Annotated in this window: 77 protein-coding genes and 3 pseudogenes; 45 read left to right on the forward strand and 35 right to left on the reverse strand. The window is 70.7% G+C overall.

The genetic code is table 11. The features are described 5' to 3' along the window. Positions 1–169 precede the first annotated feature (169 nt). Positions 170–1495, reverse strand: a complete 1326-nt coding sequence (locus tag AB0I10_RS20355) for an aromatic acid/H+ symport family MFS transporter (RefSeq protein WP_363153917.1) — start codon at positions 1493–1495, stop codon at positions 170–172. 215 nt (positions 1496–1710) lie between these two features. Between AB0I10_RS20355 and AB0I10_RS20360 the strand changes: the two genes are divergently transcribed. After that, entirely contained in the window at positions 1711–3354 is a 1644-nt protein-coding gene (locus AB0I10_RS20360; RefSeq protein ID WP_363153918.1) for an acyl-CoA dehydrogenase family protein, read from the forward strand. A 155-nt stretch (positions 3355–3509) separates the two neighbouring features. Here the strand turns inward: AB0I10_RS20360 and AB0I10_RS20365 are convergent, their stop codons facing one another. Beyond that, positions 3510–3926 carry a hypothetical protein gene (locus tag AB0I10_RS20365; protein ID WP_363153919.1) on the reverse strand — a complete coding sequence of 139 codons (417 nt, stop codon included), beginning with the start codon at positions 3924–3926 and terminating at the stop codon, positions 3510–3512. A gap of 273 nt (positions 3927–4199) precedes the next feature. On the opposite strand from AB0I10_RS20365, the gene AB0I10_RS20370 reads away from it, so the two are divergent. The 15 genes from AB0I10_RS20370 (at position 4200) to AB0I10_RS20440 (ending at position 17981) form a co-directional block, all read left to right on the forward strand. Continuing rightward, a complete protein-coding gene (locus AB0I10_RS20370; RefSeq protein WP_363153920.1) occupies positions 4200–5489 on the forward strand; it encodes a GAF domain-containing protein in 1290 nt (429 codons plus the stop codon). Positions 5490–5709: 220 nt separating this feature from the next. Continuing rightward, the gene (locus AB0I10_RS20375; RefSeq protein ID WP_363153921.1) at positions 5710–6594 is read left to right on the forward strand and encodes an LLM class flavin-dependent oxidoreductase; all 885 of its coding nucleotides are present in this window, start codon (positions 5710–5712) and stop codon (positions 6592–6594) included. A 219-nt stretch (positions 6595–6813) separates the two neighbouring features. Further along, complete coding sequence (locus tag AB0I10_RS20380; protein ID WP_363153922.1) at positions 6814–7485, forward strand: class F sortase; 672 nt, start codon at positions 6814–6816, stop codon at positions 7483–7485. A gap of 195 nt (positions 7486–7680) precedes the next feature. Continuing rightward, positions 7681–8271 (forward strand): GNAT family N-acetyltransferase, encoded by a 591-nt coding sequence (locus AB0I10_RS20385; RefSeq protein ID WP_363153923.1) that lies wholly within the window; start codon positions 7681–7683, stop codon positions 8269–8271. Between the two features lie 92 nt (positions 8272–8363). Continuing rightward, a complete protein-coding gene (locus AB0I10_RS20390; RefSeq protein ID WP_312024626.1) occupies positions 8364–8447 on the forward strand; it encodes a putative leader peptide in 84 nt (27 codons plus the stop codon). A 200-nt stretch (positions 8448–8647) separates the two neighbouring features. Continuing rightward, positions 8648–10345 carry a nitrite/sulfite reductase gene (locus AB0I10_RS20395; RefSeq protein ID WP_363153924.1) on the forward strand — a complete coding sequence of 566 codons (1698 nt, stop codon included), beginning with the start codon at positions 8648–8650 and terminating at the stop codon, positions 10343–10345. Next, on the forward strand, positions 10342–10542 hold the full coding sequence (locus AB0I10_RS20400; protein ID WP_363153925.1) for a hypothetical protein: 201 nt from the start codon (positions 10342–10344) through the stop codon (positions 10540–10542). The genes AB0I10_RS20395 and AB0I10_RS20400 overlap by 4 nt, the downstream gene beginning before the upstream one ends. Further along, complete coding sequence (locus AB0I10_RS20405) at positions 10539–11228, forward strand: phosphoadenylyl-sulfate reductase (RefSeq protein WP_363153926.1); 690 nt, start codon at positions 10539–10541, stop codon at positions 11226–11228. Before AB0I10_RS20400 ends, AB0I10_RS20405 begins: the two co-directional genes overlap by 4 nt. A 62-nt stretch (positions 11229–11290) precedes the next feature. Then, complete coding sequence (cysC, locus tag AB0I10_RS20410; protein WP_363153927.1) at positions 11291–11824, forward strand: adenylyl-sulfate kinase; 534 nt, start codon at positions 11291–11293, stop codon at positions 11822–11824. Continuing rightward, complete coding sequence (gene cysD, locus AB0I10_RS20415) at positions 11821–12756, forward strand: sulfate adenylyltransferase subunit CysD (RefSeq protein ID WP_363153928.1); 936 nt, start codon at positions 11821–11823, stop codon at positions 12754–12756. The genes cysC and cysD overlap by 4 nt, the downstream gene beginning before the upstream one ends. Positions 12757–12758: 2 nt before the next feature. Beyond that, positions 12759–14114, forward strand: a complete 1356-nt coding sequence (locus AB0I10_RS20420) for a GTP-binding protein (RefSeq protein ID WP_363153929.1) — start codon at positions 12759–12761, stop codon at positions 14112–14114. Positions 14115–14328: 214 nt separating this feature from the next. Next, a complete protein-coding gene (locus AB0I10_RS20425; protein ID WP_363153930.1) occupies positions 14329–15438 on the forward strand; it encodes an aliphatic sulfonate ABC transporter substrate-binding protein in 1110 nt (369 codons plus the stop codon). A 37-nt stretch (positions 15439–15475) separates the two neighbouring features. Next, complete coding sequence (locus AB0I10_RS20430; protein ID WP_363153931.1) at positions 15476–16279, forward strand: ABC transporter ATP-binding protein; 804 nt, start codon at positions 15476–15478, stop codon at positions 16277–16279. Beyond that, positions 16266–17213 carry an ABC transporter permease gene (locus AB0I10_RS20435; RefSeq protein WP_363153932.1) on the forward strand — a complete coding sequence of 316 codons (948 nt, stop codon included), beginning with the start codon at positions 16266–16268 and terminating at the stop codon, positions 17211–17213. The genes AB0I10_RS20430 and AB0I10_RS20435 overlap by 14 nt, the downstream gene beginning before the upstream one ends. 3 nt (positions 17214–17216) lie before the next feature. Next, the gene (locus tag AB0I10_RS20440; RefSeq protein ID WP_363153933.1) at positions 17217–17981 is read left to right on the forward strand and encodes a sirohydrochlorin chelatase; all 765 of its coding nucleotides are present in this window, start codon (positions 17217–17219) and stop codon (positions 17979–17981) included. A 111-nt stretch (positions 17982–18092) separates the two neighbouring features. Here the strand turns inward: AB0I10_RS20440 and AB0I10_RS20445 are convergent, their stop codons facing one another. The 10 genes from AB0I10_RS20445 to AB0I10_RS20490 form a co-directional block, all read right to left on the reverse strand. After that, the gene (locus AB0I10_RS20445; RefSeq protein ID WP_363153934.1) at positions 18093–19181 is read right to left on the reverse strand and encodes a glycosyltransferase family 2 protein; all 1089 of its coding nucleotides are present in this window, start codon (positions 19179–19181) and stop codon (positions 18093–18095) included. A gap of 227 nt (positions 19182–19408) precedes the next feature. Continuing rightward, a complete protein-coding gene (locus tag AB0I10_RS20450) occupies positions 19409–21415 on the reverse strand; it encodes a TniQ family protein (protein ID WP_363153935.1) in 2007 nt (668 codons plus the stop codon). Further along, positions 21348–22670, reverse strand: coding sequence for a TniB family NTP-binding protein (locus tag AB0I10_RS20455; RefSeq protein ID WP_363153936.1), 1323 nt, complete (start codon positions 22668–22670; stop codon positions 21348–21350). The genes AB0I10_RS20450 and AB0I10_RS20455 overlap by 68 nt, the downstream gene beginning before the upstream one ends. Next, on the reverse strand, positions 22667–24949 hold the full coding sequence (locus AB0I10_RS20460; RefSeq protein WP_363153937.1) for a transposase: 2283 nt from the start codon (positions 24947–24949) through the stop codon (positions 22667–22669). Before AB0I10_RS20460 ends, AB0I10_RS20455 begins: the two co-directional genes overlap by 4 nt. Then, the gene (locus AB0I10_RS20465; protein WP_363153938.1) at positions 24949–25782 is read right to left on the reverse strand and encodes a TnsA-like heteromeric transposase endonuclease subunit; all 834 of its coding nucleotides are present in this window, start codon (positions 25780–25782) and stop codon (positions 24949–24951) included. Before AB0I10_RS20465 ends, AB0I10_RS20460 begins: the two co-directional genes overlap by 1 nt. A 354-nt stretch (positions 25783–26136) precedes the next feature. Continuing rightward, on the reverse strand, positions 26137–27342 hold the full coding sequence (locus tag AB0I10_RS20470) for a S8 family peptidase (protein ID WP_363153939.1): 1206 nt from the start codon (positions 27340–27342) through the stop codon (positions 26137–26139). A gap of 384 nt (positions 27343–27726) precedes the next feature. Next, positions 27727–28938: a macrolide family glycosyltransferase gene (locus tag AB0I10_RS20475; protein ID WP_363153940.1), complete on the reverse strand. Its 1212-nt coding sequence runs from the start codon at positions 28936–28938 to the stop codon at positions 27727–27729. Between the two features lie 104 nt (positions 28939–29042). After that, entirely contained in the window at positions 29043–30371 is a 1329-nt protein-coding gene (locus AB0I10_RS20480) for an extracellular solute-binding protein (protein WP_363153942.1), read from the reverse strand. After that, positions 30371–31219 carry a carbohydrate ABC transporter permease gene (locus AB0I10_RS20485; protein ID WP_363153943.1) on the reverse strand — a complete coding sequence of 283 codons (849 nt, stop codon included), beginning with the start codon at positions 31217–31219 and terminating at the stop codon, positions 30371–30373. Before AB0I10_RS20485 ends, AB0I10_RS20480 begins: the two co-directional genes overlap by 1 nt. A gap of 5 nt (positions 31220–31224) precedes the next feature. After that, positions 31225–32166 carry a sugar ABC transporter permease gene (locus AB0I10_RS20490; RefSeq protein WP_363153944.1) on the reverse strand — a complete coding sequence of 314 codons (942 nt, stop codon included), beginning with the start codon at positions 32164–32166 and terminating at the stop codon, positions 31225–31227. 396 nt (positions 32167–32562) lie between these two features. Between AB0I10_RS20490 and AB0I10_RS20495 the strand changes: the two genes are divergently transcribed. Further along, complete coding sequence (locus tag AB0I10_RS20495) at positions 32563–33453, forward strand: aminoglycoside phosphotransferase family protein (protein WP_363153945.1); 891 nt, start codon at positions 32563–32565, stop codon at positions 33451–33453. A gap of 101 nt (positions 33454–33554) precedes the next feature. Here the strand turns inward: AB0I10_RS20495 and AB0I10_RS20500 are convergent, their stop codons facing one another. Then, a complete protein-coding gene (locus AB0I10_RS20500; protein WP_363153946.1) occupies positions 33555–34268 on the reverse strand; it encodes an exonuclease domain-containing protein in 714 nt (237 codons plus the stop codon). Positions 34269–34475: 207 nt separating this feature from the next. Here AB0I10_RS20500 and AB0I10_RS20505 point away from each other — a divergent pair, with 207 nt between their 5' ends. After that, on the forward strand, positions 34476–35282 hold the full coding sequence (locus AB0I10_RS20505; RefSeq protein ID WP_363153947.1) for an SDR family NAD(P)-dependent oxidoreductase: 807 nt from the start codon (positions 34476–34478) through the stop codon (positions 35280–35282). Here the strand turns inward: AB0I10_RS20505 and AB0I10_RS20510 are convergent. Beyond that, positions 35228–38575, reverse strand: coding sequence for a BTAD domain-containing putative transcriptional regulator (locus AB0I10_RS20510; RefSeq protein WP_363153948.1), 3348 nt, complete (start codon positions 38573–38575; stop codon positions 35228–35230). The genes AB0I10_RS20505 and AB0I10_RS20510 overlap by 55 nt on opposite strands. Positions 38576–38674: 99 nt before the next feature. Continuing rightward, positions 38675–39922, reverse strand: coding sequence for an SAV2148 family HEPN domain-containing protein (locus AB0I10_RS20515; RefSeq protein ID WP_363153949.1), 1248 nt, complete (start codon positions 39920–39922; stop codon positions 38675–38677). A gap of 749 nt (positions 39923–40671) precedes the next feature. Here AB0I10_RS20515 and glgX point away from each other — a divergent pair. Then, positions 40672–42876 (forward strand): glycogen debranching protein GlgX, encoded by a 2205-nt coding sequence (gene glgX, locus AB0I10_RS20520; protein ID WP_363153950.1) that lies wholly within the window; start codon positions 40672–40674, stop codon positions 42874–42876. On the opposite strand, the gene AB0I10_RS20525 is transcribed toward glgX, so the two are convergent. Continuing rightward, positions 42812–44125 (reverse strand): MFS transporter, encoded by a 1314-nt coding sequence (locus AB0I10_RS20525; protein WP_363153951.1) that lies wholly within the window; start codon positions 44123–44125, stop codon positions 42812–42814. The genes glgX and AB0I10_RS20525 overlap by 65 nt on opposite strands. A gap of 260 nt (positions 44126–44385) precedes the next feature. Between AB0I10_RS20525 and treY the strand changes: the two genes are divergently transcribed. After that, positions 44386–46935 (forward strand): malto-oligosyltrehalose synthase, encoded by a 2550-nt coding sequence (gene treY / locus AB0I10_RS20530; protein ID WP_363153952.1) that lies wholly within the window; start codon positions 44386–44388, stop codon positions 46933–46935. A 56-nt stretch (positions 46936–46991) separates the two neighbouring features. Here treY and AB0I10_RS20535 read toward each other — a convergent pair whose 3' ends face one another. Next, a complete protein-coding gene (locus AB0I10_RS20535; protein WP_363153953.1) occupies positions 46992–47864 on the reverse strand; it encodes a LysR family transcriptional regulator in 873 nt (290 codons plus the stop codon). A gap of 102 nt (positions 47865–47966) precedes the next feature. Here AB0I10_RS20535 and lpdA point away from each other — a divergent pair, with 102 nt between their 5' ends. Then, positions 47967–49439 carry a dihydrolipoyl dehydrogenase gene (lpdA, locus tag AB0I10_RS20540; RefSeq protein WP_363153954.1) on the forward strand — a complete coding sequence of 491 codons (1473 nt, stop codon included), beginning with the start codon at positions 47967–47969 and terminating at the stop codon, positions 49437–49439. A 180-nt stretch (positions 49440–49619) separates the two neighbouring features. Further along, positions 49620–51569, forward strand: a complete 1950-nt coding sequence (gene otr(A), locus AB0I10_RS20545; protein WP_363153955.1) for a tetracycline resistance ribosomal protection protein Otr(A) — start codon at positions 49620–49622, stop codon at positions 51567–51569. A gap of 43 nt (positions 51570–51612) precedes the next feature. On the opposite strand, the gene AB0I10_RS20550 is transcribed toward otr(A), so the two are convergent. Then, positions 51613–52158: a DUF1707 and FHA domain-containing protein gene (locus AB0I10_RS20550; protein WP_363153956.1), complete on the reverse strand. Its 546-nt coding sequence runs from the start codon at positions 52156–52158 to the stop codon at positions 51613–51615. 385 nt (positions 52159–52543) lie between these two features. On the opposite strand from AB0I10_RS20550, the gene treZ reads away from it, so the two are divergent. Beyond that, entirely contained in the window at positions 52544–54334 is a 1791-nt protein-coding gene (gene treZ / locus AB0I10_RS20555) for a malto-oligosyltrehalose trehalohydrolase (RefSeq protein WP_363153957.1), read from the forward strand. Between the two features lie 344 nt (positions 54335–54678). Here the strand turns inward: treZ and AB0I10_RS20560 are convergent, their stop codons facing one another. Beyond that, positions 54679–55212 carry a type 1 glutamine amidotransferase domain-containing protein gene (locus AB0I10_RS20560; RefSeq protein ID WP_363153958.1) on the reverse strand — a complete coding sequence of 178 codons (534 nt, stop codon included), beginning with the start codon at positions 55210–55212 and terminating at the stop codon, positions 54679–54681. A 175-nt stretch (positions 55213–55387) separates the two neighbouring features. On the opposite strand from AB0I10_RS20560, the gene AB0I10_RS20565 reads away from it, so the two are divergent. From AB0I10_RS20565 to AB0I10_RS20575, 3 genes are all read left to right on the forward strand, one after another. After that, the gene (locus tag AB0I10_RS20565; RefSeq protein WP_363153959.1) at positions 55388–57055 is read left to right on the forward strand and encodes a PucR family transcriptional regulator; all 1668 of its coding nucleotides are present in this window, start codon (positions 55388–55390) and stop codon (positions 57053–57055) included. Between the two features lie 62 nt (positions 57056–57117). Further along, positions 57118–58074 (forward strand): metallophosphoesterase, encoded by a 957-nt coding sequence (locus AB0I10_RS20570; protein WP_363153960.1) that lies wholly within the window; start codon positions 57118–57120, stop codon positions 58072–58074. Continuing rightward, complete coding sequence (locus AB0I10_RS20575; RefSeq protein ID WP_363153961.1) at positions 58071–58733, forward strand: 4'-phosphopantetheinyl transferase superfamily protein; 663 nt, start codon at positions 58071–58073, stop codon at positions 58731–58733. The genes AB0I10_RS20570 and AB0I10_RS20575 overlap by 4 nt, the downstream gene beginning before the upstream one ends. A gap of 124 nt (positions 58734–58857) precedes the next feature. On the opposite strand, the gene msrB is transcribed toward AB0I10_RS20575, so the two are convergent. From msrB to AB0I10_RS20595, 4 genes are all read right to left on the reverse strand, one after another. Beyond that, positions 58858–59262, reverse strand: a complete 405-nt coding sequence (gene msrB, locus AB0I10_RS20580) for a peptide-methionine (R)-S-oxide reductase MsrB (RefSeq protein WP_363153962.1) — start codon at positions 59260–59262, stop codon at positions 58858–58860. Positions 59263–59279: 17 nt separating this feature from the next. Continuing rightward, positions 59280–60683 carry a UDP-N-acetylmuramate--L-alanine ligase gene (gene murC / locus AB0I10_RS20585; protein ID WP_363153963.1) on the reverse strand — a complete coding sequence of 468 codons (1404 nt, stop codon included), beginning with the start codon at positions 60681–60683 and terminating at the stop codon, positions 59280–59282. A gap of 85 nt (positions 60684–60768) precedes the next feature. After that, complete coding sequence (locus tag AB0I10_RS20590) at positions 60769–61410, reverse strand: response regulator transcription factor (RefSeq protein ID WP_363153964.1); 642 nt, start codon at positions 61408–61410, stop codon at positions 60769–60771. Continuing rightward, positions 61407–62564 (reverse strand): sensor histidine kinase, encoded by a 1158-nt coding sequence (locus AB0I10_RS20595; protein WP_363153991.1) that lies wholly within the window; start codon positions 62562–62564, stop codon positions 61407–61409. Before AB0I10_RS20595 ends, AB0I10_RS20590 begins: the two co-directional genes overlap by 4 nt. A 329-nt stretch (positions 62565–62893) precedes the next feature. On the opposite strand from AB0I10_RS20595, the gene AB0I10_RS20600 reads away from it, so the two are divergent. After that, positions 62894–63973, forward strand: coding sequence for an FtsX-like permease family protein (locus tag AB0I10_RS20600; RefSeq protein ID WP_363153992.1), 1080 nt, complete (start codon positions 62894–62896; stop codon positions 63971–63973). Next, complete coding sequence (locus AB0I10_RS20605; protein WP_363153965.1) at positions 63970–64656, forward strand: ABC transporter ATP-binding protein; 687 nt, start codon at positions 63970–63972, stop codon at positions 64654–64656. The genes AB0I10_RS20600 and AB0I10_RS20605 overlap by 4 nt, the downstream gene beginning before the upstream one ends. Positions 64657–64719: 63 nt before the next feature. Here the strand turns inward: AB0I10_RS20605 and AB0I10_RS20610 are convergent, their stop codons facing one another. Together AB0I10_RS20610 and AB0I10_RS20615 are read right to left on the reverse strand one after the other, a co-directional pair. Continuing rightward, positions 64720–65199: an indole-3-glycerol phosphate synthase gene (locus tag AB0I10_RS20610; RefSeq protein ID WP_363153966.1), complete on the reverse strand. Its 480-nt coding sequence runs from the start codon at positions 65197–65199 to the stop codon at positions 64720–64722. Positions 65200–65354: 155 nt separating this feature from the next. Continuing rightward, positions 65355–66185 carry a pyrimidine reductase family protein gene (locus AB0I10_RS20615; protein ID WP_363153967.1) on the reverse strand — a complete coding sequence of 277 codons (831 nt, stop codon included), beginning with the start codon at positions 66183–66185 and terminating at the stop codon, positions 65355–65357. A gap of 67 nt (positions 66186–66252) precedes the next feature. Here AB0I10_RS20615 and zapE point away from each other — a divergent pair, with 67 nt between their 5' ends. Together zapE and AB0I10_RS20625 are read left to right on the forward strand one after the other, a co-directional pair. Beyond that, positions 66253–67371, forward strand: coding sequence for a cell division protein ZapE (gene zapE, locus AB0I10_RS20620; protein ID WP_363153968.1), 1119 nt, complete (start codon positions 66253–66255; stop codon positions 67369–67371). 127 nt (positions 67372–67498) lie between these two features. Then, complete coding sequence (locus tag AB0I10_RS20625; protein ID WP_363153969.1) at positions 67499–68866, forward strand: alkaline phosphatase PhoX; 1368 nt, start codon at positions 67499–67501, stop codon at positions 68864–68866. Between the two features lie 340 nt (positions 68867–69206). On the opposite strand, the gene AB0I10_RS20630 is transcribed toward AB0I10_RS20625, so the two are convergent. The 3 genes from AB0I10_RS20630 to AB0I10_RS20640 form a co-directional block, all read right to left on the reverse strand. Beyond that, the gene (locus AB0I10_RS20630) at positions 69207–69875 is read right to left on the reverse strand and encodes an ABC transporter (RefSeq protein ID WP_363153970.1); all 669 of its coding nucleotides are present in this window, start codon (positions 69873–69875) and stop codon (positions 69207–69209) included. Next, positions 69872–70840, reverse strand: a complete 969-nt coding sequence (locus AB0I10_RS20635; RefSeq protein WP_363153971.1) for an ABC transporter ATP-binding protein — start codon at positions 70838–70840, stop codon at positions 69872–69874. Before AB0I10_RS20635 ends, AB0I10_RS20630 begins: the two co-directional genes overlap by 4 nt. 72 nt (positions 70841–70912) lie before the next feature. After that, positions 70913–71590: an AIM24 family protein gene (locus AB0I10_RS20640; RefSeq protein WP_363153972.1), complete on the reverse strand. Its 678-nt coding sequence runs from the start codon at positions 71588–71590 to the stop codon at positions 70913–70915. 155 nt (positions 71591–71745) lie between these two features. Between AB0I10_RS20640 and AB0I10_RS20645 the strand changes: the two are divergent. Beyond that, a pseudogene (locus AB0I10_RS20645) lies at positions 71746–72057 on the forward strand (transposase); the annotation flags it as partial. Between the two features lie 656 nt (positions 72058–72713). Here the strand turns inward: AB0I10_RS20645 and AB0I10_RS20650 are convergent. The 3 genes from AB0I10_RS20650 to AB0I10_RS20660 all read right to left on the reverse strand — a co-directional run bounded on the left by AB0I10_RS20650 (position 72714) and on the right by AB0I10_RS20660 (position 75966). After that, positions 72714–73352 carry an ABC transporter ATP-binding protein gene (locus tag AB0I10_RS20650; RefSeq protein ID WP_363153973.1) on the reverse strand — a complete coding sequence of 213 codons (639 nt, stop codon included), beginning with the start codon at positions 73350–73352 and terminating at the stop codon, positions 72714–72716. 49 nt (positions 73353–73401) lie between these two features. Further along, positions 73402–75465 (reverse strand): hypothetical protein, encoded by a 2064-nt coding sequence (locus AB0I10_RS20655; RefSeq protein ID WP_363153974.1) that lies wholly within the window; start codon positions 75463–75465, stop codon positions 73402–73404. A 207-nt stretch (positions 75466–75672) separates the two neighbouring features. Next, positions 75673–75966, reverse strand: a complete 294-nt coding sequence (locus AB0I10_RS20660) for a lactococcin 972 family bacteriocin (RefSeq protein ID WP_363153975.1) — start codon at positions 75964–75966, stop codon at positions 75673–75675. A gap of 403 nt (positions 75967–76369) precedes the next feature. On the opposite strand from AB0I10_RS20660, the gene AB0I10_RS20665 reads away from it, so the two are divergent. Beyond that, positions 76370–77770: a glycosyltransferase family 39 protein gene (locus tag AB0I10_RS20665; RefSeq protein WP_363153976.1), complete on the forward strand. Its 1401-nt coding sequence runs from the start codon at positions 76370–76372 to the stop codon at positions 77768–77770. Between the two features lie 49 nt (positions 77771–77819). After that, positions 77820–77984: a hypothetical protein gene (locus tag AB0I10_RS20670; RefSeq protein ID WP_363153977.1), complete on the forward strand. Its 165-nt coding sequence runs from the start codon at positions 77820–77822 to the stop codon at positions 77982–77984. A 215-nt stretch (positions 77985–78199) separates the two neighbouring features. Here AB0I10_RS20670 and AB0I10_RS20675 read toward each other — a convergent pair. Further along, positions 78200–78343, reverse strand: a pseudogene (locus tag AB0I10_RS20675) (transposase); the annotation flags it as partial. A gap of 274 nt (positions 78344–78617) precedes the next feature. Between AB0I10_RS20675 and AB0I10_RS20680 the strand changes: the two are divergent. From AB0I10_RS20680 to AB0I10_RS20700, 5 genes and pseudogenes are all read left to right on the forward strand, one after another. After that, positions 78618–79388: a peptidyl-tRNA hydrolase gene (locus AB0I10_RS20680; protein WP_363153978.1), complete on the forward strand. Its 771-nt coding sequence runs from the start codon at positions 78618–78620 to the stop codon at positions 79386–79388. Positions 79389–79550: 162 nt separating this feature from the next. Next, positions 79551–80862 (forward strand): annotated as a pseudogene (locus tag AB0I10_RS20685) (DUF692 domain-containing protein). Positions 80863–80867: 5 nt separating this feature from the next. Further along, the gene (locus AB0I10_RS20690; protein WP_363153980.1) at positions 80868–81869 is read left to right on the forward strand and encodes a TIGR04222 domain-containing membrane protein; all 1002 of its coding nucleotides are present in this window, start codon (positions 80868–80870) and stop codon (positions 81867–81869) included. A gap of 190 nt (positions 81870–82059) precedes the next feature. After that, positions 82060–82194: a hypothetical protein gene (locus AB0I10_RS20695; protein WP_363153981.1), complete on the forward strand. Its 135-nt coding sequence runs from the start codon at positions 82060–82062 to the stop codon at positions 82192–82194. A gap of 491 nt (positions 82195–82685) precedes the next feature. Beyond that, positions 82686–84383: an alpha/beta hydrolase gene (locus AB0I10_RS20700; protein WP_363153982.1), complete on the forward strand. Its 1698-nt coding sequence runs from the start codon at positions 82686–82688 to the stop codon at positions 84381–84383. 67 nt (positions 84384–84450) lie between these two features. Here AB0I10_RS20700 and hemQ read toward each other — a convergent pair whose 3' ends face one another. Both hemQ and hemG read right to left on the reverse strand, forming a co-directional pair. Next, entirely contained in the window at positions 84451–85188 is a 738-nt protein-coding gene (gene hemQ / locus AB0I10_RS20705) for a hydrogen peroxide-dependent heme synthase (protein ID WP_363153983.1), read from the reverse strand. Positions 85189–85190: 2 nt separating this feature from the next. Next, on the reverse strand, positions 85191–86681 hold the full coding sequence (gene hemG / locus AB0I10_RS20710; RefSeq protein WP_363153984.1) for a protoporphyrinogen oxidase: 1491 nt from the start codon (positions 86679–86681) through the stop codon (positions 85191–85193). 199 nt (positions 86682–86880) lie between these two features. Here hemG and AB0I10_RS20715 point away from each other — a divergent pair, with 199 nt between their 5' ends. From AB0I10_RS20715 to AB0I10_RS20730, 4 genes are all read left to right on the forward strand, one after another. Beyond that, on the forward strand, positions 86881–88005 hold the full coding sequence (locus tag AB0I10_RS20715; RefSeq protein ID WP_363153985.1) for a DUF4349 domain-containing protein: 1125 nt from the start codon (positions 86881–86883) through the stop codon (positions 88003–88005). A 106-nt stretch (positions 88006–88111) separates the two neighbouring features. Beyond that, positions 88112–89308 carry a thiolase family protein gene (locus AB0I10_RS20720; protein ID WP_363153986.1) on the forward strand — a complete coding sequence of 399 codons (1197 nt, stop codon included), beginning with the start codon at positions 88112–88114 and terminating at the stop codon, positions 89306–89308. A 329-nt stretch (positions 89309–89637) separates the two neighbouring features. Further along, positions 89638–91098, forward strand: coding sequence for a benzaldehyde dehydrogenase (locus tag AB0I10_RS20725; protein WP_363153987.1), 1461 nt, complete (start codon positions 89638–89640; stop codon positions 91096–91098). Between the two features lie 230 nt (positions 91099–91328). Next, positions 91329–92711, forward strand: a complete 1383-nt coding sequence (locus tag AB0I10_RS20730) for an FAD-dependent oxidoreductase (protein WP_363153988.1) — start codon at positions 91329–91331, stop codon at positions 92709–92711. A 67-nt stretch (positions 92712–92778) separates the two neighbouring features. Here AB0I10_RS20730 and hemE read toward each other — a convergent pair whose 3' ends face one another. Beyond that, positions 92779–93825, reverse strand: a complete 1047-nt coding sequence (gene hemE, locus AB0I10_RS20735; protein WP_363153993.1) for a uroporphyrinogen decarboxylase — start codon at positions 93823–93825, stop codon at positions 92779–92781. Between the two features lie 262 nt (positions 93826–94087). On the opposite strand from hemE, the gene AB0I10_RS20740 reads away from it, so the two are divergent. From AB0I10_RS20740 to AB0I10_RS20750, 3 genes are all read left to right on the forward strand, one after another. Beyond that, on the forward strand, positions 94088–94747 hold the full coding sequence (locus AB0I10_RS20740; RefSeq protein ID WP_363153989.1) for a DUF3000 domain-containing protein: 660 nt from the start codon (positions 94088–94090) through the stop codon (positions 94745–94747). A gap of 401 nt (positions 94748–95148) precedes the next feature. Continuing rightward, positions 95149–95811, forward strand: a complete 663-nt coding sequence (locus AB0I10_RS20745) for a response regulator transcription factor (protein WP_016573641.1) — start codon at positions 95149–95151, stop codon at positions 95809–95811. 90 nt (positions 95812–95901) lie between these two features. Next, positions 95902–97176: a ribonuclease D gene (locus AB0I10_RS20750; protein ID WP_363153990.1), complete on the forward strand. Its 1275-nt coding sequence runs from the start codon at positions 95902–95904 to the stop codon at positions 97174–97176. Positions 97177–97548: the final 372 nt, after the last annotated feature.

Genomic DNA, 97548 nt, shown 5'->3' on the forward strand with positions numbered 1-97548 from the left:
ACGGGAGGGGCCGGACCGCAGGACGGAGTCCGGAGGTCCGGAACCGCACCCGACAGCCCCGCGCAGCGGCAACAGCCCCGCCGCAAGCACAGCGGCGAGCAACCCCAACGGCGGGACAGCCCAAAACGGCGAACAACCAAAACGGCCCAGGCAAAGCGCAGCGAACCCGCTAAGCGCAGCGAACCGGTAGCAGCCCGACCGCGACCGCCCCCATCACCCCCGCCAACGCGAACACCGTGAAGCCGAGTTGGCCGTTTCCGCTTGCGGCCAGCGTGCCGCCCAGCCACGGGCCGACCACCGCTCCCGTGCGGCCGATGCCGGTGACCCAGCCGATGCCGGTGGCCCGTTCGGGCGCCGGGTAGACGCGGTTGGCCGCCGCGTACACCATCACCTGGGCGCTGAAGAGCACGACACCGGTGGCGGCGACGACCACGTAGGTGAGGGCGAGCGGCAGGTGCGTGCCCAGGAGCAGCGCGCCGGCGGCCGTGAGCAGGAACCAGACGACGGCGATCTTGATGGGGCCGTAGCGGTCGGCGATGGGGCCGGCGATGAACATGCCGGCGATTGCCCCCGCGTTGATGACGAGCAGGAAGCTGACGGAGGACGTGAGGCCATAGCCGGAGGCCCGCATCATCTGGGGCAGCCAGGTGTTGACCCCGTAGATCAGCAGCAGACCGCAGAACGAGGCGAGCCAGAGAAGCGGGGTCGCCCAGCGTGCACCGGGGTGGAAGAGCGCGCGGATCACGTCAAGACGGCCTTTGGCTCCTTGGGCCGGCGCGTCGGCGGGGACGGGGCGGGCGATTCCGTAACGGTCGGCGATGGCATCTGCCTCTGCGGTACGGCCCTTGGCCAGCAGCACGCCCGGCGATTCGGGCAGCAGCCGCAGCAGCAAGGGGGCGGCGACGAACGCGGGCAGCACACCGGCCCAGAAGACCCAGCGCCAGCCGAAGGCGGGGGCGAGGGTCAGGCCCAGCCCCGTCGCGAGCATGCCGCCCACGTGATACGAGGTCATCAGCAGGCCGGTGGCGAGTGCGATCCGGCGCGGCGGCGCGAACTCCATCACCAGGGCGAGGCAGATGGGCATCAGGCCGCCCAGTCCGAGGCCGGCGAGGAAGCGTCCGGCGCCGAACGGTCCGGGTGAGCCCGCCAGTGCGCAGACCGCCGACCCCGCAGAGAACAGCAGCACACTGGCGACCAGGACCGGGCGGCGGCCGAGCCAGTCGGTGCAGGTGCCGGTGGCGAGGGAGCCGATCAGCATGCCGAAGGTGGTCCAGCTGCCGATCGTGCCGGCCGCGCCGGGCGTGAGCCCGAAGCCGGGGTCGTCGAGCATATGCGGCATGACGGCGCCGTAGACGCTGACGTCCATCCCGTCGAAGAACACGGCGAGCCAGCACAGCGCCAGGACGGGCGCGACGGAGCGCAGGGTGTGGCGGCGACTGGAGGGCGCGACAGTGCCGGAGGTGTCGGCGGACGGAGGGTTACCGGTTGGGGGCATGAGGACCTGACCTCGGATTCGCAGGAGATTCGAGATGCGCGGTGTTCGCGTAGTGAACTTTAGTTCGCTCGTTGATGGCAAGGATCATCTGCCCGAGCCCAGGGGCTGTCAATGGCTCGCGCAGGCCATGATGCAGCGGCCGGGGCGCCGGTCATACGACCCACGCCCCGCCCGGTTCATACGCTTCCCGACCGCTCCTCCGTACCGTGTGCGCCATGGCAGCCACCACCCACAAGGTCACGAACCAGCCCCCGCCACTGGTCGGATACGACGTCTTCACCGCCGACCCGGTCCTCACCGAGGGCATCACTCGCTATGCAGCGGACGCCCATATCGCCGAGGTACGGGAGGAATTGAGCCTGCTCGGGCAGGCGGCGGGTTCGGCGCACGCCCAGCGCTGGGGCGAGCAGGCCAACACACATCCGCCGGTCCTCCGGACGCATGACCGTTACGGCCACCGCATCGACGAGGTGGAGTTCCACCCGGCCTGGCACCGGCTGCTCGGCCACGCCGTCACGGCCGGTCTCACCGACGCCTGGTCACGCCCGGACGGACACCTCCGCCGCACCGCCGGGTTCCTCGTCTGGACCCAGGCCGAGGCAGGGCACGGCTGTCCGCTGTCGATGACCCATGCGGCGGTGCCCGCGCTGCGGGCCGAACCGGAGCTCGCGGCCGAGTGGGAGCCGAAGCTGACCTCCCGGGTGTACGACCAGGGGCTGCGGCCGGTCGCCGAGAAGCCCGGTGCGCTGGCCGGGATGGCCATGACGGAGAAGCAGGGCGGCAGCGACGTACGCGCCAATACGACGCGCGCGGAGCCGCTGGCCGCGCCCGGCGAGTACGTACTGACCGGGCACAAGTGGTTCTGTTCCGCGCCGATGTCGGATGTCTTCCTGGTGCTGGCGCAGGCACCGGGCGGGCTGACGTGCTTTCTGCTACCGCGGGTGCTGCCGGACGGCAGCCGCAACGCCTTCCGCATCCAGCGGCTCAAGGACAAGCTCGGCAACCGGTCGAACGCCTCGGCGGAGGTCGAGTTCGACGGGCAGAGCTGGGCGCGCCGGGTGGGCGAGGAGGGGCGCGGTGTGGCGACGATCATCGAGATGGTCGCGGCGACCCGGCTGGACTGTGTCAGCGCCTCGGCGGCGGTGATGCGGCAGGCGGTGGCACAGGCCGTGCACCACACCGCGTACCGGGAGGCGTTCGGCGGACCGCTGATCGACAAGCCGCTGATGCGCAATGTGCTGGCCGATCTGGCGCTGGAGTCGGAGGCGGCGACGACGCTCGCGCTGCGGCTGGCGGCCGCGTACGACGGCGGCACCGAGCGGGACCGGAACTTTCTGCGGCTGGCGGTACCGGCCGCCAAGTACTGGGTGACCAAACGGTGTACGCCGGTGGCGGCGGAGGCGCTGGAGTGCCTGGGCGGCAACGGTTATGTCGAGGAATCGGGGATGCCGCGGCTGCTGCGCGAGGCGCCTCTGAACTCGATCTGGGAGGGCTCGGGCAACGTCCAGGCGCTGGACGTCCTGCGCGCGCTGCAACGCGAACCCGCCGCGCTGAACGCCTTCTTGACCGAGATCGGTACCGCCCGCGGCGCGGACCACCGCCTGGACAGGGCGATCAAGGGGCTGCTCACCGAACTCGCCGACCTGGAGGGGATCGAGGCGCGGGCCCGGCGCCTGGTGGAGCGGATGGCGCTGGTGCTGCAGGGTTCGCTGCTGGTGCGGTACGCGCCGCCCGAGGTCGCGGACGCGTTCTGCGCGTCCCGGCTGGGCGGCGACGCGGGCGCGGCGTTCGGGACGCTGCCGCACACGCTGGACCTGGCGGCGATCGTGGAGCGGGCGCGGCCGGTGACGGACGCTTAGGGTCTGTCCGGTGGATCACGGCCGGGCCCGGTGTCCTCCGGGACTCCAGCGCGACGGCGGCTCCCCGTCACCCCTCAAGGGGACGGGGACAGGGGGTTACCGCCGCCGCGCCGGGGAGGGAGCGGTGCCGCGCCGACTCGGCGCCGCTCCCGGTCTCAGGGCCATCGCGGCGGGTCCGTCGTGGTGCGCCCGCGCAGCGCCGCGTCGATGGCCACGATGATGTCGCCGTCGGGCACGTCCGGCCGGAAGCCGACCAGCACACCCCGCGCCTCGTAGTAGCGGATGACACGGCAGGCCTCGTCCGTCTGCGTCCGGGCGGCGCCCCGCAGATGCACAACGAGGTCCGCGAAGGCCAGCGCGGGCAACAGACCGCCGACGCCGGCCACCCGGTCGAGCAGTTGCGGCGACCCGTCGATGACATAGCCGTCGTCAGGCGGCGGCTGACGGTTGACCAGGACGTCGACGGCGGGAATCCGGGGAATCCCGTAATGGCCGGCCAGCCGGGCGGCGCGCGCGATCCGCGATCCCTCGCACGCGCCGATCACCACGATCCGCGGAGCGACGGCCACCATGGTGAGCCCCCTCCCACACGGTGCTGACTGGGTGCGCGGCCGAGAGCGTCCTTGGTGGACAACCGACAGGTCCCCCGACGGGTGACCGGGCGACCTCGGCGAGGGGACGCCACCGGCCGCGCTCCCCCAGATTCCCCGCACGCGTCATAGGCCACAACGGTTGCAATCCGTTGCAGTGGATCTGCGGAATGGCCCCTCCGGAACGGCTGGGTGACGGCACGATAGGCACCGTCCGAACCGCCCAGGCGATCAGTGCCTGCCAACGGGAGCAGTGTGAGCGAGACACCGATCAACCAGGCCGTCTGGTCGTCCCAGGACATCCGCGAAACGGCGCGCCGGCTCGCTTCGGCCCGTGAGGCCGCGCTCTCCGGCGAACCGCCCCCGGACGGGCCGTTCGACGCGCCCCGCCAGGTGATCGGCGAGTCCTGGCTCCGGGCACTGGGCTCCGGCGTCGACCCGGACCGGGACAGCCGGCAACGCCTGCTGTCCGTCGCGGAGTTGGAACATCGTCGGCAGAACTCCCAGCTGACGACGGTGCTGCCGGTCCTCAACGACGGTCTGCTGGCGACCTCCGACGCGGCGCAGCAGATCATGGTCGTCACCGACGCGGAGGGCCGGTTGCTGTGGCGGGAGGGCTGCGCGCCGGTCCGGCGGATGGCCGACCGGCTCGGCTTCGACAAGGGAGCCGACTGGACGGAAGGTGTCGTCGGCACCAACGCCATCGGCACCGCGCTGGTCGCCAGGCGCCCGGTGCTGGTGCATTCCGCCGAGCATTTCGTCCGCACCCACCATCAGTGGACGTGTGCCGCGGCGCCGCTTCACGACCCGCGCGACGGACGCCTGTTGGGCACCGTGGACATCAGCGGCCCGGCGCACACGTTCCATCCCACGACGCTCTCCCTGGTGTCCGCGGTCGCCCGGCTCGCGGAGGGCGAGCTGCGCACCCGTCACCATCTGTCCCTGGAGCGGCTCCGGTCGAGCGCGGCGCCGATCCTGGCGCGGATCGGCGGGCGGGCGCTGGCCGCCGACGCGAACGGCTGGATCGCGGGGGTCACCGGTATGACCCCGCCGGACCGGGTGGCGCTGCCCAAGGCGCCCGAGGCGGGTCCGCTGTGGCTGCCGCGGTACGGCATGTGCACGCTGGAGCCACTGCCCGGCGGCTGGCTGATCCGCGTCGGGCGGCAGGATCCGGCCCCCGGGCCGAGCCGGGTGCTGCTGGACGTCAGCGGCCGGGACGGCGCGAGCATCACCGTCACCGGGCCGGTCGGGGACTGGTCGCACGAGCTGACCCCGCGCCATGCCGAGCTGCTGTTCGTCCTCGCCGTGCATCCGGAGGGACGCAGCGCCGCCGAGCTCGCCCGGGACCTGTTCGGTGACGGCGGCCGTACGGTCACGGTGCGCGCCGAGCTGTCGCGGCTGCGGCAGAATCTCGCGGGGGTGCTGGCCCACCGGCCGTATCGCTTCGCGGACGGGGTGCAGGTCGAGCTGCGCCTGCCGGACCGGCCGATGCAACTGCTGCCGCAGTCGTCGGCGCCGGCGGTGGCGGCGGCCCGGCGGGGGTGAGGGGCGGGGCCGGTCGCGGGGCGCGCCCGCTCGCGGAAAACCCGATGCGTACGCGCGTTCCCCTCTTATAAGGTGGATCCGCTCTGCAAACAAGCTCTCCAGAAGGCCGTCGCAGAACGGGAGCAGCCCGCGCGAAGCGAACACAGCGATCGCGCGTGGCCAAACGAGTGGGCGACACGACAATCCGTGATCACCCATGCCCTTCTGGAGGACCCCTCCCATGTGTGTAGGCCTTGGCCTTCCCATTGGCGACCCCGCACAGCTGCTGACCTGGGCCCGGCGCGCCGACGCCACCCCGTTCACCGCCGTCGCCCTGCTCGACCGGCTGGTGTTCGGCAACCCCGAGCCGCTGATCACCCTGGCCACGCTGGCCGGTGCCACCTCCCGGATCCGGCTCCAGACCGAGGTGCTGCTCGCCCCGCTGCACCGTACGGCGCTGCTCGCCAAGCAGGCCGCCACTCTCGACCTGCTGTCCGGCGGGCGCTTCACGCTCGGCATCGGGACCGGCGGGCGCCCCGACGACTACCTGGCCGCCGGTGTCGATGTACGCACCCGCGGCCGCCGGCTCGACGAGCAGATGGCGACGCTGCGGCGCATCTGGGCGGGAGGGCCGCTCTCCGAGGAGGTCGGCCCGATCGGCCCGGCCCCCGCGCGGCCCGGTGGGCCCGAGGTACTCTTCGGCGGCTTTGTGCCCGCCGTGGTGGAGCGGGTGGCCCGCTGGGGTGACGGCTTTCTCGGCGCCGCTCTCCCGTCCCACCAGATGGACCTGCTGTTCCGTGATGTGGAGACGGCCTGGTCCCGGGCCGGGCGCACCGGCCACCCGCGGCTGCTGGCCCAGGTCAATGTGGCCCTCGGGCCGCAGCCGGTCATCGACCGCGCCCGCCAGGAACTGCGCGCCTACTACCAGCCGCTCGGCTACACCGACCACATCGTGAACGGGCTGCTCACCACCCGGGAAGAGATCCGTGACGCGGTGGCCGCGTACACGGCGATCGGCGCGGACGAAGTGATGCTCTACTGCTGGTCGCCCGACCCCGGCCAGGTCGACCGGCTCGCCGACGCGGTGTTCCTGCCGGAGGGCGATTGGCCGGGAGTGAGCGAGTAGGCCGGCATTCCGGCCGTGCGGTCGTGATCCATGGCGGGGCGGGCGGCCCGGCGTGGGCGTCGCGCGCCCCACCCGTTCAGCCGCCTGATGTCGCCGCCGTCCCGGCGCGCCCCTAGGGTCTGTCCGGTGGATCATGGCCGGGCCCTGATCCACCGGACAGGCCCTGGCGTGCCGACAGCGGACCATGCACGCAGGGAACCCGACCGCGGGAGGAGCGCGATGAGCCCGATAGGCGAACCGGAAGAGCGGCACCCGGAGACGCCCGGCTCGCACCGCCCCAAATGGGGCGTGATCGCCCTGGTCGGCCTCACCGGCTTCGCCCTGGTGCGCAACGGGCTGTCGGACGAGGCCGACGGGCCGCCGCAGCCGGGCGGCGCCGTCAGGCCGGTCTCGCCCGCCGGCAGCCGCCCCGACGCGCCCGCGCCGGCGCCGCTGCCCCGTTCCGCCGCCGTCCGGGTGGCCATTCCCTCGATCAAGGTGTCCGCCCCGGTCGTCCCCCTGGGCTTGGACAAGGACGGCTGGATCGCCGCCCCGCCGCCCGAGAACCCCCATCTCGCGGGCTGGTACGAGGACGCGCCGTCCCCGGGCGAGAACGGCACCGCCGTCGTCGTCGGGCATGTCGACAATTTCAGCGGCCCGGCGGTCTTCTACGGGCTGGGCGCCCTGAAAAAGGGGAGCACGGTCCGGGTGACCCGCAAGGACGGCAGGACCGCGGTCTTCGAGGTCTACGGCATCCAGGTCTTCGCCAAGAAGGACTTCCCGTCCGAGCAGGTCTACGGCGCTACCGGCCGCCCCGAGCTACGCGTCCTGACCTGCGGCGGCGGCTACTCCGCGAGTGCCGGATACGCGGCCAACGTGGTGGTCTTCGCCCGGATGACAGGGGTTGACTAGAGGAGTTCCACGACACCCCTTGGGCGGCTCTCGCCGATCACGTTTGCGCACCCGCGCCACCGGAATACCGCCCGCTCCCCCTACGTTGTGGCCCCGCAGGGGGCTCTTGCACCCCCTACGGGATCTGTTCGCCCCCACCCTAGGAGCGCGGGGCCCAGCCCCGTGCCCCGGACTTCCGTGTGATGTGCTGACCGCATGAGCCACTCGGTCACCACCTACTACCTCCAACAGACCTCGCCGGCCGATCTGGCCCCCGCCGAGGGACCGCCGGCCGAGCAGGGCGTCCGTATCGTCCGCTCCGAGGTTCCGTCGCCCGAATTCAGCCGCTTCCTCTATACGGCGGTGGGCGGGGACGTCCTGTGGACCGAACGGCTGTCGTGGTCGTACGCACAGTGGTCGGAGTACCTCGGGCGCCCGGGGGTGGAGACCTGGGTGGCGTACGAGCGCGGCACTCCGGCCGGGTTCATCGAGCTCGACGCCCAGCCGGAGGGAGTCGTGCAGGTCGCCTACTTCGGACTGCTCCCGGCGTTCCGAGGGCGCCGGATCGGCGGGCAGCTGCTCGCGCACGGGACCGCGCGGGCCTGGGATCTGGCCGAGCGGTGGCCGGAGCGGCCGAAGACCCAACGTGTGTGGGTGCACACCTGCAGTGATGACGGGCCGTACGCGATGGCCAATTACGAGCGGCGCGGCTTCCGGCTGTACGACACCACGGTGACCGAAGAGCCCGAGGTGCCGGCTCCGGGCCCCTGGTCCGGTGCGGGGCCCGTCGCCCTCGCCGAAAAGTGATCGACGACACATCGTCTCACAGTACGGGACAGCTTTGTCCAAATAATGGATAACGGTGGACTGGCCGGAGAGCGACGTGCCACGCTTCCGTCATGTCTACAGCTGGAATTGCCTTGGTGAGTCGGCGGCACGTCGACCTCGGCCGCATGTCCAGCGCCATTTGTCCGGCGGGCTGACGCTGCACCATCAGGGGCTCCAGCCCCGGCAGCACCAGCGCACCTCACCGTCCCCACCGTCGCGGACGCACTGACACCCCGACCTGTACGACACCCACGACGCGTCGCCACGCGTCGCCTTCAGGTGTGTCCGTACAGGTCACAGCGGGTGTGACCCCGCCCAGCCCGCCCCCTTGAGCCGCCCAGAAGGACGTACACCCATGGCCGCCACCCCAGATCAGCCCGCAGCTGCCAAGAGCCGCCGCAAGGCCGGACGCCACCGCGGCGAGGGCCAGTGGGCCGTAGGTCACTTCACGCCACTGAACGGCAATGAGCAGTTCAAGAAGGACGATGACGGTCTCAATGTGCGGACACGCATTGAGACGATCTACTCCAAGGCCGGTTTCGACTCGATCGACCCCAACGACCTGCGCGGGCGGATGCGTTGGTGGGGCCTCTACACCCAGCGCAGGCCCGGGATCGACGGCGGCAAGACCGCGATCCTGGAGCCGGAGGAGCTGGACGACGAGTACTTCATGCTGCGGGTCCGTATCGACGGCGGCCGGCTGACGACCGACCAGCTGCGCGTCATCGGCGAGATCTCGCAGGAGTTCGCGCGCGGCACCGCGGACATCACCGACCGGCAGAACGTCCAGTACCACTGGATCCGGATCGAGGACGTGCCGGAGATCTGGCAGCGGCTGGAGGCCGTCGGCCTGTCCACCACCGAGGCGTGCGGTGACACCCCCCGCGTCATCCTCGGCTCGCCGGTCGCCGGTATCGCCGAGAACGAGATCATCGACGGCACCCCGGTCATCGACGAGATCCACCGCCGGATCGTCGGCAATCCGGCGTTCTCCAACCTGCCGCGCAAGTTCAAGTCGGCGGTCTCCGGCTCGCCGCTGCTGGACGTCGCGCACGAGATCAACGACATCTCGTTCGTCGGCGTCGAGCACCCCGAGCACGGTCCCGGCTTCGACGTGTGGGTCGGCGGCGGCCTGTCCACCAACCCCAAGCTCGGTGTGCGGCTGGGCACCTGGGTCTCCCGCGACGACGCCGCCGATGTCTACGAAGGCGTCATCTCGATCTTCCGTGACTACGGGTACCGCCGGCTGCGCACCCGCGCCCGCCTGAAGTTCCTGGTCGCCGACTGGGGCCCGGAGAAGTTCCGCCAGGTGCTGGAGGACGAGTACCTCAAGCGCAAGCTGATCGACGGACCCGCCCCGGCGCAGCCCAGCCAGCAGTGGCGCGACCACGTCGGTGTGCACAAGCAGAATGACGGCCGCTTCTACGTGGGCTTCGCGCCGCGCGTCGGCCGGGTGGACGGTGCCACCCTCACCAAGATCGCCGAGCTCGCCGCGGCACACGGCTCGGGCCGGCTGCGGACCACCGCCGAGCAGAAGATGATCGTGCTGGACGTCGACGAGGCGCAGGTCGAATCGCTGGTCGCCGGTCTGGAGTCGCTGGACCTGCGGGTCACCCCGTCCCCGTTCCGGCGCGGCACGATGGCCTGCACCGGCATCGAGTTCTGCAAGCTGGCGATCGTCGAGACCAAGGGCCGCGGCGCTTCGCTGATCGACGAGCTGGAGCGCCGCCTCCCCGGGTTCGAGGAGCCGGTCACCATCAACCTCAACGGCTGCCCGAACGCCTGCGCCCGTATCCAGGTGGCGGACATCGGTCTCAAGGGGCAGTTGGTGCTGGACGCCGACGGCAACCAGGTCGAGGGCTACCAGGTGCACCTGGGCGGCGCGCTGGGCCTGGAGGCCGGCTTCGGCCGCAAGGTCCGCGGCCTGAAGGTCACCGCCGATGAACTCCCCGACTACGTCGAGCGGGTGCTGCGCAACTTCCAGGAGCAGCGCACCGACGGCGAGCGGTTCGCCCAGTGGGCGGCCCGCGCGGAAGAGGGTGCGCTGAAGTGAGCGAGCGAGCGGCGCCCTTCTACTGCCCGTACTGCGGTGACGAGGACCTGCGGCCCTCCGAGGAGGGCTCGGTCCGCGGTGAGGGCGCGGCCTGGGAATGCCGGTCGTGCAGCCGGGCGTTCCGGCTGAAGTTCCTCGGCCTGCTCTCCCAGGGCCTGTCCACTGCCGCCTCACCATCAGCTGGAGACGCGTCGTGACCACTGCCACCGATCTGCCGCAACTCGCCGAGCGGGCCGGCCGCGACCTGGAGGACGCGGCCCCGCTCGACATCCTCAAGTGGGCCGCCGAGACCTTCGGCCCCCGCTTCTGCGTGACCTCCTCCATGGAGGACGCGGTCGTCGCCCACCTCGCGTCGCGCGCCGTCCCGGGCGTGGACGTGGTGTTCCTCGACACCGGCTACCACTTCCCGGAGACCATCGGGACGCGGGACGCGGTGGCCGAGGTGATGGACGTCAACGTCATCACCCTGACGCCCCGTCAGACGGTGGCGGAGCAGGACGCCGAGTACGGCCCCGCGCTGCATGACCGCGACCCGGACCTGTGCTGCGCGCTGCGCAAGGTCAAGCCCCTCGAAGAGGGTCTGTCCGGCTACGACGCCTGGGCGACCGGGCTGCGCAGGGACGAGTCCCCGACCCGCGCGAACACCCCGGTCGTCGGCTGGGACGCCAAGCGCCAGAAGGTCAAGATCTCGCCGATCGCCCGCTGGACGCAGGCCGACGTGGATGCGTACGTCGCCGAACACGGCGTGCTCACCAACCCGCTGCTGATGGACGGCTACGCCTCCGTCGGCTGCGCGCCCTGCACCCGCCGGGTGCTGGCGGGCGAGGACGCGCGGGCCGGCCGCTGGGCCGGCAGCAACAAGACCGAGTGCGGACTGCACTGATGGCAAAGGGTTCGGGAGTGTCTCCCGAGAAGACACGGCTGATACAGCGTCAGGAGATACCGATGACGGGCGCCACGATCTGGCTGACCGGTCTGCCGAGCGCGGGCAAGACCACCATCGCGCGCGAGCTGGCCGGCAAGCTGCGCGGCGAGGGCCACCGGGTCGAGGTGCTCGACGGCGACGAGATCCGCGAGTTCCTCTCCGCGGGCCTCGGCTTCACCCGCGAGGACCGGCACACCAACGTCCAGCGCATCGGCTTCGTCGCCGAGCTGCTGGCGAGCAACGGCGTCAAGGCGCTGGTGCCGGTGATCGCGCCGTACGCGGACAGCCGGGAGGCGGTGCGCAAGCGCCACCAGACCGAGGGCACCGCGTATCTGGAGGTGCATGTGGCCACTCCGGTCGAGGTGTGCTCCGAACGCGATGTGAAGGGCCTGTACGCGAAGCAGGCGGCGGGCCAGATCTCCGGGCTCACCGGTGTGGACGACCCGTACGAGGCTCCCGAGTCGCCCGATCTGCGCATCGAGTCGCACACCCAGACCGTGCAGGAATCCGCGGCGGCGCTGCACACGCTGCTCACCGAGAGGGGACTGGCATGACCACCGTCGCCACTGTGACCGGGGATATAGACAACCCGTACGCCCTGTCGCACCTGGACGCCCTGGAGTCCGAGGCGGTGCACATCTTCCGCGAGGTGGCGGGCGAGTTCGAGCGGCCGGTGATCCTCTTCTCCGGCGGCAAGGACTCCATCGTCATGCTGCACCTGGCGCTGAAGGCGTTCGCACCCGCGGCCGTTCCCTTCTCACTGCTGCATGTCGACACCGGGCACAACTTCCCCGAGGTCCTCGACTACCGCGACCGCGCCGTCGAGCGGCACGGCCTGCGGCTGCATGTCGCCTCCGTGCAGGAGTTCATCGACCGCGGTGAGCTTCGCGAACGCCCCGACGGCACGCGCAACCCGCTGCAGACCGTCCCGCTGCTGGACGCCATCGAGAAGAACCGCTTCGACGCGGTCTTCGGCGGCGGCCGCCGGGACGAGGAGAAGGCGCGCGCCAAGGAGCGGGTCTTCTCACTGCGTGACGAGTTCGGCGGCTGGGACCCGCGCCGGCAGCGCCCCGAGCTGTGGCAGCTCTACAACGGCAAGCACTCCCCCGGCGAGCATGTCCGGGTCTTCCCACTGTCCAACTGGACCGAGCTGGACGTGTGGCAGTACATCGCCCGCGAGAAGATCGAACTGCCCGCCATCTACTACGCGCACGAGCGCGAGGTCTTCGCGCGCAGCGGCATGTGGCTCGCGCCCGGTGAGTGGGGCGGCCCCAAGGACGGCGAGAGCCTGGAGACCCGGCAGGTGCGCTACCGCACCGTCGGCGATATGTCCTGCACCGGGGCCGTCGACTCCGACGCCGACACCATCGAGGCCGTCATCGCGGAGATCGCCGCGTCCCGGCTCACCGAACGGGGCGCGACCCGGGCCGACGACAAGATGTCGGAAGCCGCCATGGAGGACCGCAAGCGCGAGGGGTACTTCTAACCATGAGCACGACCAATGCTGTTGAGAGCGTTGTTGACGCGGGTGCCACCTCGCTGCTGCGTTTCGCCACCGCCGGCTCCGTCGACGACGGCAAGTCGACCCTCGTCGGCCGGCTGCTGCACGACTCCAAGTCGGTGCTCGCCGACCAGCTGGAGGCCGTCGAGCACGCCTCCCGCAACCGCGGGCAGGAGGCGCCCGACCTGGCGCTGCTGACCGACGGGCTGCGTGCCGAGCGCGAGCAGGGCATCACCATCGACGTCGCCTACCGCTACTTCGCCACGCCGCGGCGCCGTTTCATCCTCGCCGACACCCCCGGGCATGTGCAGTACACCCGCAACATGGTCACCGGCGCCTCCACCGCCGAACTGGCCGTGGTGCTGGTGGACGCCCGTAACGGCGTGGTCGAGCAGACCCGCCGGCACGCCGCCGTCGCCGCTCTCCTCCGCGTCCCCCACGTCGTCCTCGCCGTCAACAAGATGGACCTCGTCGACTACGCGGAGCCCGTCTTCGCCGCCATCGCCGAGGAGTTCACGACCTACGCGGCCTCGCTGGGCGTCCCCGAGATCACCGCGATCCCGATCTCGGCGCTGGCCGGTGACAACGTCGTGACGCCGTCCGCCAATATGGACTGGTACGGCGGCCCGACCGTGCTGGAGCACCTGGAGACCGTGCCCGTCGTCGCCGATCCGTCGGACGACCCCGGTCGTTTCCCGGTCCAGTACGTCATCCGCCCGCAGACCGCGGAGCGCCCCGACTACCGCGGCTACGCGGGCCAGATCGCCTCCGGCGTGCTGCGCGTCGGCGACGCCGTCACCGTGCTGCCCTCGGGCCGTACCAGCACCATCGAGGCGATCGACGCGCTCGGCCAGGCCGTGGACGTCGCCTGGGCACCGCAGTCGGTGACCGTCCGGCTCACCGACGACGTCGACATCTCCCGCGGTGATCTGATCACCCCGACCGGCTCGGTGCCGGCCACCTCGCAGGACATCGAGGCGACCATCTGCCATGTGGCGGACCGTCCGCTGACCGTCGGCCAGCGGGTGCTGCTCAAGCACACCACCCGCACGGTCAAGGCGATCGTCAAGGAGATCCCGTCCCGGCTGACGCTGGACGATCTCTCCCAGCACCCGGCGCCCGGCGAGCTGGTCGCCAACGACATCGGACGGATCAAGGTCCGCACGGCCGAACCGCTGGCCCTGGACGCCTACGCGGACTCCCGCCGCACCGGCTCCTTCCTGCTGATCGACCCGGCGGACGGTACGACGCTGACCGCGGGCATGGCGGGCACCGCCTTCGCGGAGGCGGCCGCGGACGCCGCACCGGCCGCCGAAGCGGACGACGAGGGATGGGACTTCTGATAATGCTCAAGGACTTCTTCTCGACCTTCGCGAAGGAGGGCGGCCGTGTAGGCAGCGGCGCCCTCGGGAGCGGCCAGGGCGGAGTCGGCCGATGTGTGTGCTGACGATGCTCGACTCCGTGCCCCCCACACCCCACTTCCGAAGATCGAATGAACTGCCGGGTGCGCCCTAGAGAGGCGCGCGACGACCCGGCCCTCCGAGAGGAACGCCTCCCGTGTCTGCCGTTCGCTTCCGCCTTTTGGCGGCCGCCGCCACCGTCCCCGTCCTCGTAGCCGCGTTGGGTGCCTGCGGCTATGGCTCCGAAGCCAAGAAGAACACCGCGGCCACTGTCGCCCCCAAGGGCGCGAAGATCGACGGGCTCGACCAGGTCAGGATCGGGCTCTTCGGCAACACCACGCACGCCACCCCGCTGATCGGCCTCCAGAAGGGCCTGTTCCAGAAGGAACTGGGCGGCACGGAGGTGAAGTCCTCCATCTTCAACGCGGGCCCCGCCGAGATCGAGGCCCTCAACTCGGGTGCCATCGACATCGGTTGGATCGGCCCCTCCCCCTCGATCAACGGCTACGCCAAGTCGCACGGCACAAGCCTGAAGATCATCTCGGGTTCGGCCTCCGGCGGTGTCTCGCTCGTGGTCAACCCCAAGAAGATCAAGAGCCTGGACGATCTCAAGGGCAAGACGATCGCCACCCCGCAGCTCGGCAACACCCAGGACGTGGCGCTGCTGCACTACCTGGCCGAGAAGGGCTACAAGGTCGACGCGACCACCGGCAAGGGCGATGTCACCGTCCAGCGCACCGACAACAAGGTGACGCCGACCGCCTTCAAGCAAGGCAGCATCGACGCCGCCTGGGTCCCCGAGCCCACCGCGTCCAAGCTCGTCGCCGAGGGCGGCAAGGCGCTCCTGGACGAGAAGAAGCTGTGGAAGGACGGGAAGTTCGTCATCACGAACGTGATCGTCTCGCAGAAGTTCCTGAAGGAGCACCCCAAGGTCGTCGAGGCGGTGCTGCGCGGTTCGGTGAAGACCAACGCATGGATCCGGTCCAACCCGGTCGAGGCGCGGGACACGCTCAACGACAAGCTCGCCGACCCGGAGATCGCGGGCAAGCCGCTGCCGGCCGGCGTCATCGACCCGGCGTTCAAGAACGTCGACATCACCGATGACCCGCTGGCCGCGACCCTGCAGCAGGAGGCGGACCACGCCGTCAAGGCCGGTCTGCTGACGAAGCCCGACCTCAAGGGCATCTACGACCTCACGCTGCTGAACAAGGTGCTCAAGGCCGAGGGCAAGCCGCAGATCGACGACGCCGGCCTCGGCAGCAAGTAGCCCCACCAGCACCGCAGTCCCCCAGGAGGTGACACCGATGACGACCACCACGCTCACCAAGCAGCCCGCCACGGCGGACCCGGGCACGACCCGTCCGTACGCCGCTCGCATCGACCATGTCTCGAAGTCGTTCGGCCGTCCCGGCGCGCAGCAGCACGTGCTGGACGACATCAGCATCGATGTCGCGCCCGGCGAGTTCGTCTGCCTCCTGGGGGCCTCGGGCTGCGGCAAGTCCACCCTTCTCAATCTCGTGGCCGGACTCGACGCGCCGTCCGCCGGCAGCATCGAGACGCCCGGCGGCCGGCCGGCCCTGATGTTCCAGGAGCACGCGCTGTTCCCCTGGCTGACCGCGGGCCGCAACATCGAACTGGCGCTGCGGCTGCGCGGGGTGCCGCGCGCGGAGCGCCGCGACGAGGCCGAGCGGCTGCTCGAACTCGTACGGCTCAAGGGCGCGTACGGCAAGCGGGTGCACGAGCTGTCGGGCGGTATGCGCCAGCGCGTCGCGATGGCCCGCGCACTCGCCCAGGACAGCCAACTGCTGCTGATGGACGAGCCGTTCGCCGCGCTCGACGCCATCACCCGGGACGTCCTGCACGACGAACTGACCCGCATCTGGCGGGAGACGGACCTCTCGGTCCTCTTCGTCACCCACAACGTCCGCGAGGCCGTACGGCTCGCCCAGCGGGTGGTGCTGCTCTCCTCCCGCCCCGGCCGGATCGCCCGTGAGTGGCAGGTGGACATTCCGCAGCCGCGCCGTATCGAGGATGCCGCGGTCGCCGACCTTTCCGTCGAGATCACCGAACAGCTCCGTGGGGAGATCCGCCGCCATGGCCAGCACTGAGACCAAGGCCCAGTCCGCCGCCGGCAAGGCCGACAACACAGCAGGTGCCGCCGGCGGCACCACCGCTGATGACGCTGCCGGTGATCTCGCCGGCCTGGAGGCCGGGCTCGACGCCCTGGAATCCACCGTCGTCGCGCGTCAGCCGTGGCTGCGTACCGTCGCCTCAAAGTCGTTCCCTCCCCTCATCGCCATCGCGATCGTTCTCGCGCTGTGGCAGCTCGCCTACCACTTCGAACTCAAGCCGCACTACCTGCTGCCGAGCCCGGTCGACGTGGGCCGGTCACTGCAGGAGAAGTGGCTCGAAGGCACCCTGCTGAGCTACGTGTGGACCAGCATCTCCCGAGGCGCCCTCGGCTTCCTGGCCTCGGTCGCCATCGGTACAGTGCTCGGGCTGATCGTCGCCCAGGTCAAGGTCGTACGGGCCGCGGTCGGACCGATCCTGAGCGGCCTGCAGTCCCTGCCCTCGGTGGCCTGGGTCCCGGCAGCGATCATCTGGTTCGGCCTGAGCGACGCCACCATCTACGCGGTGGTGCTGCTCGGCGCCGTCCCGTCCATCGCCAACGGGCTGGTGGCTGGCGTCGACCAGATCTCTCCTCTCTACTTGCGGGCGGGTCGCACCATCGGCGCGAGCGGTCTCGCCGGCGTCCGGCACGTACTGCTGCCGGCCGCGCTGCCCGGCTACATCGCCGGACTCAAGCAGGGCTGGGCATTCTCCTGGCGATCCCTGATGGCCGCCGAACTCATCGTCAACGCGGCCGACCTGGGCACCGGTCTGGGCCAGCTCCTGGAACAGGGCCGCGAGCTCCAGGACATGTCCTGGGTGCTGTCCGCGATCCTGCTGATCCTGATCGTCGGTATCGGTATCGAGTTGCTGATCTTCGCCCCGATCGAGCGGCGGGTGCTACGCAGCCGCGGCCTCCTCGTCAAGAGCTGAACCATGGACGCACGCCCCACTCTTCTCGTCGTCGCCCACGGCAGCCGCGACCCGCGGCACGCGGCGACCGTCTCCGCGCTCTGCGCGCGGGTACGGGCGCTGCGGCCGGGCCTGCGCGTCGAGGTCGGCTATCTCGACTTCAACGCGCCCAGCGTGCCCCGTGTGCTGGAGCGTCTGTCGGCCGAGGGAGTGCGGGATGTGGTCGCCCTTCCACTCCTCCTCACTCGTGCCTTCCACGCGAAGGCCGATATTCCATCGGTACTGCGGGAGGCCTCGCTGCGGCTGCCCCTGCTAACCGTCCAACAGGCCGAGGTGCTCGGCCCTTCCTCCCTCCTGACCGCCGCGCTGGAGCGCCGGCTGGAGGAAGCCGGGCTGCGGCCCGGCGACCGCCGCTCGACCGGGGTTGTACTGGCCTCGGCGGGCTCCAGTGACCCGGAGGCGATCGCAGTGATCGCTGAAATCGCGCGGGAGTGGCGGCGCACCGCTGGTTGGTGTGCCGTGCGACCTGCGTTCGCCTCCGCATCTCTGCCCCGCACGGCGGATGCCGTGCGGGCCCTGCGGGCCGATGGCGTCGACCGGGTGGCCGTCGCCCCGTACGTCATCGCGCCAGGTTTCCTCCCGGACCGCATCGCCGCCGGCGCCCGGGAAGCCGGCGCCGACATCCTCGCCCCAGTGCTCGGCCCCGCTCCGGAACTGGCCCGCCTCCTGCTCCGCCGCTACGACGAGTCGGCAGAGGCCCGCCTGAATGTGTCTGCGATGGCGGCCTGACGGACTGACGGGCATTGCATCGCGGGATACGGGCTGGGGCTGGCGACGCGTGTGGGCAGACCCGGCTCGGCGTCGTCTTTCAGCAGTCTCCAGCCAACGCCGCCCGTCGCCTCATGCGGCAGCCGCGACGGTCGTCCCCGGCGGGAAATCGGCGCGGCCTTTTTCGTAGACCGTCAGGCCCCGCGCCAGGTGGAGGGGCACCAGCACGAGCTCCACGAGGAGCGCCTTCCAGGCGTAGACGAGATTGACGACCTTGGTGGCGTAGACGCAGGGGATGTTCAACAGGACGCCCACAAGCGGGAGTTTGCGGCGACGGGCTGCGTAGATCAGCGGTGGTGCCGTCAGTAGCAGCTCGGCTCCGGCCCACCAGGTGAAGGCCAGGGGCAGTGGTTGGTCGGTCGTTGCGGCGGCGATGAACGGGGTTGCCCACCAGAGCGGTGCGGTGAGGATCTCGAAGAGGGCGAGGAGCACCCAGACCGCCAGAAGCGGTTTGTGGAGGATCAGGCGGCCCAGGTGCAGGCGGACGTTCTGGCAGAAGCCGGCCATCCAGCGCCAGACCTGTTTGCGGAGATAGATGAGGTCTTCGGGGTCGGCGGCCAGGGCGACCGCGTCGGAGACATAGACCGCGCGTCTGCCCTCGATCTGCTGCGACCAGGTGTAGTCCATGTCCTCGACGATGGTCCGCTCGGGGAATCCGCCGAAGGCCACCAGATCGTCGCGCCGGAAGGCGGAGCAGCAACCCGAGCACACCATGGGGCTGTTGGCGCGGGCCTGGATGGGACGGTGCCAGTGGAAGCCGAAGAGATACTCGGTGGACCGGCCGCGCTCCCAGACCGTGCGGGTATGGCGGGTGCGGACCGCGCCCGCCGCGACCGAGACGCTGGGGTCGTCGAAGGCCGGGAGGATGGTCTCGATGTAGTCCGGCGCGAGGACGGTGTCCGCGTCGACGGCGAGGACGAGGTCGGTGGTGCATTGCGGAAGGGCGTAGTTCTGCGCCTTGGCCTTGCTGCCGAGGTTGCGCGGCGGGCGGAGAACCGTCACGCCGTGTGACGCCGCTACCTCGCCCGTACGGTCGGTGGAAGCGTCGTCCACGACCAGGATGCGGTCAGCCGGGACCGTTTGACGCGCAAGGGATTCCAGTGTGGCCGGCAGCCCCTCCTCCTCGTTGTGAGCTGGCACGATGACGGTGATGGTGTGCATGCTGAGCTCCCCCTGTCCTGCGGATCTTGCGTGCTACGACGGCGATCAGGCCGATCCAGCCGTAGACGATGGTGCTGATGCCGATGAATGGCAGGCCTCCGTGCATGTGTGACTGCCCAAGTTAGTTGGCGGAAGAGCTGTGGCATCAACGCTGGTCACGGGGGTTTCTGCTCACCGTAGTTGGCGAGTTCCGCTCACGATAGTTGGCGGGTTGGGAGCCTGGATCATCACAGTCGGTAGCCGTGTTCGGAACTCTTGCAGAGGATCCCGTCGGCGTATAGCTCCAGATGCTCGGCAAGGATCTTGTATGAGGGAAGGTACTTCTTCCCCTCGTGCCATGAGCGAAGCTTGCGCATGGTCCGGATTTCATAGCTGTCCCCGTCAATTGACCTGTCTGCGCCTGATGGTGTGCGTAGGAACCCTGGTGCGAGGTTCCATTCGCTGCCGGTGAGCTTTGACCAGATGTATGCCGAGGCGCAACCGCGAAGTGGCTCCAGAATTGGGTATCGGTGTGCGGTCTTCCGAAACTCGGGGACTTGGTCGAGGATTCCGTCCCATGCCTGGACGGGCAAGTGCCAGAGCTCGAACTCGTCTCGCCGTTCGCGGTAGTCGACCTTGTCCTGGGAGTTCGCGACGTGCTTCGCGAGTCGCTCAAGAGCTGCGGGAATTGCGTGTCTCGAACTTTGGCAGCGTTTAGGGAACGCCTTCAGCCGTGGAATATAGCCACCCATCCAGCTTGTAGGGATTCCCAAGTAGCGTGCGGCTTCGCTCATGGGCATGCCGGTAGCGGCTTGGACGAGTTGGACAGCGGCTGCTCGTCGACACCAGCGGGCTCGCGGCAGTGGTGTCGGAGCCGATGCCTCGACGAACAGATCGAACCATGTGTCGGGAAGTTCTTGAGGGATGTTCGCCGCTCTGTAGCCGCGGTCGAGAACGGGAATGAGGCAGGCGGTTGGGTCGGGGCGTTTGGTCCAGCCTGGAGCCGGCTGTGCGGGGAAGCGGCGGCGGAAGGCATCCTCGAATTCGTGGCGGAACAGCGGGGAGGTGTCGCGCTGGAAGGTTCGCCAGATGGTTCCCCATCGGGTCGCTGATGGGTGCGGGGCGGATTCCAGCAAGATTCTGGCGGTCTGCCGCAGTTCAGGAACGGGCTGTTCGACGATGTGATTGGCGATGCTCAGCAGCGCGGCCATGGCTGGTGCAGAGCGTGGAGCCGTGCTCCAGAGACTGGGATGCCGGCTGCCGCGTCTGGGGGTCGTGTCGGTGGCCTGCGCTGCCTGGTCCTGCAGTTCCCGGTGCTGGTCGAAGGCGAGCTTCAGTTCTGACGGTAGGTCGATGAGGTTCGCACTTTTCGGCCAGGTCGCACTGATGATGGCGGCCATGACTCGGATGTTCGAGAATGCCAGGAAAGACGCAGCCGGGTCTTCGGTCTCGTGCAGCCGGTGTATCAACGTTTGCTGCAGAGTGGCTAGTTCGGGCGTGAGCGTTATCTCGCTCAGGCTGCGGTCATCCAGCCGATGCCCGCAGAGCCTCCTGCCGGATGCGCTGTTCTGAATATTGCGGCACTGAAGTGGGTGTAGTCCTGGTCTGGTGGGGTTGGGGAGAAGGACTCGGGTAGAGGCCGAGTGAGTGTCTTGGGCGGGAAGTTGGCAGGCCGGGCAGAGATCCTGAAGCATGACCTGGTGCTCAATGCATGCAAAGGTGATGGGCAGATGCCAGAGCAGTTTCCAGGGGCCTCCGTAGAGATCCTGAATAGGAGATCCGTCGCCTGCGAGGCAGGACGGACAATAGCGGGTGGAGTTCGCCAGGAGCCAGGCGGGCAACGCACCTCGGGGCCGGGGAGCTTGGCCTTCTCGGCTCATAAGGGTTTCGGAGATGGGCGGGTAGGTCTCGGCGTAGGGGCGGAATGTAAGGCGATCGGCGTCGTCAAAGCTCATCCGGGTCGCATAGGAGAACGTCTGGAGTTGATCAGGTGCCAGCATGATCAGATGGCGGGTCGGGGCGACTGAGATGCTGTTGTTGTTCCGGTTCAGACCCGTGCGCCAGCACAGATAGGCGGGTGATTCGCGCAGGCGGAAGGACAACCGCAGGAGGAAGCCCGTGATGCTCTCGCCCGCTATTGGAGCCAGACTTCGCGGGAGGGCGGTGGACGGCCGTTGTCGCATGCGGTCAGCCCGTCTCTTCCAGCGATTCTGGCCTTTCTCCCGCGGCCTTCCCGCTGTGCGGGCCCTTGTCATCGAAGACCGTGTTGCGTGGTTTGCGGGATTTCCGCTTCGGCTTTTCAGTCGCTCTGCCCGTGTTCGTCCGAGGTGGTTTGAGGCCCGGGCCGGCTTCATCTGCGGGGGTGTCCCGGCCGATGACGATGCCGTCAAGAAGGGCCTCGTCGATCATTTCCTTTCCGGTGATCATGGCTTCCTGGGCGCCTTCTTCGAGGAGACGGCCAAGGAGGCCGATGACGCCGTCGGTGCGACGCATGAGGTACTCGGGCATGGAACCCGTCGTGAGCATGCCTTCTTTGGCTTTGAGGAGCCGCAGATGGGCTTCAACCCCGTGCAGGTGGTCGGTGAACGCCTTCATCTCCGTCGGAGTGGTGTTGTGGAAGGAGTCGAGTTCCACCAACTCGAAGCGGCGCTCGATCTGGGTGACCTCCAGGCCGTGGACACGGGCGGACTCCAGCGGCGGCAGCATCCACTGGCGGCTCTTGCGGTTGAAGGTGGCTTCCCGCAGCAGGCCGGTTCCGGGGATGTTGACGCCGGTCAGGACCAGGGTGACGTTGAAGCTCATCAGGGCCCGGATGAGGTCCAGGACGTCCTGGTCGTCGGCGCGGTGCATCCGCAGCCGGTTGATGTCGTCGATGATCAGGGCTTTGACTCCGTGGTCCCGGAGCGAGTCGGCGACCTGCCGGATCAGCTGCGGCAGCGTCATCTTCCATCGCTCGGGCCCGAAGAAGTTCAGGATCGACTCGCACAGACTCTTTGGTGTCGCGGTGACTGGAGTCTGGACATAGACGACGGGCGTGTGTAGGTCGACGGTGCCCTCGATGGCGGTGGGGTTGAGGTGGTGGTGCAAGTCAAGCCACATGTCTTCGAACGCGGCAGCGACCGAGCAGACGGTGGCGGTCTTGCCGTAGTTGCCCCAGCCACTGACCATCACGCCGGGCATGGTCGGGCTATCTCGTCTCAGTGCGTTGCCTTGCAGGCGCCGGTTGAGAAGCCGGGTGATCTTCTCCAGCATCGGTGTTTCCTGGACGGGCAGGTTCACGTTGGTCAGCTGCCGGTAGAGGTCGTAGTCCATCTGACGATCTTCTGGAAGCATGCGCCACTGTCTGACGGTGAGCCGGGGCGGCGGGAGGAGCAGGCCACGGTTGTTGCGGTAGTGCTGCCAGCCGTCGTAGCTGTCCCGGTGTTGGCTCGCGGTCAGGACGAGGGCGGCGATCCGGGCCCGGGACGGCAGGCCCTCCGGCCTGCCTGCGGCACCTTCATCAGGGATCACGCGTCCTCCTCGGCGAGTTCGTCGTCCTCGTCGTCCTCCAGGACGGACGGCGTCAGGAACAGATGGCGGCGCTTGAGCGATGCGTCCAGCGTCCGCGGGATGGCCGGGCCGCTTTCGGATGCTGTCTCCCGGCGGCGCCGTCGGTCGGCGTCCACCGCCTCCTGGACGGAGGCGGCATGCTCCTCCCAGGACTCATCAACCGCGTCAGGCTCAGCCGATCGCGCGGCCGAGCCTCGGTCGGTCGCGGCGGTGGCGGCATTCGACCGCTCCCGCGAGCGGGCGGCCCGTTCCCGTTTGGTTGCCTTCTTCGGCTTCGGCTCCTGCTGGGTCGGCCACTGTTCAACCGGTGTGACCGAGCCGAGGATCTCCAGCAGCAGGGGCAGGAGGTCGGCATCCGTGCGGGGTGCGAGCTTGCGCTGGCGCACTGTGCCCAGCAGTTCGGCGGCGCTCTTGTCAGAGAAAGCCGGGATCTCCCCCTCGGGCGGCAGTCCGGTCCAGCGCAGAACATGCCAGGCGTCGTCGACGTCAGGGTCCTGGAAGAAGACCTGGCGCCGGTCGCGGCGGTCGCTGTTCACGACCCACTTGTCGGTGTGCTTGCCGCCCCGGCCCGAGGGCGTCAGGAACCGGTCCTCGTCGAGGACGTCACCGTGATACCAAAGCCCGAGGATCTTCACCCCGCGGCGCGGATGGATCTTCACGTGGTGCTTTCGCAGAACCTTGTAGTAGAGCTCAGGCTCCGGGATCTGCATGGACCAGCCGCCCTGTCCCATGGCCGCCGCGAACAGTGAGTTGGGGCTGTGGTCCTCCTCTGGTCCCCAACTAGGTGCGTATTCACCGAGCTTGTGGTTCTGCCAGATGTTCACGATCCAGGTCGCGATTACGTGCTCCATCTGCGTGCGCGTCAGGACCGCGTCAGCCTCGGGGTCGGCTCCGCGGTCGGCGACGTCGGTGCCGGTGAACCCGAGCAGGTGCTCGAACAGCATGGTCTTGGCTGCTGAGAAGGCTCGTTCGACGGCGAACTTGTCGGTGGCCCGATATGCGCGGGCCGGAAGGACGTTGCAGCCCAGGACACGTTCGGCCTCGATGACGTCGTGGTTCTTGTAGACGCCGCCGTGATCGGTGGTCACCGTCTCCGGAGCGAAGAACGGCAAGGCCGCGACCTTGTGCCCAGCGAACTCAGTGAGGATCTCCGCCGGGACTCCCGGATAAGGCCATTCCATGTCCTCGCCCCAGCCCTCGCGCATCGGCAAGGGCAGCATCACGTCCCTGAGCAACATCGCGACGTCAACCGACGTGTCCGACTCCAGCGTGAGGCGAAACGCCGGAAGCGAGTGCGTATAAAGATCAAGAGCCAGGGTGAGGGTCGAGGAGACCGCCTCTCCGAATACCGACTCCCGCAGTTTGACCGGCATCGGAGTCGAGTCGAGTGCCAGCACCTGGCCGGGCCGGTGCACCACCAGCCGCCGGCCGACGCCTGCCTCCTCGGCCTCTGCCGCTGAGCGCGCGTAACGCGCCCGGGAGCCACCGGAACCGAACCACTCCTGCCAGACCCGGGTCAGCGTCATCCTCGACGGGACGTTCTTCGCCGGGAACTTGGGAAACTTCTCGGCGATGTACTGGTGCATCAGGCGGTGTCTGGCCATCATGCTGATGCGCGACCGGTTCCGGCATTCCTTCTTGACTGCGAAGATCGCTTCCCGGACCTCTTCGGTGATGCTCCACCGCTCTTGCTTTCGGCGGGTCCACCGCCCATCCGCGCAGGCCAGCAGGAGTGAGCTCTCGCTCGCCGATGCCAATCGCTCCAACGTGCGCGTACTCATGTAGCGCAGGCCAAGAGCCTCCGCTTCGAGGTCCGGCAAGGCCGCCATCTCCGCGGCCTTCGCCTCAAGTCGCTCCTTCAGCGTTGTGCGCTCAGGGTCGTAGGCCGGCCGCGGCTCACCGGGCCGAGCCCGCTCCGGCCCGCCATCGCGAAACCCAGTCACCGTCTCAAGCAGATGCTCGGCCCTGATCCGTGCTCGTGTGACCTGGTCTTCCTTCAGGTCCTCCAGTGAACGCGGCTGGCCAAGACGGGCGGAACGGCCCGACGGGGTCACCCGAACGGCGCGTGCATCGGGATGGTGCATCAACCAGCGGATCGACCGCGTCTCGGCCCGGCCGTTGTCATCGACGAGCCTGAGCTGGCCGCGCTGCGGCTCCACCGACTCGACCGTCCACTCGATCCCGTTGAGCATCAGCTGACCGCCCGGCGCCAAAGCCAGCAGCCCTCGCTCGGCCGCCATCACGACGCCCGATGCGGTGCCGACCGCCAGATCAACGAGCCGTCACCGAAAGGGACGGCAAGGTCCACCACGAGCCGGCGATGCCAGAGCAGATGGGTCGTGTGGGCCCGGGCCACCGCCGGAAGCCTGGTCGCCTCCACCAGATCGCCAAAGCACAGCGGACCGTCACTCAGAGCCTCCCAGAGCTGCGGCTGAAGCCCGAGCTGATCCTTGAGCGGCCGCCGCTGGGAGGACAAGTGATCTAAAACGCTTCGGACATGTGACTCCCATCCGGTGACCACGGAGTACCGCCATCCGCAGGCCGCAGCTGCCTCTCTGGCGGCAGCGAACTTGAGCCTGTCGTCGTCCTTGATGAGGTTGCCCGGCCGGACATCGAACAGCCACAGACCCCCGTCACGCATCACTGCGAGAAAGTCCGGGATATGCCGCCCCCGGCCCTGAACATGCTCGAAGTCCAGCTGGAACGGCTGCGACAACACCTCCCTCACCCGCAGGAAGTCCAGTGCCAGCAGCAGGTCTTGCTCCTCCAGCGACTCGAACCCATGCTCCCGTCCGGTCGACACCATGAACTCAAGCCCCGGCCGGTGCCTCTGGCGAGCCCTCCACGTAAACGGCCGCACCTGGCGCGAGGAAAGCACCGGAACCGACCTCATGTCCCGCAGCGGATACGCAACTTCCCCCTCGCCGAGCTTCCACGTACCGATCCACCGGCGCGGCCACCCTTCCCCCAGCACCAGATGGCGCCGGGCCACACGATCGCCGTCGTACGGAGAAACCAGCGCACTCAAATCGCATGCATCAGACCGGATTCTGACTGCCGCGGAAATAGCCATCGCCCCACGACAGCACACCAAGAAGCGTGAGTGCTGTGGGTCGTCACAGATGTACGTAACGCAGCGTTACTTGATCACTTCTGCCGATCCATCCGCCAACTAACTTGGGCAACCGCCAACAAACTTGAGCAGTCACAGCATGTCACCGACGGTAGCGAGATTCCGCGCGGAACGGTTCCGGAGGCGCCCTCCTGTGGATAACTCCGCGTTGGTGGTTGCGCGTTGAGGTTGCGCGTTGAGGTTGCGAGTTGCGGTCTTCTGCGGCGGCACGCACGCAGGCACACAAAGGCGCCGGCCGCCGCGCCCCGTGGGGGCGAGCGCGACGGCCGGCTCAGTGCTGAGGGGTTGAGCTGATTACTCGATGACCTTCAGCAGCTTGTTGGGCGTACCCTCGCTCGGGTTCGTGATCTTGTCGGGGGTGGCGCCGTCCGTCAGGGCCTTGGCGACGTCTTCGGGCTTGGCGTCCTGGTGACCGGCCAGGTAGACCGCGGCGGCACCCACGACGTGCGGGGTCGCCATGGACGTACCGGAGATGGTCTTGGTGCCCTCGTCGCTGTCGTTCCAGGACGAGGTGATGTCGGAGCCGGGAGCGTAGAGGTCCACGACGCTGCCGAAGTTGGAGAAGTCGGACTGCTCGTCAGCGTCGGTGCTGGAGGCGACGGTGATGGCCTCCTTCACCCGGGCCGGGGAGCCCTGGCCGGCGTCGGTGGACTCGTTGCCCGCCGCGACACCGAAGGTGACGCCGGAGGCGATGGCCTTCTGGACAGCCGCGTCGAGTGCCTCGTCCGCGCCGCCGCCGAGCGACATGTTGGCGACCGACGGGCCCTGGTGGTTCTTGGTCACCCAGTCGATACCGGCGACGACCTGCTCGGTGGTGCCGGAGCCCTGGTCGTCCAGCACCCGGACGGCCACGATCTTGGCCTTCTTGGCGACACCGTGCTCGGCGCCGGCGATGGTGCCCGCGACGTGCGTGCCGTGACCGTTGCCGTCGTTGGCGTCGTCGTCGCCGTCCACCGCGTCGAAGCCGGAGGAGGCGCGGCCCTCGAAGTCCTTGTGCGTGGTGCGCACACCGGTGTCGATGACGTAGGCGGTGACGCCCTCACCCGCGCTGTCGGGGTAGTTGTACTTCTTGTCGCCCTCGGTGTCCGCCTGGTCGATGCGGTCCAGGCCCCACGACGGCGGGTTGTCCTGGGTGCCGCTGATGTGGAACTTCTTGTTCTGGACGACCTTGTCGACGGCCGGGTCGGCGGCGAGGCGCTTGGCCTCCTCCTCGTTCAGACCGGTCGTAGAGAAGCCGTCGACGGAGGAGTAGTTCCGCTTGATCTTGCCGCCGTACTTGGCTGCCAGATCGCCGCTCTCGGCGGTGCGGACCGACTTCTTCAGCATGACGATGTAGCTGCCGTTCACGGCACCCTTGGCCTCGGCCCCGTAGATCTTGCCCTGGGGGGCGGCGGGGGAAGCTCCGGCGGTGACCGCGCCGACGGCGGCGATACCAGTGGCGGCAACCGCGGCGGTTATCGCCGTGATGAGCCGCTTCTTGCTGGAACGCTTGTGAGCCATTGCGAGGGTTCTCCTCGTTCGTGGTGTGGGGGGAAAGCGTTGCGCAATAGCCCGAAGAGACCGGAAGATCTGCGTCGGGCTGGTTCGAAACCCTGTCGGATTGACGGGTTCAATTCAAGGCCAGCCGCGCCGTGTGAGATACGCAACAAGCCTGCAAAAACCCAAAACCTGCGCAGAATTGGTCAAAAAGCGCGGCTGAGTTGAAGCTGAGGGGCTCAACTCTATTTACATTCACGCAACAGTAGGTGACATTCCGCGGACGCTACGCAAGATCGGTTGACCCGGTATGGCAGGCTCGCGCCTCGCAAGAGGTATGTGCCGGGGGAGCCTCCGCGTTCGCTACCGACGCCTGCCATACAGGCCGTACCGGTCAACACCCCCCGTTCAGGCGCCCAGTTCGGCCTCGATGAGGTCTGCCGCGCGTGCGGTGCCGCCCTCCGCCGCCGCATCCCCGCGGAGCCGCTCGGCGTTCGCCGCGACCTCGGGATCGTTCACAAGTGAGAGCACCGCCTCGCGCAGCGCCCGCGCGGTCGCCTCACCCTTCGGCAGATGCCTCCCGACGCCGAGCGCCTGGAGCATGTCGGCGTTCCCGAACTGGTCGACGGCTTGCGGAACGCACACCATCGGCACCCCGTTGGCCAGCCCCTCCTGACTGCCGCCCATCCCCGCGTGCGTGATGAAGGCGTCCGCCTGACGGAGAACAGCGAGCTGCGGCACCCACGGATGCACCTCGAAGTTGTCCGGGATGTCGCCGAGTTCGGAGCGGTCGACGAACTTGCCGATCTGCAACACCACATGCCAGTCGGGCAGATCACGGAATGCCTCTATGCATGCCCGGTAGAAGGCGGGTTCCTTGGTGAAGGCGGAGCCGAGCGAGACGAGCAGGATCTTCGTGTCGGGCGCGAGGTCCAAGGGCCGCTGCCAGTCGCCCTGGTGGGAACGATCGCCCTGGCAGGAGCCGACAAAGCTGTATACGGATTCATCGACCCGGTCGGCGTGCGGCTGCATGGCCTGGGGGATGAGGACGAGACAGCGGCCGGGTTCCGCCACCAGGCGGTCGGGGTCGGTGATCGACGCCATGTCGTTCTCTTCGAGCCAGGACTGGAAGCGTGCGTAGTACGCCCGGCCGCGCTCGGTGCCGCGCAGTGCGGCCCGCATCGGCTCCACCTCCGCCTCGTAGCCCTTCCAGGCGACCGCGTTCGGGGAGAGCTGGAGCACCGGGACGTTCCAGCGGCGGGCGAGCAGCGGCGCCGGATAGGCGGTGATGTCGTGGATGACCAGGTCGGGTTCGTCGCCGCGGTATGCCTCGATGAGCTGCGGGAGCGCCTGGATGCCGTCGTTGAGGAACGGCTCGATGTTGTCGATGAGTTCGGTGCCCCAGTTCTCGGGCGCGTCGTCGGTGGGGAGGGTGGAGTTCCACAGTTTGGGCTCGGCGCCGGTGTCCGCGACGAGGTCGGCGAAGGACGGCGGGATGGCGTACGTGACGCGATGGCCGCGGGCGACGAGTTCCCGTACGACTTCCAGGCTCGGGTTGACGTGACCGTGGGCCGCGATGCTGAACATCGCGATATGGGCGGGCTTTTGGGCACGCGGCATGGCGAGCACACTCCTTGAGTGGGGCGCGGGACGGCCGCGCGGGGCGGGTACCCCGCAAAGTTAAACGAGACGATACGTCTCGTGCAACTGTGATTCGGGGCCGCTCAGCGCTGATAGCGCGCCAGCACCAAATTGCCGTCGCCGATCAGCCGCTTCCGTAGGGCGTCCAGATCGATCGCGCCGCTGTAGTACTCCTGCAGGCCCGGTGTCGCGATCTTGTCCTTCCACTCCGGGTAGCCGCGGACGGACTGGGCCGGCGCGGAGCGCAGCGAGCCCGCCAGCGCGGTGCCCGTCGCCCAGTCGTACTTGGCCACCCGTAGCGCCGGGTCCTTCAGCGCCTCCTGACCCGTCGGCAGCATCCAGTCCCCCAGGGCCAGCCGGACCATGTTCGGCGGCTTGAGGAGGAAGTCGATGAAGGCCATCGCCTCCTCCTTGTACGGGCAGTCCTCGGCGACCGACAGGGTCTGCGGGCTCACGCCCTGGTCCGGGCGGGCGCCCTGGGGCGCGGGCAGCACCGTCCAGTCGAAGCCCTCGGGTGCCTGCTGGGCGATCTGCTGACGGTAGGAGAACCCGAGCGGAACCATCGCGTACCGCCCGGCGAAGAAGCCGGGCAGGGTGTCGGAGCCGCCCATGCCCAGGGTCGTACGGGAGGCCGTGCGGTCGACGTTCACCTGGTCGTGGATGGTGCGCGGCACCACCTGGTCCGCGGCGTCGAAGCGGACCTCCACCGTGCCGCCCGGGTGGCGGTGGAAGACCTTGCCGCCCGTGGACAGGGAGAGGTTGAGGGTGGCGGAGACCGGTTCCTTCAGCGGCCACGCGACGCCGTAGTTGCCGCCGCGGGTCAGCTGCTTCGCCGCGTCCGCGAACTCCTCCCAGGTCCAGGGGCGTTCGGGAGTGGGGATGCGTACGCCGGACCGCTTCAGCTTCGTACGGTTCGCGATCAGCACCCGCGGTTCCTGAAGGAACGGGACGCCGTACACCCGGCCGGCGAACGTGCCGGTCTCCCAGCTCTGTTGCGGAATATCGCGCTTCAGACGCGACGGCAGCAGGGCGGTGAGGTCGGCGAGATCGCCGCCGTAGGCGAAGTCGGCGAGGTCGTCGGAGGCGTCATGGATGATGTCCGGCGCCTCGCCGCCCTCGAAGGAGGTGAGCAGCTGGTCGTGGACGGTGGGCCAGGCGCCCTGGATGTACCGCACCTGGATGTCCGGGTGCTGCCTGTTCCATTCGGCGACGAGTTGCCTGTTGGCCTTGATGGAGTCCTGCTGCCAGGCCAGGGACTGGAAGCGCAGGGTGATCCGGCCGCCGGTCTTGCGCCGGGTGTCGTCGGAGCAGCCGGGCAGCAAAGAAGCTGCGGGCAGCGCGGCGGCGGCCGCGAGCAGGCCCCGGCGGTTGAAACGGGCGCGGGGCCGCGGCGGCGTGGGTCCGGGCCGCATCAGCTCTTCACCGCCCCGGCGAGCATCCCGCCCGCTATTCGCCGCTGGATGACGGCGAACAGGAGCAGGCTCGGGAGGGTGGCGAGGAGCGCGGCGGCGGCGAGCGGTCCGAGGTCGGCGACGCCCTCCGCCCCGAGGAAGTGGGTCAGCACGACCGGCAGCGTCTGTTTCTCGGGCGACTTGAGCAGCACCAGGGCGAAGAAGAACTCGTTCCAGGCGGTGATGAAGGCGAACAGTGCCGTGGCGACGATGCCCGGCGCGAGCAGCGGCGCGGTGACGGATATGAGCGTACGGGCCCGGCCTGCGCCGTCCATGGCTGCGGCCTCCTCCAACTCCCGGGGCACGGCGCGGACATAGCCCGTCAGCATCCACAGGGCGAAGGGCAGCGACCACACCACATAGACCATGATCAGACCTATCCGGGAGTCGACCAGATGGAGGCTCTTCAGGATCAGGAACAGCGGGATGATCACCAGCACCAGGGGGAACGCCTGGCTGATCACGACCCAGCCGGTGGCCGCCCGCGAGAGACGGTTGCGGAAGCGGGCCAGGACATAGGCCATCGGCGTCGCCAGCATGATCGCGATCACCGCGGAGACCGCCGCCGCGAGCAGGCTGTTGCCCGCGGCCTCCAGCAGCGGCTGCTGGGCGAACGCCTGCCGGAAGTTCTCCAGGGTGGGCGCCTCGGGAATCCAGGTGGGGTGGATGCTGCCCAGTTCGCGGGGCGGCTTGAAGGCGGTGGAGATCAGCCAGAGGAAGGGGAAGGCGAGAAAGACGAGGTAGCAGAGGAGCGCGGCGTATTGACCGGTGCGGCCGGCAGTGCGCTTCACGGCGGTGCGGTGGCTCACTTGGCTCACCTTTCCTCGTCCCCCTTCAACCGGCCGGCCAGATAGACGGCCAGCAGGACCGATATCACCGCGACCATCGCCAGGCCCATCGCGGCGGCGTAGCCGAACTGCCCGTAACGGAAGGCCTCTTCGTACGCGAAGAGCATCGGCAGCCGCGTCCGGCCGCCGGGGCCGCCGTCGGTCAGCACGAAGACCAGGGCGAAGGAGTTGAAGTTCCAGATGAAGTTGAGCGCGGTGACGGCGAGCGCGATGGGTCTGATGGCGGGCCAGGTGACCGTACGGAACCGGCGCCAGGCCCCCGCGCCGTCCATCGACGCGGCCTCGTGCAGTTCGCGCGGGACGTTCTGGAGGCCGGCGAGCAGCGAGACGGTGGTCTGCGGCATGCCGGCCCAGATACCGACGAGGACGACCGCGGGCAGGGCGGTGGCCAGGCCGCTCAGCCAGTCCCTTCCGTCGCCGGCTCCGGACAGGCCGAGGCTGCGCAGCGTCTCGTTCAGCACACCGGCGTCCGGGTGGTAGACCAGCCGCCACATGATGCCGACGACGACCTCCGGCATCGCCCACGGGATGATCGCCAGCGTGCGGGCCAGCCAGCGCAGCCGCAGGTTGAGGTTGAGCAGCAGCGCGAGGCCGAGGGCGAGTATGAACTGCGGGACGGTGACCCCGACGGCCCATACCAGGCCGATCCGGAACGAGTCCCAGAACAGGGTGTCCTGAAGCAGATCGGAGAAGTTCAGCGTCCCCACCCACTGGGTGGGCTGGGTCCGGCCCGACTGGGCGTCGGTGAACGCCAACCCGATGCCGTACAGCAGCGGTCCGACGCTCAGCACCAGGATCGGTAACAGCGCGGGCAGCACGAGGAACCACGCGCCGTGGTCCCGCCGGGGTCCGGCGGCTCGGCGGGAGCCGGCTGCGGTTGACCGCTGTGGCGCGGTCGTCAGGGTCACGGCAGAGGCTCCTCAGGACGCGGCTCGGCCCGGTGCTCCGCTGCGCGGCAGCCCGGCTTCCGTGGTGCGGTGATCCGGTGTGGTGAGGCGGCGGCCAGTGTTTCCGCGACCGGTGTGTCGGCAGCCCGATGCTTCCGCAACTGGTCTGCCGGCAGCCGGTGTTTCCACGACCCGTGCGTTGGCAGTCGGTCTTTCCGGGATCGCCACGCACTCCCACCGTCGGCGCTGCTGGAGTCGCCCCCTCTCCCCCGTTGGTCGCAGCCGACCGCCGTCATCGTCGTGAGGGCCGCCACCGCCGTCAAGCCTCCGGCCGGTATCCGCGAGGGATCTCTCCACCTGGGAGGTCCTCCGTACCTGCGACACTGGTCGCGATCACGCACCGCAGGAGGCAGCACGATGACCGAACCGAGCCCCGGCGCCTTCACGGAGGCGCGCGCCCGGGACGTCCTGGCCGCGGCCGGACGGCCCGACGCGGCGGCCGATGCCAAGCTGCTCGCGCTCGGCGAGAACGCGGTCTTCGCCCTCGGCGACAGCGGTCCGGTCGTACGGGTGGGGCGCAGCGCCGAGCTCCTGGAGCGCGCCGAGCGGGAACTCGCCGTGGCCCAGTGGCTGGCGGCCGAGGGCGTACCGGCGGTACGGGCCGCCGAGCCCGTGGCCTCCTTGGTCGACGGGCATCCCGTGACGTACTGGCGGCGGCTGCCGGACGCCGACCGCCCCGCGGGACCGGGCGATCTCGCCGCACTGCTCAAGCTCGTCCACGCCCTGCCGGAAGCGCCGTTCGCGCTCCCCCGACGCGAACTCCTCGGCGGCGTCGAGCGCTGGCTGCGGCTGGCGGGCGACTCCGTATCGGCGCAGGACGCGGAGTACCTGCGCGGGCGGCGGGATGCGTTCGCGGCGGCCGCCACCGCATTGGAGCCGCGGCTGCCCCGCGGCCCCATCCATGGCGATGCGCTGCCCCGCAACGTGCATGTCGGGCCGGACGGGCCGGTGCTGGTCGATCTGGAAACCTTCGCCTCCGATCTGCGCGAACACGACCTCGTCGTGATGGCCTTGAGCCGGGATCGCTACGGCCTGACGGCGGACGCGTACGACACGTTCGTGTCGGTCTATGGCTGGGACGTGCGGGACTGGGAGGGCTGCGCGGTGCTGCGTGGCGCCCGGGAGACGGCGAGCTGCGCCTGGGTCTCCCAGCACGCGCCCGGAAACCCGGCGGCCCGCACGGAATTCCGGCGCCGGATCGCGTCCTTGCGCGACAAGGACGCGACGGTGCGCTGGTATCCGTTCTGAGGCTCAGGGGCTGAGGCCCAGGGGCTGAGGCATGCGGGCCGAGGTATTTGTGCGCCGAGGTATCCGCTCTGACGCACCCTGCGCTGTCGTGTCGCGTCGCGTCAGGCCTGGTACGGGATCAGCGGCCAGGCCTGCTCGACTATCGCCTGCGGATCGCCGGAGCGCCGCAAATACGCCTGGAACGAGGCGGCTTGTTCGGCGGCGGCCTCCTCCTGGAGGGCGTGCAGGGCACGCGGCGACGGGATGGCGACGGCCGGGTACTTCTCCCCGATGCGCCGGGCGACACCGGCCGCGGCCGCCGCGTCTGCACCCGCCTCATGCGCGCCGTCCAGCGGCACCCCGTAGTGCCCGCAGAGCGCCTGGAGCGCGCGCTTCCCCTTGCGGTAGCGATCCACATGCTTGTCCAGGACCAGCGGATCGATGACGGGCGCGGGCGGGTGTCCGAGCCGCTCGGACAGCGTCCGTACGGCATGGCGGCGGCACTCGCGATCGAGCAGCGAGAGGTCGTATCGCGCGTTCATCACCACCAGCGGGATGTCCGCGCGCAGCGCATCGGCCAGCGCCTCGGTGATTTCCTCTATCGCGGTCGCCGGCGGCCGGCCGTATTCTTGGACATAAGCGGTCGAAATGCCATGAATAGCCGCTGCTTCGTCGGGAATCGGCACCCCGGGATCGAGCAGCCAGGACTGCTTGGCGGCCGCCCGCCCGTCCCCCTCCAGCCGGATCAGCGCGGCGGTGACGATACGGTCCCGCTCGACGTCGGTGCCTGTGGTCTCCAGGTCGAAGCTGACCAACAGCTCCTGATGCCAGCTCATGCCGATACCTCGCTTCGCTCGGCCTCGCACTCGCTCGGCGCGCACCTCTCCATGGTTCTCTCGCTGCGCTCGCTCACGCCGCCTCCTTCAGTGGTACATCCCCCGTTGCTCGAACACTCTCGCACGCACCACTGACAATCGACCGGCGAGCCGTCCTGCCGGGCTCAGAACCGTGCCCCGCGGCACCCCCGCCCCTAGGCTGACCTCATGGACCTACGGCTGGCAGGACACAGCGCGCTGGTGACGGGCAGCAGTTCGGGAATCGGGGCGACGATCGCCGAAACGCTGGCGGACGAAGGGTGTGATGTCCTCGTCCACGGCCGGAACGCGACGGACGCGACGGCCGTCGCCGAGCGGGTCGCGACCCGCGGCGTACGCGCCGAAGTGGTGCTCGGTGATCTGACGGAGCCGGGCGTCGCCGAGCAGATCGCGGTCACCGCGCGCGGCTTCGGGGTCCGCATCCTCGTCAACAACGCCGGTCCGTTCGCCGAACACGACTGGGAGAGCTCCCGGCCGTCCGACTGGCGGGCCGCGTTCGAAGGCAACGTCCTTCCGACGGTACGGGTCACCCAGACCCTGCTGCCGTCGCTGCGCGCGCACGGCTGGGGCCGCGTGATCACCATCGGCAGCCGGGCCGTACGGACACCGCTGCCCAACATGGTCACGTACTCCGCGGCCAAGGCGGCGGTGGTGAACATGACCACGAGCCTGGCCCGGCATCTGGCCGGTACCGGGGTCACCGCGAACTGCGTGAGCCCCGGCGTGATCGCCACCCCCTCGATGCACCGGATGTTCGAGGAGCGCGCGGCCGAGGCGGCGGACGGGGACGACGCGAACGGGGCGGCCGCGGCAGCCGAGTCGGCCATTGTCGCGGAGTACGCGCCGAACCCGACCGGGCGGCTGGGGCGTCCGGAGGACATCGCGGCCGCGGTGGCGTATCTCGCCAGCCCGCTCGCCGACTACGTCAACGGCATCGAGCTACGGGTCGACGGCGGAATCACGGGAACACCGTAGGGCTCCGCGAGCACGAGCCCGTCCGCCCCCTCGGCCACCTCGGCCACCAGCGCATCAGGTCCCGTCGCCGCGCCGCTCGCATACGCCGCCGCGAACGCCGCGTCGCCCAGTCCCCGGCGCGCCGCGGCCGTGCTCCGGTCCACATCGCCGCGCTCGGCGGGCGGCCGCGGCACCCCTGCCGACATACGGGCCGCCGCCGCGCCGCCCAACAGACGGGCCGCAGAGCCGAAGCGGCCGACCAGCGTCTGCGCACCGGCCAGCCCTTCCAATGCCAGCGCGACCGCCCTCGGGTCGGCGGTGGCACGGGCCGCCGCAAGACCGTCCAGGTGGAGGCGGCGGGCAGCCGCCGCGTCACCCCGCAGCTCGGCGACGAAACCCAGCTCGGCCAGCACGAACGCGGTACCGGGATCGCCGTCCCGGCCGCGGCACCACTCCAGCCAGGGCAGCAGATGCGCCTCCGCGTCGTCCAGGCGCCCCTCCCTCCGGGCGCCGAGGGCCAGTCCGGTCTCCGCGAACATCTCGCCGCGCTGGTGCGACTGTTCGGCGGCCAGCCGCCGCCCCCGCTCATGAAATTCACGGGCGCGCACGAGATCGCCCGTCAGCAGCGCGATCCGACCGAGCCCGGAGAGCTTGTACGAGGCCTGGATCCACAGGCCGAGCTCCTCGGCGATCCGCAGCCCGTCCCGGTGCAGCCGGGCGGCGCGGTCGTACTCGCCGGTGATCTCGGCGATCGAGCCGAGCACGTCCGCCGCCTGCAACTGGCCCCATCGGTCGCCCAGTTCGCGGAAGAGGATGGCGCTCTCCTCGGCGTCGCGGCGGCGCGCGGCGAGATCCCCGCCGCCCGCCCCCTGCGCCCGGCTGCTCAGCGCGGCGGCGGTGCCCCAGCGGTCACCGCACGCCCGGAAGGACGCCAGCGAACGGGCCAGCCGCTCGCGCGCCGCCACCGGGTCGCCGAGGCCCACTTGGGCGTACCCCAGGAACCACTGGGCCCAGGCCCGCTCGCCCGTGTCGCCGTGCGTCTCGTACCGCTCCAGTACGGCGGCGGCGCGCTCCAGCGGGTCGGCGTCATGGCCGGCCAGCGACGCCATCCCGACCTGCCAGGCGGACGCCCGCAGCCGACGGCTCACGAAGGCCGCTTCCCCAGGGCCGTCCAACGCCAGCGCCGCCTCCAGGGAACGACCCGCCTCGGCGAGCCGGCCGCGCAGAAACCAGTACCAGGCCAGCGCGTTGACCAGCCGCAGCGCACGGTCGGCGGCGCCTTCACCTACGTATCCGTCCAGCGCGGCCCGCAGGTTCGCGGCCTCCTGGTCGAGCCGCTCCAGCCACTCCCGCTGGTCGGTTCCGTACAGCAACGGGGCGGCATGCTCGGCCAGTTCGGCGTAGTAGCGATGATGGCGCTGACGAACGGCGTGCAGCTCCCCCGCCTCTGTCAGCCGCTCCATGCAGTACGCGGCCACCGTCTCCAGGAGGCGATAGCGGACTCCGTCCGGTGTACGCGCCACCGTGACCAGGGAACGGTCCACGAGGCGCGCCAGCAGGTCCAGCACGTCATCGTGCCGCACACCGTCGCCTGCGCAGACCGTCTCGGCCGCCTCCAGGGTGCAGCCGTCCGCCTGTACGGCCAGCCGGCGCAGCACGGCGCGTTCGGCGGCGGGCAGCAGTTCCCAGCTCCAGTCGATCACCGCGCGCAGGGTCTGCTGACGTGGGGGAGCGCCGCGCCGCCCGGATGCCAGCAGGCGGAACCGGTCGTCCAACCGGGCGCTCAGCTCTCGTACTCCCAGAGCACGTACGCGGGTGGCGGCCAGCTCCAGGGCGAGCGGGATGCCGTCCAGGCGACGGCAGATCTCCTCGACGGCGGGTGTGCTGTCCGCATCCAGAGCGAAGCCGGGGTCGGCGGCAGTCGCGCGCGCCGCGAACAGCGCTACGGCGCCCGGCGGTTCCAGCGGCGGCACGGTCCACAGCGTCTCGCCCGCCAGGCCCAGAGGCTCCTGGCTGGTCACCAGCGCCCGCAGCTCCGGCGCGGCGCCGAGCAGCGCGGCGGTGACCTCCGCGGCCGCCTCGACGATGTGCTCGCAGTTGTCCAGGACGAGCAGCATCCGCTTGCCACGCACCGCGCCGACCAGCCGCTCCGCCACCGGGCCGGCGGCTCCGCCCTCCCGGATGCCCAGCACGGCCAGCACCGCCTCGGCCAGCTCGGCGGCGGTGCACTTGGCGTCGCGGCCGCGCGCCGGGTCGTCCGGCCGGCTCAGCGCGGCCAGTTCGACGAGCCACACGCCGTCCGGGAAGTCGTCGGCCAGCCGGCTCGCGGTCTCCACGGCGAGCCGGGTCTTGCCCACACCGCCCGGCCCGGTGAGCGTCACCAGCCGCCCCGCCTCCAGGAGCGCCAGGATGCGGCGCACCGCGTCCTGGCGGCCGACGAGTCCGGTGAGCGGCGCGGGCAGATTCGTCCGGGGCCGGGATGTCTGCGGCGCGGGGGCGGTGGCGGCGCCGTGCAGCACCGGCTCGCGTGCCGGCTCCCCGTCACGGGGGCTGCGCGCGATGGCCTCCAGGGAGGGGTCCTGCTCCAGGATCGCCTGATGCACGGCGGCGAGTTCGGGCCCGGGGTCCACCCCAAGTTCCTCGGTCAACCGGGCCCGCACCTCGCGGTATCCCGCCAGCGCCTCACTCTGGCGGCCGGCCCGGTAGAGGGCTCTCAGGTGCAGTGCGCGCAATCGTTCCCGCAGCGGATGCCGGGCCACGAGGGCGGCCAGCTCGCCGGTCAACCGGCCGTGCTCGCCCAGCTCCAGGCGGGCCGCGGCCCGCTCCTCAAGCGCCGTCAGCCGCTGCTCCTCCAGGTCCTCGGCCACCGGCCGCACCAGGTCACCGTCCGAGAAGCCGGCGAAGGCGGGCCCGCGCCACAGGTCCAGGGCCTCACCGAGCAAGGCGGCCCGCTCCCGGGCGTCCCCCGCCGCGTACGCGCGCGCCGTCAGGGCGGCGAACCGGCCCGCGTCCACGGCATCGGCGGTGACGTTCAGCCGGTAGCCCGGCGGGCTCGCCGCCACCAGCTTCCGGGCGCCCGGCTCCGCCTCGTCCAGGGCGCGACGCAGCTGGGAGACCTTGCTCTGGAGGGAAGCCGTCGGGTTGGCGGGCATCCTCGGGCCCCAGAGGTGCTCGATGAGCCGGGCCGCGGACACCGGGCGGCCGTGGTGGGCCAGCAGCGCGGCGAGCAGCGCCCGCACCTTCGTCTCCGGGACGGGTACGGCGCGCGCGTCGGCGGCCCGCACTTCCAGTGGGGCGAGGACCCGGAATCGCATCTGCCCAACGGTAGTCGGGAAGGACGCCGGACGAGGTGGAGGAGGCAGGGCGGGGCCGCATCAGCACCCTGGGGCCCGGGCGACGCCTCGGCCACGCCCCTACGACACGGGCCGCGAATCCGCCCACACGCTTTCGAACTCCTCGCGATACGTCTCGAACAGCCCCTCCCCGTCACGCCCGCCACGCCCGTCCTGGCGGACCACATCGCGACCGCCCCCACGGAGGACGAGCACCGGCGATTCCATCCCGCGGCTCTTGCGGAGGTAGGTCTGGACGACGGCTATGCCATCGGGACCATCGCCGTCGACGAGATACGCCGTGAAGCGCGGGGTCTCGTCGAAGACCTGGATCTCGAAGGCGCCGGGGTCGCGCAGCCGGGACCGCACCCGCCGCATATGGAGGATGTTCATCTCGATGGAGCGGCTCATCTCCCCCTTCTTCAGGCCGATCTCACGCTCCCGGCGGCGGACCGCGCTGCTGGCGGGGTTGAGGAAGAGCAGGCGGATACGGCAGCCGGACTCGGCGAGCCGGACCAGGCGGCGGCCCGAGTAGTTCTGGACGAGGAGGTTCAGGCCTATGCCTACGGCGTCGAGGCGGCGGGCGCCGCCGAACAGGTCCTCGGCGGGGAGCTGGCGCTGGAGGCGTACCCGGTCGGAGTGGACGCCGATGACATCCGCGTACCGGTCGCCGACGAGATCTTCGACGGCGTCGATCGGGAGCCGGCCGGAGATCCGGGTGCCGACGCCGGAGCCCAGTATGTCCAGCAGCCGGGCCGACGCCCGCTCCGCCTGGGCGAGGACGGTCTCGGACAGGGCCCGGTTGCGGGAGACGATGTTGCGGGCGACCTCCAGTTCGTCCAGACCCAGCTCGACATCGCGGCGGTCGTCGAAGTACGGCTCGAAGCAGGGCCAGTGCTGGACCATCAGCTCACGGAGCTGAGGAAGTGTCAGAAAGCTGACGATGTTGTCGTCGGCGGGGTCGAGGAGGTAGCCCTTGCGGCGGCTGACCTCGCGGACGGCGACGGCACGCTGCACCCATTCCTGCCCGGCGGGACCGGCCGCGGCGATGACCCATTCGTCGCCGTGCACCGGCTCGTAAATGGGGCGCAGGACCGCCGAGACGACGGCCCGCAGTCGCTGCTCGACGAGATTCAGCCAGATATAGGCGCGTCCGGCCCGGCGGGCGCGGGTGCGCACCTCGGCCCAGGCGTCGGCGCCCCAGTCGAGTTCCGCGCCGATCTCCAGCGGCCGCGCCAGGGACACCGCGCCGGGCGGTGCGTCGACGGAGCCGCCCTCATGGCCCTCGTGACTCTCATCACCAGGGGGCAACTCCAGCCCGCCGCTCACCTGCCACCGCCTTCCGAACCCCCGTGCCAACGATCAAGGCAGACTACTGCGGCGCGGGAGGCAGTGCAGCAGGATGCTTCGAGTCGCCTGCCAACTCCCCTTGTTCATATTGCCCGTTGCGGCCGGAAAGCGCGGGTGGAGTGAGCGGATTCATAACTCCGACGCCGGGAGGTGCCAGGTTGCGGCGCTGCCGGACGACGGGCGCGGAGCAGGCGATGGACGGCCGGCGGCTCCTGTTCGGCATCCCCGGCCATGTGATCGAACCTGATGTGGACCCACGCGATGGGGTGTTTCTGCGGCCGGCCGTTGACCCGGCTTCGAGGGGCCACGCTCAGGTATGCGCCCCAGTTGGCCAGGTTGCCGCTGGTGAAATGTTCATATTTCCTGTACGTGGTGACGCGAAGGGGGAGTTTGGTGTAGCCACACCGGGCATGACCCGCCTCGGGCTCCTCGGGCCGTACGGACATCGCACTGCATCGCATCATGCACAGCTCACCGCCTCGGGGATCTCCCCCAGCGGAACACCGTTCGCGAGATCCTTGAGAATTCCGCCGCCGAGAGGCCCGCGCTCCCGCACTCCCACCACCCCGGTAAGACCATCCGACATCGCAGCGAATTGCCCACATTTCAGCGAAGATCTCGCGAAATACCGATGTGTGCGACACGTTGGGGAAGGATTTTGATTCGGTCCGCGAACGCTTGTCGTGGAGTCGCCGCAGCCCCTGACGAGAGAGTGGAAGAGTCTACGCATGCAGGTCTGGCCGGGACAGATGTATCCGCTGGGTGCCACCTACGACGGGGCGGGCACCAACTTCGCGGTGTTTTCCGAAGCCGCGAGACGCATCGAGTTGTGTCTGCTGCACGATGACGGTTCGGAGACCGCCGTCGAACTGCGTGAGACCGACGCGTTCGTCCGGCACGCCTATCTGCCGGGTGTGATGCCGGGGCAGCGTTACGGCTTCCGGGTGCACGGTCCGTACGAGGCGGGGCGCGGGCACCGCTGCAACTCGGCGAAGCTGCTGCTGGACCCTTATGCGCGGGCGATGAGCGGCCGGATCGACTGGGACGAGGCGGTGTACGGATACCGCTTCGGGCGGCCGGAGACGCGTAATGACCTGGATTCGGCGCCGCACACCATGGCGTCCGTGGTGGTCAATCCGTATTTCGACTGGGGCGACGATCGCCCGCCGCGTACCGCGTATCACGAGACGGTGCTCTACGAGGCCCATGTGAAGGGCCTGACGATGCGTCATCCGGAGCTGCCCGATGAGTTGCGCGGCACCTACGCGGCGCTGGCACATCCCGCGATCCTCGACCATCTGACGAAGCTGGGGGTCACGGCACTGGAGCTGATGCCGGTGCACCAGTTCGTCCAGGACCACCGGCTGGTGGACGCCGGGCTCACGAATTACTGGGGCTACAACACCATCGGTTTCTTCGCTCCGCACAATGCATACGCGTCGTGGGGCGACCGCGGGCAGCAGGTTCTGGAATTCAAGACGGCGGTACGCGCGCTGCACCGGGCCGGCATCGAGGTGATTCTCGACGTGGTCTACAACCACACGGCCGAGGGGAATCACCTGGGCCCGACGCTGTCATTCCGCGGCTTGGACAACGCCTCGTACTACCGACTGTCCGAGGACAAGCGGTACTACACGGACACCACCGGCACCGGGAATTCGCTGCTGATGCGCAGCCCGCACGTATTGCAGCTGGTGATGGATTCGCTGCGTTATTGGGTGCAGGAAATGCATGTGGACGGTTTCCGGTTCGATCTGGCGGCGACGCTGGCCCGGCAGTTCCACGAGGTGGACCGGTTGTCGTCGTTCTTCGATCTGGTGCATCAGGACCCGGTCGTCAGCCGGGTGAAGCTGATCGCCGAGCCGTGGGACCTCGGGGAGGGCGGCTATCAGGTGGGGAACTTCCCGCCGCTGTGGACCGAGTGGAACGGGAAGTACCGGGACACCGTGCGGGATCTGTGGCGGGGTGAACCGCGCACCCTGGCGGAGTTCGGGTCCCGGCTGACCGGCTCATCGGATCTGTACCAGGGCGACGGGCGGCGGCCGCTCGCCTCGGTGAACTTCGTGACCTGCCATGACGGCTTCACGCTGCACGATCTGGTCGCGTACAACGAGAAGCGCAACGCGGACAACGGCGAGGACAACCAGGACGGCGAACGCTTCAACCGGTCGTGGAACTGCGGGGCGGAGGGCCCGACCGACGACCCCGCGGTGCGCCGGCTGCGGGCCCGGCAGATGCGGAACTTCATCGCGACGCTGATGCTGTCGCAGGGTGTGCCGATGCTCAGTCACGGGGACGAGTTCGGGCGCACACAGCGCGGCAACAACAACGCGTACTGCCAGGACAACGACGTTTCGTGGGTGCGGTGGCCGGAGCCGGGGCCAAGCGACGGAGGAACGGGCGGAGGTGGGAGTGCGGAGCCGGAGGATGTCGACGAGGCGGACGGGCCGGGCGAGGCTGCGGCGACCGATGACGAGCTCGGGCTGCTGGCCTTCGTGCGTCAGATGGTGTGGCTGCGGCGCGACCATCCGGTGTTCCGGCGCCGGCGGTTCTTTCAGGGCCGCCCGGTGGAGGGCACATACGACGAGCTGTCCGACATCGCGTGGTTCACGGCCGACGGCACGGAGATGGGGCCGCGCGACTGGCAGTCCGTGCATGCCAAGGCGTTGACCGTCTTCCTCAACGGCAGCTCGATCTCCGAACCGGGGCCGCGCGGCGAGCCGGTCACGGATGACTCGTTCCTGCTGATGTTCAACGCCCACGCCCAGGAGAAGGAGTTCACGGTTCCGGTGCACCACGGCCGGCAGTGGCAGGTCGTGGTGGACACCGACCGGCCGTGGGCGGTGACGGCCGGCGGCGGCGCGAAGGTCAAGGCCGGCGATCGGCTGACGCTGACCGACCGGAGCCTGCTGGTGTTGCAGCGGCCGAGGTAGCGCCGTCCACCGGTGCCGTGGTCCGGGACGACACCCGGGCGGTGATCGCGACGCCGAGGATCAGGACCGCGGCGCCGACCGCGACGGCGAAGGCGGCGGACGGGCCGTGCGCGTCGGCGAGGCGGCCGGAGGCGGCCAGCGCCAGGGCCTGGCCGCCGACCACCGCACTGGTGAGGAAGGCCATCGATTCGGCCAGCCGCGTGGCGGGCACCACCCGTTCGGTGAGGCCGAACAACGTGATCAGGTGCGGGGCGAAGGCCACCCCGAGGACCACGACGACCAGGTAGAGCGCCCACAGCGACCGTACGAACAGCAGTGGCACGGAGAGCACGATCAGCGCGGCGGCGGCCACCCGCCAGCGCGTCGGCAGCGCGATCCGGGCCGGCACCAGGGCCAGCGACAGTCCGGACACGGCACTCATCACGCCCATCGCGGCGTAGACGAGTCCGGCCTGGGCGGGCTGGTGGAGGCGTTCGGTCAGTGCGGTGATGCCGGCCTGGCAGGCGCCGAACATCGCGCCCTGCAAGCCCATCGAGACCCGCATGCCGTGCACCGCACCGGGCATCCGGGCGCGGGCGGGCCGCTCGGTGCCCGCGGCGTGCGCGTCCACGACGCGGCGGGCGCCCGGTACGGAGGCCGTCGGATGCAGGGCGAACGCCGTACCGCAGACGGCCAGCAGCACCGCGGCCAGCGCGAGCGCGACGGCCGGATGGGCGACGGCGGCGGCCAGCCCCACCAGGGCGGGGCCGAGCACGAACGACACCTCGTCCAGCGTCCCCTCCAGCGACAGCGCGGCGCCGATCAACGGCTTCGGCTGCCCCCGGTCACCGGCCGGTGCGCGACGTGCGAGGGCGACGAGCCGAGTGCGGGCCAGCGGACCGATCTGCGGCACGCTGGCACCGGCCAGCAGGCCGATCAGCGCCAGCGGCAGTGTCGCGAGATGGGCGAGGGAGGCCACCACCAGGGCGGTCACCAAGAGCGCGTTGGCCCAGCAGGCGGCGAGCACCACCGGCCGCTGCCCGTGCCGGTCGGCGAGCCGCCCGATCAGCGGCCCGGCGACCGTCTGGCCCGCCGCCAGCGCACCGCCCACCAGGCCCGCGGTGGTGAGGCTGCCACTGGTCTCCGCCACCAACAGCAGGCTGCCGAGCTGGCACATGGCGGTCGGGAGCCTGCCGAGGAAGGAGATGACGGGCAGCAGGGGCCCACCCAGCGCGATCACCCGGCGATAGGTGGCTGTTACGGCGGTCATCGCCCGACGCTAGCGGCCGAGGCACCGAGGGTGTACGCACCGGACGTACGAAGGAACGCGGCGCACCGGACGTACGAAGGAATACGGCGCACCGGCTCGCTGGTTCGGAGAAAGCACCAACGCGGATCGCCGGGCGGCGACGCGGATGCCGGAGCGGATACCGGCAGCGGATGGCAGCAGTGGATGGCAGCAGCAGACGACACGAGCGGATGACGCCTGCGGATGACACAACGAGCCGTCAGCGGGGTACGGGTGTTCCCATGACGCAGCCATCGAGGCCATCGACAACACCGCCGACCGCCACCTACCGGCTGCAGCTCCAGCCGGAGTTCCCGTTCTCCGCCGCCGAACGGGCGGTACCGCATCTCGCCGCGCTCGGCATCTCCCATCTGCACCTCTCCCCCGTCCTGGAGTCGGTGCCGCGGTCCACGCACGGATACGACGTGGTCGACCACGCGGCGGTTCGGGCCGAGCTGGGCGGCGAGCGGGGGCTGCGGGCGCTGGCGGGGACGGCGCGGTCGCACGGCCTCGGCCTGATCGTGGACATCGTGCCGAACCATATGGCCGTGCCGGCACCGGCGTCGCTCAACGGGCCGCTGTGGGAAGTGCTGCGCGACGGCCCGGCCTCCCCGTATGCCAAGTGGTTCGACATCGACTGGGACGCCGGGCACCACGGGCGGCTGCTGCTTCCGGTGCTCGGCGGGCGGCTCGGCGAGGAGATCCGCCACTTCCGAGTCGAGGACGGGGTGCTGCGCTATCACGAGCACGCCTTCCCGCTGCGTCCCGGGACCGAGCGGCTGCCGCTGGAGCGCCTCCTGGACACCCAGTGGTACCGCCTCGCCTGGTGGCGGCTCGCCCGCAGCGAGCTCAACTACCGGCGTTTCTTCACCATTTCGGAGCTGATCGGGGTACGGGTGGAGGACCCCGACGTCTTCGAGGCGACGCATGGCACGCTGCTGCGGCTGATCCGCGAGGGCGTCATCGACGGGCTGCGCGTCGACCATCCGGACGGGCTGGTGGACCCGGGCGGCTATCTGGCCCGGCTGCGCGCCGGGACCGGCGGCCGCTGGACGGTCGTGGAGAAGATCCTCACCGGCGACGAACGGCTGCCGGACGGCTGGGCGTGCGCAGGCACGACCGGCTATGACGCGCTGCGCCGCATCGACGCGCTGTTCGTCTGCCCGCAGGGCGCGGGTCGGCTCTTCGCCCACTACCGGGACTTCGTCACACCGCTGGCCGACGAGGGCGGCGACTGGGAGGAGACGGTGCGCCGGGCCGCGTACGAAGTCGTCACGCACGATCTGGCGGCGGAGGTCGAGCGGCTGGTGCGGACGGCGGCGCGGATCAGCGAACGCGCTCCTCGCCCGGGCGACCATGCGCCCTGGGCACTGCGCCATGCGATCCGCGAGCTGCTGGTGCGGCTGCCCGTCTACCGTCCGTACGCCGCGGACACGGACCGGGTGGAGCGGGACGCGACGATGCTGGGCGAGGCGGCGGCACGGGCGCGTACCGCGTTCCGGGTCCCGGAGGAGGCACGGGCGGTCGATCTGATCCATGATCTGGCGCTCGGACGGTTCGGGGACACCACCAACTCCACCGACCCCTCAGGCCCCTCCGATCTCGCCGACCTCGCCGACCTCGCCGACCTCGCCGACTTCGCCGCGCGCTTCGCGCAGACCGCTTCCGCGCTGCGCGCCAAGTCCGTGGAGGACACCGCCTTCTACCGCTATCCGGTGCTCCTGTCGGCCTGTGAGGTCGGCGGCGATCCCGGGGAGCCCGCGCTCGGCCCGGTGGCGTTCCACACGTACTGCGCCCGGGTGCAGCGGGACTGGCCGGCCACCGGGACGGTGCTCTCCACACACGACACCAAGCGCAGCGCCGATGTGCGGGCGCGGATCGCGGTGCTGTCGGAGTGCCCGGACCGGTGGCGGGATGTGCTGGCCGAGGTGACGGGCGGGGCCGGAGGGATCGGGGTGGACGGTGCGGGGCCGGCGGATCCGATGGTGTCCTGGCTGGCCTGGCAGACCGTGTTCGGGCTGGGCGCGGCATCCTCCGATGACCGGGTGGCGGACGGCGGGCCCGGCGTGGACCGGGTGGTCACGGCCGTCCTCAAAGCCGTACGGGAGGCCGGGTTGCGCACCTCGTGGACGGAGCGGGACGCCGAGTACGAGACCACGGTGGCGGAGTTGGTGCGCGGCGGTCCGTGCGGTCCCGCGGCCGCCCCGCTCGCCGTGCTGGACGCGGTACTGGCCCCGTTCATTCGGGCGAATGTGCTGGGGGCGGCGCTGCTGCACCTCACCATGCCGGGGGTGCCCGATCTCTATCAGGGGACCGAGCGGGAGTACGCCGCGCTCGTCGATCCGGACAACCGGCGGCCCGCCCGGTTCCGGCCGGAGCTGCTCACGGAGCTGGACGGAGGGGCCGCGCCGCACGATCTGTCCGGCGAGAAACTGCGGCTGACCGCGGCGGCGCTGCGGCTGCGGCGCGACCGTCCGGAGTGGTTCGGCGCGGCCGCCTCGTACGCGCCGCTGCCCGCGGAAGGGCCCGCGGCCGAGCACTGTGTGGCCTTCTGCCGCAGTGGGCGAGTGGTGACGGTGGCGACCCGGCTGTCGCTGCGTCTGGCGGAGACCGGTGGCTGGTGGGACACGGTGCTGCGGCTGCCACCCGGCGGTCCGTGGCGCGAGCTGCTGACCGGCCGGGAGGATGGGGGTACCTCCCTGCTCCTTAAGAGCTCGGGGGACGGCGGTGCGGTGGTGGGGCTGAGCGAGCTGCTGGCGGTGTCGCCGGTGGCGTTGTTCGTGGCGGATTGAGCAACCCCAAGCCGGGCGGTGGGCTCGGCGTCTCCGTCCAGCCGTCGGTGCGGGGCCTACGCGTCCCGCACGGCGCACAGCAGCTCCGTGAACTCGGCTGCCGCGCCGGTCAGTTCGGCCCGCGAGAAGACGGTGATATCGCGGCGCCACGGCGGATCGGTGGGGACGGACGCACAGTCGAGGCCCCTGAGTTCATGCGCCGCCGTCAGCAGCACGCCGACACCGGCCGACGCCATCCGTATGGCCGTCGAGCTGTGCTGCGTGCGGACCGCGGTGCGCGGCGCGAAGCCGGCTCGTTCGCACTCCAGGTCCAGCCACAGTCGGCCGTCGACCACCGGCTCCAGGCTGCACCGCACCCACGGCCGCTCCGCCAGGTCCGTGAGACGTACGGACTCCCGGGCGGCAAGCGGGTCGTCATGCGGCACGACCAGCACCATCTCCTCCTGGCCGACGACGGCGACCGGCCCCTGCCAGTCCTTGGGGCGCGGCCCCACCGCGACATCGGCGACGCCGCGCTCCATCTGGTCGTACAACTCCTCGGTGGTGGCGTACTCGTGGAGGATCAGGCGCACCCTGGGGTGCTCCCGGGCCCAGCGGGCGCAGACCTCCGGCAGCACACCGATCGCCTGGCCGTGGACCGTCGCGATATGCAGTTCGCCGCTCTCCGCGCCGGCGGCGGCCAGCGCGGCGCGGCGGGCCTGACGGGCGCTGCGTACCGCGAGTTCGGCGTGCGGGAAGTAGGCCCGGCCCATCGCGGTCAGCCGCACCCCCCGGTTCATCCGCTCCAACAGCGGGCCGCCGACCTCCCGTTCCAGCGCCTTGATCTGGTGCGAGAGCGCGGACTGGGTGACGTGCAGCGCCTCGGCGGCGCGGGTGAAGGACGCCTCCTCGACCACCGCCACCAGATATTCCATCTGCCGCAGACTCATCCGCCCTCCCGCCGTACATCGTTCGCCCCATGCACATCACTCATCGCCTCCATAAAAACATTGCCTTGGACGCATCGGCGCAGGTGGGCGGAGGCTGATGGCATGAACACGGACCTGGACCCGGATGCGGGCAGCCTCGGCGGGAACACCGAAGTCACCGACGTCATCGTCATAGGCGGCGGAACCGGCGGCTACAGCACCGCGCTGCGCGCCGCCGGCCTCGGGCTGCGGGTGGTGCTCGCCGAACGCGATCTGATCGGCGGCACCTGCCTGCACCGCGGCTGTATTCCCAGCAAGGCGATGCTGCACGCGGCGGAGCTGGTGGACGGCATCGCGGAGGCGCGCGAGCGGTGGGGGGTGAAGGCCACGCTGGACACCGTCGACTGGGACGCGCTGACCGCCACCCGGGACGGCATCGTCTCCCGCAACCACCAGGGTGTGGCGGGCCACTTGGCGCGGGCTCAGGTACGGGTGGTACGCGGCTCGGCGCGGCTGACCGGGGCCCGTTCGGTGTTCATCGACGGGCCGGAGGGCGGCGAGTTCACGGCCCGGCGTGGCATCGTCCTGGCGACCGGCTCACGGCCGCGGCTGCTGCCGGGTCTCACGCCCGACGGCAGGCGGATCGTCACCAGCGACGACGCGCTGTTCGCCCCCGGGCTGCCGGAATCGGTGCTGGTACTGGGTGGCGGCGCGATCGGCGTCGAGTATGCGTCCTTCCACCGCTCCATGGGCGCCGGGGTCACGCTCGTCGAGGCGGCGGACCGGCTGCTGCCGCTGGAGGACGAGGACGTCGGCCGGCATCTCGTCCGCGGTCTCAAGAAGCGCGGCATCACGGTCCGGACCAGCTCGACGCTGGTCGGCACGGAGCTGCTGGAGAACGGGGTGCGGGCCACCGTCCGTACACCCAAGGGCGAGGAACTCGTCATCGAGGCGGAGCGGCTGCTGGTCGCGGTCGGACGGGTGCCCGTGACGGACGGGCTCGGCCTGGCGGCCGCCGGACTGTCCACGGACGAGCGGGGATTCCTCGCGCCGGCGGACTGGACGCGACTGGAGACGGCCGTACCGGGCATCCATGTGGTCGGCGATCTGCTGCCGCCGCCGTCCCTGGGCCTCGCGCACGCCTCGTTCGCGGAGGGGCTGCTGGTCGCGGAGACGCTGGCGGGCATCCCGTCGCCTCCGGTGGACTATGCGACCGTGCCACGGGTGACGTACTCCAGCCCGCAGACCGCGTCGGTCGGGCTGAGCGAGGCCGAGGCGCGCGCCCGGGGACGGGAGATCAAGGTCAACACCATGCCGCTGACGGCGACCGCGAAGGGCATGGTGCACGGGCAGGGCGGCATGGTGAAGGTGGTCGCGGCGGCGGACGGCGCGGGCGGCGAGGCCACCGGCGCGGTGCTCGGCGTCCATCTGGTCGGTCCGCATGTCTCGGAAATGATTGCGGAGAGCCAGCTGATCGTGGCGTGGGACGCCGAACCGTCCGATGTGGCGCGGCACGTCCATGCTCACCCGACGCTGTCGGAGGCGGTCGGGGAGGCTTTTCTGACGTTGGCGGGGCGGGGGTTGCATCAGCACTGAGCGGGCTGCGTCGGAGCTGTAGCGCGCCCGCGGCCGTTAATTCGGTTGCGGCCCACAGCCCGTCTGAACAGCATGGCCCCGTACGCCCGATTTCACCGACCCAGGAGCACGGAATGCGCGGATTCCTCGGAACGACTCATCGCCCCATCCGGACGACCGTTCTTGAGGAACCCACCCACCGTGACCTTCACGCACACCTCCCGCACCCTGAACATCGGAATTCTCGCCCACGTCGACGCCGGTAAGACCAGCCTCACCGAGCGGCTGCTCTTCGACACCGGCGTCATCGACCGCCTCGGCAGCGTCGACGCCGGCAACACCCGTACGGACACCGGAGAGCTGGAGCGGCAGCGGGGTATCACCATCCGCTCCGCCGTCGCCTCCTTCACCGTCGGCGACGTCCAGGTCAATCTGATCGACACCCCCGGGCACTCCGACTTCATCGCCGAAGTCGAACGCGCCCTGGGCGTGCTCGACGGCGCCGTGCTGTTGCTCTCCGCCGTGGAGGGCGTACAGGCCAGGACGCGGGTGCTGATGAAGTCGCTGCGGCGGTTGCGGCTGCCCACGCTGCTCTTCGTCAACAAGATCGACCGGATGGGCGCGCGGGGTGACGCGCTGCTGGCGGACATCCGTCGCACGCTCGCTCCGGTCGCCGTCCCGCTGGCGGCCGTTGACCGCCTGGGCACCACCCGGGCCCGCGCGACGCCGTATGCGCTCGGCGACCCGGCCGTCCGCGACCGGATCGCCGAGACCGTGGCCGAGGCGGACGACTCGATCCTGGCCCGGGTCGTCGACGGGCCGCCGCCCACCGAGGACCAGCTCCGCGCGGCACTGGCCGCCCGGACCGCCGACGCCACCCTGCACCCGGTGTACTTCGGTTCGGCACTCGGCGGGCAGGGCATCGGCGCGCTCATCGAGGGCATGGTCCGGCTGATCCCGCCGGCGCCGGTGGGCGCGGGCAGCGAACCGCGGGGCACGGTGTTCGCCGTCCAGCAGTCACCGAACGGTGATCGCACGGCCCATATCCGCCTCTATGACGGGGAGTTGAGGGCACGTCAGCAGATTGAGCTGCACCGGCGCGAGGCGGACGGTACGAGCGGTTCACTGACCGGCCGGATCACCTCCCTCGAAGTCGTCGGCCGGCCGCCCGGCGACGACGGCCCGCTCACCGCGGGCAATATCGCGGTGCTCCGCGGGCTGCCCGGCATCCGCACCGGCGACCGCCTGGGGCCGGTGGGGCACCTCGGACAGGCCCTGTTCCCCTCCCCCACCCTGGAAACCGTCGTCCACACCCGGAATCCGGCGCGCGCCGCGGCACTGCGCTCCGCGCTGCTGGCCCTCGCCGACCAGGACCCGCTGCTGCACGTACGGCCCGCTCCAAGCGGCGCGACCTCGGTGCTGCTGCACGGCGAGGTGCAGAAGGAGATCATCGCCGCCACCCTCCGTCACGAGCAGGGCATCGAGGCCGAATTCGCGCCGAGCCAAGTGGTGTGCGTCGAGCGGCCGTGCGGGGTCGGCGAAGCGTACGAGGAGATCGCCCGGCGGCATCACACCGGTCCGTGGGCGACGGTCGGGCTGCGCGTCGAGCCGGGTGCCCGCGGTTCGGGACCGGTCTTCACCTACGAGACCGAACTGGGCGCGCTGCCGCACAGCTTCCACCAGGCCGTCGAGGAGACCGTCCTGGCGACGCTGCGGTGCGGGCCGCGCGGCCTGGCGGTGACGGACTGCCGGGTGGTGCTGACCCGCTCCGGATTCGTCGGCCCGCTCAGCACGGCCGGCGACTTCCGCACGATCACACCCACCGTCCTGATGCGCGCGCTGCGGCGGGCCGGCACCCGGGCCTATGAGCCGTATCACGCCTTCGAGGCGGAGCTCCCGGTCGATGCGCTCGCCGCGGTCACCGCCCGGCTCACCGCGCTCGGCGCGGAGCTCGCCGAGAGCTCGGGCGGCCGGCGTTCCTGGCTGGTCAGCGGTGTGCTGCCGGCCCGGCATGTGCAGGAATTCGAGGGGCTGTTGCCCGGCCTGACGCATGGCGAAGGGGTGTGGACCTCGCACCCTTCGGGCGACCGGCCGGTACGCGAGGTGCGGGCGGGGGCCGGGGGCGCGACGGGTGGGCGGGCGCGCGGCTGAGGCTGCTGCCGGGTTCCGGCCCGGCGGCGGGCCGCCGTCCGCCTCAGCGCTCCGTCAGGACGTAGTCCACCCGCCCGAAAGTGATGTGATCGCCGGGACCTACCGGTACCTCGCCCACCACCCGGCGCCCGTTGACGCAGGTGCCGTTGGTGGAGCCGAGGTCGCGCAGCATCCAGCCCTTGCCCGCGCTGCGCAGTTCGGCGTGCGCGCGGGAGACCGTTTCGTGGTTGAGGCGCAGGCCGACGCCCGGAGCCCGCCCTATGAGCAGCGGGAACGGGCCAGGCTCGGGTAGCAGGAGCTTGGGCAGCCGCTCCGTACGCCAGGCCCGGCGGACCCTGATGTGGAAGGCCGACACCCGGCCGACCATCCGCAGCAGTGTGCTCTGGACCTTGCCACGGCTCTCCAAGTCGGCTGTGGCCAGGGCGAGTTCGGAGTGTGCCTGGGCGGTGAGGACGAGTTCCATCCGGCGCAGGAAGGTGTCCTGGGACAGCCGTCCCTGCGCAGCGCCATCGCGCAGCAGGTCGAGGGCGCGTTCCCGGTCGGCGTCCGACGGGCGCGCCGGCCGTGCGGGGAACTCCAGCGAAGTCATGCCGTGATTCTCCGGCCACCGCGAGCCGCTGTCCAGGCGAGGTATCCGTCATGGGCGGTCCGGGCCGCGGAGCCGGCGCGGGGCGGCGGACCGCTTCCTGTGCTGCCGACGGAGCGAACGGGCGCCGCCGCCCGCCGGAACGGCCGCTGCTCGCCGGAACGGCCCAGCGGAATGGCCCGATGTCGGCCGTATCGCCACGTCGGGCTGTCGGGCGGCGCGATGACGTGCTTTCTTCGTGTGGGACCGGGTACCCGGTGGACCCCGGGGCCCGGCACCTGGACCCAGGACTCAGGACCGGTATTCCCGACTCTCGACTTCGACTGTCGACCCTCGACTTTCGACCCGCAACTTTCGACCCTCGCCCCTCGAACGAAGGAGGAGAGCCGTGCTGTTCGAGGTATGGGCGCCGAACGCCGGCCAGGTCGCTCTCCAGTGGGCGGGCGACCGGGCCGACGATGCGCCGTTCGCCATGGAGCGCGCCGCCGGCCGCGACGGCTGGTGGCATACCGAGGCGCCGGCCCGCGACGGCGACCGCTACGGCTTCCGGATCGACGACGGCCCGCCGCTCCCCGATCCGCGGGCCGTCCGGCTGCCGGACGGCCCCGGCGGCCCCGGCGCGGTCGTCCACCACGACCGGTTCGAGTGGCGGCACCCCTGGCCCGGCCGCCCGCTGCCCGGTGCGGTCCTCTACGAGCTGCACATCGGCACCTTCACCCCCGAGGGCACCTTCGACGCCGCTATCGGACGCCTGCGCCACCTCGCCGACCTGGGCATCACCCATATCTCCCTGATGCCGGTCTGCCCGTTCCCCGGCCGCCACGGCTGGGGGTACGACGGCATCGCCCCGTGGGCGGTACACGAGCCGTACGGCGGACCCGACGGGCTCAAGCGGTTCGTGGACGCCGCGCACGGCCACCGCCTCGGGGTCGTCCTCGACGTCGTACACAACCACCTCGGCCCGTCCGGCAACCATCTCCCGGCGTTCGGGCCGTACTTCACCGACACCCACCACACGCCGTGGGGCGCGGCCGTCAATCTCGATGCGCCCGGTTCCGACGAGGTGCGCGGATATCTCCTCGGCAGCGCGCTGAGCTGGCTGTGCGACTACCGGATCGACGGGCTGCGGCTGGACGCCGTCCACGCGCTGCACGACACCCGCGCCCGGCATTTCCTCGCCGAGCTGTCCGCCGCCGTGGACGCGCTCGCCGGCCATCTGCGGCGCCCGCTGTTTCTGATCGCCGAGTCCGACCTCAACGATCCGCGCACCACCGCGTCACGCGCGACCGGCGGCCACGGCCTGCACGCCCAATGGAACGACGATCTGCACCACGCCCTGCACACCGCACTCACCGGCGAATCCCAGGGCTATTACACGGACTTCGCGCGCGCCCCGCTGGCCGCCCTCGCCAAGACCCTGACCAGTGGCTTCTTCCACGACGGTACGCACTCCAGCTTCCGCGGCCGGGCACACGGCGCGCCGCTCGACCTGCGCGTCACGCCCCCGTACCGGCTGCTGGCCTACGCACAGACCCACGACCAGATCGGCAACCGCGCACTCGGGGACCGTCTCACGGCCGCGCTCTCCCCCGGCCTGCTCGCCTGCGCCGCCGCGCTGGTCCTCTGCGCACCCTTCACGCCGATGCTGTTCATGGGTGAGGAGTGGGGTGCGCGTACGCCCTGGCAGTACTTCACCGACCATACGGATCCGGAGCTGGCGGAGGCGGTACGGGCGGGGCGGCGCCGCGAGTTCGCCGCGCACGACTGGGGCGGCGCGTCCGTCGACTGGCCCGATCCGCAGGATCCGGCTACCCGCGACCGCTGCGTCCTGGACTGGACCGAACCGGCCGCCGAGCCACACGCCGCGCTGCTGGCCTGGCACCGCACGCTGCTCACGCTGCGCCGGACGCTGCCCGCCCTGACCGATCCGGATCCGTCCGCCACCCGTGTCACTTACGACGAACGGGCCCGCTGGCTGCTGATGCGACGCGGCCCGCTGCGGGTGGCGGTCAACCTCGCACGGGACACCACGGCCGCCATCCCGGTCCGTACAGCGGACGCCCCCGGCCCGGAGCTCCGCCCGCTGGCCGCCTGGCCCGAGGAACGCCGTGTCCCCGGTGAAGACGGCGTACTGCGGCTGCCACCGGAGTCGGCGGTTGTGCTGGGGGAAGTCCCCTAGGGGGTGCGTGGGCCCCCTGTTGGGGCCACAACGCCCTGGCCAGGCGGGAGAATTCCGCGACACGCGGAGGCGAGGGCGAGAAATCCTCCGAGGAGGACGGACGGAGGACAGGTGGAGCGGACGACGGACGGAGCGGAGGGCCGGCGGAGCAGAAGGCAGACGGAGCGGAAGGTCGACGGACGCCATGCGGACCGACGGACCGGAAGACCGACAGACACCATGCGGACCAGCGGACCGGAAGACCGACAGACACCATGCGGACCGGACGGAGACGACGGGGCCCGCCAGGCGGAGGGCGCAGGGCAGCCACGCATCGACCGGCCGCACGCCACCCGAACCGCGCGCTAGCCGGAGAATTCCGCGACGCACGCCGTGCAGAAAGCGTCCAGGTCGGCCGGCCTGCGGCTGGTGACCAGCGTGTTCGGCCCGGCGGTGCAGATCCGGACCTGTTCGTCGACCCAGGTGCCGCCCGCATTGCGGATATCGGTCCGCAGACTCGGCCAGGACGTCAGCGTCCGGCCGCGCACGACATCAGCCTCGACCAGCGTCCACGCCGCATGGCAGATGGCCGCCACCGGCTTGCCCGCCTCGAAGAACGCCTTGGTGAACGCCACGGCCTTCCGGTCCAGGCGCAGCGCATCCGGATTGGCCAGCCCGCCGGGCAGCACCAGAGCGTCGAAGTCCGCCGCGGACGCCTCGCCCACGGTGAGGTCGACGGGGAACCTGTCGGCGTTGTCCAGGTGGTGGAAGGCCTGCACCTTCCCCGCCGCGGTGGAGATCAGCTTCGGGGTGCCACCGGCGGCGATCACCGCCCGCCACGGCTCGGTCAGCTCGACCTGCTCGACCCCCTTGGGAGCCACAAGAAACGCCACCCGCATACCGCGTCACCTCCTCCGTACCGACGCTCATGAGGGACGTGAAACCCCTCTCCCGCTCTCCCCAGTATTTACCGCCATAACGGGCAATATCGCTAACGAGCGATCTCACTCATATCAGCCACTGTCACGATCGCCGGACCGTCCATTCCCCTGCCAAGTGCTGGACACTATGTCTATGCCGCTGCATATCTCCGACCTGCTGGCCCGGCCCGATCTCGATCTGTCGGTCACCTACGACGTGCCGCCGGAGCTGCTGGCCCGCACCGTCGAGGCGGCGACCGTCTCGGATCTGCCGGCCCCCGGGAAGTGGCTGCAGGGCGGTGAACTCCTCATGACCATCGGTCTGTTGCTGCCGATGGAGCCGGCCGCGTGCCGGGCGTACGTACGGGATGTCGCCGAGGGCGGTGCGGCGTGTCTGGCGCTCGGGCTCGGGCAGGGGCTGCCGTACCAGGAAGCGCCCGAGCCGCTGGTGACGGCCGCCAGGGAGACGGGGCTGCCGCTGCTGACGGTGCCGGACGAGGTGCCGTTCATCGCCGTCACCAAGGCCGTCTTCGACGCGCGGGCCAACGAGCAGCGCGAGGTGCTGCACCGGGCGTTCGCGACCCAGCGGCGGCTGACGGCCGCGGCCACGGGTGGCGAGCTGCGGGCGATGCTGGAGGAGTGGACGGCCGCCACGGGGGTCGGCGCGGCGGTGCTCGACCCGCTGGGCCGGCTGCTGGCGGCGGGGGAGCCGGACGCACGGCCGCCGCTGGCCGAGGCGGGCGATCTGATCGAGCGGGTCGCGGCGCGCGGGCTGCGCGGGAGTGCGTCCAGCACGGCCGGGGGGCGGCAGCTGGAGGTCCAGCCGTTGGGCGCGCGCCGGCTGCGCGGTCTGCTGCTGCTCACCGGCCGCCCGGACGACGCGGCCCGGTCCGTCGTACCGGGCCTGATCTCGCTGCTCTCGCTGGAACTTGAACGACGTCATCTGAGCGATGAGCCGGAGCGTCGGCGCAGGTCGGCGCTGTTGTCGGAGCTGCTGTCCGACACGGAGCCGGCGGCCGAGCGGGCCCGGGACATCCTGGTCACCGCCGGTCTGTCCGCCGAGCGGGTACGCGGGGTCGTGGTGGAGGCGGTCGGGACGGCTCGCGGCGCACAGGACATGGCCGCCGACCTGGCGCCGGCGATTCCCGGCGGGCTGGTCAGGGTGCGGAACGGGACGACGGACGGGGCGGCGAACGGGGCGGCGGACGGGGCAGGGAACGGGACAGGGAACGGCACGACGGACGGGGCTTCCCGCGCGGCGGCGGGCGCGGCCACGGCCTGGGTCATCGAGGCGGTCGTCGGCGAGGATCTGGACATCCTCGATGTGCTCGGCCGGTTCGCGCCGCAGTGTGCGGCGGGCATCGGTCCGGCCACCGCCCCCGAGGCGGTACGGGTGTCCCTGCGCCAGGCGGCCGGTCTGCTCGCCGTCAGCCGGTCGAGCGGCGAGCCCGCCGAGGCGCGGCGGAGCGAGGCCAGCCGGCTGCTGCTGGACCTGGGCGACCGCCGTACGCTGCACGGCTACGCCGACACGGTCCTCGGCCCGCTCGATCTCGCGGACAACGGCGAGGAGTTGCTGGCCACCTTGGCGGCCTGGCTGGAGACCGGCGGCGCCTGGGATGCCACCAGCCGGCGGCTCGGCGTCCACCGCCACACCGTACGCAACCGTCTCGACAAGGCGATGGACCTCACCGGCCGCCGCCTCGACGACCCCGACGACCGCTTCGACCTGTGGCTCGCCACCCGCATCCGCCGTGACGGCGCCCCCGATCCGGGCACCGGCTCCCCGGCCGCACGACCCCACCCGGCACCGCCGGGCCGGTGACCGCAACGCGCCCAAAACGAAACGCCTTTCCCTCTCGCCGCACCACCGTCTTTACTTCGACCATGGCTTACGAGATCCGCAACCTCCCCCCGGATGTCACCACGAGGCCCTCCTCGGGTGCGCTGCCGGACCATGACCTCGGGCAGCGGCGCGGGGGTGGCAAGCTGGTGGCCGTCAGCGATCTGCACGTCCGGTACAGGGAAAACCGCGACATCGTCGAGGGGTTAAGACCGGAGTCCGACGACGACTGGCTACTGATCGCCGGGGACGTCGGCGAGTTCATCGCCGATATCCGCTGGGCCCTCACGCTGCTCAGCGACCGGTTCGCCAAGGTGGTGTGGGTGCCGGGCAATCACGAACTGTGGACGCCGGCCAACGATCCGGTGCAGCTACGCGGCGTGGCACGCTATGACCATCTCGTCGAAATCTGCCGGGAGTTGGGGGTCGTCACGCCGGAGGACCCGTATCCGGTCTGGGAGGGCGAGGGTGGCCCGGTCGCCATCGCCCCGCTCTTCCTCCTCTACGACTACACGTTCCGGATGCCGGGGCTGCACTCCAAGGAGGCGGCGCTCGCCGTCGCCGACGAGGCCGGGGTGATGTGCACCGACGAGTTCTTCCTGCACCCGGACCCGTATCCGACGCGTGAGGCCTGGTGCCAGGCGCGGCTGGCGGCCACCGAGGCCCGGCTCGCCGCCGTGCCACAGGAGTTGCCGACGGTGCTCGTCAACCACTTCCCGCTGGTACGCGAACCCACCCGGCCGCTGTGGCATCCGGAGTTCGCGCTGTGGTGCGGAACCGAGGCGAGCGCCGACTGGCCCCGCCGGTTCCGGGCCGCGGCCGTGGTCTACGGCCATCTGCACATCCCCCGGCTGCTGATCTGCGACGGCGTGCCCCATCAGGAGGTCTCGCTCGGCTATCCGCGGGAGTGGCGCGGACGTTCCGCCGCACCGGGCCGCCCTGTGCAGATCCTGCCCGCCACGACCGAGGTCGCCTCCGACACCACCGGGACCCCCGCATGATCGACAAGCTGCTGCCGGCGCCGATAGCGACCGCCGAAGCCTTCCACGACGACGACCCGGTGTCCGACATGTTCCCCGAGGAGCTTGCACTGGTGGCCCGCGCGGTCCCCAAGCGGCAAAAGGAATTCGGCACCGTACGCCGCTGCGCGCGCAGCGCCCTGTCCGAACTCGGCGTCGCCCCCGCGCCCATCCTGCCCGGCCCAGGCCGCGCGCCACGCTGGCCGGACGGCATCGTCGGCGCGATGACGCACTGCACCGGTTTCCGCGCCGCGGCGGTGGCCCGCTCGACGGACGTCGTGACCATCGGCCTGGACGCGGAGCCCAACCAACCGATCGCCGACCCTTCGGTGGTCGACGCCATCGCGCTCCCCGAGGAGCGCGCCCAGTTCCCCGGGCTGACGGCCCTGGAGCCCCAAGTCTGCTGGGACCGCCTGCTGTTCAGCGCCAAGGAGAGCGTCTACAAGGCGTGGTATCCGCTCACGGGCCGCTGGCTGGACTTCCATGAAGCCCACCTCACCCTCGACCCGACGGACGCCACCTTCACCGCCCGCCTCCTCGTCCCGGGGCCCGTGGTCGCCGGCACCCGCATCACGGAGTTCACCGGCCGGTGGCTCGTCGCGTCGGGGCTGGTGATCACGGCTATCGCGGTGATGGCGTGAACGCGTGAGGGCATGACGCGGCGGAGCAGGGCGGAGCAGGAGTGGTCGCCCTGACCCGCCGTCAGCTGTCCTCAGCCCGCGCCACCCGGCCGGCCACCGGCTGCGCTCCGTCAGTCGTCCGCCGTCAGTCGTCCGCCGTCAGCCGCAGCGAAATGCTGTTGATGCAGTACCGCTGGTCCGTCGGCGTCGGATAGCCCTCCCCCTCGAAGACATGGCCCAGGTGGGAGCCGCAGCGGGCGCAGCGCACCTCAATGCGGACCATGCCGTGGCTGCGGTCCTGGATGAGTTCGACGGCTTCGGAGTCCTTGGGGTCGTAGAACGAAGGCCAGCCGCAGTGGCTTTCGAATTTGGTGTCGGAGCGGAAGAGTTCGGCGCCGCAGGCGCGGCAGGAGTAGACGCCCGCGGTCTTGGTGTCGGTGTATTCGCCGACGAAGGCGGGCTCGGTGCCGGCCTGGCGGAGGACCTGGTATTCCGCGGGGGTCAGCTCCGTGCGCCACTGCTCGTCGGGCTTGTCGATCTCGTACGCCATCTGGGTCGCTCCTCAGCTCAGCTTTCGAGGCGGGACAGGATCGCCGGGCCGAGGTCGGTGACATCGCCGGCGCCCATGGTGAGAACAAGGTCACCGGGCTTGGCCATTCCGGCGATGACGTCCGGGATGGCGGCGTGGTCGCTCTCGGCGGTGACCTCGGCGCCGGCGGTGCGCGCGGCGTCGATGATCAGGGCGCTGGTGACGCCCGGGATCGGGTCCTCGCGGGCCGGGTAGATGTCCAGGACGACGGAGGCGTCGGCGAGGGCGAGCGCCTGGCCCATTTCCGTACCGAGCTCCTGGGTGCGGGAGAAGAGGTGCGGCTGGAACACGACGATGATGCGGCTGCGGGAGCCCTCGGCGGCGCCGCGGATGGCTTCCAGGTCGGCGGTCATCTCGGTGGGGTGGTGCGCGTAGGAGTCGATGACCTGCACTCCGCCCGCCTCGCCCTTGAGCTGGAGGCGGCGCTTGACACCGGTGTACGTGCCGAGCGCGGAGGCGAGGTTGTGCGGCGGCAAGCCCAGGGCGACGCCCGCGGCGAGGGCGGCGACGGCGTTGTGGGCGTAGTGCCGGCCGGGGACGGCGACGGTGAAGGTGAGGATCTTGCCGCTGGTGAGGATGACGGTGACATCGCTGGTCAGGCCGCGCGGGTTGACCTTGAGGATGCGTACGTCGGCGTCCTTGGACTCGCCGTAGGTGACGACCTCGATGTCGTATCGGCCGGAGATCTTGGCGGTGAGCTCGCGGGCTCCGGGGTGGTCGGCCGCGATGACGAGGGTGCCGCCGGGGCGGATGCGGCCGACGAAGGTCTCGAAGGACTCGTAGATCTCGTCCATCGAGGCGTAGTTGGCGTGGTGGTCCAGCTCGACGTTGAGGACGATGGCGACCTCGGGGGCGTACTTGTGGAAGCTGCGGTCGCTTTCGTCGGCCTCGGCGACGAAGATCTCGCCGGCGCCGTGGTCGGCGTTGGAGCCCGGGGCGTCCAGGTCGCCGCCGATGGCGTAGGACGGCTTGAGCCCGAGCGAGCCGAGGGAGACGGCGAGCATGGAGGTGGTGGTCGTCTTGCCGTGGGTGCCCGCGACGGCGATGGGGCGCAGGCCGTCCATGAGGGAGGCGAGCGCGTCGGAGCGGTGGACGACCGGGATGCCGCGCTCATGGGCGGCGGCGAGCTCGGGGTTGTCGGAGCGGATGGCGGAGGAGACGACGACGCTGGTGGCGTCCGCGGCGAGGTGGTCCGCGGCGTGGCCGATGTGGACGGTGACGCCGAGGGCGCGCAGGGCCTGGGCGGTCGCGGAGTCCTTGGCGTCGCTGCCCGCGACCTGGGCGCCGCGCTGCGCGAGGATCTTCGCGATGCCCGACATGCCGGCTCCGCCGATGCCGATGAAGTGCGGCCGGTCCATCGAGGCTGGGATGGCGGGTGCCATGGGTGGGTCTCCCTGATCGTCGCGAGCGTGGTGCCGTTGACGATTCTCGCACCCGGCACCGACAACGTGCGTCGCGCCGGGTCGCTCAGCGGCGGATCAGGCCCTGTCCGGTGGCGGCGGCGACCGCGGAGGTACGGGAGTCAACGCCCAGCTTGGAGTAAATATGGACGAGATGGGACTTGACGGTCGCCTGGCTGAGGAAGAGCTGTTTGCTGATCTGGGCGTTGGACAGACCGTCGGCGACCAGCTGGAGGACCTCGGTCTCGCGGCGGGAGAGCGTGGTCGCGGGGCTGCGCATCCGGTCCATCAGGCGCAGCGCGATGGTGGGCGCCAGCGCGGACTTCCCGGCGGCGGCGGTGCGGACCGCGGCGGCCAGTTCCTCGGGCGGGGCGTCCTTGAGGAGGTAGCCGGTGGCGCCGGCCTCGATGGCGGCGAGGATGTCGGCGTCGGTGTCGTACGTGGTGAGGACCAGGACACGGGGCGCGCCGGCGCGGGCGGTGATGGCGGCGGTGGCCTGGGAGCCGAGCATCCGGCCGCCGAACTGGAGGTCCATCAGGACCACGTCGAGGTCGAGGCGTGCGGCGAGGTCGACGGCCTGTTCGGCGGTGGGGACATCGGCGGCGACCTCGAAGTCCGGTTCGGTCTCCAGGACGGCGCGCAGTCCGGCGCGTACCACGGGGTGGTCGTCGGCGAGCAGCAGCCGGATGGGGGCGTCCGTGTCGGTCACGAGGCGGCCTCCGGGGTGGTGGCGGGGCAGGGCAGGGTGACGGCGACGGCGGTGCCTTCGCCGGGGGCGGATTCGACGACGAGGGTGCCGTGCAGGGCGCGGGCCCGGGCGCGCATCGCGGCCAGGCCGAAGCCGGTGCCGGTGACGGCGGCGGAGCCGGGTGCGGGCACTTCGGAGGGGATGAAGCCGGCGCCGTCGTCGACGACGTCCAGGGCGACCTCGGTGTCCATGTAGCTGAGGGTCAGCTCGACGCGGCCAGCGGCGGCGTGCTGGACGGTGTTGGCGAGCGCGGACTGGGCGATGCGCAGCAGGGCGACCTCGTGCGGGGTGGGCAGTTCGGTCGGGGCGCCGGAGACCTGGCAGTGCACGGCGAGGCCCGACGAGCGGGCGGTGGTGGCGCAGAGCCGTTCCAGGGCGGCGGGCAGCGAGCCGGCCTCCAGGTCGGGCGGGCTCAGGGCGCGGACGAACCGGCGGGCCTCGGCGAGGTTGTCGACGGCGGCGATGCGGGCGTGCCGGACGTGCCCCAGGGCCGTCTCCGGCCGCTCGGGGATGGCCCGTTCGGCGGCCCGCAGCAGCAGTTGGATGCTGGACAGGCCCTGCGCGAGGGTGTCGTGGATCTCGCGGGCCAGCCGCTCGCGCTCGGCGAGGACACCGGCGGCATGTTCCGCGGCGGCCAGGTCGCTGCGGGCCGCGGTGAGCTCCTCGATGAGGCGGCGGCGCTGTTCGCTCTCCCGGTAGAGGGCCTGGTAGCCGAGGACGACGGCGACCGCGACGGCCGCGCCCAGAACGGGGCCGATGACCGTGCCGGCGGTGAGCGTGTGGGTGTGCCAGCCGAATCCGGCGATGGCGATGACCGTGGTGGCCGCGACGGCGGGCAGCGCCCCGCGCGGCGGCAGCAGGTGCAGCTGGACGAAGAAGAGCGGGAAGGCCAGCCAGATACCGTCCGGGGTGAGGGCGAGCAGCACCATCCAGACGAGGGCCACGGCCGCGAGCCAGAGGGCGGCGGCGGAGGTGGAGGTGCGCAGGCGGGGCATCGAGGGGCCCGCTGCGTAGAGGGCGAAGAGCGCGACGGCGGTGGTGAGGACGGCCGGTGCGTCCGGGGCGTGGCCGGCGACCGCGCGTACGGAGGCGAGCGCGAGCAGCGCGGCCACCATCAGGTGGAGGCAGATGCGCAGTACCCGCAGGACGGGGGTGAGGGAGTGATCGGTCACGGCTTCTTCGGTCACGGCTTCGTCGGCCCTGCTAGGGCCTGTCCGATGGGGGGACGGGCCCTGGTTCGGGCACGGCTTGTTCGGGCGCGGAGTCCTCAGGCTAGGCGCCCGTTCCCTCTGCGGCATCAATCGAAAGGTGGAGGCGGGGCTGAACCATTCGATCCGGGTGAACCACTCCTGGGCGCGATGCCCGGGGACCCGGTGGCAGACGACGGTGGGGACCAGCCGCCGGGCAGTGGGTCCGGCGCTCGGAGCCGAGGATGGCAGCGCCTGTGTTCGTCGCCTGGAGAGACCTGAGATTCGCCAAGGGCCGGTTCGCCCTGATGGGGGCCGTCATCGTGCTGATCACGGTGCTGGTGGGTCTGCTGTCGGGGCTGACGGCGGGCCTGGGCCGGGAGAACACCTCCGCGATCACCGCGCTGCCCGCCGACCACCTGGTGTTCTCGGCGCCCGCCGGGGACAACGCCGTCGCGTTCACCGATTCACGGCTCCCGGAGCGGACCGTACGGAACTGGGCGCGGGTGCCGGGCGTCCGGCGGGCGGAGCCGCTGGGGATCGCCACGGCGAAGGCGGAGGCGGGCGGCCGGACCGCCGCGGTGTCGGCATTCGGGGTCCGGCCCGGGGCGCGGCTGGCGCCGGCCTCCGGTCCGGTCGGGGACGGCGCGGCGGTGCTGTCCGAGAAGGCCGCCGCGTCCCTGGGCGTACGGCCCGGCGACGCGCTCACGCTGGGCGGCCGTACGGTGCGGGTCGCGGCGGTCTCGGGTGTGGCGATGTACAGCCATACGCCGGTGATCTGGACGTCGCTCGGCGACTGGCGGAAGCTGGCCGGCGGCTCGGGCGGCTCTGGGGGCGCGACCGTGCTCGCCCTGTCCACCACCGGGACGGCCGGTCTGGCCGCCGCCGACAAGCAGCTCGGCACGCGCACGGTCACCACCGACGACGCCCTCAAGGCCATCGGCTCGTACACCGCGGAGAACGGTTCGCTCCAGCTGATGCGCGGCTTTCTGTTCGCCATCTCCGCGCTGGTCATCGGCGCGTTCTTCACCGTGTGGACGATCCAGCGCAGCGGCGATGTCGCGGTGCTGAAGGCGCTCGGCGCCTCCACCGGCTCGCTGCTGCGGGACGCGCTCGGGCAGGCAGTCGTCCTGCTGGTGATCGGTACCGGCCTGGGCACCGCCGTCGCGGCCGGGGTGGGCGCCGGGGTGAGTGGCACGGTGCCGTTCGTACTGGACCCGTCCACCGTGCTGGTCCCGGCCCTGATCATGATCGCGCTCGGTGCCGTCGGCGCCGCGCTGTCCATCCGCCGCATCACGTCCGTAGACCCGCTGACCGCGCTGGGAAGTGCCCGATGAGCCTCGAACTGACCGATGTCACCCTCACCTATCCCGACGGCGGCGCCCGGCTGACCGCGCTCGACAAGGTCTCGCTGACCGTACCGGCGGGCTGTGTGACCGCGGTGATCGGCCCGTCCGGCTCGGGCAAGTCCAGCCTGCTGGCGGTGGCCGCGACGCTGATCACCCCGGATGGCGGCCGGCTGGTGCTCGACGGCACGGACACCGCGGGGCTGAGCCGCGCCGAGCTGACGACGCTGCGCCGCACGACCGTCGGCACGGTCTTCCAGCAGCCGAATCTGCTGCCGTCCCTGACGGCCGCCGAACAGCTCCAGGTCATGGCGCACCTGGACGGCCGCCCGCCTCGTAAGGCCCGGTCGCGGGCGCTGGAGCTGCTGGCGGCGGTCGGCCTGGACGGTCAGGCCGACCGGCGGCCGCACCAGTTGTCGGGCGGTCAGCGGCAGCGGATCAATATCGCGCGGGCGCTGATGAACGACCCGGCCGTACTGCTGGTGGACGAGCCGACCAGCGCGCTGGACCACGAGCGGGGCGCGGCGGTGCTGGATCTGCTGACCACGCTCACGCACCAGCGCGCCACGGCGACGGTGCTGGTGACGCACGACCGGTCGCATCTGGACGCGGTGGACGAGGTCGCCGAGATGCGGGACGGGCGGCTGAGCCTCCGGGCCGGGGCGGTTCGGTGAGCCCTGCGTACGCCGTCCGGGTGGGCTCGCCGCCGGCGCCCGGCGCGTCGCGGAGCGGCCCGCTCAGCTCCCGCCGGAGTCCTGGGGCTGGTCATCGGCGGCGTGCGAGAAGAGCTTGAGGACCGGCACGCCGACCTTGTGGCGGGCGCGGGAGGCCCAGTCGCGGTGGAAGAACTCCTCGACGAAGTGCGGGGTGGTCAGCACGATCACCTCGTCCGCCTTCGTCTGTTCGACGACGGACCGCAGCAGGTCGATCGGGTGCTCCTCGACGATCTGCCCGATGGCTTCGGCGCCCCTGGCGCGCAGCGCGGCGAGGGTGTGCGTGAGGGCGCGTTCGGCGGGGAGTTCGGTCTGCGCGCCCGCCGTTTCCTCGCCCTCGCGTACGGCGTCGTCGAACTCGCCGAGCGCCACGTCGTCGATCGCCCGCAGCAGGATGTCCTGTTTGCCACGCGGCTGCATGAGGACGACGAAGGAGGTCGGGTCGTCGCCGTGCAGCGTGCTCACAAACTCCACGTCGGCGGGCGTCAGGGGCTTCTCGATCATCAATACGCTCGTGAACACGACGGGCGCCCTTCTCCTCTTCCGGGCCCCGCATGGCACGGCGCCCACAGAAACCATCCTGCCCCGTCGCCACACGGGGCCTGTTGGCTTAAGTGTGCCCAACGGAAGCTAAGCGGAACGGGTAATTCCGTTGATATTCAGGACCGACGGTAGCGGGTGAACAGAAAGCCGGCCTCCTCCAGCACGGACACCAGGGTGAACCGCTCCGGAACCGGGACCGCGGGACCGTTCATGATCCGCGGCGCGTCACCGACGGCTACCACCGGAGCCAGCGACAGACACATCTCGTCCAGCGCCCCGGCCGCCGCGAACTGGCCCAGCAGCTTCGGCCCGCCCTCGGTGAGCAGCCGGGTGTGCCCCCGTTCCGCGAGCATCCCGGCCACCCGTACCGGATCGACGCCGAGGCCCTCGCCCGCGAACAGCACCTCGACGCCCGCCGCGCGGGCCTCGCGCACCCGGTCGGCGGGGGCGCCCTCGCCGGTCAGTACGAGCGTGGGGACCAGCGGCTCGGTGAACAGCGGCAGGGTGAAATCCAGCCCCAGACCGGCCGTCACCACGGCGATGGCGGGCGCCGGGCCCTGGCTCGCGGCGGCCCGGCGGGCGGCGAACGCCTCCCGGGCGCGGGCCGGCCGGTAGCCCTCCTGCCGGACCGTTTCCGCACCGACCACCACCGCGTCCGCGAGGCCCCGCAGCACGCCGAAGATCCGCATATCGGCGGTACTGGAGAGCGGCTGCGAGCGGCCTTCGTGATGGGCCGCGCCGTCCATGGAGGAGACCATGTTGGCGCGCAGCCACCCGGTGCGGCCGGCCCGGACCGGATCGTCCGTCTCCGGATACGCATAGGCGTCGGCGAGTTCGTCCAGCGTCCACTCGCGGTCCACGGGGTCGGGCGCCACCGCCCTCGCTGTGGGACTCCCGGCGTCAGAGGCGGGCGCGGACCGGTCAGAAAGGGGGAACAGGCGTCGCATGGCGGCAGTGTGACATGGCTCGCTCGCCGGACCATCCGGTGTCGCACAGCGACTAGGCTGGACGGCTGTGTCACCTTCCCAGTCCTCGTCCCAGCAGCCCGCCCCGACAGCCGGAGAGCCGGCCGACGGGAGCGACGCGGCCCCCGCCGCGCTCACCGCACGCGCCCCACACGTCCCGGCCGAGCATCTGGTCGCCGAGATGGTGCCGCCGCCGCGCTTCCAGGGCGCGCGCTTCGACACCTACATCCCGGACCCGAACCAGGCCAGCCAGGCCGAGGCCGTCGAGGTCCTGAGCGCCTTCGCCGCGAGCATCGACGGCGGGACCGCCGCGGCCAAGCGGCGCTGGTTCGGCAAGAGCAGCAAGAAGGCCGCGCCTCCCAAGGGCCCGCGCGGTGTCTACCTGGACGGCGGCTACGGCGTCGGCAAGACCCATCTGCTGGCCTCCCTGTGGCACGCCACCCCCGCCCCGGCCGAGCGCAAGGCCTTCGGCACCTTCGTCGAGCTGACGAACCTCGTCGGCGCGCTCGGCTTCCAGCAGACCGTACGCACCCTCAGCGACCACAAGCTGCTGTGCATCGACGAGTTCGAACTGGACGACCCCGGCGACACGGTCCTGGTCTCCACCCTGCTCGGCAAGCTGGTGGACGCCGGAGTGGCGCTGGCCGCCACATCCAACACGCTGCCCGGCAAGCTCGGCGAGGGCCGGTTCGCCGCCGCCGACTTCCTGCGCGAGATCCAGGGCCTGAGCGCACACTTCCGCCCGCTGCGCATCGACGGCGAGGACTACCGCCACCGCGGCCTGCCCGAGGCGCCCGCCCCGTTCGACGACGAGACCGTCACCCGTACCGCGTACCGCACCCCCGGCGCTTCCCTCGACGACTTCCCCTCCCTCCTGGAGCATCTGTCCAAGGTGCACCCCAGCCGGTACGGCGCGATGTGCGACGGCATCCAGGCCGTCTGCCTCACCGATGTCCAGGCGGTACCCGACCAGTCCACCGCGCTGCGCCTGGTGGTCCTCGCGGACCGGCTCTACGACCGTGAGGTGCCGGTGCTGACCTCCGGCAAGGCCTTCGACGAGCTGTTCAGCGACGAGATGCTGCGCGGCGGCTACCGCAAGAAGTACTTCCGCGCCATCTCCCGTCTGACGGCCCTGGCCCGCGACGCGGGGCCGCTGGTAGCGGGGTAGCGGGGGCGGCGCCCCGGTCACCGGCTCCGCGACACCTGGAGAACAGCGCGCGGACGGTTCCCGACGGCCGGGGTGCGTGATACACACATGCGGGTCACATCTCCTGTCCGCCAACAGGGAGTTGCCCATGTCTGCGACACGACGTCAGATCCTGGCAAGAACCGGCGCGTTGGGCGCCGGAATCACCTTCGCCGGCAGTCTCTCGGAGATCTTCGCGGGGACCGCGACCGCCCAGAGCATGGGACAGGGCGGCTACGGACCGCTGATCCCGGACCCCGACGGCCTGCTCGACCTCCCCAAGGGCTTCCGCTACAAGGTCCTCTCCCGGGAGGGCGACCCGCTGCCCTCCGGCGAGGGCAAGGTGCCCAGCAACTGCGACGGGATGTCGGCCTTCCCCGGCAAGGGCGGCCGCAGGCATCTCGTACGCAACCACGAGAACCGTACGGCGTCCCGCTCCGCCGTCCCCACCGTCCGCGGCCTGACCTACGACCCCGGCGGCGAGGGCGGCTGTACCGCCCTGGAACTCGACGCGGACGACAACGTCCGCTCCGAACGCGTCGCCATCGCCGGCACCTCCACCAACTGCGCGGGCGGCCCCACCCCCTGGAACACCTGGCTGACCTGCGAGGAGACCGAGCTCCGGGCCGGCGACGACAACTACACCAAGGACCACGGCTTCATCTTCGAGGTCGATCCGTACGACCCGCGCCGCACCGGCGCCGTGCCGCTGACCGCGATGGGCCGCTTCCAGCACGAGGCGATCGCCGTGGACCCCGGCACCGGCACCGTCTACGAGACCGAGGACGCCTTCGAGAAGCCGTTCGGGCTCTTCTACCGCTTTCTGCCCGCGAAGCCGAGGGGCGGCCGCGGCTCGCTGCGCGCCGGCGGCCGCCTCCAGGCGCTGCGCGTCCCCGGCGTGCCCGACCTGTCCGCCGTCCAGCAGCCGGGCACCACCTTCGACCACGTCACCTGGGTCGACGTCCCCGACCCGCTCGCGCGCGAGACCCCCATCCGCTTCCAGGACTTCGGCCCCCAGGGCATCACCCACGCCCAGAAGCTGGAGGGCTGCTACTGGGGCGGTTCCTGCGTCTACTTCGTCGCCAGCTTCGCGCACCGCAAGGACGGCTCGACGGCCGACCACTACGGCCAGGTGTGGAAGTACGACCCGAAGCGGCGCCGCCTCACGCAGGTCGTCGTCTTCGGCCCGGACACCGACCTCCAGCTCCCCGGCGAGTCCCCCGACAACATCTGCCTCGCGCCCAGCGGCGGCCTGATGGTCTGCGAGGACGGCGAGGGCGCCCAGCATGTCTACGGCCTCACCCGGCGCGGCGAGGTCTACGCGCTGGCACGCGGCCGGCAGAACATCGGCACCCCGGAGAAGCCGGAGTGGGGCGAGTTCGCGGGCGTGACGTTCTCGCCCGACCACCGGACCATGTACGCCAATTGCTACCAGCCGGGCACCACGTTCGCGGTGACGGGGCCGTGGAAGCACTGACGCTGCGCTTTGCCTGGGCCGGCTTGGTCGCGCGCCGTTGCCGGCCGGCCCGCCGTTGGGGTTGTTCGCCGTTACGCCTGCGGCGGGCGTTTGTTCGTCGGGTGCGGTGACAGACCTCCGGACTTCGTCCTGCGGTCTGTCACCTCCCGTGGGTGGGTGGAAGGGGCCAGTAGGGGCATGCGCTTCATGTCAGGCGTCTGTGGTCGTCCACAAGGTGCATCTGTCCGTGTGCCTGTGCCCCCACTGGTTTTCTCCACCCCTATCGGGAGAGGCCGGGTCGCAGGACGGAGTCCGGAGGTCCGGCACTGCTGCCGAACAGCCCCGCGCAGCGGAGGCCCCCTCACATCCGCCGGGAGCTGAGCGCGCAGGCGGTCGCGGTGGCGGCCGCCGCGATCAGCACGGTGGCGGCGAGCGGCAGCCAGGGTGTGGTGATCGTGCCGCTCGCGGACCCGGTGACCATCCCCGACACGGCGGCGTTGGCGGGCGAGGCGCCCAGAACGGACAACAGCAGCGCGGCGAGCAGCCCCGCCGGTATGGCGGATCCGGGACTGCGCAGGACCGGCCAGTTGCACAGCGCGCCTATCGCGATCCCCAGCAGCACGCAGGCAAGCGCGGTGAGCAGCCCCGCGCCGGTCGCGGCCAGGACCGGAACGGCGACGCGGTGGTCCGAGGAGCGCGGGTCGGAGGTCAGCGCGACGAACGCCGTGCCCAGTAGCCCGAGGATCACCGCCGCGCCCGTCGCGGTCAGCACGCAGGCGAGATGGACCCGGCCGGGCCCGGCGGCGGCCGCCGCGCAACTACGGGCGGCCGGCGGCTCGTTGGTGACGCAGATCCGGGTGAGCCACACCGCGACGGGCAGCAGCCCGGCGGAGGCGAAGCCGTACGAATCGAGGATCGGCCCGCCGGTCTGGACGCCGACGGCCAGATATGCCGCGTAGAGGATGACCGGCGGCAGCCAGCGGTGCGAGCCGACGAGCAGCGCCGTCTGATAGCGGAGGAGAGCGATCACGGGAGGAAACCCTCGTCGGGGTCGGAGGCGGGGGCTGGGGTGAAGCCGGCGTCGGGGGTGGGGGCGAATGCGGGATCCGTGTGCCGGTCACCGGGCTGGTCCGGGGGCAGGGCGGCGGTGACCGAGCGGATGTGCCATGGCGGGCGGGCCGTGAGCAGCACCCGCAGCAACGCGTCGGAGTGGACGGCCGGGACGGTGAGGCGGGTCGTGCCGTCCGGCCCCGCCGCGATGTCCGGTGCGCCGGGCAGGTCCGGGCCGCTGCCCGGTGGCCGCTCCGGGACGCTCCCCGGCGCCCTCTCGGCCTCGATGACCACTCGCGGGCCCGCCGCGACCGCAGCGCCGGAAGCCGTCCGGCTCTCCTCGGCCAGCAGCCGCCCGTCCACGACCCGATAGCGCGCGTCGGCCGCGCCCTCCAGACGGCGCGGGTCGTGATCGACGAACACCACGGTGCCGCCGTCCGCGACCCGCTCGGCGACCGCCCGGTCCAGGACCTCGCGCGCGCCATGGTCCAGGCCGGTCCAGGCCTCGTCCAGGACGAGGAGTTCGGGCTCCGCGAGCAGCGCCTGGGCGACCGCGACCTTCTGGCTGGTGCCTTTGGACAGTTCGGCCAGCGGCGTACGCGCGTGCCCGGCCGCCCCGAAGCGTTCGAGCCACTCGGTGGCGCGACGCGCCGGCTCCGGGCCCCGCAGGCCATGGACGCGTCCGAGGTGGGTGAGGTATTCGACGGCGGTGAAGGGCAGCGCGCCCGGGAACCGTTCGGGTACGTAGGCGGTGCGCGGACGCCCGGTGATCTGTCCGGCGCTGGGCCGGTCGATCCCGGCGAACAGGCGCAACAGGGTGGACTTCCCGCTGCCGTTGATCCCCTCGACGCGCAGCAGCGCACGAGCGGGCACCTCAAGATGCACATCGCGCAGCACCCAGGGCCCAGCCACCCCGTAACGCCGACCGACCCCGTCCAGTCTCATGCGTTCCCGCACTTCCCCCGCCTTCCCCCAACCCCCGGCATCCCCCGACTCCTTCAACGTTTCGTGACCGGATCAGTTCCCGGACGCCTTCTCCGGACGCAGCTCGCTCGGCCGTACGATGACGAATCCCTCGCCGTCCAGGCGGAGTTGGACGGCCTCGCCGGAGCCGCCGCGGATCATCGAACCGACGCTCTGCGAGCGGTGCAGCGTGGTCTGCAGGGAGCTGCTCCAACCGACCACCGCGTCAGTGTCGACGAATACCGGGGCCTGCGGCGAGACGGGTATGACGATGGGGTTGCCCTCACACATCACACCCAGCTTGCCGTGGCCGCTGAAGACGGAGTTGAAGAGCCCGCCGCCGACCATGCCGGCGCCCTTGACGACCTTGATCTCGTAGGAGAGGGACGGGTCGAAGCACAGCACACTGCGGCCGTTGACGGTGATGCCGTCGCCCGGGGCGAGGTCGATGATGAAGCAGTTCGCGGCCTCGTGGGCGAACCACACCTCGCCCCGGCCCCGTACGGCCATCAGCGCCAGCCCCTCGCCGGTGACGGCCCGCTTGAGGAACTTGCCCACCCCCTGTCCCTGCTTCTCGAACTGCAGATCTCCGCGGTAGGCGATCATCGCGCCCTGGCGGGCGTAACACTCGCCATCCAGGGAGTACTTGAGCGACTTCGCGTTCTGCTGCGTCATACCGGGCGCGGTCGCCGGCGTGGCCATGTTCTCGGAGGCGAAGAGGTCACTGTTCATGGCCAGGATGCTAGTAGGGCTTGGTCAGGTTCACTCGGCAGTGGCGTGTCTGCTTGATCGGTGGTGTCATTGATCGAGTGTGATGGGTGGGGAGTTGGCCGTGGTCCGGTGTGACCTGGAGGACTTCGCGGCGGAGATGTTCGAGCCGTTCGCGCGTGCGGATCAGCGTCGGTGGGTGGGTCAATCTGCGGGGCTGTTGCTGGACGGACACCGCAAGTCGGTGGAGCCGATGGCCGCCCGCCTGGGCGAGGACGGCAACCGGCAGGCCGTGGTCCACTTCGTCACCTCCAGTCCGTGGGATGCGGCCATGTGCGGGCCCGTCTGGCGTGGCGGATGCAGCAGGTCGTCAACCGACGGCGCTGATCATCGACGACACCGGGTTCCTCAAGGACGGGGACGCGTCCGCGTGCGTGACCAGGAAGTACACCGGCACGGCGGGCAAGGTCACCAACTGCCAGGCCGGGGTATCACTGCCTCTGGCGTCCAACGGGCCTCGGCGGCGGTGAATTGGCGTCTGTTCGCCGTGAAGCAGCCGGTCATCGCAGCCGGCAAACGCACCGCACGGCCAGTGCAGTGGAGGGAGGGCTCACGACCCGGCACCGGCCACAGTGGCCTGGAGCGCATGCACTCCCGCTTCGTGGCCCTGCGGATCAGGCCCGCCGGACGCGAGATCCGCAAAGCCGCGGCCGGCACCGAGCCGCCGGCGTGCTGGCTGCCGGCTGCCGGCTGCCGGCGTGCTGGCTGAATAGCCCGCCACCGAGGACGAACCCGTGCAGTTCTGGCTGCCCAACCTGCCCGAGAACACCCCGCTGGCCACCCTCGTCCGAAACGCGAAACTCAGGTGGCGCATCGAGAACGACTACCGCGAGATGAAACAGGCCCTGGCCTGGCCCACTTCGAAGGCCGCACCTGAAACGGCTGCCACCACCACGTCACCCTCATCTCGATCACCCACGCCTTCCGCACCCTGCAACGGCCGGCCCGGTCCCCAAAAGAGACGACGTCGGCCTGAGCCTCTACCGAGTCGCCCGCGAACTCCACTTACTCCTCGCAACCTGGACCGGCGCCTACCCCACCCGTCACCGCGACACACCCGACCCCACACCAACCCGACCAAGCCCTACTAGGAGTCGTGCACAGCAAATACGGCGTCACATCTGTCACGGACTTCGACATCGTGGGTAGCGATGACCACGGCACATCCGGCCTTGCTCATCTCGCGCAGGACGTCGACAACCATGGTGGTATTGGCGTCGTCGAGGGCACCGGTCGGTTCGTCCGCGAGCACCAGGGCCGGCCGCAGGAACAGGAGCCGGGCCAACGCCACACGCTGCTGTTCTCCACCGCTGAGGTGGTAGATCTTCTCCTTTCCCCGCCCCGCCAGGCCGACCCGGTCAAGTGCCTCGTCGATAGCCGTGCTTGCTTTGCTCCGCAACGACCGGCGCGGCTTGGCGACTACTTCCAGGTTCTCGTTGACAGTCGCATTTTCGATCAAGGCATAGTGCTGAAACAGATAGCCGAGAGTATCGCGGCGGAACTGGCGGATCTCACGTCGGCCAAATCGAGTGATGTCCTTACCCTCATAACGAATCGCCCCGGCACTCGGCCGGTCGAGCAGCCCGAGACAGTTGAGGAGGGTCGACTTCCCCGATCCGCTGGGGCCGACAAGGGCGAGCATCTCACCGCGGTTGATAGTGACGTTGACGTCGCGCCACAGAGTCCGGGAACCGAATTCCTTCGACAGATTCTCAATATCGATCACAACATACTCCGGCTGAGTGGAGGCATTTCACGCTTGTACGGGTCACTCCTCACGTCTCGGTCGCCCCTTCCTTCACTATGCGGCGATGAAAGAACGCGAGAGCGAGGAGCACAGCCCCGAATTCGAAAGCAACAAGACCAGTGATGACACCGAGATCCAGCACGGTGATATGAACAGGCTCAAAGGGGGCGGGCTCACCGGCGGCAGCGTACTTCTTCAGCTCCTGTTGCTGCGCCCATGCGTCGAAAGGAACCCGGGTGGCAAAGATGACCGCAATAGCCACCTCTACAGCCAGGATGAAACGATGGGTGGCGAGGTATCTCCAGCCGCCGATGTGTTGCACAAATATACTCTGCGCGTTCTTTCGCGAGTAGATGATGCAGACACCTATACCGGCACCGAGGAGCACGATCACTGCAACGATGAGGTTGAAGACTTGCAGTCGAAGCTTGTTGGCCGAGGCCCTGAGGTCCATCGCGGTTTTCTGGCCTACGGGACTTATCGAGCTCACATAGTTCTGCAGTTCTTCCGCCTTGATGCCGTTGAGCGCGTCATCAGGGTCGGGGAAGACTATGCCGGCCTGAGTGGCGAACGTGGTATAGGCGTCGTCCGTAAGGAAACGCGATCCATTGGGGACGACAACAAGGACCGGGTCGCGGACCAGGGATCTTTCCTCGTCTGGGCCATGTGCCGAGTTGTACACGTTGGCACCGGTGTTGTAGCCAAAGAGCCGTTGCCCCGTCCGGCTCTTGAGTGTCTTGATCGGGATGTCCCGGTTGAGATCCGGATCAATGATCTCGGCAGCCGCTTTGGTGATCGCTGGGGCGTGCGGGGTCAGCGATTCGGGAACGATGACCCGTACCGAGCGTGGGTCCGGCGTCTTGCCGCTCTGGGCAGTGGCGGTATAACGACGTCCCGCCGGGTCGAGCACTGGCTGCTCGCCTAGATAGGTGTCGTTGACGATGAGGATCTCACCGGCCGGCAACTGTGCGGCGGGGGCGGCGCCCTGGAGATCACTACGCCCGGCAACAATGATCTTGCCCTGCCCGTCGGCCTCGCGCAGCCACGGGCCGACATGCTTGTCCAACTGGTCCGTGTGCATGGCGAAGGCGCCGTTGAGACGGAGCGACACCGCATCACCCACGGCGTCATAGGCATCCCGGTTTTCCTGGCGCGTCAGCACATCTCGGGCCGCGAGAGAGACGCTCGTGGCGATGCTGAGGGCGAGCAGCAGCGCGGGGATGCGTACCAGGTAGACGCTGATGGATGCGTGCCTTGAGGGCAGATCACCTTTGAGGGCACGCAGTACGTCGACCTTGAAAGTCAGTGCGAGCACGGCCGCATGGGTGGCAAGGGCCAGGACAGCCAGCAGGACGGCGGCCCCTACGGCCACCGATGCGAACAATCCGCACCACGCGAAGCCGTTGTAGAAGCCGAGGAAAGCCAGCGTCACAGCCACCCCGGCGCCGACCGCCACCAGCCAGAACACTGCCAACTGTCGTAGATCACGCAAAAGGATCCCGACGAACGACATCCCCTGCATGCGGAGGACCGCGTACGACTTCGCATTGAGCAGCACGCTCGCACCGGTCATCGTCAGCGCGGCTAGGGCGACCACCCACAAGGCCCTGAGCAAGGGGTCGTCCGAGTACCTGTCGGACAGTTCGGCGTACGACAGCGGGTGACTGATCTCGGCGGTCAGACCGAGTTCGCCGAACTTGGCCATCAGGTCATCGGCATCCGCAGCTGATCCGAAAACGTAGTAGGAACCCCGCGGATCCCGTTGCCCGAGGTCGGCGATCGGATGCACGCGCGTTTCGTAGTTCCCGCTGAACGCCGGATAGCCTTCGTCCAGCCATGCCGCCGTCAGGGACTGGGTTCCACTCGGAGCCAGGTACAGATGCCGAATCCCGTCGGGGTTCTGCAGATCGGACACCTCACGGGCCACTCCGACCCCGCGCTCGGCCGAGAACTTCTCTACGGCTTGGACTACTTGAGCAGCGCTCACCGAGTCGTCGGAGTCGAGCACGTCAACCAGAGCCGAGTTTCCCAGAACCCCGCTCTCATCCAGCCCCTGCACAAACAGAAACGCCAGCACTGCAGAAAAGGTCAAGATGGCGGCGTGAACGAATCGTATGCCTCGGTGCAGCATCGGATACCTAGGTTGAGGGCGCTCGGCGAGCACACGTCCGGGAAGGTTCAAGCTGTGAGAAGAACAGCTGTGGGGGGAATGAAGCATTCGCCCCCACAGCCGTGCGAGTCAGGCATGCGAGAGCGGCGCCACTCACGCATTCCTAAACTCGGGGTTCAACCAGGCGACTTAGCACTGCTTGTCGTAGTAGTACTTGACGCTGCCGCCGTTCTTCGTCCCGGAGGCCTTGGACCACTTCCCCTTGGCCGTACAGCCACTCTTGAACATCACGCCGCCGATCTTCACCGAGGAAGCGTGCTTGTTCTTGTTGTGCTTGTAGTTCGACCAGGCCGAGTTGGCGCCCTCGTCGTAGCTCCACCGGCCCCCGCCGACGTCGACGGTGGTGGCCAGCGCCGGAGTGGCCGCGGCGAAGATGAGGGCCACCGATGCGACGGCGGTCTTAATACCCGTTCGCTTGTTCATGAATGATTCCCCTTTCATCATGATCTTGATCTGAACAAGTCAAGATCATGATGCAGAAGGTGACTGCGGCGCAACTCTCCAGTACGTGATCCAAATAACCCTGAACCCATGGAACCCCGCGAGGCGAACTTGCATCGGCGGAGGCCTAACTCCCGGATAGGGCTGGGCACTTGACTTCTTAAGAGTTCAACCAACTTCGTGAACCAGACGTATTTTTGGTTAGGGTGAGTGGCCTTTACACTCCCTGCCGCTCCGCCCTTTTCAGCAGCCCCTCAGGAAGCCCTCGTTCATGCCCCTTGACAGCACACTCCGTTCGTCGCCTCGCGCTGCAAGGGGCGGAGCAACGCCCATAGCGTCTCCAACTGACCCGCGGCATCGCCACGTTCTTGTCTGGCTGATCCCGATGCTGTGGACCTTTGCCCTCGGCCTGTGGGGCCTGTCGCGCCAGGACAGTGTGTGGCGGGACGAGGCCGCGACCTGGCAGGTGGCCCAGCGCTCCACGGCCGAAATTTGGCACATGCTGGGGAACGTCGACGTCGTGCACGGGGGCTACTACCTGCTGATGCACGCCGTGTTTGAGTGCTTCGGCCCCAGCACCACCACCCTGCGGCTGCCTTCGGTGCTTGCCATGGGGGTGGCCGCGGCGTGCGTGGCGCTCATTGGCCACCGACTGGCCGGCATATGGGTGGGCTTGGCGGCAGGTATGGCCCTCGGACTGCTTCCGGCCGTGCAGTTCTATCTCCAAGAGGGGCGACCGTACGCACTGGTCGCGGCCTGCGCCGGGATCTCCACACTGCTCCTCGTGACCCTGCTCCAGGGGTGCGGCCGCACGGTGCACTGGGTTGCCTACGGCGGCACCGTCTTGGCGAGTGGGCTTCTGAACTGGCTCGTGCTGCTGATCCTGCCGGCACACTTGGCGACTCTGGTCTGGACCCGAGCCGGCCGCCGAATACGCAACCGCTGGGCGATCACCTCTGCGGCCGCCACGGTCTGTGTGCTGCCCTTGATCCTCTTCAGTCGGGGCCAGTCCGCACAGGTGTCATGGATACCGCCACTGACCTGGCACATGATGATCGGCCCGGCGGTCCTGCTGACGATCGGTGGCGTCGGCGCCCTACTGGACCGGCCCCGAACAGGCCGACTGTCGGTGGCTGTTGTCGGGCTGCCGCTCCTGGCGGTGCCGACGCTCGGCCTCATCGGTCTTTCCCTGATCCAACCGCTGTTCTTGGACCGGTACATCCTCTTCAGTCTGCTGGGTCTGGCGCTGCTGATCGGTACCGTCATCGGCTCTGCGGTCCAGGCGGCCAGGCCCCGACTCCCGAGGGCGTCGAAATGGCTTCTCCCCGTGGTGATCGTGGTGGCGATGGTAGCGCTGCTGCCGCAGTCGCTGGCCAAGCGATCCCCGGAAAGCCGGGTGGACGACGTCCTGGCGATAGCGTCGGATGTGCGGCGGATGAATGAGCCGGGGAGTGCGGTGCTCTTCATCCCGTCGGCACGTCGGGACACCAAGTCCGTCACTCCAAGCGCCTTTTCCGGTCTGCGAGACATAGCTCTGGCAGAGAGCCCGCAGAAGTCCGGGACGCTGAAGGGTGTGGAGGCGAACCCGAGTGACATACGGGCCGCGATGCTGACCCAGCGACGCATCCTGCTGGTGACGGACGCACCGCAGGTGGCGAAGCCGGTGGCGGCACAGCGGGACAAGGTGAAGACCTCCGTACTGAAGAAGTACTTCAGGGCCGTGTCCAACGAGCAGGTTCGTGGCCGGAGGGTCACGACGTACGAGCGGCTCACGTCGACCGATTGAGGGCAGCGGGCCAACTCGCCCCCGTTTCTGAGTTTGCACGGCCGCCACCGTGGCGCCCTCCGGGCTCGACGACCCGGAGAAGAAGATCGCGAAGCTGTCCACCGAGCCGACGACTGGTCCCGCTCGTCGTTCTTCGGCGGCCGTGCAGCAGGGCAAGGCCGACGGCCCCCCACGGGTGTTCAGGGAGTCGGGGGATGAGCTCCCTAACTCCTAGTAGGGCTTGGTCAGGTTGGTGTGGGGTCGGGTGTGTCGCGGTGACGGGTGGGGTAGGCGCCGGTCCAGGTTGCGAGGAGTAAGTGGAGTTCGCGGGCGACTCGGTAGAGGCTCAGGCCGACGTCGTCTCTTTTGGGGACCGGGTAAGCCGTTGCAGGGTGCAGAAAGCGTGGGCTGCATCCGCCACGCCAGACGGGCCCGCCCATGGGCCGCATCCCACGGACTGGAGGTGATGAAGTGGGCCACGGCTTGCCGGTTGCCGTCCTCGCCCAGGCAGGCGGCCATCGGCTCCACCGACTTGCGGTGTCCATCCAGCAACAGCCCCGCAGATAGACCCACCCCACCGACGCTGATCCGCACGCGCGAACGGCTCGAACATCTCCGCCGCGAAGTCCTCCAGGTCACACCGGACCACGGCCAACTCCCCACCCATCACACTCGATCAATGACACCACCGATCAAGCAGACACGCCACTGCCGAGTAAACCTGACCAAGCCCTACCAGGGCGTGGCGGGGAACTGGCCGCCGTTTCTGCCGCGTCCGGCAACGGGCGGTGGGTGCGGTGTGGCTCTGGGGCCTGGACGGGCGGTCGGCGGCGGGGCGGCTGTCAGTGGTGGCTGGCAGACTGGAATGGTGATCAGCACCGAGACCACCGGCCCCGTCGGTCCCAGCAGCCCCCGTGACCACGGCGGGACGGCCGGGAGCAGCGGCCCCCGCCATGAAGAGACCGACCGGGACGCGGCCCCGCAGTTCGTGCTGCCGCTTGTCGCACGGATCGAGAAGGCCGCGCCGCCGGCGCGTACGGACGCGCTGGAGACGGCGGCGCGGGCGGTGCTCGTACTGCTCTCGGACGAGCGCGCGGTGGGCGACGGCGAGTGGGCCGGGGCGGTGCGGGACTGGCAGGACGCCCGGATCCGGAAGGTGGTGCGGCGGGCGCGCGGCGCGGAGTGGCGGCGGGCGGAGGCGCTGCCCGGGATCACGGTCCGCGGCGAGAGCGCGGAGGTGCGGGTCTTCCCGCCGGTGCCGCTGGACGGGTGGCCGAAGGATCTGGCGCGGCTCCAGGTGTCGGGGACGGAGCTGGAAGATCCGCGGCGGCCCGCCGAGCCCGGTGCGGATCATCCGGTGCTGTGGCTCAATCCCGATCTGGAGATGTCGGCCGGCAAGGAGATGGCGCAGGCGGGGCACGGGGCGCAGCTCGCGTGGTGGGAGCTGGGCGAAGCGGAGCGGGCGGCGTGGCGTGCGGCGGGGTTCCCGCTGGCGGTGCGGTCCGCGGAGCGGGAGGCCTGGGAGGCGCTGACCCGTAGTGGGCTGCCTGTGGTGCGGGATGCCGGGTTCACGGAGATCGCGCCGGGGTCGTGCACGGTCGTCGCCGATCATCCCGCGCTGCGGGACCGGCGGCTCTGACACGGGCGAGCGACGAGCTCTCAACGCCCCCTCCCCCGGCCCCGGGGCCGTACCCCGTCATCGCGCAGGAAGCTCAAATCAACCTCTGAACCCCTCATGTGCAGGGTTCGGCTCGCCGTGACGGGCCATGAGTACCGACACCACGGAGCGAGAGGGGGAAGCATGGAGCGCCTTGGTACGGGAATCGGCTGGCGGCCGGAGATAGCCGCGGAGATCGCCGGGCTGCCCGGTGTCGACTGGGTGGAGGTCGTGGCCGAGAACATCTGTCCCGGCCATCTGCCGCCCGCGTTGCAGGAGCTGCGCGAGCGCGGCACGACCATCGTCCCGCACGGGGTCTCGCTCGGCCTCGGCGGCGCGGACCGTCCGGACGCCGGGCGGCTGACCGCCCTGGCCGAGCGCGCCGGGACGCTGGCCGCACCGCTGGTCACCGAGCACATCGCGTTCGTCCGCGCCGGCGGCCCGCTCACCGCCTCACCACTGATGGAAGCCGGGCATCTGCTGCCGGTGCCGCGCACCCGCGACGCGCTGGACGTGCTGTGCGAGAACGTGCGGATCGCCCAGGACGCGCTGCCCGTGCCGCTGGCCCTGGAGAACATCGCGGCGCTCATCAACTGGCCGGGCGAGGAGCTGACCGAGGGACAGTTCCTCTACGAACTCGTCGAGCGGACCGGTGTACGGCTGCTCATCGATGTCGCCAACCTCCATACGAATCACATCAACCGGGGCGAGGACCCGGCCGTCGCGCTGGACGAGCTGCCGGTCGAGGCCATCGCGTACGTCCATGTCGCGGGAGGCGTGGAGCGGGACGGGGTGTGGCACGACAGCCACGCGCACCCGGTCACCCAGCCCGTGCTGGACGTGCTCGCCGAGCTCTGCGCCCGGACCACGCCGCCCGGTGTGCTGCTGGAGCGCGACGAGGACTTCCCCGAGGGCGGGGAGCTGGCCGGGGAACTCGATGCGATACGCGCCGTACTGAAGGAGGCCCGTCATGTCCAAGCGGCTTGAGCCGGTGACGGTCCGGTCCGGGAGCGGGACGACAGCCCCGGGCGGCTCCACGGAGGCGGCGCGGCAGCGGCTGGCGCTCGCGCAGACCGCGCTGCTGTCCTCTCTAGTCGCGGGGACGCCCGCCCCGGAGGGCTTCGACGGCGGCCGGCTGCAAGTGCAGAGCCGGGCGCTGACCGCCAAGCGGGCCTCCGTCGTCGCCAAGGTCGCTCCCGAGCTGCCCGAGATCCTCGGCGAGGACTACCGGGCCGCCTTTGTCGGCTATGCCAGGCACCGGCCCATGGGCGGCGGCTACCGGCAGGACGCCCTGGACTTCGCGGCGCATCTGCTGGCGCAGGACCGCCCCGAGGACCCTGCGGCGCGGCGGCAGTTGACGCAGTGGTGGCGGGATCGCGCCGGGCCGAAGCCGCCGTCCACGGGACCCGCGTCCCGCCTCGCTCACGCCGTTCGACGCGCGCTGCACCGGAGGTGATGGCCATGTCCTTCGTGCAAGCGGCCTTCCTGGGGATCTTCGCCTCCTCGCTGGTGCTCATCATCGGCACGGTCCGGGCGGTCCGGACGACACCATCCGTCAGGCTCGCGGACGCCCCGACCCACGACACGTGGGAGATCGCGTTTCTCGCCGGTGGCCCGGGGCGGGTGGTGGACACCGCGATCGCCGGAATGCATGCGGACGGCCGGCTGACCGTCGGCGGCCCCGGCGTGGTGACCGTACGGCAGGCGCACGCCCGGGACGCGGTCGAGGCGGCGGTGCTGGACACGGTGGCCCGGACGCCCGGCGGGGCGCTGGTCACGCTGCGCGCCCACACGATGCGCAGCCTCGCGGTCCAGGAGATCGGCGACCGGCTGGCGGCCCGCGGTCTGATGCGCCGTCCGGGATTCGGCCAGGGCTGGCGCCGGTTCGCCGGCATTCATGTGAAGGCCTGTGTGGTGGTGCTCCTCGTCGGTGTGCTGCTGACGGTGACGGGAGCCGCCGATGACGCCTGGGACGAGGCGCCGACCATGTTCAGGATTGCGCCCGCGGTCATCGTGGGCGTCATCGTCGGATCGCTCTGCAAGCGGGCGTTCAGCCGTCGGGTGACCAAGGCGGGATTCTTCGCCCTGCGGACCGCCCGTGCCGCCGACGTCCCCGGAGTCATGCGGCCCGTGGGGGTCGTGGTGGCACTCGGCGGTGCGACGCTGATCGCGGACGAGGTGCTGCGGCAGCATCTGGCGGAGGCGCAGCGCGCGACGGCGTCCGCGTCTTCTTCGTCCGCGGCATCCTCCACATCTGGCGGGTCGTCCGGCACCGACTCCGGCTGGGGCTCACCGTTCGACGGGTCGGGCGCCTCGTGGTGCGGCTCCTCCAGCGGCGGCTCCGGATCCGGGTGCGGCAGCTCGTCATGCGGTGGCGGGTCGTCCTGCGGCGGCGGGTCTTCCTGCGGGGGCGGCGGGTCTTCGTGCGGGGGCGGCGGATCGAGCTGCGGCGGCGGCAGCTGACGACCGTACGCCGTCCTCACAGCACGCAGCGATGTGCGGTTCTCTCATCAGTGGGTGGCCCCATCGATTGTGTTAGGCGCCCCAATCGGGGCGGGTGACCTTCCGCTAACCTGACACCACTTCACCTCTGAGAGGGGGGTGGCCCGCTGCACACGGCAACGGGACGCAGCCCCAGAGGTGAGGTGGAGTGATGGGAAAGCCACACCCTTCTCCGAAGGACAAGGAGAAGGTCCGCGAGGTCGCTGGACGGCTCGCGGTCGCGCTCGGGGCTCGTGCCCTGTGGGCGTTGATCGAGAAGCTGTTCAGCGAGCACCTTCGGGGTTGAAGAACCCCGTGCCACACCCTCCGAGGCAACAGAGGCGCAGCCACGCAGCCCATCACTCCGACTGGTCCGGGGCAGGCCCCCTCTCTGCCCCGGCCGGCTGGGCCACGGTCGTCGACCCGGCCCGCTCCTGGCATGGTTCGCGCTGCCGCTGATCCTCACCACCGGTACCTGGGCGACGGCCCGTGTCGAGATCGACCCGTCCGCCACCTGGCCGACCGCGGCGGGCGAACGCCTGCTGCGGCGCGTCGCCGCCGGACACGAGGGGCGCGCCAGGGCCCCGCTCACCACGCTCGCCGTGCACGGCCCCGGAGCCCTCACCGAACCCGCGCTGAGGGCCGCCCTCCACTCTTCTGGGGCATAGCTTCCGACACCGGTCCCAGGTGCTTTACATCGGCAACCACCCCCTCAACTATCCCTTTTGTATGCACACCGTGCGGCCTAGTGGAGTGAGCCTCTCGCCGTGCGCCACGCACCATACGAAGGGACGGCTCGTGAGAGCACTCGCGTTGTACGGCACCATCGGATCGCTGGTCCTGACCGCGCTCGCCACCGCCCCGGCGGACAGCGCCGGCAGGCCTTCCGCCGCCCCCCCTGCCCCCGTTCCGCACCCCGTCGTCTTCGGCAAGTGCGCTCCCGTGGAGAAGCTTCCGGCCAGCGTCGAATGCGGCAAGGTCAGCGTGCCGCTCGACTACGCGCGGCCTGACGGCAAGAAGATCGACCTCACCGTCAGCCGGATCCGGGCCACCGCGCCCAAGGAGCGGCAGGGTGCCCTGATCTTCAATCCCGGCGGTCCCGGTGCGACCAGCATGGATTTCCCGCTCTACGGGGCACTCGCCAAGTGGCGCAAGACCGCCCGCGTCTACGACTTCGTCGGCTACGCGCCGCGCGGTGTCGGCCGCTCTGCGCCGCTCTCCTGCCAGAACCCGGCGGAGTTCGCCAAGACGCCGACCGACAGCCAGCGGCATCCCACCGAGGCGTTCAAGCGGAAGAAGGTGGCGCAGGCGAAGGCGTACGCGCGCGGGTGCGCGCGTAACGCGGGCGCCGACCTGCCCTTCTACAACTCGGTCAACAACGCCCGCGACCTGGACATGATCCGGGCCGCCCTGGGCGAGAAGAAGCTGACGTTCATGGGGGCCTCGTACGGAACCTACTTCGGTGCCGTCTACGCCACGCTGTTCCCCGGCCATGTCCGCCGGATGGTCTTCGACAGCGTCGTCAACCCCGACCCCAGCCAGATCTGGTACACCAACAACCTCGACCAGAACATCGCCTTCGAGCGACGCTGGGGCAGCTGGCTGAAGTGGGTCGCCAAGCACCATGCCAGATACCGCCTCGGCACGACGCCGAAGGCGGTGCAGCGCTCGTACGACAAGGCCGTCAAGCGGATCCGCCGCGCGCCCGTCAACGGCAAGATCGGCCCGGCCCAGCTACAGGCGGCGTACCTCAAGACCGGCTACAACGACGCGTACTGGCCGCTGCGCGCCGAGGCGCTCTCGGGGTATCTGCACGGCAATCCCAAGCCGCTGATCGCCCAGGCGTTGCCCAAGCCCGGCGGCGCCCAGGAAGAGGAGAACAGCAACGCCGTCTACACCGCCGTCGAGTGCAATGACGCTCCCTGGCCGCGCGACTGGCGCACCTGGGACCGCGACAACACGCGGGTCGCGCAGGTGGCACCGTTCGAGACCTGGGACAACGCCTGGATGAATCTGCCCTGCGCCTTCTGGCCGGAGCGGTCGGAGTCGGCCGCGGCCGGACTCGACCACGCGATCAACAGGGCGACCGACGACATCCTCGGGTACGGCGCCGGCAGCGACGACGCCGGTGACGGTCTGGTCAACGCCACCAGCCAAGCGGCCGCGACCGGGCTCGACGACACGTTGCACGGCGGGCCCAGCCCCCTCGACATCCAGACGGCGCCCGGTGCGCTGCCCCCGGTGCTGCTGCTGGCGGCCGAGCTGGACGCGGCGACGCCGTATCCGGGTGCGCTGAACCTGCAGCGGCGGCTGCACGGCTCGTCGCTGGTCACCGAGAAGGGGGCCGGCACGCACGGCATCGCGCTCAGCGACAACGCCTGCGTCAACAAGTACACGGAGGCGTATCTGCTGGGCGGGAAGGTCCCGGGTCACCGTGTGTACTGCGCGCCGCGCAAGGAACCGCTGCCGGGCGACCCGGCGAAGCGGAAGAAGTAGCCGGAGAAGCGCGGCCGGAAACAGCGACGGGCCGTCCCCCAGGGGACGGCCCGTCATGCTGCGCGGGTCAGGCCAGACCGGCGACCAGCTCGGAGACCGGCTTCCGCCGCCCCGTGTAGAACGGGATCTCCTCGCGGACGTGCTGACGCGCTTCGGAGGCGCGCAGGTGACGCATCAGGTCCACGATCCGGTAGAGGTCATTGGCCTCGAACGCCAGGATCCACTCGTAGTCGCCCAGCGAGAACGACGGCACCGTGTTGGCGCGGACATCCGGGAAGCCGCGGGCCATCTTGCCGTGGTCGGCGAGCATCCGGCGGCGGTCCTCGTCGGGGAGGAGGTACCAGTCGTAGGAGCGCACGAAGGGGTAGACGCTCACGTAGTCGCGGGGGGTCTCATCGGCCAGGAAGGCGGGGATGTGCGACTTGTTGAACTCGGCGGGGCGGTGCAGCGCCATGTTCGACCACACCGGCTCCAGCGCACGGCCGAGACGGGTGCGGCGGAAGAGGTTGTACGCCTCCTGGAGGGCGTCCGAGCTCTCCGAGTGCCACCAGATCATGAGGTCGGCGTCGGCGCGCAGGCCGGACACGTCGTAGGTACCGCGCACGACGACGTCCTTGGCGGCGAGCTGGGCGAACAGCTCCTCGACCTCGTCGGCGTAACCGCTGCGGTCCTCCGGGAGGACGTCGCGCAGCTTGAACACCGACCAGAGGGTGTAGCGAATGACCTCGTTGAGGTCCTTCGCCTTCTTTCCGGCGTTCGGGGACTTCTCGGATGCGGGGGCGGAAGCGTCTGTCATGTCATCCATTCTCACTCGCCGCCTGCAGCGTCCGGCGCCAGGGTGGCGAGGATGTCGTCGGCGGCGCGGCGCGCGGAGCCGATGCAGGCCGGGATGCCGACACCGTCGTAGACCGCGCCGCACACCCGCAGGGCACCGGGCATCCGGGCGACCGCGTCACGGATCCTGGCCACCCGCTCCAGATGGCCGACGGCGTACTGCGGCAGGCCGCCGTTCCAGCGGGTGACCGTGCTCGCGACGGGCCGGGCCCGCAGGCCGACCGCCGCACCGAGGTCGGCGAGCGAGAGATCGACCAGTTCGGCGTCGTCGCGCTTGAGGTCGGCGTCGTCCTCGTACCGGCCGAGGGAGGTGCGCAGCACGAAGAGGTCCGGGTCGGCGTCCCCGATCCAGCCCCACTTGTGGCTGGCGAACGTCGAGGCCTTGATCCGGTGTCCGTCGACGGGCGGTACGAGGAAGCCGCTGCCGTTGGGGATGCTGCCCAGGTCGGAGCGGCGGAAGGCCATGGTGACCAGCGCCATCGAGGCATAGTCGACGGTGTCCAGCTCGGTGGCGGCGGCCGGGCAGTCGTGGCGGAGGATGCCGGCCGCAGTGCGCGCCGGGGCGGCGACGACGACCGCGTCGGCCTCCAGATCCCAGTCCTCGACGTGGACCTCCCACCCTCCCCGCTCTTCGCCGACCCACCGCACCTCGCGCACGCCGGTGTTCAGGTAGATCTCGCCGCCTCCGGCCCGTACGGCATCGGCCACCGCTCCCGGCAGCGTCCCGATGCCGCCGTCGATGCCCATGAAGATTGAATTGTTGTTGGCGGGGCCGGTCGCGGTGGGACCGATCTCGTGTACCGCGGCGGCGGACCGCGCCTGGATGGCTCGTACGCCGTCCAGCAGCGAGCGGTTGGTCCGTGCGGCCTCGAAGAGCTGCGGGACGGCGGCTCGCATCGAGATGCGGTACGCGTCACCCGCGTACACCCCGCCCAGCAGGGGCTCGACGAGCCGGTCGACGACCTCGCGGCCGAGGCGCCGGGCGACATAGTCGCCGACCGCGACGTCCTCGCCGAGCTCGGTGCGCGGCAGCGTCTCGTCCTCGGCGATCCGCGCCAGACCCGCCGGGGAGATCACTCCGGACGCGGCGAGCAGACCGAGGTCCCCGGGGACGCCCATGACATGCCCCTTGGGCATCGGGCACAGCGCGTCGCGGGTCCACAGGGACGCGGAGGCGGTGGTGGGCGGCTGCAGCCGGTCGCCGAGTCCGACGGCGCGCGCGAGGTCCACCGCCTCCGGCCGCCTGGCCAGCATCGATTCGGCGCCGAGGTCGACGGGTACACCCGCGATCTCGCCCGCGCGCAACTTACCGCCGAGCCGGTCCGATTCCTCCAGGATGCTCACCCGGACACCGCCATCGAGCAGGCGGTGCGCCGCCGCCAGTCCCGAGATGCCGCCACCGATGACGACCACATGAGGGACGGTGCCGGGCGCCCGGCCCGTACTGGTTTGCGCAGCGCTCATGTCCCCACTCTCTCAGAGCCCGGAATTCCGCCGGATCCGGGAGGGGATTCGGGGCAGGGTCGGGGCGGAGTCCATGCGGAGTCCTGACCGTGACCGCATCGCGACCCGCGGACGGCAACCCGTCGCCCCCGGGCGGCGTCGAACGGGCAACAACATCACGCCACTTCGAGGGGGACGGGTCATGCGGGGAACAGGACGAATGCGGGAAGTACGGGCCGGGCGCGCCACACGGGGCCGTCGGGGTGCGGCGGCCGGGGTGCTGCTCGCGGCGTCGCTGGCGGTCGCCGGGTGCGGTGCGTCGGGCGGCGAGCACACAGCGGCCGACTCGATGGCCGACAAGGGGGCGGCCGCGCCGACAAGGGCGCCGGGCAGCGGATTCCAGCAGGGCGGGCAGTTGGCCGGCGACGAAGGGCGGAACGGCGGAGCTACGGGGGAGAGCGCCCCGGGACAGCCGAAGGCGGCGAAGATCGCGCCCGCCCAGATCATCCGGACCGCCACGGTCACCGTGGAGACCAAAGAGGTGCCGGAGGCGCTGGCCAAGGCGCGTACGGCGGTGGACGGCGTGGGCGGCTATGTCGGCGACGAGACCACCGACCGGGACGCCGAGGGCCACGACCGGTCGCGGCTGGTGCTGCGGGTGCCGCCGAAGGAGTACGACGCGGTGCTGGGCCGGCTGTCGCGGCTCGGCAAACTCGCCTCGCGGGAGGTCTCCGCGAAGGACGTCACCGACCAGGTGGTGGACATCGACAGCCGCATCAAATCCCAGCGGGCGAGCGTGTCACGCGTCCGGGAGCTGATGGAGAAGGCCACGACCATCAGCGACGTCGTTTCTCTGGAGTCCGAGCTCCACACCCGTGAGGCGAACCTGGAGTCGCTGGAGGCCCAGCTGGCGTCGCTCAAGGAGCGGACGGGGATGGCCAGCATCACCCTGGTGCTGCGGCAGCCGGACGCCGCCCCGGAGAAGAAGCCGGACGACCCGACGTCGTTCGGGGACGCGCTGTCCGGCGGCTGGCACGCCTTCACGGCGGCGGTGCGGTGGCTGCTGGTGATCATCGGCGCGGTGCTGCCGTTCGCCGCGGCCGGCGCCCTCCTGTACGGGCTGTGGCGGCTGATCCGCAACCGGCTGCCGGCGGGGCTCCGTACCCGACGGAGGGCGATCGGCGGCAGCGCCCCGAAGGCGGCGGAGCCGGCAAAGACAGCGAAGACAGCGGAACCGACGAACGGCTCCGACGGAACCGCCGCCCCCACCGCATCAGGGGCATCGGACGCCCCCGAAGCCGCCCATCCCTCTGAAGCCCCGGAAGGTGACCGAGGACCCCGTTGACAGCGGGGAGCGGCGGGCAAAGACTCGGGGCGGGCGGCAGCGATCTTCGCGCCGCCGCCCGCCCACCTCCAAGCCGGGACAGCGAGCACAGCGAGGACACAGCCTGATGACCGACCGACACGTACGGGATGTCTACATCGTCGATGCCGTACGGACCCCCGTCGGCAAATACGGCGGCGCCCTGGCCGGAATCCGCCCCGACGACCTGGCCGCCCATGTGGTCAGGGCCCTGGTGGACCGCACCCCCGAGCTGGACCCCGCCCGGATCGACGATGTCTGCTTCGGTGATGCGAACGGCGCGGGCGAGGACAACCGGAATGTCGCCCGGATGGCCGTACTGCTGGCGGGACTGCCGGTCACCGTCCCCGGCGTGACCGTCAACCGCCTGTGCGGCTCGGGCCTGGAGGCGGTCATCCAGGCCGCCCGCGCCATCGCGCACGGCGATGCGCATATCGCGGTGGCGGGCGGCGTGGAGTCGATGAGCCGCGCGCCGTACGTCCTCCGCAAGCCCGAGCGGGCCTTCCCCGCGGGCCATCAGGAGATGTACTCCTCGACGCTGGGCTGGCGGATGGTCAATCCGCGGATGCGCCCCGAGTGGACGGTCGCCCTGGGCGAGGGCGCCGAGCAGATCGCCGACCAGCACGGCATCACCCGCGAGCAGCAGGATGTGTTCGCGCTGGCCAGCCACCAGAAGGCGGTACGCGCCTGGCGGGAGGGCGGCTACGACGCGGAGGTGGTGCCGCTTCCGGGTGTGGAGCTCGAACGGGACGAGACGATCCGGGAAGCCTCCTCCCTGGAGTCGCTGTCCAAGCTGAAGCCGGTGTTCCGTACGGCCGGAGGTACGGTCACCGCGGGGAACTCCTCGCCGCTCAACGACGGCGCGGCCGCGCTGCTGCTGGTCGACGAGGAGGGCCTGCGGGCCACCGGGCGCGAACCGCTGGCCCGTATCCGCGCGAGCGCGGTGACCGGCGTCGAGCCGCAGCTGTTCGGTCTCGGCCCGGTGGAGGCCGTACGGCGCGCGCTGGACCGGTCCGGTCGCGGCTTCGGCGAGGTGGCGACGTTCGAACTCAATGAGGCGTTCGCGGCCCAGGCGTTGGGCTGCCTCGGCCAGTGGCCCGACCTCGACCCGTCCGTGGTGAACCCGCGTGGCGGCGCCATCGCCATCGGCCATCCCCTGGGCGCTTCCGGCGCCCGTCTCGCGGGGTCGGTGGCCCACCAACTCGCCGCACTGGGCTCGGGGACGGGGCTGGCGGCGCTGTGCATCGGCGTGGGGCAGGGCCTCGCCCTCGTCCTGGAGCGTTAGGGCCGGTCCGATGGGTCATGGCCCGGCCGTGACCCATCGGACGGGCTCCAGGCCGTCCGCGCGGGCACAGCGGAATACTCCTCCCGGCCTGGGCGTTGTGGCCCCACAGGGGGCCGCCGCGCCCCCTAGGGGATCTCCCCCAGCGCAACCACCCACTCCGCCGGCATCCGCAGTACGCGTCGGCGGCACCTGGCCGGTCCTGTCGCGCACCCGCCCGTCTGCCCGCTCACCCCCTTTCCCGTATACGTGGCAGCGCCGTCCTCCCCGCGGTTGAATGAGCCCCACTCGTTCATTCCTCAACTGTTTTCCTTTGACCGGAGGTTGGCCCGATGCCCCTGCTCGATCCGAAGGACTGGCTGTCCCTGCACGGCGGCGAGGCCAAGGCCGTGGAGCCCGCGACGGGCGAGGCGCTGGGCACCTTCACACTGGCCGACCCCTCCGATGTCGAGCAGGCCGCGATCGGCGCCGCACGCGCCCAGCGGGACTGGGCCGGCAGGCCGTATTCGGAGCGTGCCGCGGTGCTGCGCCGGGCCGGCGACCTGATCCAGCGGTACGAGCCGGAGATCGCCGAGTGGATCATCCGCGAGTCCGGCAGCATCCGGGGCAAGGCCGACTTCGAGGTCCGCACCGCGACCGAGGAGTGCTACGAGGCCGCCGCGCTCGCCCACCGCCCGATCGGCCAGGTACTCCCCTCCTCCGCGCCCCGCCTCTCCTACACGAGCCGGGTGCCGGCCGGCGTCGTCGGCGTGATCTCTCCGTTCAACGCCCCGCTGGTGCTCGGCATCAGATCCCTCGCGCCGGCCCTCGCCCTCGGCAACGCCGTCGTCCTCAAACCCGACCCTCGTACGGCGATCTGCGGCGGCCATGTCCTGACGGCGGTCTTCGCGGAGGCCGGGCTGCCCGAGGGACTGCTGCACGTCCTGCCGGGCGGCGCGGAGACCGGCCGGACGCTGATCGAGGATCCGCGTGTCCGCCTCATCTCGTTCACCGGCTCGACCGCCGCGGGCCGCAGCGTCGGCGCCCTGGCAGCGAGCCATCTCAAACGCGCCCACCTGGAGTTGGGTGGCAACAGCGCGTTCCTCGTCCTGGAGGACGCCGATCTGGACGCCGCGATGTCAACCGCCGCCTGGGCGTCCTTCTTCCACCAGGGCCAGGTGTGCATGACCGCGGGCCGGCATCTCGTTCATGCCTCTCTCTACGACGAGTACGTGGCGCGGCTGGCGGCCAAGGCGGACGCACTGGCCGTCGGCGACCCGTTCCGCGAGCAGGTGCACCTCGGCCCGGTCATCGACCGCGGCCAGCTCGACAAGATCGACGAGCTGGTACGGAGCAGCGCCGCGGCCGGCGTACGGATCGCCGCCGGCGGCACCCACCGCGACCTCTTCTACCGTCCGACGGTGCTCGCCGACGCGGGCGCCGACTCCGGGTCGGGGCCCGGCTCGGTGGGCGCGTCCGCCGCCTACGCCCTGGAGGTCTTCGGCCCGGTGGCCCCGGTGCGCGCTTTCCACACGCTCGACGAGGCCGTCGAGCTGGCGAACGACTCCGCCTACGGCCTCGCGCTCGGGATCGTCACCCGTGACCCGGCCCGCGCCCTGGACCTGGCCGACCGCATCCCCACCGGCCTCGTCCACATCAACGACCAGACGGTCAACGACGAACCCGTCGCGGCTTTCGGCGGCCTCGCCGACTCCGGCACCGGCTCGCGCTTCGGCGGCGAGGCCAACCTCGACGCGTTCACCGAAACCCGCTGGACGACGGTGCGCGCCACGCCCGCCGCGTACCCGTTCTAGAGCCTGTCCGATGGGTCATGGCCGGGCCGGCGGCGCCTGGCACGGTTTCCGACCCTGACCCCCATCGGACAGACCCTAGGGCCCGGTCAGGGGTCCATCAGGGCGTTCTTCAGGGGAATTCCTGACGCGGCGGCACACTGCGAGACCTACCGTTACGAATCAAGACGCCGTGAACAGCACGCATCACGAACTGCCCGCGGCGTGGCGAGACCTGACGAAGGGGTGGACGCATGACAGCGGAGCGGCTGGTGGTCGTCGGTGGCGACGCGGCGGGGATGGCTGCCGCATCGCAGGCGCGGCGGCTGAGGAAGCCCGATGAGCTGGAGATCGTCGCCTTCGAGCGCAGCCATTTCACCTCGTACTCCGCCTGCGGCATCCCGTATTGGGTCGGCGGTGTGGTCGACGGCCCCGATGCCCTGATCGCCCGTTCGGCGGAGGAGCACCGCGCCCGCGATATCGATCTGCGGATGCGTACCGAGGTCACCGAACTCGACCTGGACCGCGGCCGGGTGCACACCCGGGAACTGGACAACGGCGGCCGGGAGTCATGGACCGGATTCGACAAGCTGGTGCTGGCCACCGGCGCCCGCCCGAGGCGCCCCCCGCTGCCGGGGATCGACGCGCCCGGTGTGCACGGGGTGCAGACCCTCGACGACGGCCAGGCCTTGCTGGCCACTCTCGACGCCACCGAGGGCCGGCGCGCCGTGGTCGTCGGCGCGGGCTATATCGGCGTCGAGATGGCGGAGGCGCTGATCCGCCGTGGCTACGAGGTCACCGTCCTGGAACAGAGCGAGCAGCCGATGTCCACCCTCGATCCGGACATGGGTGCGCTCGTCCATACGGCGATGTGCAGACTGGGCATCGAGACGGTGCGCGGCGCGACCGTCACCGAGGTGCTGACCGGTGCGGCCGGGCGGGCCCGCGCGGTCGCCACCGAGGACGCCGAATACCCGGCGGACGTGGTCGTCCTGGGCATGGGCGTACAGCCCGAGACGACCCTCGCCGCCGCTGCCGGGCTTCCCCTCGGCGAGTCCGGCGGGCTGCTCACCGACCTCGCGATGCGGGTACGCGGCCAGGACGCCGTATGGGCGGGCGGCGACTGTGTCGAGGTCCTGGACCTGGTCTCGGGGCACACCCGGCATATCGCACTGGGCACCCACGCCAACAAGCACGGCCAGGTCATCGGCTCCAACGTGGGCGGCGGCTATGCCACCTTCCCCGGTGTCGTCGGCACGGCCGTCAGCAAGGTCTGCGATCTGGAGATCGCCCGCACCGGGCTGCTCGAACGCCATGCGCGCGCCGCCGGCCTGCGGTTCGTCACGGTGACCATCGAGTCCACCAATCAGGCCGGCTACTACCCCGGCGCCCGCCCGATGCACGTCAAGATGCTCGCCGAGCGCCGCACGGGCCGGCTGCTCGGTGTGCAGATCGTCGGGCACGAGGGCGCGGGGAAGAGGGTGGACATCGCGGCCGTCGCGCTCACGGCGGGAATGACCGTGGAACAGATGACCACCCTCGACCTGGGTTACGCCCCGCCGTTCTCCCCGGTCTGGGACCCGGTCCTGGTCGCGGCCCGCAAGGCGACGGCGGCGATACGGGCAGCGGGGATGTGATCGGGCGGGGCGTGATCCGGGTGAGGGTCCCCGGGGAGCCCGTGTGGTCAGCGGGGAGGCCCCGCCCTCAGCGCGCCGTCTGCTCGTGTACGTACTCGACGAGGCGGGTCAGCGACTCCGGGTCGGTGTTGGGCAGGACGCCGTGGCCGAGGTTGAAGATATGGCCTTCCAGGCCGGCGGCCGCGTCGAGGACCTCGCGGGCCTTGGTCTCCACCGCCTCGCGCGGGGCGAAGAGGACGGCCGGGTCGATGTTGCCCTGGAGTGCCTTGCCGGGGCCGACACGGCGGGCCGCCTCGTTCAGCGGGACGCGCCAGTCGACGCCGACGACATCGGCGCCCGCCTCGCCCATCAGGCCGAGGAGTTCACCGGTGCCGACGCCGAAGTGGATGCGCGGGACACCGTAGGACGCGACCGCGTCGAAGACCTTGGCGGAGGCCGGCATCACGGAGCGGCGGTAGTCGGCGGGCGCGAGCGCGCCGACCCAGGAGTCGAAGAGCTGGACGGCGCTCGCCCCGGCCTCGATCTGCACCTTGAGGAAGGCGGCGGTGATCTCCGCGAGGCGGTCCAGGAGGTCGGCCCACAGCTGCGGGTCGCCGTACATGAGCGCCTTGGTGTGCTCGTGGTTACGGGACGGGCCGCCCTCGACGAGGTAGCTGGCGAGGGTGAAGGGCGCGCCGGCGAAGCCGATGAGGGGGGTGGTGCCCAGTTCGCGGACGAGCATCCCGATGGCCTCGGTGACGTACGAGACATCACCGGGCTCCAGGTCGCGCAGCTGCTTCAGGTCGGCGCGGGTGCGGATCGGGTTCTCGACGACCGGTCCGACGCCGGGCTTGATGTCGAGGTCGATACCGATGGCCTTGAGGGGGACGACGATGTCGCTGAAGTAGATGGCGGCGTCGACGTTGTGGCGGCGCACCGGCTGGAGGGTGATCTCGGTGACCAGCTCGGGGCGCATGCAGGAGTCGAGCATCGCGATGCCCTCGCGGACCTTGCGGTACTCGGGCAGTGAGCGCCCGGCCTGGCGCATGAACCACACCGGCGTGTGCGGCACCGGCTCGCGTCGGCAGGCCTTGAGGAATGCCGAGTCGTGTGTAGCGGTCTGTTGGCCCGTGATCGGGGTCTCCCCTGCTCGAACGGAGTGGAGAGCTTGGGGAAGGTCGTTGGCACTCACGCCCCAATCTTCGCATGCGCACGGGGGGCGTCGTTAAGGTCCTGTCGTTCGCCGGCAGGGCGGGGAGGGGGTGCCTCCTGGACGGCATCTGACGGGGCCTGGGGGAGGAAGTTTCCGGGCGCCTCCGAGGGCACCTCCGAATGGGCGACGCGCGCACCGGGTGTCCTCCCGGGATGACGGCCTCCTTCCGCCTAACCTTCCGGGCATGGCTGCGGCTCAAGAACACCTCGTGGACAGCGCGGACGAGACCCCGATCCCCTTCCGTCAGGCGGTCGAGGCGCTCCGCGCGGCACGGCTGCGGCCGGAGATCGAGATCGACCCGACGCCGGCGCCGAAACGGCTCGCCCCGTTCGCGTACGCGCTGGAGGCGGCGGTCGTCGAGCGCGCGTCGGCACCGGGCGACGAGGACAGGGATCTGGCGGACGGGCGGCTGGTGCTGCTCCACAACCCGGCCGGGCATGAGGCCTGGCAGGGCACGTTCCGTGTGGTGACGCTGGCGCGGGCGGAGCTGGAGCCGGAGATGGGCGCCGATCCGCTGCTGCCGGAGGTGTCCTGGTCGTGGCTGACGGGTGCGCTGGAGGCTCGCGGGGTGCGGTACGGCGAGCCGAGCGGCACGGTGACGCGGGCCGGCTCGTACTACTTCGGTGGGCTGTCGGCGCGGGAGCCGGCGACGCAGATCGAGATCCGGGCGTCGTGGACGCCGGCCGAGGGTCCGGGCGGGGTGCCGGATCTGGCGGCGCATCTGTCGGCGTGGTGCGATCTGCTGTGCCAGGTCGCGGGTCTGCCGCCGGCGACGCTGGACGCGCCGCCGCGCGGTGGCGGTGTCGTACCGCTGCCGCAGCGCCGGGGCCCGCAGCCCCGCTGAGCGCCTGACGTGCGGGCTCGGGCCCGCAGCCGCCGCCGAGCGCCGGATGTCCCGGTCCGGCCGGCGTTCGCCGGCGCCGGGCGCACCGACAGGCTCTGAGCGCCTACGACAACGCCTGATCACGTTCGCGCGTCAACCGTGCTCTTCGCGCACCGTCCATGAAGGGTTCCGGGCGACATCGCGTCATCACATACGTCTCTGTTCACCTCTGTGGTCACTCGATGCTCAGCTCTGATCGACCACGCGTCCGATTTGCCCGAATTGCCCCTAACTAAATCGTGATCAAACTCTAAAGTCCCGCCCGATTGCTGCCGAAGAGGTCAGTGACCCTTCAAACACGGATCATTCCGACGCTCCCAAGTCGGCTTCCGTCCCCCCCGCCACTCCCCCCAGGAGGCCCGGTGTCTGTTCTCCTCGAGCAACCTTCGAGCCTGGTCGCCTACCGCCCGAACAAGCCGACGGCCATGGTCGTCGTGGCCGACCCTCGCGTCCGCTCCACCGTCACCCGCCACCTGTGGGCCCTCGGAGTACGTGACGTGATCGAGGCGTCGTCCATCGCGGAGGCCCGTCCCCGCGTCGGCAACCCGCGCGACATCTGCGTTGCCGACGTCCACCTTCCCGACGGCTCCGGCCTCACGCTCCTCTCCGAGACGCGGGCGGCCGGCTGGCCCAACGGCCTCGCCCTGTCCGCCGCCGACGACATCGGCGCCGTACGCAATGCCCTCGCCGGCGGCGTCAAGGGCTACGTCGTCACCGGCACCCGCACCAACCTCGGCCTCCCGGGCCGGCCGGGCGCCGCCCCCATCGGCGCCAACGCCGCCCGAATGCAGCGCCGCCCTCCCGGCGCCCCCGGCCACCCGGGCGGCTACCGCGAGCTGTCGGGCCGTGAGGTCGAGGTATTGCGGCTGGTGGCGGAGGGCCAGTCCAACAAGGCCATCGGCGTCTCGATGGGGCTGTCGGCGCTGACCGTCAAAAGCCACCTCGCCCGCATCGCACGCAAGCTCGGCACCGGCGACCGGGCCGGAATGGTGGCGGTCGCCCTGCGCACCGGCATCATCCACTGACCCGTTCAGCGGCACTTACACAAAGCCGGATCGCCCGTCGAGGGATCGTTCCCTCGACGGGCGACGTCCATACACAGATACCCTTGACTGGTGACCGACGCCCAAAAGACCGCAGCAGACACGACACTGCGAGCAGCCGGAGATGCTCCTCCGGATCTCGAACCGGCGCCGGTACCGCTATTGGAGCCCCGCGAAGGCATCCCCTCGGTGACCGCCACGGACGAGGCGCTCGCCGAGATCGTGGCCGCCTTCGCGGCCGGCACCGGTCCGGTCGCCGTGGACGCCGAACGTGCCTCCGGCTACCGCTACGGCCAGCGCGCCTACCTCGTCCAGCTGCGCCGCGAGGGCGCCGGCAGCGTCCTGGTCGACCCGGTCGGCTGCCCCGACCTGTCGGCGCTCGGCGACGCGATCGACGACGCCGAGTGGGTCCTGCACGCCGCCACCCAGGACCTGCCGTGTCTGCGTGACATAGGAATGGTCCCCACCCGGCTCTTCGACACCGAGCTGGCCGGACGGCTGGCCGGGTTCGCCCGGGTCGGCCTGGGCGCGATGGTCGAGAACGTCCTCGGCTTCGCCCTGGAGAAGGGCCACTCCGCCGTCGACTGGTCCACCCGCCCGCTGCCCGAGCCGTGGCTGCGCTATGCCGCGCTCGACGTCGAGCTGCTGGTGGATCTGCGCGACGCGCTGGAGGAGGAGCTGGAGCGGCAGGGGAAGCTGGAGTGGGCCCGACAGGAATTCGCGGCCATCGCCGCCGCTCCCCCGCCGCCGCCCCGCAAGGACCCCTGGCGCCGTACGTCCGGAATGCACAAGGTGCGCCGGCGCCGCCAGATGGCGGTCGTACGGGAGCTGTGGACGGCCCGGGACCAGGTCGCCCAGCGGCGCGATGTCTCGCCGGGCAAGGTGCTCGGTGACGGCGCGATCGTGGAGGCGGCGCTGAATCTGCCGCCGAACAGCCACGCGCTCGCCGCGCTGCCCGGCTTCGGCCACCGCATGGGCCGGCGCCAGCTGGAGCAGTGGCAGGCCGCCGTGGACCGCGCCCGGGCGCTGCCGGACAGCGAGCTGCCGCAGCCCGGACAGCCGCTCAACGGACCGCCGCCGCCCCGCTCCTGGGCCGACAAGGACCCGGTCGCCGCGGCCCGGCTGTCGGCCGCCCGTGCGGCGGTGACCACGCTCGCCGAGAGCCTGAACCTCCCCCAGGAGAACTTGATCACCCCGGACACGGTGCGCCGGCTGTGCTGGGAGCCGCCGGCCGAGCCGACGCTGGAGAAGGTCGCCGAGGTCCTTACGGGGCACGGCGCGCGCCCCTGGCAGATCGAGCAGGTCGCACCGATCCTCGCCGAGGCGCTGACGGCGAACGACGGCTGACGGTCCGCTGCGCTTGGTCTGGGCCGACTTGGTTCCCGCCGTCTTTGGCCGTCCCGCCGTGGGGGTTTCTCGCCGTTGCGCCTGCGGCGGGCGTGGGCTTTACGGGTGCGGTGACGGGCCTCCGGACTTCGTCCTGCGGCCCGTCCCCTCCCGTGGGGGGGGGTGGTAGGGGCCGGTGGGGGCGGACGTCTCGTGAACAGTGACGGTGGTCTACGCCCACAGGGTGCACGTGATCACTTACGTGCACCCCCACCGTCTTTCACCACCCACCCACGGGAGGGGCCGGACCGCAGGACGGAGTCCGGAGGTCCGGCACCGCGGCCGAACAGCCCCGCGCAGCGGAAAAACAGCCCACCGCACGCACAACGGCGG

The organism is Streptomyces sp. NPDC050636, assembly GCF_040654775.1.
In the GTDB taxonomy this organism is placed as follows: Bacteria; Actinomycetota; Actinomycetes; order Streptomycetales; family Streptomycetaceae; genus Streptomyces.

Excerpts from the sequence above, each read along its gene's own strand:
- AB0I10_RS20355 (WP_363153917.1), bottom strand. The coding sequence starts at position 1,495 with ATGCCCCCAACCGGTAACCCTCCGTCCGCCGACACCTCCGGCACTGTC.
- AB0I10_RS20360 (WP_363153918.1), top strand. The coding sequence starts at position 1,711 with ATGGCAGCCACCACCCACAAGGTCACGAACCAGCCCCCGCCACTGGTC.
- AB0I10_RS20365 (WP_363153919.1), bottom strand. The coding sequence starts at position 3,926 with ATGGTGGCCGTCGCTCCGCGGATCGTGGTGATCGGCGCGTGCGAGGGA.
- AB0I10_RS20375 (WP_363153921.1), top strand. The coding sequence starts at position 5,710 with ATGTGTGTAGGCCTTGGCCTTCCCATTGGCGACCCCGCACAGCTGCTG.
- AB0I10_RS20380 (WP_363153922.1), top strand. The coding sequence starts at position 6,814 with ATGAGCCCGATAGGCGAACCGGAAGAGCGGCACCCGGAGACGCCCGGC.
- AB0I10_RS20385 (WP_363153923.1), top strand. The coding sequence starts at position 7,681 with ATGAGCCACTCGGTCACCACCTACTACCTCCAACAGACCTCGCCGGCC.
- AB0I10_RS20390 (WP_312024626.1), top strand. The coding sequence starts at position 8,364 with ATGTCTACAGCTGGAATTGCCTTGGTGAGTCGGCGGCACGTCGACCTC.
- AB0I10_RS20395 (WP_363153924.1), top strand. The coding sequence starts at position 8,648 with ATGGCCGCCACCCCAGATCAGCCCGCAGCTGCCAAGAGCCGCCGCAAG.
- cysC (WP_363153927.1), top strand. The coding sequence starts at position 11,291 with ATGACGGGCGCCACGATCTGGCTGACCGGTCTGCCGAGCGCGGGCAAG.
- cysD (WP_363153928.1), top strand. The coding sequence starts at position 11,821 with ATGACCACCGTCGCCACTGTGACCGGGGATATAGACAACCCGTACGCC.
- AB0I10_RS20420 (WP_363153929.1), top strand. The coding sequence starts at position 12,759 with ATGAGCACGACCAATGCTGTTGAGAGCGTTGTTGACGCGGGTGCCACC.
- AB0I10_RS20430 (WP_363153931.1), top strand. The coding sequence starts at position 15,476 with ATGACGACCACCACGCTCACCAAGCAGCCCGCCACGGCGGACCCGGGC.
- AB0I10_RS20435 (WP_363153932.1), top strand. The coding sequence starts at position 16,266 with ATGGCCAGCACTGAGACCAAGGCCCAGTCCGCCGCCGGCAAGGCCGAC.
- AB0I10_RS20440 (WP_363153933.1), top strand. The coding sequence starts at position 17,217 with ATGGACGCACGCCCCACTCTTCTCGTCGTCGCCCACGGCAGCCGCGAC.
- AB0I10_RS20445 (WP_363153934.1), bottom strand. The coding sequence starts at position 19,181 with ATGCACACCATCACCGTCATCGTGCCAGCTCACAACGAGGAGGAGGGG.
- AB0I10_RS20450 (WP_363153935.1), bottom strand. The coding sequence starts at position 21,415 with ATGACAAGGGCCCGCACAGCGGGAAGGCCGCGGGAGAAAGGCCAGAAT.
- AB0I10_RS20460 (WP_363153937.1), bottom strand. The coding sequence starts at position 24,949 with ATGGCGGCCGAGCGAGGGCTGCTGGCTTTGGCGCCGGGCGGTCAGCTG.
- AB0I10_RS20465 (WP_363153938.1), bottom strand. The coding sequence starts at position 25,782 with ATGGCTATTTCCGCGGCAGTCAGAATCCGGTCTGATGCATGCGATTTG.
- AB0I10_RS20470 (WP_363153939.1), bottom strand. The coding sequence starts at position 27,342 with ATGGCTCACAAGCGTTCCAGCAAGAAGCGGCTCATCACGGCGATAACC.
- AB0I10_RS20475 (WP_363153940.1), bottom strand. The coding sequence starts at position 28,938 with ATGCCGCGTGCCCAAAAGCCCGCCCATATCGCGATGTTCAGCATCGCG.
- AB0I10_RS20480 (WP_363153942.1), bottom strand. The coding sequence starts at position 30,371 with ATGCGGCCCGGACCCACGCCGCCGCGGCCCCGCGCCCGTTTCAACCGC.
- AB0I10_RS20495 (WP_363153945.1), top strand. The coding sequence starts at position 32,563 with ATGACCGAACCGAGCCCCGGCGCCTTCACGGAGGCGCGCGCCCGGGAC.
- AB0I10_RS20500 (WP_363153946.1), bottom strand. The coding sequence starts at position 34,268 with ATGAGCTGGCATCAGGAGCTGTTGGTCAGCTTCGACCTGGAGACCACA.
- AB0I10_RS20505 (WP_363153947.1), top strand. The coding sequence starts at position 34,476 with ATGGACCTACGGCTGGCAGGACACAGCGCGCTGGTGACGGGCAGCAGT.
- AB0I10_RS20510 (WP_363153948.1), bottom strand. The coding sequence starts at position 38,575 with ATGCGATTCCGGGTCCTCGCCCCACTGGAAGTGCGGGCCGCCGACGCG.
- glgX (WP_363153950.1), top strand. The coding sequence starts at position 40,672 with ATGCAGGTCTGGCCGGGACAGATGTATCCGCTGGGTGCCACCTACGAC.
- AB0I10_RS20525 (WP_363153951.1), bottom strand. The coding sequence starts at position 44,125 with ATGACCGCCGTAACAGCCACCTATCGCCGGGTGATCGCGCTGGGTGGG.
- treY (WP_363153952.1), top strand. The coding sequence starts at position 44,386 with ATGACGCAGCCATCGAGGCCATCGACAACACCGCCGACCGCCACCTAC.
- AB0I10_RS20535 (WP_363153953.1), bottom strand. The coding sequence starts at position 47,864 with ATGAGTCTGCGGCAGATGGAATATCTGGTGGCGGTGGTCGAGGAGGCG.
- lpdA (WP_363153954.1), top strand. The coding sequence starts at position 47,967 with ATGAACACGGACCTGGACCCGGATGCGGGCAGCCTCGGCGGGAACACC.
- AB0I10_RS20550 (WP_363153956.1), bottom strand. The coding sequence starts at position 52,158 with ATGACTTCGCTGGAGTTCCCCGCACGGCCGGCGCGCCCGTCGGACGCC.
- AB0I10_RS20560 (WP_363153958.1), bottom strand. The coding sequence starts at position 55,212 with ATGCGGGTGGCGTTTCTTGTGGCTCCCAAGGGGGTCGAGCAGGTCGAG.
- AB0I10_RS20565 (WP_363153959.1), top strand. The coding sequence starts at position 55,388 with ATGCCGCTGCATATCTCCGACCTGCTGGCCCGGCCCGATCTCGATCTG.
- AB0I10_RS20570 (WP_363153960.1), top strand. The coding sequence starts at position 57,118 with ATGGCTTACGAGATCCGCAACCTCCCCCCGGATGTCACCACGAGGCCC.
- AB0I10_RS20575 (WP_363153961.1), top strand. The coding sequence starts at position 58,071 with ATGATCGACAAGCTGCTGCCGGCGCCGATAGCGACCGCCGAAGCCTTC.
- msrB (WP_363153962.1), bottom strand. The coding sequence starts at position 59,262 with ATGGCGTACGAGATCGACAAGCCCGACGAGCAGTGGCGCACGGAGCTG.
- murC (WP_363153963.1), bottom strand. The coding sequence starts at position 60,683 with ATGGCACCCGCCATCCCAGCCTCGATGGACCGGCCGCACTTCATCGGC.
- AB0I10_RS20595 (WP_363153991.1), bottom strand. The coding sequence starts at position 62,564 with ATGGTGGCCGCGCTGCTCGCGCTCGCCTCCGTACGCGCGGTCGCCGGC.
- AB0I10_RS20605 (WP_363153965.1), top strand. The coding sequence starts at position 63,970 with ATGAGCCTCGAACTGACCGATGTCACCCTCACCTATCCCGACGGCGGC.
- AB0I10_RS20610 (WP_363153966.1), bottom strand. The coding sequence starts at position 65,199 with ATGATCGAGAAGCCCCTGACGCCCGCCGACGTGGAGTTTGTGAGCACG.
- AB0I10_RS20615 (WP_363153967.1), bottom strand. The coding sequence starts at position 66,185 with ATGCGACGCCTGTTCCCCCTTTCTGACCGGTCCGCGCCCGCCTCTGAC.
- AB0I10_RS20625 (WP_363153969.1), top strand. The coding sequence starts at position 67,499 with ATGTCTGCGACACGACGTCAGATCCTGGCAAGAACCGGCGCGTTGGGC.
- AB0I10_RS20635 (WP_363153971.1), bottom strand. The coding sequence starts at position 70,840 with ATGAGACTGGACGGGGTCGGTCGGCGTTACGGGGTGGCTGGGCCCTGG.
- AB0I10_RS20640 (WP_363153972.1), bottom strand. The coding sequence starts at position 71,590 with ATGAACAGTGACCTCTTCGCCTCCGAGAACATGGCCACGCCGGCGACC.
- AB0I10_RS20660 (WP_363153975.1), bottom strand. The coding sequence starts at position 75,966 with ATGAACAAGCGAACGGGTATTAAGACCGCCGTCGCATCGGTGGCCCTC.
- AB0I10_RS20665 (WP_363153976.1), top strand. The coding sequence starts at position 76,370 with ATGCTGTGGACCTTTGCCCTCGGCCTGTGGGGCCTGTCGCGCCAGGAC.
- AB0I10_RS20690 (WP_363153980.1), top strand. The coding sequence starts at position 80,868 with ATGTCCTTCGTGCAAGCGGCCTTCCTGGGGATCTTCGCCTCCTCGCTG.
- AB0I10_RS20695 (WP_363153981.1), top strand. The coding sequence starts at position 82,060 with ATGGGAAAGCCACACCCTTCTCCGAAGGACAAGGAGAAGGTCCGCGAG.
- hemQ (WP_363153983.1), bottom strand. The coding sequence starts at position 85,188 with ATGGATGACATGACAGACGCTTCCGCCCCCGCATCCGAGAAGTCCCCG.
- hemG (WP_363153984.1), bottom strand. The coding sequence starts at position 86,681 with ATGAGCGCTGCGCAAACCAGTACGGGCCGGGCGCCCGGCACCGTCCCT.
- AB0I10_RS20715 (WP_363153985.1), top strand. The coding sequence starts at position 86,881 with ATGCGGGAAGTACGGGCCGGGCGCGCCACACGGGGCCGTCGGGGTGCG.
- AB0I10_RS20720 (WP_363153986.1), top strand. The coding sequence starts at position 88,112 with ATGACCGACCGACACGTACGGGATGTCTACATCGTCGATGCCGTACGG.
- AB0I10_RS20725 (WP_363153987.1), top strand. The coding sequence starts at position 89,638 with ATGCCCCTGCTCGATCCGAAGGACTGGCTGTCCCTGCACGGCGGCGAG.
- AB0I10_RS20730 (WP_363153988.1), top strand. The coding sequence starts at position 91,329 with ATGACAGCGGAGCGGCTGGTGGTCGTCGGTGGCGACGCGGCGGGGATG.
- AB0I10_RS20740 (WP_363153989.1), top strand. The coding sequence starts at position 94,088 with ATGGCTGCGGCTCAAGAACACCTCGTGGACAGCGCGGACGAGACCCCG.